At 73.3% G+C, this 81,805-nt stretch carries 70 protein-coding genes; 20 read left to right on the top strand and 50 right to left on the bottom strand.

Annotated elements, in window-relative coordinates; genetic code table 11:
* Positions 1–126 precede the first annotated feature (126 nt).
* The 7 genes from pheT to infC all read right to left on the bottom strand — a co-directional run bounded on the left by pheT (position 127) and on the right by infC (position 7,585).
* Complete coding sequence (gene pheT, locus ABZ261_RS24065) at positions 127–2,631, bottom strand: phenylalanine--tRNA ligase subunit beta (protein ID WP_356862423.1); 2,505 nt, start codon at positions 2,629–2,631, stop codon at positions 127–129.
* Positions 2,631–3,755, bottom strand: a complete 1,125-nt coding sequence (pheS, locus tag ABZ261_RS24060) for a phenylalanine--tRNA ligase subunit alpha (RefSeq protein WP_356862421.1) — start codon at positions 3,753–3,755, stop codon at positions 2,631–2,633. The genes pheT and pheS overlap by 1 nt, the downstream gene beginning before the upstream one ends.
* 126 nt (positions 3,756–3,881) lie before the next feature.
* Positions 3,882–5,012 (bottom strand): ATP-binding protein, encoded by a 1,131-nt coding sequence (locus ABZ261_RS24055; protein ID WP_356862419.1) that lies wholly within the window; start codon positions 5,010–5,012, stop codon positions 3,882–3,884.
* A gap of 50 nt (positions 5,013–5,062) precedes the next feature.
* Complete coding sequence (locus tag ABZ261_RS24050; protein ID WP_356862417.1) at positions 5,063–5,923, bottom strand: RNA methyltransferase; 861 nt, start codon at positions 5,921–5,923, stop codon at positions 5,063–5,065.
* A gap of 226 nt (positions 5,924–6,149) precedes the next feature.
* A complete protein-coding gene (gene rplT, locus ABZ261_RS24045; protein WP_006141703.1) occupies positions 6,150–6,533 on the bottom strand; it encodes a 50S ribosomal protein L20 in 384 nt (127 codons plus the stop codon).
* Between the two features lie 106 nt (positions 6,534–6,639).
* The gene (gene rpmI / locus ABZ261_RS24040; protein WP_004933563.1) at positions 6,640–6,834 is read right to left on the bottom strand and encodes a 50S ribosomal protein L35; all 195 of its coding nucleotides are present in this window, start codon (positions 6,832–6,834) and stop codon (positions 6,640–6,642) included.
* A gap of 112 nt (positions 6,835–6,946) precedes the next feature.
* On the bottom strand, positions 6,947–7,585 hold the full coding sequence (gene infC, locus ABZ261_RS24035) for a translation initiation factor IF-3 (protein WP_229854162.1): 639 nt from the start codon (positions 7,583–7,585) through the stop codon (positions 6,947–6,949).
* Positions 7,586–7,972: 387 nt separating this feature from the next.
* Between infC and ABZ261_RS24030 the strand changes: the two genes are divergently transcribed.
* A complete protein-coding gene (locus ABZ261_RS24030) occupies positions 7,973–8,329 on the top strand; it encodes a DUF1844 domain-containing protein (protein WP_356862415.1) in 357 nt (118 codons plus the stop codon).
* Positions 8,330–8,336: 7 nt separating this feature from the next.
* Here ABZ261_RS24030 and ABZ261_RS24025 read toward each other — a convergent pair whose 3' ends face one another.
* The 3 genes from ABZ261_RS24025 to ABZ261_RS24015 form a co-directional block, all read right to left on the bottom strand.
* Positions 8,337–9,068 carry an SseB family protein gene (locus ABZ261_RS24025; protein ID WP_356862413.1) on the bottom strand — a complete coding sequence of 244 codons (732 nt, stop codon included), beginning with the start codon at positions 9,066–9,068 and terminating at the stop codon, positions 8,337–8,339.
* A 153-nt stretch (positions 9,069–9,221) separates the two neighbouring features.
* A complete protein-coding gene (gene mycP, locus ABZ261_RS24020; RefSeq protein ID WP_356862411.1) occupies positions 9,222–10,406 on the bottom strand; it encodes a type VII secretion-associated serine protease mycosin in 1,185 nt (394 codons plus the stop codon).
* The gene (locus ABZ261_RS24015; protein WP_356862429.1) at positions 10,403–11,671 is read right to left on the bottom strand and encodes a hypothetical protein; all 1,269 of its coding nucleotides are present in this window, start codon (positions 11,669–11,671) and stop codon (positions 10,403–10,405) included. Before ABZ261_RS24015 ends, mycP begins: the two co-directional genes overlap by 4 nt.
* Positions 11,672–12,263: 592 nt before the next feature.
* On the opposite strand from ABZ261_RS24015, the gene ABZ261_RS24010 reads away from it, so the two are divergent.
* Complete coding sequence (locus ABZ261_RS24010) at positions 12,264–13,466, top strand: amino acid deaminase/aldolase (RefSeq protein WP_356862409.1); 1,203 nt, start codon at positions 12,264–12,266, stop codon at positions 13,464–13,466.
* Positions 13,467–13,547: 81 nt separating this feature from the next.
* Here the strand turns inward: ABZ261_RS24010 and ABZ261_RS24005 are convergent, their stop codons facing one another.
* From ABZ261_RS24005 to ABZ261_RS23995, 3 genes are all read right to left on the bottom strand, one after another.
* Positions 13,548–14,330, bottom strand: a complete 783-nt coding sequence (locus tag ABZ261_RS24005) for a 3-oxoacyl-ACP reductase (RefSeq protein ID WP_356862407.1) — start codon at positions 14,328–14,330, stop codon at positions 13,548–13,550.
* The gene (locus tag ABZ261_RS24000; protein ID WP_356862405.1) at positions 14,327–15,700 is read right to left on the bottom strand and encodes an aldehyde dehydrogenase family protein; all 1,374 of its coding nucleotides are present in this window, start codon (positions 15,698–15,700) and stop codon (positions 14,327–14,329) included. Before ABZ261_RS24000 ends, ABZ261_RS24005 begins: the two co-directional genes overlap by 4 nt.
* Before the next feature lie 148 nt (positions 15,701–15,848).
* Positions 15,849–17,213: a glutamine synthetase family protein gene (locus ABZ261_RS23995; protein ID WP_356862403.1), complete on the bottom strand. Its 1,365-nt coding sequence runs from the start codon at positions 17,211–17,213 to the stop codon at positions 15,849–15,851.
* A gap of 96 nt (positions 17,214–17,309) precedes the next feature.
* Between ABZ261_RS23995 and ABZ261_RS23990 the strand changes: the two genes are divergently transcribed.
* Together ABZ261_RS23990 and ABZ261_RS23985 are read left to right on the top strand one after the other, a co-directional pair.
* The gene (locus ABZ261_RS23990; RefSeq protein ID WP_356862401.1) at positions 17,310–18,062 is read left to right on the top strand and encodes an FCD domain-containing protein; all 753 of its coding nucleotides are present in this window, start codon (positions 17,310–17,312) and stop codon (positions 18,060–18,062) included.
* A gap of 51 nt (positions 18,063–18,113) precedes the next feature.
* Positions 18,114–18,806 carry a gamma-glutamyl-gamma-aminobutyrate hydrolase family protein gene (locus ABZ261_RS23985; RefSeq protein WP_356862399.1) on the top strand — a complete coding sequence of 231 codons (693 nt, stop codon included), beginning with the start codon at positions 18,114–18,116 and terminating at the stop codon, positions 18,804–18,806.
* 600 nt (positions 18,807–19,406) lie between these two features.
* Here the strand turns inward: ABZ261_RS23985 and ABZ261_RS23980 are convergent.
* Complete coding sequence (locus tag ABZ261_RS23980; RefSeq protein WP_356862397.1) at positions 19,407–20,330, bottom strand: LysR family transcriptional regulator; 924 nt, start codon at positions 20,328–20,330, stop codon at positions 19,407–19,409.
* 71 nt (positions 20,331–20,401) lie between these two features.
* On the opposite strand from ABZ261_RS23980, the gene ABZ261_RS23975 reads away from it, so the two are divergent.
* Entirely contained in the window at positions 20,402–21,559 is a 1,158-nt protein-coding gene (locus ABZ261_RS23975; protein ID WP_356862395.1) for a TDT family transporter, read from the top strand.
* Here ABZ261_RS23975 and ABZ261_RS23970 read toward each other — a convergent pair.
* The gene (locus tag ABZ261_RS23970; RefSeq protein ID WP_356862393.1) at positions 21,471–22,190 is read right to left on the bottom strand and encodes a helical backbone metal receptor; all 720 of its coding nucleotides are present in this window, start codon (positions 22,188–22,190) and stop codon (positions 21,471–21,473) included. The two genes, ABZ261_RS23975 and ABZ261_RS23970, sit on opposite strands and share 89 nt — an antisense overlap.
* A gap of 1 nt (position 22,191) precedes the next feature.
* The gene (locus ABZ261_RS23965) at positions 22,192–22,764 is read right to left on the bottom strand and encodes an XRE family transcriptional regulator (RefSeq protein ID WP_356862391.1); all 573 of its coding nucleotides are present in this window, start codon (positions 22,762–22,764) and stop codon (positions 22,192–22,194) included.
* A gap of 378 nt (positions 22,765–23,142) precedes the next feature.
* Between ABZ261_RS23965 and ABZ261_RS23960 the strand changes: the two genes are divergently transcribed.
* Both ABZ261_RS23960 and ABZ261_RS23955 read left to right on the top strand, forming a co-directional pair.
* Positions 23,143–24,048 carry a 5'-3' exonuclease gene (locus ABZ261_RS23960; protein WP_356862427.1) on the top strand — a complete coding sequence of 302 codons (906 nt, stop codon included), beginning with the start codon at positions 23,143–23,145 and terminating at the stop codon, positions 24,046–24,048.
* A 111-nt stretch (positions 24,049–24,159) separates the two neighbouring features.
* Positions 24,160–25,008 carry a siderophore-interacting protein gene (locus tag ABZ261_RS23955; RefSeq protein ID WP_356862389.1) on the top strand — a complete coding sequence of 283 codons (849 nt, stop codon included), beginning with the start codon at positions 24,160–24,162 and terminating at the stop codon, positions 25,006–25,008.
* A 29-nt stretch (positions 25,009–25,037) separates the two neighbouring features.
* Here the strand turns inward: ABZ261_RS23955 and ABZ261_RS23950 are convergent, their stop codons facing one another.
* Positions 25,038–25,619 (bottom strand): GNAT family N-acetyltransferase, encoded by a 582-nt coding sequence (locus ABZ261_RS23950; protein WP_356862387.1) that lies wholly within the window; start codon positions 25,617–25,619, stop codon positions 25,038–25,040.
* 87 nt (positions 25,620–25,706) lie between these two features.
* Between ABZ261_RS23950 and ABZ261_RS23945 the strand changes: the two genes are divergently transcribed.
* Positions 25,707–26,657, top strand: a complete 951-nt coding sequence (locus ABZ261_RS23945) for an RluA family pseudouridine synthase (RefSeq protein WP_356862385.1) — start codon at positions 25,707–25,709, stop codon at positions 26,655–26,657.
* Positions 26,658–27,149: 492 nt separating this feature from the next.
* Here ABZ261_RS23945 and ABZ261_RS23940 read toward each other — a convergent pair whose 3' ends face one another.
* The 16 genes from ABZ261_RS23940 to ABZ261_RS23865 all read right to left on the bottom strand — a co-directional run bounded on the left by ABZ261_RS23940 (position 27,150) and on the right by ABZ261_RS23865 (position 43,557).
* The gene (locus ABZ261_RS23940) at positions 27,150–28,619 is read right to left on the bottom strand and encodes a cytochrome P450 (protein ID WP_356862383.1); all 1,470 of its coding nucleotides are present in this window, start codon (positions 28,617–28,619) and stop codon (positions 27,150–27,152) included.
* Between the two features lie 45 nt (positions 28,620–28,664).
* Positions 28,665–29,285, bottom strand: a complete 621-nt coding sequence (locus ABZ261_RS23935) for an ATP/GTP-binding protein (protein WP_356862381.1) — start codon at positions 29,283–29,285, stop codon at positions 28,665–28,667.
* Positions 29,266–29,682 carry a DUF742 domain-containing protein gene (locus tag ABZ261_RS23930; protein ID WP_356862379.1) on the bottom strand — a complete coding sequence of 139 codons (417 nt, stop codon included), beginning with the start codon at positions 29,680–29,682 and terminating at the stop codon, positions 29,266–29,268. The genes ABZ261_RS23935 and ABZ261_RS23930 overlap by 20 nt, the downstream gene beginning before the upstream one ends.
* Complete coding sequence (locus tag ABZ261_RS23925; RefSeq protein WP_356862377.1) at positions 29,679–30,083, bottom strand: roadblock/LC7 domain-containing protein; 405 nt, start codon at positions 30,081–30,083, stop codon at positions 29,679–29,681. The genes ABZ261_RS23930 and ABZ261_RS23925 overlap by 4 nt, the downstream gene beginning before the upstream one ends.
* The gene (locus ABZ261_RS23920) at positions 30,080–31,744 is read right to left on the bottom strand and encodes an ATP-binding protein (RefSeq protein WP_356862375.1); all 1,665 of its coding nucleotides are present in this window, start codon (positions 31,742–31,744) and stop codon (positions 30,080–30,082) included. Before ABZ261_RS23920 ends, ABZ261_RS23925 begins: the two co-directional genes overlap by 4 nt.
* 378 nt (positions 31,745–32,122) lie before the next feature.
* Positions 32,123–34,975 (bottom strand): DEAD/DEAH box helicase, encoded by a 2,853-nt coding sequence (locus ABZ261_RS23915; protein WP_356862373.1) that lies wholly within the window; start codon positions 34,973–34,975, stop codon positions 32,123–32,125.
* Between the two features lie 111 nt (positions 34,976–35,086).
* Positions 35,087–36,031, bottom strand: a complete 945-nt coding sequence (gene tatC, locus ABZ261_RS23910; RefSeq protein ID WP_356862371.1) for a twin-arginine translocase subunit TatC — start codon at positions 36,029–36,031, stop codon at positions 35,087–35,089.
* Between the two features lie 47 nt (positions 36,032–36,078).
* Entirely contained in the window at positions 36,079–36,363 is a 285-nt protein-coding gene (gene tatA, locus ABZ261_RS23905) for a Sec-independent protein translocase subunit TatA (protein ID WP_356862369.1), read from the bottom strand.
* Positions 36,364–36,613: 250 nt separating this feature from the next.
* Entirely contained in the window at positions 36,614–36,808 is a 195-nt protein-coding gene (locus ABZ261_RS23900) for a hypothetical protein (protein WP_356862367.1), read from the bottom strand.
* A gap of 42 nt (positions 36,809–36,850) precedes the next feature.
* Positions 36,851–37,111 (bottom strand): hypothetical protein, encoded by a 261-nt coding sequence (locus tag ABZ261_RS23895; protein WP_356862425.1) that lies wholly within the window; start codon positions 37,109–37,111, stop codon positions 36,851–36,853.
* 79 nt (positions 37,112–37,190) lie between these two features.
* Positions 37,191–38,222 (bottom strand): WYL domain-containing protein, encoded by a 1,032-nt coding sequence (locus ABZ261_RS23890; protein WP_356862365.1) that lies wholly within the window; start codon positions 38,220–38,222, stop codon positions 37,191–37,193.
* Positions 38,223–38,235: 13 nt separating this feature from the next.
* Positions 38,236–39,189: a WYL domain-containing protein gene (locus ABZ261_RS23885; protein ID WP_356862363.1), complete on the bottom strand. Its 954-nt coding sequence runs from the start codon at positions 39,187–39,189 to the stop codon at positions 38,236–38,238.
* Positions 39,190–39,325: 136 nt separating this feature from the next.
* On the bottom strand, positions 39,326–39,697 hold the full coding sequence (locus ABZ261_RS23880; protein WP_356862361.1) for an FKBP-type peptidyl-prolyl cis-trans isomerase: 372 nt from the start codon (positions 39,695–39,697) through the stop codon (positions 39,326–39,328).
* A gap of 87 nt (positions 39,698–39,784) precedes the next feature.
* Positions 39,785–40,783 carry an FKBP-type peptidyl-prolyl cis-trans isomerase gene (locus ABZ261_RS23875; protein WP_356862359.1) on the bottom strand — a complete coding sequence of 333 codons (999 nt, stop codon included), beginning with the start codon at positions 40,781–40,783 and terminating at the stop codon, positions 39,785–39,787.
* 143 nt (positions 40,784–40,926) lie between these two features.
* Positions 40,927–42,288, bottom strand: a complete 1,362-nt coding sequence (gene pafA, locus ABZ261_RS23870; RefSeq protein ID WP_356862357.1) for a Pup--protein ligase — start codon at positions 42,286–42,288, stop codon at positions 40,927–40,929.
* Between the two features lie 9 nt (positions 42,289–42,297).
* A complete protein-coding gene (locus ABZ261_RS23865) occupies positions 42,298–43,557 on the bottom strand; it encodes an MFS transporter (protein ID WP_356862355.1) in 1,260 nt (419 codons plus the stop codon).
* A gap of 146 nt (positions 43,558–43,703) precedes the next feature.
* On the opposite strand from ABZ261_RS23865, the gene ABZ261_RS23860 reads away from it, so the two are divergent.
* Positions 43,704–44,720, top strand: a complete 1,017-nt coding sequence (locus tag ABZ261_RS23860; protein WP_356862353.1) for a LacI family DNA-binding transcriptional regulator — start codon at positions 43,704–43,706, stop codon at positions 44,718–44,720.
* Positions 44,721–44,770: 50 nt separating this feature from the next.
* On the opposite strand, the gene prcA is transcribed toward ABZ261_RS23860, so the two are convergent.
* From prcA to arc, 5 genes are all read right to left on the bottom strand, one after another.
* On the bottom strand, positions 44,771–45,508 hold the full coding sequence (prcA, locus tag ABZ261_RS23855; RefSeq protein ID WP_356862351.1) for a proteasome subunit alpha: 738 nt from the start codon (positions 45,506–45,508) through the stop codon (positions 44,771–44,773).
* Positions 45,509–45,569: 61 nt separating this feature from the next.
* The gene (prcB, locus tag ABZ261_RS23850; protein ID WP_356862349.1) at positions 45,570–46,415 is read right to left on the bottom strand and encodes a proteasome subunit beta; all 846 of its coding nucleotides are present in this window, start codon (positions 46,413–46,415) and stop codon (positions 45,570–45,572) included.
* A gap of 269 nt (positions 46,416–46,684) precedes the next feature.
* Positions 46,685–46,903: a ubiquitin-like protein Pup gene (locus tag ABZ261_RS23845; protein WP_016325855.1), complete on the bottom strand. Its 219-nt coding sequence runs from the start codon at positions 46,901–46,903 to the stop codon at positions 46,685–46,687.
* Between the two features lie 174 nt (positions 46,904–47,077).
* A complete protein-coding gene (gene dop, locus ABZ261_RS23840; protein WP_356862347.1) occupies positions 47,078–48,589 on the bottom strand; it encodes a depupylase/deamidase Dop in 1,512 nt (503 codons plus the stop codon).
* A gap of 233 nt (positions 48,590–48,822) precedes the next feature.
* Positions 48,823–50,589, bottom strand: a complete 1,767-nt coding sequence (gene arc, locus ABZ261_RS23835) for a proteasome ATPase (RefSeq protein WP_356862345.1) — start codon at positions 50,587–50,589, stop codon at positions 48,823–48,825.
* A gap of 518 nt (positions 50,590–51,107) precedes the next feature.
* Between arc and ABZ261_RS23830 the strand changes: the two genes are divergently transcribed.
* Positions 51,108–51,410, top strand: coding sequence for a ferredoxin (locus tag ABZ261_RS23830; protein ID WP_356862343.1), 303 nt, complete (start codon positions 51,108–51,110; stop codon positions 51,408–51,410).
* Positions 51,411–51,417: 7 nt separating this feature from the next.
* Here the strand turns inward: ABZ261_RS23830 and ABZ261_RS23825 are convergent, their stop codons facing one another.
* The 3 genes from ABZ261_RS23825 to ABZ261_RS23815 form a co-directional block, all read right to left on the bottom strand.
* Positions 51,418–51,999, bottom strand: coding sequence for a hypothetical protein (locus tag ABZ261_RS23825; protein WP_356862341.1), 582 nt, complete (start codon positions 51,997–51,999; stop codon positions 51,418–51,420).
* A gap of 268 nt (positions 52,000–52,267) precedes the next feature.
* Positions 52,268–53,170, bottom strand: a complete 903-nt coding sequence (locus ABZ261_RS23820; RefSeq protein ID WP_043499232.1) for a tRNA (adenine-N1)-methyltransferase — start codon at positions 53,168–53,170, stop codon at positions 52,268–52,270.
* Between the two features lie 41 nt (positions 53,171–53,211).
* Positions 53,212–54,831: a site-2 protease family protein gene (locus ABZ261_RS23815; protein ID WP_356862339.1), complete on the bottom strand. Its 1,620-nt coding sequence runs from the start codon at positions 54,829–54,831 to the stop codon at positions 53,212–53,214.
* A 177-nt stretch (positions 54,832–55,008) separates the two neighbouring features.
* On the opposite strand from ABZ261_RS23815, the gene ABZ261_RS23810 reads away from it, so the two are divergent.
* Both ABZ261_RS23810 and ABZ261_RS23805 read left to right on the top strand, forming a co-directional pair.
* The gene (locus ABZ261_RS23810; RefSeq protein ID WP_356862337.1) at positions 55,009–56,040 is read left to right on the top strand and encodes a RecB family exonuclease; all 1,032 of its coding nucleotides are present in this window, start codon (positions 55,009–55,011) and stop codon (positions 56,038–56,040) included.
* A gap of 14 nt (positions 56,041–56,054) precedes the next feature.
* Positions 56,055–56,726 (top strand): response regulator transcription factor, encoded by a 672-nt coding sequence (locus ABZ261_RS23805; protein ID WP_356862335.1) that lies wholly within the window; start codon positions 56,055–56,057, stop codon positions 56,724–56,726.
* 84 nt (positions 56,727–56,810) lie between these two features.
* On the opposite strand, the gene ABZ261_RS23800 is transcribed toward ABZ261_RS23805, so the two are convergent.
* The 4 genes from ABZ261_RS23800 to metH all read right to left on the bottom strand — a co-directional run bounded on the left by ABZ261_RS23800 (position 56,811) and on the right by metH (position 65,080).
* On the bottom strand, positions 56,811–58,391 hold the full coding sequence (locus ABZ261_RS23800; protein ID WP_356862333.1) for an ABC transporter substrate-binding protein: 1,581 nt from the start codon (positions 58,389–58,391) through the stop codon (positions 56,811–56,813).
* A 100-nt stretch (positions 58,392–58,491) separates the two neighbouring features.
* Positions 58,492–60,096, bottom strand: a complete 1,605-nt coding sequence (locus ABZ261_RS23795; RefSeq protein ID WP_356862331.1) for an ABC transporter substrate-binding protein — start codon at positions 60,094–60,096, stop codon at positions 58,492–58,494.
* A 435-nt stretch (positions 60,097–60,531) separates the two neighbouring features.
* On the bottom strand, positions 60,532–61,233 hold the full coding sequence (locus tag ABZ261_RS23790) for an HAD family phosphatase (protein WP_356862329.1): 702 nt from the start codon (positions 61,231–61,233) through the stop codon (positions 60,532–60,534).
* A 331-nt stretch (positions 61,234–61,564) separates the two neighbouring features.
* A complete protein-coding gene (gene metH / locus ABZ261_RS23785; RefSeq protein WP_356862327.1) occupies positions 61,565–65,080 on the bottom strand; it encodes a methionine synthase in 3,516 nt (1,171 codons plus the stop codon).
* Between the two features lie 273 nt (positions 65,081–65,353).
* On the opposite strand from metH, the gene ABZ261_RS23780 reads away from it, so the two are divergent.
* The 5 genes from ABZ261_RS23780 to ABZ261_RS23760 all read left to right on the top strand — a co-directional run bounded on the left by ABZ261_RS23780 (position 65,354) and on the right by ABZ261_RS23760 (position 71,721).
* A complete protein-coding gene (locus tag ABZ261_RS23780) occupies positions 65,354–66,118 on the top strand; it encodes an IclR family transcriptional regulator (RefSeq protein ID WP_356862325.1) in 765 nt (254 codons plus the stop codon).
* Between the two features lie 388 nt (positions 66,119–66,506).
* The gene (locus tag ABZ261_RS23775; RefSeq protein ID WP_356862323.1) at positions 66,507–67,301 is read left to right on the top strand and encodes an MIP/aquaporin family protein; all 795 of its coding nucleotides are present in this window, start codon (positions 66,507–66,509) and stop codon (positions 67,299–67,301) included.
* Positions 67,302–67,371: 70 nt separating this feature from the next.
* Entirely contained in the window at positions 67,372–68,910 is a 1,539-nt protein-coding gene (gene glpK, locus ABZ261_RS23770) for a glycerol kinase GlpK (protein WP_356862321.1), read from the top strand.
* 46 nt (positions 68,911–68,956) lie between these two features.
* The gene (locus ABZ261_RS23765) at positions 68,957–70,573 is read left to right on the top strand and encodes a glycerol-3-phosphate dehydrogenase/oxidase (protein WP_356862319.1); all 1,617 of its coding nucleotides are present in this window, start codon (positions 68,957–68,959) and stop codon (positions 70,571–70,573) included.
* Between the two features lie 227 nt (positions 70,574–70,800).
* Positions 70,801–71,721 (top strand): PAC2 family protein, encoded by a 921-nt coding sequence (locus tag ABZ261_RS23760; RefSeq protein ID WP_356862317.1) that lies wholly within the window; start codon positions 70,801–70,803, stop codon positions 71,719–71,721.
* Positions 71,722–71,867: 146 nt separating this feature from the next.
* Here ABZ261_RS23760 and mshC read toward each other — a convergent pair whose 3' ends face one another.
* The 4 genes from mshC to ABZ261_RS23740 form a co-directional block, all read right to left on the bottom strand.
* Positions 71,868–73,097 (bottom strand): cysteine--1-D-myo-inosityl 2-amino-2-deoxy-alpha-D-glucopyranoside ligase, encoded by a 1,230-nt coding sequence (gene mshC, locus ABZ261_RS23755; RefSeq protein ID WP_356862315.1) that lies wholly within the window; start codon positions 73,095–73,097, stop codon positions 71,868–71,870.
* A 93-nt stretch (positions 73,098–73,190) separates the two neighbouring features.
* Positions 73,191–74,042, bottom strand: coding sequence for an SCO1664 family protein (locus ABZ261_RS23750; RefSeq protein WP_356862313.1), 852 nt, complete (start codon positions 74,040–74,042; stop codon positions 73,191–73,193).
* Positions 74,006–74,596 (bottom strand): DUF3090 domain-containing protein, encoded by a 591-nt coding sequence (locus ABZ261_RS23745; protein ID WP_356862311.1) that lies wholly within the window; start codon positions 74,594–74,596, stop codon positions 74,006–74,008. The genes ABZ261_RS23750 and ABZ261_RS23745 overlap by 37 nt, the downstream gene beginning before the upstream one ends.
* A gap of 90 nt (positions 74,597–74,686) precedes the next feature.
* A complete protein-coding gene (locus ABZ261_RS23740; protein ID WP_356862309.1) occupies positions 74,687–75,373 on the bottom strand; it encodes a histidine phosphatase family protein in 687 nt (228 codons plus the stop codon).
* 66 nt (positions 75,374–75,439) lie between these two features.
* On the opposite strand from ABZ261_RS23740, the gene corA reads away from it, so the two are divergent.
* Positions 75,440–76,435, top strand: a complete 996-nt coding sequence (gene corA, locus ABZ261_RS23735; protein WP_356862307.1) for a magnesium/cobalt transporter CorA — start codon at positions 75,440–75,442, stop codon at positions 76,433–76,435.
* A gap of 204 nt (positions 76,436–76,639) precedes the next feature.
* Here the strand turns inward: corA and ABZ261_RS23730 are convergent, their stop codons facing one another.
* The gene (locus ABZ261_RS23730; protein ID WP_356862305.1) at positions 76,640–77,695 is read right to left on the bottom strand and encodes an LLM class F420-dependent oxidoreductase; all 1,056 of its coding nucleotides are present in this window, start codon (positions 77,693–77,695) and stop codon (positions 76,640–76,642) included.
* A 201-nt stretch (positions 77,696–77,896) separates the two neighbouring features.
* On the opposite strand from ABZ261_RS23730, the gene ABZ261_RS23725 reads away from it, so the two are divergent.
* Together ABZ261_RS23725 and ABZ261_RS23720 are read left to right on the top strand one after the other, a co-directional pair.
* Positions 77,897–78,880: an aldo/keto reductase gene (locus ABZ261_RS23725; protein ID WP_356862303.1), complete on the top strand. Its 984-nt coding sequence runs from the start codon at positions 77,897–77,899 to the stop codon at positions 78,878–78,880.
* On the top strand, positions 78,877–81,696 hold the full coding sequence (locus tag ABZ261_RS23720; protein ID WP_356862301.1) for a helix-hairpin-helix domain-containing protein: 2,820 nt from the start codon (positions 78,877–78,879) through the stop codon (positions 81,694–81,696). Before ABZ261_RS23725 ends, ABZ261_RS23720 begins: the two co-directional genes overlap by 4 nt.
* Positions 81,697–81,805 lie beyond the last annotated feature (109 nt).

Raw genomic sequence — 81,805 nt, 5'->3', positions numbered from 1 at the left:
TGATTCCCTGCGAACGCTACCTTCCGCCCCGCCCCCCGTCCCCGGGGGCCCGTCCGGAGTGCCGGTATCGTTGCTGACGGTCGGCCGCTTCGTAGCCGGCCGGCCGCGCACCGCGCCCAGAACGGATCAGCCCCGGAGCACCGCCCCGGTCCGCTCGCCCGCCAGGGCGACCGCGGCGTCCCGCGCGGCCGACGCCTCGTCCACGGTCAGCGTCCGGTCGGCGGCCCGGAACCGCAGCGCGTACGCCAGCGACTTCTTCCCGTCGCCGAGCTGCTCGGCGTTCTCGTACACGTCGAACAGCCGGATGGACTCCAGCAGTTCACCCGCGCCCTCGCGCAGCGCGGCCTCCACCTCGGCGTGCGGCACGAACGCGTCCACGACCAGCGCGACGTCCTGCGTGGCGACCGGGAAGGCCGAGATACGCGGCCCCGTCACCGGTCCCGCGCCCGCCTCCTCCAGCGCGTCCAGGTCCAGCTCCATCGCGCAGGTGCGCGCGGGCAGGCCCAGGGCCTTCAGGACCCGCGGGTGCAGCTCGCCGGCGTACCCGACGGGCCGCTCCCCGCCGCCCGCGACGACCGCCAGCTCGGCGCAGCGGCCGGGGTGCCACGGCCCGTACTGGCCCTTGCGGACGATCAGCTCGGTGCCGGTCTCGCGGGCGATGATCCGCGCGGCCTCGACCGCGTCGGCCCAGTCGGCCGGGCGGCCCCTGCCCCACCAGCCGGCCTGCTCGCGGGCGCCCGCGAGGACGACGGCGGCGTGCCGGGGCTGGACGGGCAGCGCCTCGGTGAGGGAGGCGAGCTCCTCGTCGGTGGGACGCCGGTCCACGGGCAGGCGGACGGCGACCTTCAGCTCCTCGCGCGGGTGGAAGACCAGCCCGGTCTCGAAGAGCGCCAGATCGTGCGAGCCCCGCCCGTCGTTGCGCCGCAGGGCGGCCAGGAGGCCCGGCAGCAGCGTGGTGCGGAGGGCCGGCTCCTCGTCGGAGAGCGGGTTGACCAGCTTGACCACCCTGCGCAGCGGGTCGTCGGCCGCCAGACCGAGCTGGTCGAAGACCTGCTCGCCGAGGAAGGGGTAGTTCAGCGCCTCGACGTACCCGGCGCCGGCCAGCGCGCGCCCGACGCGGCGGTGCAGCCGCTGCCGCTCGGTCAGGCCGAGGCCCGCGGGGGGCTTGGGCAGCGTGGAGGGCAGGTTCTCGTAGCCCTCGAGGCGGATGACCTCTTCGGCGAGGTCGTTCGGGTCGGTGAGGTCGGGCCGCCAGGACGGGACGGTGACGATCAGCTCGTCCTGCCCGTACACGTCGCAGCCGATCTCCTGCAGGCGGCGGACGACGGTCTCGCGGCCGTACTCCACGCCCGCGACCTTGTCCGGGTGGTCCGCCGGGATGGTGATGGTGCGCGGCGCGGACGGCGCGACGACCTCGGTGACGCCGGCGTCGGCGGTGCCGCCCGCGAGGAGCACGAGCAGGTCGACGGTGCGCTGCGCCGCAGCGGCGGCGGCCTGCGGGTCGACGCCGCGCTCGAAGCGGCGGGCGGCCTCCGAGGAGAGCTTGTGCCGGCGGGCGGTGCGGGCGACGGAGAGGGCGTCGAAGTGCGCGGCCTCGATGACGACCTCGGTGGTGGTGCCCTCGGTGTCGTCGATCTCCGTGTGGGCGCCGCCCATGACACCGGCGAGGCCGATGGGCCCGCGGTCGTCGGTGATGACCAGGTCCTCGGCGTCGAGGGTGCGGGTCACGCCGTCGAGGGTGGTGAGCTTCTCCCCCGCCTCCGCGCGGCGCACGCCGATGGGGCCCTGGACGCGGCCGCGGTCGTAGGCGTGCAGGGGCTGGCCCAGCTCCAGCATCACGTAGTTGGTGACGTCCACCGCGAGGGAGATCGGGCGCATGCCGGCCTTCTGCAGGCGGCGCTGGAGCCAGATCGGGGAGCGTGCCTCGGGGTCGAGACCGGAGACGGTGCGGGCGGTGAAGCGGTCGCAGCCGAACGGGTCGGAGACCTGCACGGGGTAGCCGTAGGCGTTCGGCGCGGGCACGTCCAGCAGGGCGGGGTCGCGCAGCGGGAGGCCGTAGGCGATGGCGGTCTCGCGGGCGACGCCGCGCATCGACAGGCAGTAGCCGCGGTCCGGCGTGACGGCGATGTCCAGGACCTCGTCGACCAGCTCCAGCAGCTCGATGGCGTCGGTGCCGACCTCGTGCTCCGGCGGGAGCACGATGATGCCGTGGCTGCCGTCGTCGCCCATGCCCAGCTCGTCGGCGGAGCAGATCATGCCGTGCGAGACCTTGCCGTAGGTCTTGCGGGCGGAGATCGCGAAGCCGCCGGGCAGCACGGCGCCCGGCAGGACCACGACGACCTTGTCGCCGACGGAGAAGTTGCGGGCGCCGCAGACGATCTCCTGGGGCTCACCGGTGCCGTTGGCCTGACCGACGTCGACGGTGCAGAAGCGGATCGGCTTCTTGAAGCCCTCCAGCTCCTCGATGGTGAGCACCTGGCCGACGACGAGTGGCCCCTTGAGGTCGGCGCCGAGCTGCTCGACGGTCTCGACCTCGAGGCCGACCGAGATCAGCTTCTCCTGGACGTCGCGCCCGGTCTCCGTCGCCGGCAGGTCGACGTACTCCCGCAGCCAAGAAAGCGGGACCCGCATCAGATCTCCATCCCGAACGGCCGGGTGAACCGGACGTCACCCTCGACCATGTCTCGCATGTCTTCGACGTTGTGGCGGAACATCAGCATCCGCTCGATGCCGAACCCGAAGGCGAAGCCGCTGTACTTCTCCGGGTCGACGCCGCAGGCCGTGAGGACCCGCGGGTTGACCATGCCGCAGCCGCCCAGTTCGATCCAGCCCTCGCTGGAGCAGGTGCGGCAGGGCCGGTCGGGGTTGCCGACGGACTCGCCCTTGCACACGTAGCAGAGCATGTCCATCTCGGCGCTCGGCTCGGTGAAGGGGAAGTAGTTCGGGCGCAGCCGGGTCTTCATCTCCGGGCCGAAGAGCGACCGGACCATGTGGTCCAGGGTGCCCTTGAGGTCGGCCATGGTCAGGCCCTCGTCCACGGCCAGCAGCTCGATCTGGTGGAAGACCGGGGTGTGGGTGGCGTCCAGTTCGTCGGTGCGGTAGACGCGTCCCGGGCAGACGATGTAGACCGGCAGGTCGCGCGAGAGCAGGGCGCGGGCCTGGACGGGCGAGGTGTGGGTGCGCAGGATGACGCCGGACTCGCCGTGATCGCCCTTCGGGCCCTCGACGAAGAAGGTGTCCTGCATCTGCCGGGCCGGGTGGTCCGGCGTGAAGTTCAGGGCGTCGAAGTTGAACCACTCCGCCTCGACCTCGGGGCCCTCGGCGACCTCGTAGCCCATGGACACGAAGACGTCCGCGACCCGCTCCATCATGGTGGTGAGCGGGTGCCGGGCGCCGGCCGGGACGCGGTCGTAGGGCAGCGTGACGTCCACCGACTCCTCGACCAGGACGCGGGCGTCGCGCTCGGCCTCCAGTTCGGCCTGGCGGGCGGCGAGGGCCTTGTTCACGGCGCCGCGGGCCGTGCCGACGCGCTTGCCCGCCTCGGCCTTGGCGTGCGGGGGCAGAGCGCCGATCTCGCGGTTGGCGAGGGCCAGCGGGGAGGCGGGGCCGGTGTGGGCGACCTTTGCCTCGTGGAGCGCGTCGAGGGAGTCCGCGGCGGCGAAGGCGGCGAGCGCCTCGTCCCGCATGCGCTCGATCTCTTCCGGTTTCAACGCCTCGACCTCGACAGGGTCGTACGACTTATTGGGTGCCGACATCTCTTCCCGTGCTTCCGATTGGCTGGCGGATGGTCCCCGTCACCGACTGCTGGGCCGTTGCAGGACGCAAAGGTGCCAAAGGCCGAGTCTAACGGGGAGGTGGTGGGTGACTGCGCCCGTGGGCCACTAGGCGAGATACGCCGGGGCCGCCACGGGCAGGGTGAATCGGAACTCGGCGCCGCCGCCGGGGGCGCGGCCGACGGTGATGGTGCCGCCGTGGGCCTCGACGATGCCCTTGACGATGTACAGCCCGAGGCCCGTGCCGCCGCGCTTGCTGCCCCGCCAGAAGCGGGTGAAGACGCGGTTCATGGACTCCTCCGGGATGCCGGGCCCCTCGTCGCTGACCGTGACGGACGTGCCGGTTTCCTCGCCCTCGCGCGGGGATGCGGTGGGCGTGACGTCAATGGTGACGGTTCCCTCGCCGTGCCGCACGGCGTTTTCGATGAGGTTGCTGAGCACCTGGTCGATCTTGTCGGGGTCGGCCCACAGGGCGGGCAGCGGCTGCTCGATGCGCAGCAGGAACCGGTCGGCCCGCTGGCCGGCGGCGACGTAGGCCTGGATGTGCCGGGAGACGGCGGCCCCGATGTCCACCGGCTGCCGGCGCACCTCCAGGCGCCCGGAGTCGATGCGGGAGATGTCGAGCAGTTCGGCGATGAGGCGGGTGACGCGGTCGGCGTCGGCGTCGACGGTCTCCAGCATGAGCCGCTTCTGGTCGTCGGTGAAGCGCTCCCACTTGGCGAGGAGGGTGGCGGTGAAGCCCTTCACCGAGGTCAGCGGGGAGCGCAGCTCGTGGGCGACGGTGGCGATCAGCTCGGCGTGGCTGCGCTCGGTGCGGCGGCGGGCCTCGGTGTCCCGGAGCGACACGACGACCCGCCGCACCGGCCCCAGCGGCTGGTCGCGCACATAGCGTGCGGAGACGAGCACCTCGCGGCCGCCGGGCAGCAGCAGGTTGCGCTCGGGCTGCCGCACCCGGATGGCCAGCCCGCCGTAGGGGTCGGTGAGCTGCCACCAGCGGCGCCCTTCGAGGTCCTCCAGGGGCAGCGCCTCGTCCAGACGACGCCCGAGGGCGTCGGCGGGCCGGACGGCGGTGATGCGGGCGGCGGCGGCGTTGAAGCAGATCACTCGGCCGTGGGCGTCGGCGACCACGAGGCCGTCGGGGAGCTGGTCGGGGTGGATGCCGACGTCGCCGTGGCAGGGCGCGGACGTGTGCCGCGCGTCCCGTCCCTCCGGCGCGGTGCTCGTGCCGGCCACACTCATCCCCGTACCCCACCTCTCAGACGGCGCAGGGCCCCGAGCTGGTCACCCTACTAGCTCTCGGTGACCGACCGGCACCCTCCGCAGGCGCGCTGCGCACGGGCCGACGCGTAGAGACATACGGCGGCGGCCGTGGCGAGGTTCAGGCTCTCGGCCTTTCCGTGCAGGGGGACGCGCACCACGGCGTCGGCCAGGGCGCGGGTCTCCTCCGGCAGGCCCCAGGCCTCGTTGCCGAACACCCATGCGGTGGGGCCGCCCATGGTGCCCTTGTCCAGTTCCTCGTCCAGGTCGCGGTCGCCGGCGCCGTCGGCGGCGAGGACGCGCACCCCCGTGTCCCGCAGCCCGGCCACGGCCCGCTCGACGGGGACCCCGACGGCGACGGGCAGGTGGAACAGGGAGCCGACCGAGGCCCGTACGGCCTTGGGGTTGTACAGGTCGACGGAGGCGTCGGTGAGGACGACGGCCTCGGCGCCGGCGGCGTCGGCGCAGCGCAGCACGGTGCCGGCGTTGCCCGGGTCCCGCACGTGGGCGAGCACGGCGACGAGCCGGGGCCGGGCGGCGAGGATGTCCTCGAAGGGGGTGTCCAGGAACCGGCAGACACCGACCAGCCCCTGCGGGGTGACGGTGGTGGAGATGTCGGCGATGACCTCGTCGGAGGCGAGGTGCACCCGGGCGCCGGCCTCCCGGGCCTCCCCGACGATGTCGGCGTGGCGCTCGGCGGCCTCGACGGTGGCGAACAGCTCGACGAGGGTGGGGGCGCCGCCGACGCGGTGTCCCGCCGCCTCCCGCACGGCCTGCGGTCCCTCCGCGAGGAACAGCCGGTCCCTGCCCCGGACGTTCCGCTTGGCGAGCCGCCGTGCGGCGCTGACGCGGGCGGACCGGGGGGAGATCAGCTCGGGGCTGGCGGAGGGCATGCTCTTCTTCACCTTCGGGGAGGACGTTGAGGCACGGGAGGGGGCTCGCCCGCCCGCGGCGGCCGCGATGCCCCGGCGCCGGCGGCGCCGCGGGCCGAGGGGCGCGGGTGCCTGCGCGAGCGACCGCGGCGGCCGCCGGAACGAAGCGCGGCGGGCGCTCAACAGCAGGACCCGCAAGCCGTGAAGCCTGCGGGTCCTTCAGTCACGTCGGCTGGGCCGGCGGGCGTCACGCAGCCTTGGGGGCGTTGACGTCCGACGGCAGCGCCTTCTGCGCCACCTCGACGAGCGCGGCGAACGCGTTGGCGTCGTTGACCGCCAGCTCGGCCAGGATCTTGCGGTCGACCTCGACGTTCGCGGCCTTCAGACCCTGGATGAAGCGGTTGTAGGTGATGCCGTTGGCGCGGGCAGCGGCGTTGATGCGCTGGATCCACAGCTGACGGAAGTCGCCCTTGCGCTTCTTGCGGTCGTTGTAGTTGTAGACCAGCGAGTGGGTGACCTGCTCCTTGGCCTTGCGGTACAGGCGCGAACGCTGACCGCGGTAGCCGGAGGCCTGCTCGAGGATCGCCCGGCGCTTCTTGTGGGCGTTGACTGCCCGCTTGACGCGTGCCACTTGTTAACTCCTTGTAGCGGGGTCGTGGGGGGTGCTCACACGACCCGGAAACGACTGGGTCCCGGTCCTGGCGTACGGCGCTCGATGAGGGGTGAGCGCCGTGACGTCACTTGCCGAGAAGCTTCTTGATCTTCGCGGCGTCGCCCGGGGCCATCTCGGCGTTGCCGGTGAGGCGACGCGTGACGCGGGACGACTTGTGCTCGAGCAGGTGGCGCTTGCCGGCGCGCTCACGGAGCACCTTGCCGGAGCCGGTGACCTTGAAGCGCTTGCTGGCACCGCTGTGCGACTTGTTCTTCGGCATAGCGCCGTTATCTCCTCGTCGGTGGCGCTCCGGTGCCCGGTCGGAAAACCGGGCACGTGGAGCGTCGCTTCGTACTGACAGTTGCATCCTCGGGGACGTGCGTCCCCCGGGATCACGCCTCGGCGGGCTCCTCGGCGGACGCCTCGGCCTCGGCAGGGTTCTGCGAGCGACCGGGGTTGGCCTTCGCCTCCGCCTTGCGGGCCTCCTGTGCCTGGCGAGCCTCGGCCATGGCCTCGGTCTTCTTCTTGTGCGGACCGAGGACCATGATCATGTTGCGGCCGTCCTGCTTCGGGTTCGACTCCACGAAACCGAGGTCCTGGACGTCCTCCGCGAGACGCTGCAGCAGTCGGTAGCCCAGCTCGGGGCGGGACTGCTCGCGGCCGCGGAACATGATCGTGATCTTGACCTTGTCGCCCTGCTTGAGGAACCGGACGACGTGACCCTTCTTGGTGTCATAGTCGTGCGGGTCGATCTTCGGCCGGAGCTTCATCTCCTTGATGACCGTGTGCGCCTGGTTCTTGCGCGCCTCACGGGCCTTCATGGCCGACTCGTACTTGAACTTCCCGTAGTCCATGAGCTTGCACACGGGCGGACGGGCGTTCGCCGCGACCTCGACCAGGTCCAGGTCGTACTCCTGCGCAAGCTCCAGTGCCTTCGCGAGCGGCACGATGCCGACCTGCTCGCCACTGGGACCGACAAGTCGCACCTCGGGAACGCGAATCCGGTCGTTGATGCGGGGCTCGGCGCTGATGGATCCTCCTCGGTAGCACCACGCGGCGGTCTGGCGGACAGCCGCGTAACGTCTGTGTTCGTAAGACCTAACCGCGCCGAAGCAGAAAAAATGCCCCGGACGATCACAGGCGGGGCTCCAAGCACAACCGGAGCACCGCCGCGATGCCGCGGGGCGCGCTTTCGGGCGACTCCATCGTCCGTACGGAACGATGGCGGTCGCCTGACCGGGTGACCCGCCGTCCCGGAGGACGGTCAGGTGGGAGATCGGAGCTCCACTTGTGGGCCGGGCACATGGATGTCCGGCCGGTCGTCCTTCAGATTAGCAGGAGCGCTTGACAGGGGCCAATCGAGGAGCCCGCCGAGGGCTGATGAGGGGCGCCGGGCGCGACCGCCTATCGTGTGGGCCATGAGTGACACCCCTCCTGAGTCCCCCGACTTCGACGCGATGACCCGGGACATCGCCGAGGTCCCCGCCGTCGAGGTGATCGTGACGGTCGCCGTCAACCTGATGAGCGCCGCCGCAGTGAAGCTCGGGCTGAGCGAGGAGGGCGAGAAGTACAAGGACCTCGACGAGGCCCGCAAGCTGATCACCGCGCTCGCCGGCCTGCTGGACGCGAGCGCCACCGAGATCAGCTCCTTCCACGCGGCCCCGCTGCGCGACGGACTGAAGTCGCTGCAGCTGGCGTTCCGCGAGGCCTCCCTCGTGCCGGACGAGCCGGGCCAGGGACCGGGCGAGAAGTACACCGGTCCCGTCTACGGCTAGACCGCTCTCATCGGCGCACGTACAAGGGCTCGCCCGGGGGCGTGGTCCCGGCCGGCAGCACTGCCAGGTCGAGGCCGCGCACCAGGCGGGCCCTCAGCGTCTCGTCGGCGGCCAGCCGCCCGGCGACCGCGCGGGCGGCCTCCGCGGGCGCGGCGGCCGGGTCGAGGACCAGGGCGAGGGTGCCGTCGGCCCGGCCGGGTCCGAGGTGGGCCCGGAGCACGGCGGGTTCCGCCGCCACCGCCGTGCGGACGGCCTCGACGACGGCCGGGTCGGCGAGCGGGTCGGTGCTGGTGCGGCCTTCGGCGAGGGCGAGCAGCGCCGGTCCGGTCAGCTCGAACGGCACCGGTCCGGCGAGGTCGAGCACGACCGTGTCGGCCTTCTCGTGCGCGGCGGCCTGGAGCGCCTGGTGCAGGGGCACGGCGACCGGGCGGGCCTCGGGGTCCCAGCGGGCCAGGGAGTCGGTGGAGGTGAAGGCGGGCAGCGCGGTGCGGTCGCCGGCCTTCAGGGTGGGGACGGCCATGTCGCTGGTCTTCTCGCGGCGCAGCCCGTTCTCGTCCTCCTCCGTCTCGCCGAGCACGGCGACGACCGGGACGAGCAGGCGGGCGCCCTTGAGCGCCTCCAGGACGGGCCCGAGGGCGCTGCGGTCCTCGGCCCAGGCGGCGAGGGCGGCGCTCAGCCGGGGGTCGGCGGAGCCGTCGTCGTCGGAGAAGCCGGGGTCGGGAATGTTCTTGTTCGCCACGGTCCCGACCCTATAAGGGGGCAGGCCGGCGGGCCCGTACGGGGCGGGTGAGGCCGGGGGAACGCCCGTCCACGCCCGTCCGGCAGACGGCGCCGCCAGGGCCCGCCGGCCGCACGGACCGCTGCCGGGGGACCGGCCGGATCGGGCGAGCTGTCAGCGGGAGGGGCCGCGGCCCCTCCAGAGGAACACCCCCGCCGCCAGAAGGACGCCGCCCGCGCCTCCCGCCAGCAGGCCCGCCCAGCCGGAGGCGCTGCCGGCGCCGCGGGGGTCGTCCGGGCCCGGGCCGAAGTACTTCGCTCCGTACGCCGCCGGGCGCAGGTCCCTCGGCTTCAGGCGGGCCGCCGCTTCGAGGGCGGCCGCCGGGTCGATCATGCCGAAGCCGCGCGAGTCGTCGCGGCCGCCCACGGGGGCGTTGCTCGCGGTGTCCTCCAGCAGCTTCTTGATCTGGGCCGGGGCGAGGCCGGGGTGGGCGGACCTGATCAGGGCCGCCGCGCCGGAGACGAAGGCGGAGGCCGCGCTCGTGCCCCAGCCCTCGTAGTACCTGTGGTCGGGGTCGGCGATGACGACGTCGACGCCGGGCGCGCTGACCGCGGCGTACCAGCGGCGGGTGGAGAAGGGGGCGCGGGTGCCGTAGCGGTCGACGGCGGTGGCGGCGATGACGCCCGGGTAGGCGGCCGGGTAGGAGACGTGGTCGCCCTTGTCGCCGCCGTTGCCCGCGGAGGCCACGACGACCACGCCCTTCCTCAGGGCGTACTGCACCGCCTCGTCCTCGCCGGGCTCGGGATGCGCGGAGTCGGAGTCGTCGCCGAGGGAGAGGTTGATGACGTCGGCGCCGTGGTCGGCGGCCCAGCGGATGCCGTCGGCGAGCGCGTTGCCGCGGGTCGTGCGGGCCTTGCCGCGGGCGGGGTCGCCGTCCTCCAGGATCACCCGCACGGGCAGGATCCGGGCCTCCGGGGCGACGCCCATGACGCCGTCGGCGTTGCCGGGGCCGTGGCCGTGCCCGGCGATGATGCCGGCCATGGCGGTGCCGTGCCGGGCCCAGGTGCGGTCACCGGGTCCGGCGCCGAAGCCGATCATGTCCTTGGCGGGCAGGACGTTCCCGGCGAGGTCCGGGTGGCCGGCCTCCACACCGGTGTCCAGGACGGCGACGGTGACGCCCCGCCCCTGGGTGGTCCGCCAGGCCTCGTTCAGGTGGAGGGCGGACAGGCCCCACTGCTGGGCGCGGATGCCGTCGGCGCGGGCGGCGGTGGGCAGCAGGGCGAGGAAGCCGGCGAGCAGGACGCTCACCGCGGCCCGGGGGGCGGCCGCGCGGTGGCGGCGCGGCGGTCGTCGCGTCATGAGGGCTTCTCCGTGGCCGTGCCGACGGTCCTGCGCAGACGCCGTTCGATGCGGTCGGCGAGGCCCTGGGCCTCGTTGCCGAGGCCGGCCTGGGCCGGTGCCGCGGTGGCGCCGGAGCGGACGGCGTCCGCGGCGGGCTGGGGCGAGTCGACGGTGCGGCCGTCGGCCCAGCCGGAGACGGCGTAGGCGACGACGGGGGCGTCGGTGAGGACGGAGAGGGTCCAGGACGCGCGCTGCCGGTCGCCGAACTCCGCGGCGGCCGTGCCCCGGGCGGCGTACGGGCGGGGCATCAGGTCGGCGCGCCGGTCCAGGCGCTCGTCGCGGAAGCGGGCGGCGAGCGCGGACATGGCGGCCGGGTCGGCGTCGGTGAACAGCAGGCCGACGGTGGTGACGTGCGTCTCGGTGGCGTCGGTGTAGGTGGCGCGCAGCAGCCGCCGGCAGCCGACCGGGGCGAGGACCCGGCGCAGCAGCGGGTCGAAGGCGTGGGCGCAGCCGCTGTCGGGGGCGACGGCGATCCGGGTCCAGGTGCGGTCGGCGCCGCCGGGCCCGGCGCCGGATCCCTGGACGGTGGGCGGGAAGAGCTCGTCGACGGGGACGGTGTGCCAGAGCGTCCCGGCGGTGCTGAACGCGCTGCGGGCGGCCTCGTGCCCGTCGTCCCCGGTGAGCCAGCTCCCGGTGACGGCGCCGCTGAGGAGACCGACTCCGAGCACCAGGCAGGCGGCGGCAGCGGCGGTGCGCCGCCGCGCCGGGGACGCCGTCCGCTCGTCGAAGGTCTCCGGTGCGGCGAAGTGCACGGCGGGGCGGGCGGCCGGGGCGGCGCTCCAGTTGTGCGCGGGATCGGGCAGGGGGCTCGCGGGGTGGGCGGGCGCGGCCGGCGTCCAGGCGGGCGCCGGACGCGGCTGCGCCGCCGGCCCGCCCGTGGAGGACGCGTGGCCGGCAGGGTCGCCGTGCACGGCGGCGGCCGGCGCGGCGCCGGTACGGCGGTCGTCCGGTCCCGCGGGCGCGGTGGCGGGACGCCCCGGCGAGGACGACGCGGGGGCCGCCGGGGCCGGGGGGACCGGGCGCGGCCGGGCCGTCGCCCCGGAGCCCGTGTCCGCCGTCTTCGCAGAGGGCGCGGACCGGCGCGGCGGCGCGTCGGGCCGCGGCGGAGCCGCCGGAGCGGTCCCGGCGCGGCGCGGCGCGCGCCCGGTGCTCGGGGGCGCGTCGGGGAACCGGGCCGAGGCGGGCGGCGGAGGCGGGTCGGCCGGTTCGCCGCCCGCGGGCACGGCGGGGTGACGCAACGCGCGCCCCTGTCCGGCTCCGGTCCGGCCGGGCCGAGCGGCGTCCGCGACGCGGTGACCGGCGCCGCCCGCCCCGGAGGACGTGCCGCGCTCACCGCGCGGGGTGAACACCGAGGGCTCGTCGTCGGGATCGGCGTCCGGGGCCCGGCCGGCCGGGCCCGGCGGCGCGGAGCGCGTCGGCGGGCGCCGCGGCAGAGGCGGGGGCGCCGGGATCGCGCCCCGTGGTGCCGGCTCGGCGCCGGCGGGCTCCGCGGGCGGAGTGGAAGGGCGCCGCGGGACGGGGGCGTGCCGCGCTTCCGTGCTCATGCACCCCCCCGTTTCCTCGTGCCCGGGCCGTCTTCCGTACGCGGGCCGTCCTGCTGCTCGGCCGCGCCCGGTCCGAAGGAACCGTCCGGGCACGCATACCCGTACGGCCGGACCGGCATCCCGGTTCAGCGGGGCGCCGGATGCGTTCGGCCGCACGTGCGCGTCACTCTACGGGTTGGCGGGGCCCCGGACGGAACCGGTCGCCGGGGCCGGGGGTTTCCGCCCGTAACGTCCCCTACCCTGCGGTAATTCCGTCTGGCAGGCTTCCGTCATGACTGAGCGCGCCGCCGATCGGGCCCGTTACGACCGGGCCACCGCCCATCTCGACGCCCCGGTCGCGATCGTGGACCTGGACGCGTTCGACGCGAACGCCGCCGACCTGGTCCGCCGTGCAGCCGGCAAGCCGATCCGGGTCGCCAGCAAGTCGGTGCGCTGCCGGGCCCTGCTGGAGCGGGTCCTGGCCGGGGACGGCTTCCAGGGGGTCATGTCGTTCACCCTGGCGGAGTCGCTCTGGCTCGCGCGGTCCGGGTTCGCGGACGTGCTGCTGGCCTACCCGTCGGCCGACCGGGGCGGGTTCGCGGAGCTGACCGCGGACCCTGAGCTGGCCGCCGCCGTCACCGTGACGATCGACGATGCGGCGCACCTCGACCTCATCGACGCCGCCCGGGCCGGCGGGCGCGAAGTGGTGCGGGTCTGCCTGGAGTTGGACACCTCGCTGCGGTTGCTGGGCGGCCGGGTGCGGGTCGGGGCACGGCGCTCGCCCCTGCACTCCCCCGCTCAACTGGCCGGGCTGGCGCGGGCGGTGGCGCGGCGGCCGGGTTTCCGGCTGGTGGGGGTCATGGCCTACGAGGGGCACGTCGCGGGCGTCGGGGACGCGGTCGCCGGGCGGCCGCTTCGGTCGCGGGCGGTCCGGCTGATGCAGGCCGCCGCCCGGCGGGAGCTGGCCGAGCGGCGGGCCGCCGCGGTGCGGGCGGTGCGGGCCGTCGCCCCTGACCTGGAGTTCGTCAACGGCGGTGGCACCGGCAGCGTGCAGCACACCGCCGCCGAGGACGCGGTGACCGAGATAGCGGCCGGCTCGGGCCTGTACGTGCCGCGCCTGTTCGACTTCTACACGTCGTTCACCGGCCGGCCGGCCGCGCTCTTCGCCCAGCCGGTCGTCCGGCGGCCCGGCGTCGGCGTCGTCACGGTCCTCGGCGGCGGCTATCCGGCCTCCGGCGCCGCCGGCCCGGACCGGCTGCCGGTGCCGTACCTGCCGGAGGGGCTGGCGTACGACCCGCTGGAGGGTCCCGGCGAGGTGCAGACCCCGCTGCTGGGCGCGCCCGCCGACGATCTGCTCCTCGGTGACAAGGTGTGGTTCCGGCACGCGAAGGCGGGCGAGCTGTGCGAGCGGTTCGATGCGCTCCACCTGGTCGAGGGGGACGCGGTGACGGCGACCGTGCCGACCTACCGGGGTGAGGGCAGAACGTTCCTGTGAGGGCCGGCCGGCGGCCCGTGCGGCGGATGCGCCGGCGCCGGGCCGCCGGGGCCGCGGAACGCTCCGCGGGCCCGGCCGCCCCTACAGGGGTGTGACGTACGCGCCGGAGATCCCGCCGTCCACCAGGAAGTCGGTGGCGTTGACGAAGGAGGAGTCGTCGCTGGCCAGGAAGGCGACGGCGGCGGCGATCTCCTCGGGCTCGGCGAACCGGCCGAGCGGGATGTGCACCAGGCGGCGCGCGGCCCGTTCGGGGTCCTCGGCGAACAGCTCCCGCAGGAGGGGGGTGTCGACCGGACCGGGGCACAGGGCGTTGACCCGGATGCCCTCGCGGGCGAACTGCACGCCCAGTTCACGGGACATCGCGAGCACGCCTCCCTTGGAGGCCGTGTACGAGATCTGCGAGGTGGCGGCGCCCATCCGGGCCACGAAGGACGCGGTGTTGATGACGGAGCCCCTGCCCTGGCGGCGCATGTAGGGGATGGCCGCCTTGCAGCACAGGTAGACCGAGGTGAGGTTGACCTCCTGGACGCGTTTCCATGCCTCCAGTCCGGTCTCCAGGATGGAGTCGTCCTCGGGGGGCGAGATGCCGGCGTTGTTGAAGGCGACGTCGACGCTGCCGTAGGTGTCGTACGCCGTCCGGAACAGCGCCTCGACCTGCTCGGGGTCGGTGACGTCGGCCTTCACGAAGAGCCCGCCGGTCTCGTCGGCGGCGGCCTTGCCCCGGACCTCGTCCACGTCGGCGCAGACGACGTGGGCGCCCTCGGAGGCGAGCCGGCGGGCGGAGGCGAGTCCGATGCCGCTGCCGGCTCCGGTGACGACGGCGGTACGGCCGACCAGGCGGCGGCAGACGGTTTCCTCGGTCACTGTGCGGCACCTTCCGTGCTGATGAAGACGTTCTTGGTCGCGGTGAAGGCCGTCAGGGCGTCGGGGCCGAGCTCACGGCCGAGGCCGGACTGCTTGACGCCGCCGAACGGGGTCCAGTAGCGCACGCTGGAGTGGGAGTTGACGGACAGGTTGCCGGCGCGGACGGCCTGCGAGACGCGCAGGGCGCGGCCCACGTCCCGGGTCCAGATCGAGCCGGAGAGGCCGTAGGGGGTGTCGTTGGCGAGCCGGACGGCGTCCTCCTCGTCGGTGAAGGGGAGCAGGACGGCGACGGGGCCGAAGATCTCCTCGCGGGCGGCCCTGCCGTCGTGCGGCTCCCCGGTCAGGACGGTCGGCGGGAACCAGAAGCCCGGTCCGCCGGGTGCGCTGCCGCGCAGGGCGGGGGCGTCCTCGGGGACGTAGGACCGTACGCGCTCCAGCTGCTGCCGGGAGATCAGCGGGCCCATCTGCGTCTTCTCGTCGGCGGGGTCGCCCACCGTGACGGCGGCCAGCGCGCCGGCGAGGAACTCCCGGGCCTCCTCGAACACGGCCTCCTGCACCAGGATGCGGGTGCGGGCACAGCAGTCCTGGCCGGCGTTGTCCAGGAAGGAAGAGGGGTCGAGGGCCGCTTCGAGGTCGGCGTCGGCGAAGACGACGTTGGGGCTCTTGCCGCCGAGTTCCAGGGTGACCGGTTTGACCAGGCGGGCGCAGCGCTCCATGACCTCGCGGCCGGTGCGGGTGGAGCCGGTGAACACGATCTTGCCGACGTCCGGGTGGTCCACCAGGGCGCGGCCCGCGGTGCGGCCGTGGCCGGGCAGCACCTGCAGGACGTGCTCGGGCAGGCCCGCCTCCAGGGCGAGTGCGGCGAGCCGGAGGGCGGTGAGCGGGGTGGTCTCGGCGGGCTTGAGGACGACCGCGTTGCCCGCGGCGAGCGCCGGGAAGGACCCCCAGGCGGCGATCGGCATCGGGAAGTTCCAGGGGGCGATGACGCCGATCACGCCCAGGGGCTCCTGGAAGGTGACGTCCCAGCCGCCGGGGACCGGGATCTGCCTGCCGAGCAGCCGTTCGGCGCCGCCCGCCGCGTACAGCAGCAGGTCACGGGCGTTGCCGGCCTCCCAGCGGGCGGTGCCGACGGTGTGGCCGGCCTCCAGGACCTCCAGCCGGGCCAGTTCCTCGGTGTGGGCGTCGACGGCGTCGGCGAAGCGGCGCAGCAGCCGCACCCGGTCGGCGGGGGCGAGCGCCGCCCACCGGCTCTGGGCGCGCCGGGCCCGTGCGACGGCGGCGTCCACGTCCTCCGCGGTGGCGGCGGCGACGGTGGCGACGACCTCCTCGGTGGCGGGGTCGAGGACCTTCAGCTCGTGCGGGTCGGACACGTGATGACCTTTCGCGGGCGGCGGATCACAGGCTCGGCGGCGGCACACGGGGACGCGGACGCGCGGCGGCTCCCGGCCGCGGGGGGCGGGCCGGCGGCTTCCGGCCGCAGGGGGTGGCAGGCGGCTCGCGGGTGTGCGGGGGCGCCGCTCACAGGCGTTCGAAGGAGCGGCGCAGCTCCCAGTCGGTGACCGCGGCGTCGAAGGCCCTCAGTTCGACGCGCGCCATGTTGGCGTAGTGGGCGACGACCTCCTCGCCGAACGCCGCCCGGGCGATCTCGCTGTTCTCCCACAGGTCCGCGGCCTCGCGCAGGGTGGTCGGGACGTGCGCGTAACCGGCGGTGTAGGCGTTGCCGGAGCAGGGGTCGGGCAGTTCCAGTTTCCGCTCGACGCCGTGGAGGCCGGCCGCGACCAGCCCGGCGACGGCGAGGTGGGGGTTGACGTCGCCGCCGGGGAGGCGGTTCTCGAAGCGCAGGGAGCGGCCGCGGCCGACCACGCGCAGCGCGCAGGTGCGGTTGTCGTGGCCCCAGGCCACCGCGGTGGGGGCGAAGGAGCCCGGCTGGAACCGCTTGTAGGAGTTGATGTTGGGGGCGTAGAGCAGGCAGAAGTCGCGGAGGGCCGCCAGTTGCCCGGCGAGGAAGTGGCGCATGAGCGCGGACATGCCGCCGTCGCCGTCCCCTGCCATGGCGTTGGCGCCGTCGGCGTCGGCGAGCGAGAGGTGGATGTGGCAGGAGTTGCCCTCGCGCTCGTTGTACTTGGCCATGAAGGTGAGGGAGACGCCCTCCTGGGCGGCGATCTCCTTGGCGCCGGTCTTGTACAGCGCGTGCTGGTCGCAGGTGCGCAGGGCCTCGTCGTAGCGGAAGGCGATCTCGTGCTGGCCCGGGTTGCACTCGCCCTTGGCGGACTCGACGGTGAGGCCGGCGCCGGCCATCTCGTTGCGGATGCGGCGCAGCAGGGGCTCGATGCGTCCGGTGCCGAGGACGGAGTAGTCGACGTTGTACTGGTTGGCCGGGGTGAGGCCGCGGTAGTGCGCGTCCCACGCCTGCTCGTAGGTGTCCTTGAAGACGATGAACTCCAGCTCGGTGCCGACCTGGGCGGTGTGGCCGAGCCGGGCGAGCCGGTCGAGCTGGCGGCGCAGGATCTGGCGCGGGGCGGCGGCGACCGGGGAGCCGTCGTCCCAGGCGAGGTCGGCGATGAGCAGGGCGGTGCCGGGGTGCCAGGGGATGCGGCGCAGGGTGGACGGGTCGGGACGCATCGCGAAGTCCCCGTAGCCGCGGTCCCAGGAGGACATCGCGTAGCCGTCGACGGTGTTCATATCGGTGTCGACGGCGAGCAGGTAGTCGCAGCCCTCGGCGCCGTGGTGCAGGACCTCGTCGAGGAAGAAGCGGGCGGCGAACCGCTTGCCCTGCAGGCGCCCCTGCATGTCCGGGAAGGCCAGGACGACGGTGTCGATCTCGCCGCCGGCCACGAGGGCGTGCAGTTCCTCCACGCCGAGCGGGGGTGTGCGGTCTGCCACGGGAGAGCCTCCTTGGGCGCCTTCGCGCTTCTACGGCCGGACCGGGAGTCATAAGGTATGCCGGGGAACCATTGCCTGGGAAGGGGGTGCGGCCGGATGTCGCGGGAGACGGAGCGCCGGCCCGCCCCCGTGCGGGCGGCGGGCGACCGGCTGGCGCCGGTGCTGCGGCCGGTGCGGGCGGGCAACGGCTTCGAGGAGGCCCTGGAGCAGATCCTGCAGGTCGTCCGGCTCGGGCTGGTGCCGGGCGGCGAGCGGCTGCCGGCCGAGCGGGAGCTGGCGGCGCGGCTGGGGATCAGCCGGGTGACGCTGCGCGAGGTGCTGAAGGTGCTGCAGGACCAGGGGCTGGTGGAGGCGCGGCGCGGACGGTACGGCGGAACGTTCGTGCTGCCCCGGCCGGACGCGGGCGGCGAGGACGAGCTGCGGCGGCGGGTCGCCGAGGTCGACATCGAGGACGTGCTGCGCTTCCGTGAGGTGCTGGAGGTGGGGGCGGCGGGACTGTGCGCGGCGCACGGGCTGGCCGGAGGGCGGGCGGACCGGCTGCGCGAGGCGCTGGAGCGGACCCGGGAGGCGCCGCTCGCGGAGTACCGGCGGGCGGACACGCTGCTGCACCTGACCCTGGCCGAGCTGTGCGGATCCCCCTCGCTCACGGCGCAGTACGCGGCCGTCCGGGCTACGGTGAACGGTCTGCTGGACTGCATCCCGCTGCTGGTGCGCAATCTGGAGCACTCCCAGCGGCAGCACGCGGCGCTGGTGGAGGCGGTGCTGGCCGGGGACGCGGACGGGGCGCGGGAGACGATGCGCGAGCACTGCGCGGGCACGGCGGCCCTGCTGCGGGGTTTCCTGGCGTGAGCCGGCTCCGCAAAGGCTCGCGGGTGAACCATTGTGACCGAGGAGGGCAGCATGGGCGTACGGCCGCTGATCGGTGTGAGCACGTACCTGGAGGCCGGGGCGCGCTGGGGGGCCTGGGAGCTGGAGGCGGCGCTGCTGCCGGCCGGCTATCCGCGGCTGGTGCAGCGGGCCGGGGGGCTCGCGGCGATGTTGCCGCCGGACGCGTCGGAGCACGCGGCCGGTGCGGTGGCCCGGGTCGACGGGCTGGTGATCGCCGGCGGGCCCGACGTCGATCCCTCGCGCTACGGCGCCGAGCGCTCACCCCGCACGGGGCCGCCCGCGCCGGAACGGGACGCGTGGGAGCTGGCCCTGATCGACGCGGCGCTGGCGGCGGGCGTGCCGGTGCTCGGGATCTGCCGGGGCATGCAACTGCTGAACGTGGCCCTCGGCGGCACGCTGGTCCAGCACCTCGACGGGCACGCGGAGGTGGTGGGCGCGTTCGGCGGGCATCCGGTGAAGCCGGTGCCGGGGACGCTGTACGCCGGGATCGTCCCGGAGGAGCTGACCGTGCCGACGTACCACCACCAGGCGGTGGAGCGGCTCGGCGCCGGGCTGGTGCCGTCGGCCTACGCGGCGGACGGCACCGTGGAGGCCGTCGAGCTGCCGCCGGAGCGGGGGTGGGTGCTCGGGGTGCAGTGGCACCCGGAGATGGGTGAGGACCTGCGGGTGATGCGGGCGCTGGTGGCGGCGGCGTCCTGCCCCTGAGGGGGCCGCGGGCCGGCCGCTGCGGGGTGCGGTCGGCTCGGGGGCGGGTGCGGGTTCGGGTGCGGGTTCGGTGTGGCTGGGCGCGCAGTTCCCCGCGCCCCTGAGGGGACTGCTGTGCCGGTCGCTGCGAGGTGCCGTCGGCCCGGGGATCGGGTGCGGGTCCGGTGTGGCTGGGCGCGCAGTTCCCCGCGCCCCTGAGGGGACTGCTGTGCCGGTCGCTGCGAGGTGCCGTCGGCCCGGGGATCGGGTGCGGGTTCGGGTGCGGGTTCGGTGTGGCTGGGCGCGCAGTTCCCCGCGCCCCTGAGGGGACTGCTGTGCCGGTCGCTGCGGGGTGCCGTCGGCTCGGGGGCGGGTGCGGGTTTGCTGTGGCTGGGCGCGCAGTTCCCCGCGCCCCTGAGGGGAGCTGCTGCGCCGGTCGCTGCGAGGTGCCGTCGGCCCGGGCGCGGGTGCGGGTGCGGGTTTGCTGTGGCTGGGCGCGCAGTTCCCCGCGCCCCTGAGGGGACTGCTGCGCCGGTCGCTGCGAGATGCCGTCGGCCCGGGAGCGGGTGCGGGTCCGGTGTGGCTCGGCGCGCAGTTCCGCGCGGCGCTGGGGGCGGGGGGTCAGGTGCGGGTCAGGGAGAGCAGGTCCCGGGCCGGGCCCGTCGGGCGGTGGCCCTTCGGCCAGACCGCCCGCAGGTCGCGGCGCAGGCGGACGCCCTCCACCGGGATGCTGACCAGGCGTCGCATCGCGAGCTCCTCCCCCACCGCCAGCTCGCTCAGGACCGAGGGGCCCGCGCCGCTCACCGCCGACGCCTTCACCGCCGTCGTCGAGGACAGCTCCATCAACGGCCGGGCCGGCCCGCCGAGGGCCGCGTCGAGGACCTGTCGGGTGCCGGAGCCGCGCTCGCGCAGGATGAGGGGGGTGGCGGCGAGCTCCTCCGCCGTGAGGGGGCGTCGCCGGCGCGCCCACGGGTGGCCGGGGGCGGTGACGACCGTCAGGCGGTCCTGGGCGATCACCGCCGAGTCCAGGCCGGCCGGCACCGTCAGGCCCTCCACGAAGCCCAGGTCCGCCTCCCCGGCCAGCAGGAGTTCCGCGACCTTCGCCGAGTTGCCGGCGAGCAGGGACACGGCCGTGTCGGGCCGGCCGGCGTGCAGTGCGAGAAGCCAGCCGGGCAGCAGGTACTCGGCGATGGTCATGCTCGCGGCGACCCTCAGCCGCGAGTCCCGCCGGTCGCGCAGCGCCCGCGCGCCCGCGTCGAAGGCCGCCGCCGCCTCCACCACCCGGCGGGCCCAGTCCGTCACCAGGGCGCCCGCGTCGGTGAGCCGGGAGCCGCGCGGCGAGCGGTCGACCAGGGCGACGCCGAGCTGCCGTTCCATCGAGCGGATGCGGCTGCTGGCGGCCGGCTGGGTGATGCCGACCTCGCGTGCCGCCGCGCCCAGACTGCCCAGCCGCGCCACGGCGAGCAGCAGCTCCAGCGCGGCCAGGTCCGGCACCCGGTGCGCCAGCGACTCCGTGCGTCTGCTCTGCCCCTCCGCCTCGCTCATAAGACCAGCTTATGCCCTCATAGACGGGAACCGGCTGGTCAGGGCAGGCCGGGGGCACGACCGTGAAGGGCATGGTCACCGCAACCCCGTCCCCGTCCCTCCCGCTGTCCGCCCGGGTGCGGCACCTCGGCCCGAACTGGTACGCCGCCGTCATGGGCACCGCCGTCGTCGGCTCGGCCGGCGCCGCGCTGCCCGGGCCCGCGCACGGGCCGGGCGGTGTCCTCGCGGCCGTCTGGGCGCTGTCGCTGCTGCTGCTCATGACGCTGCTGGCCGCCCGGCTCCTGCACTGGCGCCGCCATCCCGACCAGGCACGCGCCCATCTCCTGGACCCGGCGGTGGCGCCGTTCCACGGCTGCCTGGCGATGGCGCTGCTCGCGGTGGGCGGCGGCGCACCGACCGCCGGGCGGGGCCTGATCGGCGCGCGGGCGGCGCTCGCCCTGGACGCCGTGCTGTTCACCGCCGGCACGGTGATCGGGCTCGGGGCGGCGGTGGCCGTCCCGTACCTGATGTCCGTGCGGCACCGCGCCGAGCCCGCCCGGGCCACGCCGGTGTGGCTGCTGCCGCTGGTCGCGCCCATGGTGTCGGCGGCGATCGGTCCGTCGCTGGTGCCGTGCCTGCCGCCGGGGCAGCCCCGGGAGACCCTGCTGCTGGGCTGCCTGGCGCTGTTCGGGCTGAGCCTGTGGGCCGTGCTGGTGACGCTGCCCGTGATCGTCGCGCGGCTGCTCGCCTCCGGGCCGCTGCCGCTCGCGCTCACCCCCACCCTGTTCCTGGTGCTCGGCCCGCTCGGGCAGTCCACCACCGCGGTCGCGCTGATCGCGGACGCCGCCGACGGGGTCGTGCCGGCCCCGTACGCGCGCGGTCTCACCGTCCTCGCCGTGCTGTACGGGGTGCCGGTCATGGGCTTCGCCCTGCTGTGGCTGGGCTTCGCGACCGCGCACGTGGTGCGGGCCCGGCGGCGGGGCATGGGGTTCGCGCTGACCTGGTGGGCGTTCACGTTCCCGGTGGGCACCTGCGTCACCGGCGCCGCGGCCCTCGCCCGGCACACCGGCCTCGCGGTGTACGAGGCGCTGGCGGCCGCGCTCTACGGCGTCCTCGTCGCGGCCTGGCTCACGGCGGCCTGCGGCACCGTGCGCGGCCTGCTCAGCGGCGCGCTGCTCGCAGGGCCACCGCCAGCACCCGCGGCGCCTCGGTCAGGGACGGCCCGTACCAGGTCAGGTGCCGCCCGCTGACCAGGGCGCAGGGCAGGCCGGGGAAGGCCTCCGGGCCGTCGCCGGCGGTGAACCGGTAGGGCTCGTCGGGCAGGACCACGAGGTCCGGGGCGGCCGCGCGCAGCTCGGCCGGCGGGACGCGGGGGTAGCGCTCGGGGTGGCGGGCGTGCACGTGGTCCACGCCGAGACGGGCGAGGACGTCACCGGCGAACGTGTCCCGGCCGAGGACGATCCAGGGACGGCGCCAGACCGGTACGACCGCGCTGCGGCGCTCGGCCGGCGCCGGCAGGGACGACCAGACCGCCTCCGCCTCCGCGAGCCAGGCGGGCCGGCCCGGCGCCCCGCAGGCGGTGAGCACCCGGTCCAGTTCGGTGAGGGCCTGCGGCACGGTCCGCACCTCGGTGACGAGGACGTCGAGCCCGGCCGCGCGCAGGGCGTCCAGGTCGGGGGCGCGGTTCTCCTCCTCGTTGGCGATCACCAGGTCGGGGGCGAGTGCCACGACGCGGTCGACGTCCGGGTTCTTGGTGCCGCCGACGCGGGTCACGGCCAGGTCCGCCGGATGGCTGCACCAGTCCGTGGCGCCGACGAGGACCCCGGGCAGCGTGACGGCGACGGCCTCCGTCAGCGACGGGACGAGCGAGACGACCCGCACGCTAGCGCGACCGGTCGTGGACGGCCTCGATGTGCTCGGCGACCGCCACGACGATGATCCGGGTGTCGGGGACCGTGGCCCGCCAGCGGTGCCGGACACCTCCGGTCAGGTACAGGGTGTCGCCGCGGCCGAGGCGGTAGGCGCGGCCCTCGGCCTCGATCTCCACCGCCCCGTCGGCGACGTACATCAGCTCGTCGTTGCGGTGCTGGAACTCGCGGCCCGCGTCGTGGTCGCCGGTGAACTCGGAGGCGTGCAGCTGGTGGTGGCCGCGCACCAGGGTCCGGGTCCGCGGGTCGAAGTCGCCCTCGGCGACGGGCTCGGCGCGCACCACGTCCACGCTGGCGGCCGGGTCCGCGGCGGCGAGCAGTTCGACCGCCGTCGTGCGCAGCGCGTCGGCCAGCTTCTCCAGGGAGGTGCGGCTCGGGCGGGCCCGGTCGTTCTCCACCTGGCTGAGGAAGGGCACCGACAGGCCGCTGCGCTCGGCCACGGCGGCGAGGGTCAGTTCCAGCGCGCGGCGGCGCCGCCGGACGGCCGCGCCCACCCGCACGGGCTGTTGCTCTTTGTGGTCGCCCATCGCTCCGGCTCCCTCCCTCGCTCGTCGTGCCGCTGTCCGGGTGCCCCTTTCGGGACCCACCGTCTCCGACGGCTTCTCTGCACCCTACGCATGTTCGGCGGACCGTTTCACGTGGCTGCCGCATCCCTGACGTGCCGGTGCCGCCCCACCCTGCCGGTTCGCGCCAGGATCCCGGGGACCGGGGCCGCCGCGGACCCCGGTCCCCCCGGAGGATGAATATGCCGACCAGCTGGGCCGGGGGCCCCTGCCCGGGCCGCCGGCCGTCACGGTCGGTGATTGGCCTGAACCGTCCCGTGCACGGAACCGGGCGGGCCCCGGTCCCGCCCGGCCGTGGGTGCCGGCGCCGTACGGCATGATGCGGGCGTGACCGGACGACTCATGCTCCTCGACACCGCCTCCCTGTACTTCCGCGCCTACTTCGGCGTCCCGGACTCGGTGAGGGCGCCGGACGGCACGCCGGTGAACGCCGTGCGCGGGCTGCTGGACTTCATCGACCGGCTGGTGCGGGACCACCGGCCTCAGCGGCTGGTGGCCTGCATGGACGCCGACTGGCGGCCGCAGTGGCGGGTGGACCTGATCCCCAGCTACAAGGCGCACCGGGTCGCCGAGGAGCACACGGGCGCACCGGACGAGGAGGAGGTGCCGGACACCCTCGCCCCGCAGGTGCCGGTCATCGAGGACGTGCTGGACGCGATCGGCATCGCGCGGGTCGGGGTCGCGGGGTACGAGGCGGACGACGTGATCGGCACGTTCGCGGCGCGCGCCGACGGGCCGGTGGACATCGTCACGGGCGACCGCGACCTGTACCAGCTGGTGGACGACGCGCGCGGGATCCGCGTGCTGTACCCGCTGAAGGGCGTCGGCACCCTGCAGCCGACCGACGAGTCGGTGTTGCGCGGGAAGTATGGCGTCGACGGCCGGGGGTACGCGGATCTCGCGCTGCTGCGCGGCGACCCGAGCGACGGCCTGCCGGGCGTGCCCGGCATCGGGGAGAAGACGGCCGCCAGGCTGCTCGCCGAATTCGGCGACCTGGCCGGGATCATGGCGGCGGTCGACGACCCGAGGGCGAAGCTCACGCCGTCGCAGCGCAGGCGGCTCACCGAGGCCCGGCCGTACCTCGCGGTCGCGCCGAAGGTGGTGCGGGTGGCCGGCGACGTGCCACTGCCGGAGGTCGACACCGCGCTGCCGCGCGCCCCGCGCGACCCGGCGGCACTGGAGGATCTGGCGCACCGGTGGGGGCTCGGCGGCTCCCTGCGGCGGCTGCTGACCACGCTCGCGGAGTGAGCCCGGCCGGAGCGGACCGGCCGTGACCCCATCGGCCCTCGAGGAAGGGGATGTTCACTCACGGCGGGTGATAACTTAGGTCTACCTAACCTTTCCTCGCAGGAGGCCGTGATGGCAGAGCGTCCGGGACGAAAGCCGCGCAAGACCCATACCGCCCGGGTGCTGCGCACGGAACGGCTGACCCCGCACATGCAGCGCGTGGTGCTCGGTGGCGAGGGCCTCGCCGATTTCGCCGCGGACACCTGCACCGACCACTATGTGAAGCTGCTGTTCGGCGCCGACGGCGTCACCTACCCGGAGCCGTTCGACCTGGAGCGCATCCGTGCCGAGTTCCCGCGCGAGCAGTGGCCGGTGACCCGGACGTACACCGTGCGCGCCTGGGATCCCGTCCACCGGGAGCTGACCCTGGACTTCGTCATCCACGGCGACGAGGGCCTGGCCGGGCCGTGGGCGACGCGGGTGCGGCCCGGCGAGACCGTGCGCTTCGCGGGCCCGGGCGGCGCGTACGCGCCCGACCCGGCGGCCGACTGGCATCTGCTCGCCGGTGACGAGAGCGCGCTTCCCGCGATCGCCCGCGCCCTGGAGACGCTGCCCGCCGGCGCCTGTGCGCACGCCTTCGTCGAGGTGTCCGGTCCCGAGGAGGAGCAGAAGATCGACACCCAGGTGCAGGTCGTCTGGCTGCACCGCGGGGACCGGCCGGTCGGCGAGGCGCTGCTGGAGGCGGTGCGCGGGCTGGAGTTCCCCGAGGGCCGGGTGCACGCCTTCGTGCACGGCGAGGCGGGCTTCGTGAAGGAGCTGCGCCGGCTGCTGCGCGTCGAGCGGCAGATCCCGCGCGAGGACCTGTCGATCTCCGGTTACTGGCGTCTCGGCCACAACGAGGACGGCTGGCAGGCGTCCAAGCGCGAGTGGAACGCCCGGATCGAGGCGGAGCAGGAGAGCGGCACGGCGGCGGCCGCCTGACGACCGCCCCCGGCCCCGCGCCGGTCCGGTCAGTCGCCCCGCACGCGCGCGTGCAGGTGCATGTCGTGCCAGCCGTCCGGGTGCAGCAGGGCACTGCGCCTGGTGCCCTCCAGGGAGAAGCCGGCCTTGGCGGCGACCCGGCAGGACGCCGGGTTGGCGACGGAGTGCATCAGCTCCAGCCGGTGGAAGCCGATCTCCTCGAAGGCCCAGCGGCTCAGGGCCGTGGTGGCCCGCACGGCGGTCCCCCGGCCGCGGGCCCGGGCCACCGTCCAGTACGCGACCTCGGCGACGCCGTCCCCGAGCAGGATCTGCCGCAGTCCGACCCGCCCCAGCAGCTCGTCCGTGGCCGCGTCCGCGACGGCCCACTGGGCGTTCCGCTCGTCCTCCCACCCCTTTTGCCACTGGGTGATCCAGTCGGCCGCCTCACCGACCGAGTCGCAGGACCTGACGTGCCACTGGTGCATCGCCGGGTCCTGGAACGCCGCGTGCACGGCGGGCGCGTCCTCGGCCCGCCACGGGCGCAGGACCAGGCCGTCGCCGGCGGGGAGGACGGGCTGGGGGCCGCGAGCCAAGGCGCCGGGGCGCAGGACCGGACGGATGAGAAACGGCATGATCCGCATCCTGCCGACTTCGCGGCCGGGCGGCCCACCCGTTTTCGGCCGCGGTCGGGATGTCCGGGCCGCGTACTCTTGACGCCGATGAGACGCCGCACCCCGCCCCCGCCCGCCCCGCTCCCCCAGCGGAACGGGGTCGATCCCGTACGGGTGCGGCTGCCCGTGGACGGCACGTGGGCGACCGTGCGGGAGCATCTGGTGGAGCGGCTCGGCGGCGCGGGGCCCGGCGTGGTCGCGTCCATGTTCGACGCGGGGCTGGTGGTCGACGCCGACGGGAGGGCCGTGGCGCCGGACGCGCCGTACCGGCCGGGGATGTTCGTGTGGTTCCACCGCGAGCTGCCCGCCGAGGCGCCGGTGCCGTTCCCGGTGGAGGTGGTGTACCGGGACGAGCACATCGTGGTGGCCGACAAGCCGCACTTCCTGGCCACGACCCCGCGCGGCGCGCATGTCGCCGAGACCGCGCTGGCCCGGCTCCGGCGCGAACTGGGCATCCCCACGCTGACGGCGGCGCACCGGCTGGACCGGCTCACCGCGGGGCTGGTGCTGTTCACGGTCCGGCCCGGGGAACGCGGCGCGTACCAGACGCTGTTCCGCGACCGGCGGGTGCACAAGGAGTACGAGGCCGTCGCCCCGTACGATCCCTCGCTCGCCCTGCCCCGCACCGTCCGCAGCAGGATCGTGAAGGAGCGCGGGGTGCCGGCCGCCCGGGAGGTGGCGGGCGAGCCGAACGCCGAGACGTACGTGGAACTGGCCGGGCGCCGCGACGCACTGGGCCGGTACCGGCTCGTCCCGGCGACCGGGCAGACCCATCAGCTCCGGGTGCACCTGAGCGCGCTCGGCGTGCCCATCCTCGGCGACCCGCTGTATCCCGAGGTGACCGCCCCGGCGCCGGCCGGCGACTTCCGCCGCCCGCTGCAACTGCTCGCGCGGGTCCTGCGGTTCACCGACCCGATCACCGGCACGGAGCACACGTTCACCAGCGACCGCGACCTCCTCGCCTGGACGTCGTACCCCGACTGGGCGGCAGAGCCCTGACGAGGAGAGCCCACCTCGCCGCGGACCGGCCCGGCGCACGCGCCCCCGCTCCACCGCAGGCAGCCCCGGGGCCCCCTCCACCGGTGACCGCCCGCCTCCCGGCCGACTGCCGGACGGGGAAAGGCGTGCCGACCGGAAGGACGGGCCTCGCCGGGGTGACCGCCCCGCCGGGAGACCGAACCGCTCGTTCACCGAACCGCGGGACCCGTCCCGGCGGACGCGGGTGGACCGTGCCGGGACCGCTCGCCCCGCGCCGAGAACCGCCCCGCGCCGAGAACCGTCAGCGCCGGGAAGCCGGCACGGCCGGCAGGATCCGGACCGATCCGTTCCGGCAGACAGCCCCCCAGGAGGGACCGCCGCCCCCGGTGAGCGGCGGCGCGGGGCGCCTCACCGGGGGACCCGTCCGGCCGGTCCGGCGCGGGCCCGGTGCGCACGGCGCCGGTCAGGGACGAGTCGCCGCGCCGGAACCGGGGTCGCCCCGGTGCGGTGGGGTCACTCGCCGCGCCACCAGTCCAGCAGGCGCCGCAGGACGCCCGGCTGCGGGTCCGGGGCCGTGCTCGCGGGGACGGGTTCCGGCGCGGGGGCGGGGAGGGGCGCCGGCAGCGGTTGGGGGGTGCGCGCGTCGGCCTGCCGGACGCTGCGCTGCGGCGGGACGGGCATGGGCCGGGGCGGCGCCTCGACGTCCTGCTGCGGTTTCGGCTCGAACCGCACCGGCAGGGCCACCAGGTGCCGGGAGGCGATGGACGACCGCCAGCGCAGGTCCTCCTCCGGGCAGTCCAGCTGGATGTCGGACAGCCGTGTGAGCAGCGCGTCGACGCCGACGTCGGCGATGGCGCGGCCGATGTCCTGGCCCGGGCACTCGTGCGGTCCGCCGCCGAAGGCGAGGTGGGAGCGGTTGCCCTGCATGCTCGCGGACAGGTCCGGGCGGATCCGCGGGTCGAGGTTGCCCGGGGCGGGCGCGAACAGCAGCCCGTCGCCCTTGCGGATGCGCCGGCCGCCCAGCTCCGTGTCCTGCTTGGCGTAGTAGCCGAGGACCGTGCTGAAGGGCGGCTCGTCCCACAGGGACTGCTCGATCGCCTCCGGGACGGTCATCTGGCCGCCGTTGAGCTGGGCGCGGAAGCCGGGTTCGGTGAGGACCATGCGCAGCGCGTTGGCGAGCAGGTTCGCGGTGGCCTCGTAGGCGGCGAAGAGGACGAGGCGCAGGTGTTCGCGGACCTCGTCGTCGGTGAGTCCGGCCGGGTGGGTGATGAGGTGACTGGTGAAGTCGTCCCCGGGCCGGGCGCGCCGCCGGGCGGTGAGCCGGGTCAGCGCGTCCATGACGTGGGCGTGGCTCTGCAGGGCGGTCTCGGTGCCCTTGAGGGCGTCCCGGGCGGCCTGCACCATCCGGTCGTCGTACTCCTCCGGCATGCCGAGGATCTCGCACATGACGGCCATCGGCAGGTGTTCGGCGAACTGGGAGACCAGGTCGGCCCGGCCGCGTTCGCAGAAGCTGTTGACCAGGTGCTGGGTGGAGCGGCCGATGTGCCGGCGGACGCTGCGGTGGTCGATGGTGGACATGGCCGCGGTGACCGCCGCCCGCAGCCGCTGGTGCTCGTCCCCCTCGGCGTGGGAGCAGATGGGCTGCCAGGCGATGTGCGGCATGAGGGGGTGGTCGGGTTTGACCGTGCCCTCCCGCAGCGGGGTCCAGATGCGGCTGTCCCGGGTGTACTGCGACGGGCTGCGCACCAGTTGCAGGTTCTCGGCGTGCCCGAGCACCACCCACATCGGCACGTCGTCGTGGAGCAGCACGGGGGCCACGGGTCCGTGCTGTTCGCGCAGGCGCTCGTAGAGGCTGCCGAGGTCGTCGGCCTCGGGGCCGTAGAGCCGGTGCAGTCCTTTGGGGCCGAGGCCGTGCGCCGGGCAGCCCGGCGGCGGGCCGGACATCGGTTCTGTGCCGGTCGGGGAGGGGGTTTCAGACGTCACGGTGTCGCTCCGGAACGGATGGTGTCGGGGCCGGTCGGCGGCGGGTCAGGTGAGGGCGCCGGAGAGCGCGAGGGAGTGCAGGAAGCGCATGAGGGTCATCAGCACGTCCTTGCTGGAGGCCCGGCGGCGCACGTCGCAGTCGACGATCGGGATCTCCGGACCCAGGTCCAGCGCGGTGCGCAGTTCCTCGACGGGGTAACGGGGCGCGTCCGGGAAGGAGTTGACGGCCACGACGAAGGGCACGCCGCGTTCCTCCAGCCGGCCCATGACGTCGAAGCTGACTTCCAGGCGCCGGGTGTCGACCAGGACGACCGCGCCGAGGGCGCCTTCGAACAGGCCGTTCCACAGGAACCAGAAGCGTTCCTGGCCCGGGGTGCCGAACAGGTAGAGCACCAGCTTGTCGGTGATGCTGATGCGGCCGAAGTCCATGGCCACGGTGGTGGCCGTCTTGGACTCGGAGCCGTAGTCGTCGTCCACGCCGATGCCGGCCTGGGTCATGGTCTCCTCCGTGGTCAGCGGTCTGATCTCGCTGACGGAACCGACCATGGTGGTCTTGCCGACGCCGAACCCGCCCACGATGACGATCTTCACCGCGGCCTGGGCCGTGTGCGGCAGATGGTCCTCGGTGCGCGGGCCGGGGAGGGTGTCAGAGCCTTTGAAGTCCATGCATCACCGCTTCGAGGAGTGATCGGTCGGGGACCGCCTGGCGGACGATCGGGGCCCGCGCCTGCACCAGTTCCGCCGCGATCAGCTCGGTGATCAGCACGGTCATCGCGCTGAACGGCAGCTGGAGGTAGGCCGACAGCTCGGCCACGGACAGGGGGGCGGAGCAGAGCCGGAGCACGGCCGCCTGCTCCGGCGAGGCGGACGGCGGAGGCGCTGAGCGCGCCACGATCAGGGTCACCAGGTCGAGTTCGGCACGGGCGCCGTCGGGGGATCCCGCGATGGTGTACAGCCGTTCGGGGTTCCGGGGTGGCTCCTCGCCCTCCGCGGGTCGGGGCGACGGCGGGGGCGGGGGCGGCAGGTGCTGCGGCGCGCGCCGTCTGCGTCGTGGAGGTGTCATACGGTCTGCCCGTTCCGCCGGGGCGGACTGGTGAGGTGGGCTCCGATCCGGACGACGAGGTCGCGCATCATGCCGCTCATCCGGCCCGGCTCGCACGTCACGTCGGCCAGCACCGCCAGGTAGGCGTTGGCGCCGGCGTTCATCAGGTAGAAGTAGCCGCCCTCGATCTCGATGACGACGACCTTCATCTCCCCGGCGCCCGGGATCTCCTGGATGATGGCGCCGGCCAGGCTCTGCACGCCCGCGCAGGCGGCGGCCACCCGGTCGGCGGCGTCGGGTTCGCCGCCGTAGCGGGCGATGCGCAGTCCGTCGGCGGACAGCACCACGATCATCTCGATGCCCGGCACGCCGTCGTTCAGCTGCTTGAGCATCCAGTCCAGGTTCGCGCGCTGCTGGATCACTTGGGGTCCCCCTCGTCGTCGGCCTCGGTGACGCCCTCGGCGGGATCGGCCGAATCGTTGAGCAGATGCAGGTACTTGGTGGGATTGAGCGTGAAGTCGGTGAGTTCGGAGGCGGTGGCGTCCGCGGGCATGCCCTTCCTCAGGCCGTCCCAGAAGGCCTCCATCCACATGCCCGGCGGACGGTCCATCAGCTTCTTGCGCTCGGGGTCGATCTCGGGCTCGGGTTCCGACCTGGTCTGGGACCAGATGGTGGGTCTGCCCTCACGCTCGGCGCGCTCGATGGCGGCCTGTTCGGCGATCCGCTGGCTGAGCGGGGTCTTCACCCGGCTGCGGCGCTGCGGCAGGCCGCCCGCGGTCCACTCGGTGACCTCCGGGACGTCGTCCTCCATGGAGATCCCGGCGGGGATCTTGGGGCTGGTGGGGCGGCGCTTCTTGGGCGGGCGCTTCGGCCCCTCGACGGCGCCGAGTTCGGGCTTGGGGATGCCGGTGGCGCCGATGCCGTGCGCGGCGCCGACGCCGGGCTCGGTGGTGGTCATCACGCGCGGCACGATGAGGATCGCGCGGACCCCGCCGTACGCGGAGGAGCGCAGCGACACCTCCATGTCGAACTGCTTGCAGAGCCGGCCGACGACGGCCAGGCCGAGGCGCGGGTTCTCGCCGAGGCTGTCGGCGTCGTCGCCGTTCTTGGCGTCCTCGATCATCTGCTCGATGCGGGCGCGGGACTCCTCGCTGAGGCTGACGCCCGCGTCCTCGATCTCGATGGCGATGCCGGCCTGCACCTCGGCGGCGGTGACGTGCACCTTGGTCGTGGGCGGCGAGTAGCGGGTGGCGTTGTCGAAGAGTTCGGCGGCGGCGTGGATGACCGGCTCGACGGCGGTGCCCTTGATGTTGATGTTGACGATGGAGCTCAGCTCGATGCGCCGGTACTCCAGGATGCGGGACATCGCGCCGCGCAGCACGCTGTAGAGGGAGACCGGCAGGGGCCACTGGCGGCCGGGGCGGCCGCCGCCGAGGACGGAGATGGTGTCGGCGAGCCGGCCGATCAGCGAGGTGCCGTGGTCGATGCGGAGCAGGTCGTCGAAGACCTCCGGGTTGCGCCCGTGGTCCTCCTCCATCTCGCGCAGTTCCTTGGCCTGCTGGTGGACGATGGCCTGGACGCGGCGGGCGATGCTCACGAAGGAGCGCTCCGTGGCGTCGCGCATGGAGATCTCGTGGTCGGCGCCGCGCAGGGCGATGCGCACCAGTTCGCGGTAGACCTCGGGCAGGCCGCGCAGTTCGGGGTCCGCGTCGTAGATGTTGCGCATCGTGTCCCGCAGTGCCTCGCCGCGGCGCAGCCGGTGGAAGCCGGTGGGCAGGACGTCGGTGGTGATGCGCTCGAGCAGCGCGTGCTGGGCGGCGGTCCACTGGTCCAGTCGCGCGGCGTGACGGGCGTGTTCGGCCTGTGCCTCGCGCAGCCGGCGCCCTCGGCGGGCGGCCTCCCCGGCCGAGCCGAGGACCAGCAGGACGGCCAGTGCTCCGCACACGCCGACGGCGAGCCGGGCCGGTGGAGGTACCAGGGCGACGGCGGCCCCGGCCGTGGCGGCCATTATCACGGCCGGCGGCAGCAGCACGCGCGCATAGGGACGTTCACGGCGGCCGGGAGGCTTCTGAACACTCACCATGGATGCCTTCTGGGATGGAGCGGCTGGGTGTCGTAAGAGGTTGCGGGGGGAAACTTCATGCAACTGTCGGATCTGTCTCGCATAGGGGAACAAGCGCACGATTCACCTCAACTCGGTGCGCCGCGGGCGAGCTTAGTCCGACCGGATCATCGCCGTGTCATATTCAGCAAGGCCCGGAAATCGCCCTGTGGCAGGAGTACGCTCAACTGCATTTACACGCACGGCATGTAATCGAACACGTTCGGTGACGGTGTACGGGCGTGCGAGAGTCGCTCGCCGTGAAGAGTGAGACAGCCCCCGAGGCCATGCCTCGGGGGCTGTTCGATCTCTCTCAGGAAGCCGGGACGGCGGCGGTCCGCACCGCGCCGACCGGCGGGTCTAGCCCACCGACGAGTAGGCGACGACGCCCCGCAGCAACTGGTCGACGGCCTTGCGCGCGCTCCTGGCCACGGTCGACCCCTCGGCCGGTGCCGCCGCAGCGATCTGCCCGAGCACGTCGATGACCTGCTTGCACCAGCGCACGAAGTCGCCCGCGGGCATGTCCGCCTCGCGCAGCACCGCGTCGAGCGGATGACCGGACGCCCACATGTACGCGGCCCAGGCGAACCCGAGGTCCGGCTCGCGCTGGCCGACGCCCTCGGACTGGCGGATCCGGAAGTCCTCCTCCAGGCCGTCGAGCCGGCCCCAGATCCGCACCATCTCCGCGAGCGCGGCCTTCGCCGCGCCGGACGGCAGCTTCGGCGCCAGCGCGTCGTCGCCCACCCGCGCCTCGTACACCAACGCCGAGACGCAGGCCGCCAGTTCGGCGGGACCGAGCCCCTCCCAGACCCGCTCGCGCAGACATTCGCTGGCCAGCAGGTCGAGTTCGCCGTACAGCCGGGCGAGCCGCCTGCCGTGCTCGGTGACCTCGTCGCCGCGCAGGTAGTCCAGCTCGGTCAGCAGCGCGACGATCCGGTCGAAGGTCCGCGCGATGGTGTTGGTGCGGCCCTCGATCCGCCGTTCCAGCTGCGAGGTGTCCCTGAGCAGCCGGTGGTAGCGCTCGGCCCAGCGGGCGTGGTCCTCGCGGTCGTCGCACCCGTGGCACGGGTGCGCGCGGATCGCCGCGCGCAGCCGGGCGATCTCGCGGTCGTCGGCGGCCTGGGACCGCTTCTTGCGCACCCGCTCCGGCGGGATGTGCCCGGCCTTGGTGCGCAGCGCGGAGGCGAGGTCCCGGCGGGACTGCGGCGAGCGCGGGTTGAAGCTCTTCGGGATCCGCATCCGGTCCAGCGGCTCCACCGGCACCGGGAAGTCCATCGACGCCAGCCGCTTGACCTGCCGCTCCGCGGTCAGCACCAGCGGGCGCGGCCCGTCGTGGTGGTCGAGCACGCGGTGGCCGTCGGCACGGCCGGCGGGCAGCCCGGGATCCAGCACGAGCGCCAGGCCCGCGTACTTGCCCGTCGGCACGTGGATGACGTCGCCCGGCCTGAGCCGCTCCAGGGCGACCGCGGCCTCCGCGCGCCGCTGGTGCGCGCCCTGCCGGGCCAGCTCGGTCTCGCGGTCCTTCAGCTCGCGGCGCAGCCGCGCGTACTCCTCGAAGTCGCCCAGGTGGCAGGTCATCGAGGCCTTGTAGCCGGCCAGGCCCTCCTCGTTGCGCTGCACCTGCCGGGAGATCCCGACGACCGACCTGTCGGCCTGGAACTGCGCGAAGGACGTCTCCAGCAGCTCGCGCGAGCGGTGCCGGCCGAACTGCTCGACCAGGTTGACCGCCATGTTGTACGACGGCTTGAAGCTGGAGCGCAGCGGGTACGTGCGGGTGCCCGCGAGGCCGGCGAGGTGCTCCGGGCTCATGCCGCGCTGCCACAGGACGACGGCGTGGCCCTCGACGTCGATGCCCCGGCGGCCCGCACGGCCGGTCAGCTGCGTGTACTCGCCGGGCGTGATGTCGGCGTGCTGCTCGCCGTTCCACTTGACGAGCTTCTCCAGCACCACCGAGCGGGCGGGCATGTTGATGCCGAGCGCGAGGGTCTCGGTGGCGAAGACGGCCTTGACCAGGCCGCGCACGAACAGCTCCTCCACGACCTCCTTGAAGGTCGGCAGCATGCCCGCGTGGTGGGCGGCGATGCCCCGCTCCAGGCCCTCCAGCCACTCGTAGTAGCCGAGGACGTGCAGGTCCTCCGGCGCGATGTGCGCGGTGCGCTCCTCGACCAGGGCGCGGACCCGTTCCCGCGCGTCCTCGTCGTTGAGCCGGAGGCCTGCGTACAGGCACTGCTGGACGGCGGCCTCGCAGGCGGCGCGGCTGAAGATGAAGGTGATCGCCGGGAGCAGACCCTCGGCGTCCAGGCGCTCGATGACCTCCGGACGGCTCGGGGTCCACACGCGCGAGCGCTGCCGGCGCTCCCGCTCCCGCTCGGCCTCGCGCATCGACCGGCCGCGCCTGCGGTCCTGGTACGACGGCCTGGTCGCCTCCGTCCGGGCGAGGCGGACGAGGTCGGGGTTGACGGCCTTCTTGTGGCCCTCGCCCTCCTCGAACAGGTCGTACATCCGCCGCCCGGCGAGCACGTGCTGGAACAGCGGCACGGGCCGGTGCTCGGAGACGATCACCTCGGTGTCGCCGCGGACGGTGTCCAGCCAGTCGCCGAACTCCTCGGCGTTGGACACGGTCGCGGACAGCGAGACCAGGGTCACCGACTCGGGGAGGTGGATGATCACTTCCTCCCAGACGGCGCCGCGGAAGCGGTCGGAGAGGTAGTGCACCTCGTCCATGACCACGTACCCGAGGCCGAGGAGGGTCTGGGAGCCGGCGTACAGCATGTTGCGCAGCACCTCTGTGGTCATCACGACCACCGGGGCATCGGAGTTCACGCTGTTGTCGCCGGTGAGCAGCCCCACCGAGGCGGTGCCGTAGCGGCGGCACAGGTCGGCGTACTTCTGATTCGACAGCGCCTTGATGGGTGTCGTGTAGAAGCACTTCTTGCCCTGCCGGAGCGCGAGGTGGACGGCGAACTCGCCCACGATCGTCTTGCCCGAGCCGGTCGGCGCGGCCACCAGCACGCCCTTCCCCGCTTCGAGCGCCTGGCAGGCCTCGATCTGGAAGGGGTCGAGGCCGAAGTCGTACATCTCGCGGAAGGGGGCGAGCGCGGTGGCCTGCTCGGCAGCCCGCCTGCGGGCTGCCGCGTACCGCTCGGCCGGTGAGAGGTCCTCTGTCATCGTGCTTTCGAGCGTACCGGGCCCCGCCGACAACAGGACGATCATTATCCGGATCCGCCGGCGCCCGGGCCGGCCGCGCCCGCGGGGCGGCGGGCCGGACGCACGGATGCCCCCGTCCTCGCGGGGGCGGGGGCATCGCGGTGGGCCGGTGCGGGCTCAGGTCACGTCGTCGTACCCGGCCACCCGGTCCGCGCTCGCCTGCTCGGGCAGCGCCCGGGCGGCCGTGACCGGCTCGATCTCGCCGATGTCCTCGGGCGTGAGGTCCAGCTCGGAGGCCTCGTCGTCGGCGGGACCGGCTTCCTCGCGGCGGCGCCTGCGCCTGTCGTTGAGCATCGCCACGGCCACGGCGATGAAGTAGAGCGCCCAGATCGGCGCGGCCAGCGCCAGCATGGTCATCGGGTCGGGGCTGGGCGTGGCCACGGCCGCGAAGGCGGTGATGCCGACGACCATGCCGCGCCACCAGCCGAGCATGCGCCGGCCGGACAGGACCCCGGTCAGGTTCAGCATGACCAGCAGCAGCGGCATCTCGAAGGCGAGGCCGAAGACGACGACCATGCGGGTGACCAGGTCCAGCAGGTCGTCCAGCGGCAGCAGGTTCTCCGCGCCGGACGGCGTGAGGTCGATCATCACGCGCGCCGTGGCGGGCAGCACGTTGAACGCGAGGTAGCCGCCGCCGAGGAACAGCGGGAAGCCGAAGCCGACGAAGGCGTAGGCGTACTTCTTCTCGTTGCGGTGCAGGCCCGGCGCGACGAACGCCCACAGCTGGTAGAGCCAGACCGGCGAGGCGAGGACGACGCCGGCCATCAGGGCGACCTTCAGGGCCAGGGTGAACGGCGCAAGCAGCCCGCTGACCGTGATGTGCGCGCAGTGGGCGTTCCTGGCCTCGGCCAGCTCACCGAAGGACTGGTGGCAGCCGATCTCCTCCAGCACCGGCTCGGTGATGAAGTCGACGATGTCCCTGTAGAAGAAGGCCGCCACGATCGTGACGACCAGGATCGCAAGGACACCTTTCGCGAGCCGGTTGCGCAGCTCACGCAAGTGATCCACGAGCGGCATCCGCCCCTCGGGATCCCTCTCCTTCTTGCGGGCAGGCTTGAGCAACCCACATCCTCATCTCGTGCAGCGGGCCGGACGCCCCGGCCCTCGCGTCAGCGCTGGGTCGTGTCGGTCGGCTCGTTGACCGGGCGGGAGCTGGTCACGTCGCCGGGCGCGGCCTGGATGGTGCGCTGAGCCGGAGCGGGGTCCTCGGTCGACTGGGCGGTGCCGGCGGGCTGCTTGCCGTCTTCCTTCATCGCCTTCGCCTCGCTCTTCAGGATGCGCGCGGACTTACCGAGCGAACGCGCCATGTCCGGGAGCTTCTTGGAGCCGAACACGAGGACGATCACCAGAACCAGGAGCAGCAGGTGCCACGGCTCAAGTCCGTTGCGGAACATAATTCTTCACCTTCTCACCGAGGCGGGGCATGTCCGACGGGCCGGACACTTGTCCGAACGTCATGCTGACTGCGATCGTAACGCCTGGGAAAGGAACGCGGGACGATCCCCGGGCGTACTCCTGCTCCGCGGGCCGTGCCTCGTCGCCGGACCGCGACCAGCAGCGTACCCGGCGGGGTGGGCCGCGTGACAGATCGAAGCGGCCGACCGCGCGCGCGTGACCGGGATGCGCAGGCCGCCCGGGGCGGCGTCACAGCGCGTCGACGGCGCCCGCCGCGCTCACGGCGGCCCGCTCCAGATCCTCGGCGGCCCGGTTGACACGGCGTGCGGACTCCGCGACCTGCCGCCCGAGGCGCTGCGCCTCCAGGAAGACCCGGACGGCGAGCACCCCCAGGACGGCGAGACCCAGAAAACCCACGGCTACCGCGAACATCGGCCAGAACATGACGTCGAGACTAGACCGTCCGCCGGGGTCCGGCGCAGCGGGCTACACCGTGGAGTGCAGCCGCAGGGTCCGCACCCCGCCGCAGGTGAGCAGTTCGACGATCCGCTCGCCGGCGGGCTTGCGGACCGCGGCGCCGCAGTCGGGGCAGGTGAACGAGTAGAAGGTGGTCCGGCTGGTGGCGCCGACGGCGAGGCGCAGAGCGCTCGCGGCGAGCTCGAAGCGGCCCCGGCAGTCGGGGCAGCCCGCCCGGAACACCACGGGTGCGGCTCTCCTCATCCCGGCGAAGGCGGTCGCCACCGTCATCCCGGCCGCACCGGACACCGGAGACTCGATCACAACTCTGGCTCCTCTTCCTCTGCTCGCACTGGGTCGCCCGCCGGCGTCACACGGGGCTCGGGTCCAACGCCTCGCCCGCGCCGCGCACCGCGTCCGCCGGACGGTCGTACGCCGCCAGGGCCTCGCGGGCCGCCCGGCGGGCGCTCTCGGCCAGGTCCGGCGGGGAGACGATCCGGCCGTCACGGCCGAGCCGCAGTGCCAGCCGGCGCAGGGAGGCGGGGTCGGGGGTGCGCAGAGTGATGCGCAGCCCGCCGTCGGGCAGCTCCTCGGCGCTGTCGTGCGGGTAGTACTCGGCGACCCAGCGGCCGCCGGGGCCGACCTCGATCACCACCTCCGGGTCCTCGGCGGCCGGCTGCACCAGCGCCTCGGAGAGGTCGCGCAGCTCTATCTCGGGCGGCGCGGACGGCTCGTCGAGGACCCGGATCTCGGCGACCCGGTCGAGCCGGAAGGTGCGCCGCGCCTCGGAGCGGCGGCACCAGGCCTCCACGTAGGTGTGGCCGACGCTGACCAGCCGGATGGGGTCGATCTCGCGTTCGGTGACCTCGTCGCGGGCCGGGGAGTAGTAGCGGATCCACAGCCGGCGGCGCTCCGAGATCGCCCGGTCGACGTCGGCGAAGACACCGCCCTCGGACTCGAAGGTCACCGACAGGCGGGAGCTGGCGCCGGCGGCCTCCCCGGCCGCCGCCTCCACCTTGGCCGTGGCCCGCAGCAGGGCCTGGCGGTCGCCCTCCCTGAGGCCGGGCAGGGTGGAGACGGCGCGGGCGGCGACCAGCAGGGCGGTGGCCTCGTCGGCGGCGAGCCGGAGCGGTTCGGCGGCCTCCTCGCCGAGCGCGGCCGGGTTGTGCCACCAGATGCGCTCGCCGTCGGTGTCGATGTCCAGCAGGTCGCCGCCGCGGAAGCTGGTGCCGCACATGGGCAGCAGATCGAGGTCGGCGACCAGTTCGTCCTCGGTGATGCCGAAGGCGCGTGCGACGTCGGCGATCCGGGCGCCGGGGCGTTCCCTGAGGTACGTCACCAGGGAGAGCATCCGACGGGTCTGGTCGATGGCGTTCACGGGCCTGGCCGGTTTGCCTGCCACAGTCCTGTCCCCCTCAGTCCTCGGCCACGGCACGCAGCCGGTCCACCACGTCGGCCCGCAGCTCGGCCGGCTCCAGCACCACCACGTCCGGCCCGAACTCCACCAGCCAGGCGTCCAGGCCGTGCCCGTACGGGATCTCCAACTCGTCCCACCCGTCGCCCAGTTCCCGGACCGCGGTGGCCTTGGCCCGCAGGGGGTAGCCGGCGCCGGAGCGCAGCCTGATCAGCGCCGTGCCGTCGGCGATCTCCCCGGCCCAGCTCGCGACGGTCTCCCGCACGGTGACGACGTCGGGCACGGGAGCGGTGAAGCCCGTGCCGCGCGAGCGGACCCTGCCGGTGATCCGGGACAGCCGGAAGACGCGCTCGGCGCCGCGGTCGCGGTCCCAGCCGGCCAGGTACCAGTGGCCGCGCCAGCACTCCAGCGCCCACGGCTCGACGTGGCGGGGCTCGGGGCGGGCGGCGGAGGCCTTGCGGTACTCGAAGACGACCGGGCGGCGGTCGCGGCAGGCCAGCATCAGCGGTTCGAAGGCGGCCTCGTGCACCGGGATGCGCGGCTCCAGGGCGCCGTGCGCCTCGTACGGGTCGACGTCCTCGGGCAGGCCCGCCGCGCGCAGCTTCTGCAGCGCGCCGCTGGCCGCGCCGGCCAGCCGGGCCTGCTGCCAGACCTTGGCGGCCAGACCGAGGGCGGCGGCCTCCTCGGCGTCCAGGGTGATGGGGGGCAGGCGGTTGCTGTCGCGGCGGGCGAGGTAGCCGACCTCGCCGTCGAGGTTCTCGACGGTCTCGATCACGAGTCCCAGCTCGCGCAGATCGTCCTTGTCCCGCTCGAACATGCGGTTGAAGGAGTCGTCGCTGCCCGCTTCGAGGTAGGCCTCGATGGACTCCCTCAGCTCGCGCTTGCTGAGCGGGCGCCGCGTGCCGAGCAGACACAGCGCGAGGTTCATCAGCCGCTCGGCCTTGGCAATGGCCATCGACGCCCTTCGCCTTCCCTATGGTGCTTCTGACCGATGACCGTACCGCTCCGCGGGGCGGTGACAAAAGCCGAGGCCCATGCCCGAGCAGGCATGGGCCCCAGGTGATCGGATCCGGTCGGAACCGAGCCGTGGATCAGACGCCGAGCAGGTCCACGACGAAGATCAGCGTCTCGCCGGGCTTGATCGCCGGGGTCGGGCTCTGGTTGCCGTAGGCGAGGTGGGCGGGGATGGTCAGCTGCCGGCGGCCGCCGACCTTCATGCCCTGCACGCCCTGGTCCCAGCCCTTGATGACCCGGCCGGCGCCCAGCGGGAAGCGGAACGGGGTCCCGCGGTTCCAGCTGGCGTCGAACTCCTCGCCGGTGCTGAAGGCGACGCCCACATAGTGGACGGTGACGGTCTGGCCCGCCTGCGCCACCGGCCCGTCGCCCTCCCAGATGTCCTTGATCTCGAGGTCCGCCGGGGGCTCGCCGCCCGGGAAGTCGATCTCGGGCTTCTCGATGCTCACGTCAAAAGCTCCTGCTTGTGTACGACACGAAACGCGGACAGTCTTTCATCCTCCGGGCGCCGGCGTCCGACCCGGGCGTCTCGCCGGCTACATCGCCGCGAGGATGTCCACGGTGAAGACGAGGGTGGCGCCCTTCTTGATCACCCCGCCGCTCGGCGGGTTGTCGCCGTAGCCCAGCTCGGGCGGCACGACGACCAGCACCCGGCTGCCCACCTTCTTGCCGGTCAGGCCCTGTGCCAGGCCCTTCACCGCCTGCTGCATCTGCTCGAGCGCGAACTGGCTGAGCCGCCCGGAGCCGTACGTCCGCTGGAAGGGCTTGCCGCCCTCCCAGACCAGGCCCTGGAACTGGCACAGGACCGTCTGGTCGGCCTTGACCTCGGGGCCGTCGCCTTCCAGGACGTAACGGGAGACCAGCTTCTTCGGCGGGTCGGTGCGCGGGACGGTGACCTCGGGCGCCCGGCCGTCGGTGCCGGTGCCCACCTTCGGCAGGGCGGCGTCCTCCTGCGCGACCGGCTCGCCCCGGGCGGAGCTGCGGGAGTTGAAGGTCTCGATCAGGTCGATGACGAACACCAGGGTGTCGGTGCCCTTGATGCCCGCCTGCGGCTGGCCCGACGTGCCGTACCCCCAGGCCGGGGGCACCGCGATCTCGACCCGGCTGCCGGTCTTCTTCCCCGCCAGCGCGTACCGCCAGCCGTCGATGATGCTGCCCTTGGCGAGCTGCATGACCAGCGGCCGCTTGCGGTCGTAGGAGTTGTCGAAGACCTTGCCGGTGTTCCAGATCTGGCCCAGGTAGTCCGCCTTGATGAAGTCGTTCTCCGCGACCGGGCGGCCACGGCCCGCGACCAGCGTCCTGACCGCGAGGTTCTTCGACGGGTCGCCCGGCCCCTTGGCGACGGTGGGCTTCTCGCCGAACCCCGTGCCGCCCGTGACCGCAGGCAGCGGGCCGTCCACGATCTTGGGCGGGGGCGCGGCGGACGCCGACGGCGAGGCACTGGCCTTGCCGGAGTCGGATTCGTCGTCACCGCATCCGGCGAGCGTGAGCAGTCCTGCGGGTACGGCGGCCAGGAGGAGTGAGCGTCGGCGCACGGATGAGCCTCGTAATCGGTCGATCTTGCGGGTGGCGTGCGCGCAACTCTACGGCGTGAGAAGGGCGCCGTACGGAAAACGTACGGCGCCCGTGTGGCGTTCCCGCATTCCGGCGCGGGAAACGCCCGATCCCTCTGCTTCCGCTACATTCCGGCGATCAGCTTCTCCACCCGGTCGTCGACCGAACGGAACGGGTCCTTGCACAAGACGGTGCGCTGCGCCTGGTCGTTGAGCTTCAGGTGCACCCAGTCGACCGTGAAGTCCCTGCGCTGTTCCTGCGCCCGCCGGATGAAGTCGCCGCGCAGCCGCGCCCGAGTGGTCTGCGGAGGGACCGACTTGCCCTCGAAGATCTTCAAGTCGTTGCAGATCCGAGCGGCTTGGCCCTTCTTCTCCAGCAGGTAGTACAGGCCGCGGCGGCGGTGGATGTCGTGGTAGGCGAGGTCTATCTGGGCCACCCGCGGATGCGACATGGTCATGTTGTGCTTGGCCCGGTACCGCTCGATGAGCTTGTACTTCATGACCCAGTCGATCTCGGTGGCGATCCGGTCCAGTTCCTCGGTCTCGATCGCGTCGAGGGTGCGGCCCCACAGCTCCAGGACCTGCGCGACGGTGCCGGTGCGGATGCCGCGGCGCTCGCAGAAGTCCACGGCCTTGTCGAAGTACTCCCGCTGCACCTCCAGCGCGGAGGCCTCCCTGCCGCTGGCCAGGCGCACCTTGCGCCGGCCGGTGATGTCGTGGCTGACCTCCCGGATCGCCCGGATGGGGTTCTCCAGGGTGAGGTCGCGCATCACGGTGCCCGCCTCGATCATGCGCAGCACGAGGTCGGTGGCGCCCACCTTGAGCAGCATGGTCGTCTCGGACATGTTCGAGTCGCCGACGATGACGTGCAGCCTGCGGTAGCGCTCGGCGTCCGCGTGCGGCTCGTCGCGGGTGTTGATGATCGGCCGGGAGCGGGTCGTCGCCGAGGAGACGCCCTCCCAGATGTGCTCCGCGCGCTGGCTGACGCAGTAGACGGCGCCGCGGGGCGTCTGCAGCACCTTGCCCGCGCCGCACAGCAGCTGGCGCGTGACCAGGAAGGGGATGAGGATGTCCGCGAGCCGGGAGAACTCCCCGTGCCGGGCCACCAGGTAGTTCTCGTGGCAGCCGTAGGAGTTGCCCGCCGAGTCGGTGTTGTTCTTGAAGAGGTAGACGTCGCCCGCGATTCCCTCCTCGTGCAGGCGTCGTTCCGCGTCCACCAGGAGTCCTTCGAGAATGCGCTCGCCGGCTTTGTCGTGGGTGACCAGTTCGGTCACGTTGTCACATTCGGGGGTCGCGTATTCCGGATGTGAGCCCACGTCGAGATAGAGCCGGGCGCCGTTTCGCAGAAAGACGTTGCTGCTGCGGCCCCATGACACGACACGGCGGAAGAGGTACCGCGCCACCTCGTCAGGAGACAGGCGCCGCTGTCCCCTGAACGTGCACGTGACGCCGTACTCGTTCTCCAGCCCGAAAATGCGGCGGTCCATGAGTGAACATTACGCCCGATCCCCCGAGCTGAAACGAGGTTCGCCGGCACGATTCGGATCATTTTCCGGTGAAGCCGCAACGACCCCGCCCCCCGCGGGAGCTGCGAGGACCCGTCCGCAGGCGAGCAGGACCAGCAGGGACACCGCCCCGGCGGCGCCCGGCAGGGCGAATCCCCACACGGTGCCGCCGGCCTGGACCACCGGCCCCGCCAGGCCCGTTCCCACCGAGGCGCCCACGGTGAACGTGGTCACCAGCCAGGAGAACGCCTCGGTGACGGTACCGGCCGGGGCGTGCCGGTCGACGATGAGGAAGGCGCAGGCGATGCAGGGCGCCAGGAAGATTCCGGAGACCACGCTGAGCAGCACCATGGCGGCCGTGCCCGGCGTCAGCGTGAGCGGCAGGTAACACACCGCCAGAAGGGCCACCAGCAGTCTCAGTCGCCGTTCGGGGGCGCCCGGCCACCGGCGGGCGCCGTAGACGGTGCCCCCGCACAGCGCTCCGAGGCCGAGCCCGGCCATCAGCCAGCCGTAGACCGCGTCGCCGCCGTGACCGTCGGCGTACGACACCGACGCGACGGTGATGGAGCCCAGCGCGATGCCGACGAACAGGAAGGCGGCGAGCAGCGCGAGCAGTCCCGGCGCGCGCAGGGCGCCCAGCCAGTGGGCCTCGCGCGGCTGGGAGCGCCAGGCGCGCGAGGGCGGCGAGACGACCACCGAGAGCGCTCCCAGCACGCCCAGGACGTTCAGCGCCAGCAGGGCCGCGCGCTCGTCCCACAGGGACACGCACAGCGTCACCAGCAGCGGGCCGACGGTGAACATGATCTCCTGGGCGACCGCGTCCATCGCGTACGCGGTGTGCACCTGCTCCTCGCGGCGCAGCACGGACGGCCACAGGGCGCGCAGTCCGCCCTCCAGGGGCGGCGTGAACAGCCCGGCCGCCGCGACGGCCGTGTGGGCGAGCCAGAGCGGTTCGGTGCCGCAGCAGGCGAAGACGGTCATCGACAGGGCCGCGAGGACCGCGGCGGGCAGCTGGATCCGCGGCTGGCCGTACAGGTCCACGAGGCGGCCCAGCACCGGCTGGCCGACGGCGTTGGCGACGCCGTAGACGGCCGCGAGGGCGCCGGCGAGGCTGTAGCTGCCGCCCTCGCCGCGGACGAAGAGCACCAGGGCGACGGCGGCGGTGGCGTTCGGCAGCCGTCCCACCAGGGTGCCGGTGAGCAGCCGGAAGGCGTGCCTCGTCTTCAGGATCTCAAGGTATCCCGTGGCCATGTCCTGCCCTCCGGTGGCTCGCCCGGGACGCCGCGACGACCCCAAGTGTTACGTATAACGTGTCCGTCCATACGTACCATGTGCCCTGTTCACACGTCCAGGCGAACGGCCGGGCGGACGACGGACCCCGAAGGAGCACGCCCACGGTGGCACGCAGCAGCACGCGCCCGACCAGCCGTGACGTCGCCCACGCGGCGGGGGTCTCCCAGGCGGCCGTCTCCCTGGTGCTGGGCGACAAGTGGCGCGGCCGGGTGTCCGAGGCCACCGCCGAACGGGTCCGCCGGGCCGCGCGCGAGCTGGGGTACCGGCCCAACCTCGCCGCCCGCAACCTGCGGCTGGGCCGCACCCGCACCGTCCTGCTGGTGGTGCCCGCCCTGACCACCGAGTTCTTCGCCGGGGTCTACACGGGCGCCGCGCGCGTGGCCGCCGAGCACGGCTTCGGCGTCGTGCTCTACCCCTCCCCCGAGGGCGTCGGCCCGGCCCGCGACCCCTTCGCCTCCGCGCAGGCCGCCCTGGACGGCGTCCTCGCCTCCTCGATGGCCGCCGACGCCCTCACCGCGATCCGCGGCGACCAGCTGCCCCTCGTGATGCTGGACAGCGATCCCGCGGGCAGCCTCGGCGCCGCGACCGTGAACCTGGACATCGCCGACGGCGTCCGCCAGGTCGCCGAGCACCTGCTGGGCCTCGGCCACCGCCGCGTGCTGCACCTCGCCGCCGACGTGCCGTCCTGGACCTTCGAGGTGCGGGCGCGGGAACTGGCGGCGCGCCTGGCCGCCGTGCCCGGCACGGAGATCCGCACGGCCCGGGCCCCGATCTCCATCGAGGGCGCGCTGGCCGCCGCCGAGGCCGCGCTCACCGCGCCGGGCCCCCGCCCCACGGCGGTGGTCTGCGACGACGACAAGCTGGCCGCCGGCGTCTACAAGGCGCTGCGCCGCCTCGGCCTGCGCGTCCCGGACGACGTCTCGGTCACCGGCCTCGACGACCTGGCCCTGGCCACCGCGCTCGACCCCGAGCTGACGACCGTGCGCCTGGACGCGGAGCTGTTCGGCGAGCGGGGCATGCGGGCCCTGCTGGCCGTTCTGGAGGGCCGTGAGCCCGAGGGCGGGGACATCCCGGTCCACCTGGTCGTCCGGGGCTCCACGGCCCCGCCGGGCGCGCCCTGACACGCGGCGGGCCCCGGCCGCGGCCGGGGCCCGTCAGGGTGCGGGGGCGGTCACTCCTCCTCGGAGCTCTCCGCTTCCGTGCTCGCGCCGTCCGCCTCCAGCAGGCGGTCGAGCTGACGGCCGACGATGCGCTTGAACTTGCGCTTCTGCGGGCGCGTGCGGTCCAGGACGGCCACCTCCAGGCGCTCGGCGGGGATCTCCCGCTCGGTGCCGTTGGTGTCCCGGGACAGGGCCTGCACGGCCAGCTTCAGGGCCTCCGCGAGGCTCATGCCGTCACGGTGACGCTGGTCCAGGAAAGAGCTGATCTGCTCGGCGTTGCCGCCCACCGCGACCGAGCCGTGCTCGTCCACGATGGAGCCGTCGTGCGGCAGCCGGTAGATCTGGTCCCCCTCGGGCGTCTCCCCGACCTCGGCCACGACCAGTTCCACCTCGTACGGCTTCTCGGCCGCGGAGGAGAAGATCGTGCCCAGCGTCTGGGCGTAGACGTTGGCCAGGCCGCGGGCGGTCACGTCGCCGCGGTCGTAGGTGTAGCCGCGCAGGTCGGCGTAGCGGACGCCGCCGATGCGCAGGTTCTCGTACTCGTTGTACTTGCCGGCGGCGGCGAAGCCGATCCGGTCGTAGATCTCGCTGAACTTGTGCAGCGCGCGGGACGGGTTCTCGCCGACGAACACGATGCCGTCGGCGTACTGCAGCACGACCAGGCTGCGGCCGCGGGCGATGCCCTTGCGGGCGTACTCCGCCCGGTCGGCCATGGCCTGCTGGGGGGAGACATAGAACGGCGTCGACACCGGTTATCCGTCCCTTTCTGTCATGGTCACTGGATCACCTCGATAAGAACCGGGCCCGCGCTCAGAGCAGGGCGGCCCGGGGGCCGTCGGGCTCCTCCAGGCGCCGCTGGAGCACCGCGCGGGCGAGCTCGGACGACTCCTCCTCGGTGAGCCGGCGGTAGCCGTCCTCGGTGATCACGGTGATGATCGGATAGATCCGGCGGGCGACATCGGGACCGCCGGTCGCCGAGTCGTCGTCAGCCGCGTCGTAGAGGGCCTGGACCACGAGGGTGGTGGCCTGCTCCTCGGTGAGGTCCTCGCGGAACAGCTTCTTCATCGCGCCGCGCGCGAAGATCGAGCCGGAGCCCGTCGCGGCGAAGTTCTGCTCCTCGGAACGGCCGCCCGTGACGTCGTAGGAGAAGATGCGGCCCTTCTCGCGGTCCAGGTCGTACCCCGCGAAGAGGGGCACCACGGCCAGGCCCTGCATAGCCATGCCGAGGTTGGAACGGATCATGGTCGACAGCCGGTTCGCCTTGCCCTCCAGGGACAGCTGGGCGCCCTCGACCTTCTCGAAGTGCTCCAGCTCCAGCTGGAAGAGCTTGACCATCTCGACGGCCAGGCCGGCGGTGCCGGCGATCCCCACGGCCGAGTACTCGTCCGCCGGGAACACCTTCTCGATGTCCCGCTGGGCGATGATGTTGCCCATCGTGGCCCGGCGGTCACCGGCGAGCACGACCCCGCCGGGGAACGTCACGGCCACGATGGTCGTGCCGTGCGGTGCCTCGATCACGCCCTGCGTGGGCGGCAGCTGCCGGTTGCCGGGCAGCAGCTCGGGCTGGTGCTCGGCGAGGAAGTCCATGAAGGAGGAGGATCCTGGCGTCAGGAAGGCAGCTGGTAGACGCCCGGTGCCACGGGTATTGGCTTCCACGGGTTTCCTTCCACATAGCGGCAGTCCGGCGGGCAGGTGCGGGACGGCCGTCCCCCACGTGCCGGTGGCCGAATTGCGGTTGAAGCACGGTATGCCACGGACCTTACCCGGCTGGTGGCGGTGATCCACATGCCCGGCGGGAGCCGCTCGCGGCGGCAAGGACCGCCCGCGGCCCGGACTGCCCCGGCCGCGAGCGGCGCTTCGCCGTCCGCTCATCGGCCACTCACGTCCCCCGCCCCTTCGGACCTGTGATCCGAAGGCGGAACGGCCTACTGCCCGCCCTTCTGCACGAAGGAACGCACGAAGTCTTCGGCGTTCTCCTCGAGGACGTCGTCGATCTCGTCCAGGACGGAGTCGACGTCGTCGGAGAGCTTCTCCTGCCGCTCCTTGAGGTCCTCGGAGGCCTGCGCGTCCTGCGCCTGCTCCTCGACCTCCTCGGTGGAGCGCGTCGCCTTCTGCTGGCCGCCGCCCGTGTCCTTGGTTGCCATAACCCTCACCCCGCTCAGTTCGCCTGCCGATCGGTGATGATCAGACCCTACAAGCCGGGTCCGACATCGGCCCCGCCGTTTCCGCAACGTACGGGGGCCACCTCGATGATTCCCGGGCGGTGGGGCTTCCACCCCGGCCGCCCGGGACGGGGCCGAGTACCCCCCCTGGGCCGCTCAGCCGCCGGACAGCACCCTGACCAGGTCTTCCGCCGTGCGGCAGCGGTCCAGCAGCTCCTTGACGTGATTTCGCGTTCCGCGTAGCGGTTCCAGGGTTGGAACACGCTGGAGGGAGTCGCGGCCGGGGAGGTCGAAGATGACCGAGTCCCAGCTCGCGGCGGCGACGTCGTCCGCGTACTGCTCCAGGCAGCGCCCGCGGAAGTACGCACGGGTGTCCTCCGGCGGCTTCGTACGGGCCCGCTCGACCTCGGACTCGTCCAGCAGGCGCTTCATCCGGCCACGGGCCACCAGGCGGTTGTAGAGGCCCTTCTCGGGGCGGACGTCGGCGTACTGGAGGTCGACCAGGTGCAGCCGGGCGGCGTCCCAGTCGAGGCCGTCGCGCCGGCGGTAGCCCTCCATCAGCTCCCGCTTGGCCACCCAGTCCAGTTCCCCGGCCAGGCTCATCGGGTCGTTCTCCAGCCGGGTGAGGGTGTCCTCCCAGCGGCTGAGGACGTCCTTGGTCTGGTCGTCGGCGTCGGCGCCGAAGCGCTCCTCGACGTACTTGCGGGCCAGCTCGAAGTACTCCATCTGCAGTTGCACGGCGGTCAGCGTGCGGCCGCTGCGCAGGGTGACCAGGCGCTTGAGCGACGGGTCGTGCGAGACCTGGTGCAGGGTGCGGACGGGCTGGTCCACGGCGAGGTCCACGGCGATGAAGCCGTCCTCGATCATGGACAGGACCAGGGCGGTCGTGCCCAGCTTGAGATAGGTCGAGATCTCCGACAGGTTCGCGTCGCCGATGATCACATGCAGCCGGCGGTACTTCTCCGCGTCCGCGTGCGGCTCGTCCCGCGTGTTGATGATCGGCCGCTTGAGCGTGGTCTCCAGGCCGACCTCGACCTCGAAGTAGTCCGCGCGCTGGCTGATCTGGAAGCCGTGTTCGTGCCCGTCCTGGCCGATGCCGACGCGGCCGGCGCCGGCGAAGACCTGGCGGGAGACGAAGAAGGGCGTCAGGTGGCGCACGATGTCCGAGAAGGGGGTCTCCCGCTTCATCAGGTAGTTCTCGTGCGTGCCGTAGGAGGCGCCCTTGTTGTCGGTGTTGTTCTTGTACAGGTGGATGGGCTGGGCTCCGGGCAGCTGCGCGGCCCGCTCCGCGGCCTCGGCCATGATCCGCTCGCCGGCCTTGTCCCACAGCACCGCGTCGCGGGGGTTGGTGACCTCGGGGGCGCTGTACTCCGGGTGGGCGTGGTCGACGTAGAGCCGCGCGCCGTTGGTGAGGATCACGTTGGCCAGGCCGATGTCCTCGTCCGTGAGCTGGCTGGCGTCGGCGGCCTCGCGGGCGAGGTCGAAGCCCCGCGCGTCCCGCAGCGGATTCTCCTCCTCGAAGTCCCAGCGGGCCCGGCGGGCCCGGTGCATCGCCGCCGCGTAGGCGTTGACGATCTGGGACGAGGTGAGCATGGCATTGGCGTTGGGGTGGCCGGGGACGGAGATCCCGTATTCCGTCTCGATGCCCATTACTCGCCGTACGGTCATGCGGCCCTCCTTGCCCGGCGGCACCCTCGGTCGTGGGCGCCGCTCAGATACCGCTGGCGCTCCGGTGCGTGTGCGGTGCCCGTCCCCGCACTGCGCGACTCGGCGGTAGGAAAGAGCCTAGAACGCCTTTGCGCTGGTGGGGAGATCATTTGCGTCATTGCCTGCTCCGGGTCGTGCCCGGGAAAACAGAGGGCTGCGGGTACCCGGTGAGGGCACCCGCAGCCGCCCCGCCGTTACAGGTACTGACCGGTGTTCGCCACCGTGTCGATGGAGCGCCCGGTGTCCGCGCCCTGCTTCCCGGTGATGAGGGTGCGGATGTAGACGATCCGCTCGCCCTTCTTTCCGGAGATGCGGGCCCAGTCGTCGGGGTTGGTGGTGTTGGGCAGGTCCTCGTTCTCCTTGAACTCGTCCACGCAGGCCTGGAGGAGGTGGGAGACGCGCAGGCCCTTCTGGCTCTTCTCGAGGAAGTCCTTGATCGCCATCTTCTTGGCGCGGCCCACGATGTTCTCGATCATGGCGCCGGAGTTGAAGTCCTTGAAGTAGAGGACTTCCTTGTCGCCGTTGGCGTAGGTGACCTCCAGGAAGCGGTTCTCCTCGGATTCGGCGTACATGTGCTCGACCGCCGTCTGGATCATGCTCTGGACGGTGGTGGCCTTGTCCCCGCCGTGCTCCGCGAGGTCGTCCGCGTGCAGCGGCAGACGCTCGGTGAGGTACTTGCCGAAGATGTCCTTCGCGGCCTCCGCGTCCGGACGCTCGATCTTGATCTTCACGTCGAGGCGGCCGGGGCGCAGGATGGCCGGGTCGATCATGTCCTCGCGGTTGGAGGCGCCGATCACGACCACGTTCTGCAGGCCCTCCACACCGTCGATCTCGGCGAGCAGCTGCGGGACGATGGTGTTCTCCACGTCCGAGCTGACACCGGAGCCGCGGGTGCGGAACAGGGACTCCATCTCGTCGAAGAAGACGATCACGGGGGTGCCCTCGCTGGCCTTCTCACGCGCACGCTGGAAGACCAGGCGGATCTGCCGCTCGGTCTCACCGACGTACTTGTTGAGCAGCTCGGGACCCTTGATGTTCAGGAAGAAGCTCTTGCCGGCGGCCTGACCGGTGACCTCGGCGACCTTCTTGGCCAGCGAGTTCGCGACGGCCTTGGCGATGAGCGTCTTGCCGCAGCCGGGCGGGCCGTAGAGCAGGACGCCCTTGGGCGGGCGCAGCTCGTGCTCCTTGAACAGGTCCGGGTAGAGGTACGGCAGCTCGACGGCGTCGCGGATCGCCTCGATCTGGTTGCCGAGGCCACCGATCTGCTCGTAGCCGATGTCGGGGACCTCTTCGAGGACCAGCTCCTCGACCTCGCTCTTCGGCACGACCTCGTAGACGTAGCCGGAGCGGGGTTCGAGCAGGAGGGCGTCGCCGGGGCGGATGGTGACGTCCAGCAGCGGCTCGGCGAGCCGCACCACCCGCTCCTCGTCGGTGTGCCCCAGGACGAGGGCGCGCTCGCCGTCCTCCAGGATCTCCTTGAGGGTGACGATGTCGCCGACGCGCTCGAACTCCATGGCCTCGACCACGTTGAGCGCCTCGTTGAGCATGACTTCCTGGCCGCGCCGCAGCGCGTCGAGCTCGACGCTGGGGCTGACGTTCACCCGGAGCTTGCGGCCGCCGGTGAAGATGTCGGCGGTGCCGTCCTCGTTCGCCTGCAGGAAGACACCGAAACCGGCCGGCGGCTGGGCGAGCCGGTCGACCTCCTCCTTGAGGGCCACGATCTGGTCGCGGGCCTCGCGGAGGGTGTTGGCCAGTCGTTCGTTCTGGGCGGACACGCCGGCCAGGTTGGTCTGCAGCTCGACGATCCGCTCTTCGAGAATCCTCGTGTGTCGCGGAGAGTCGGCGAGCTTGCGGCGCAGGACGGCGATCTCCTGCTCAAGGTAGGCGATCTGCCCGGCCGGGTCGTCGGACCCGCGTCCCGGGCGGATGCCGCGGTTCATGTCGTCGTCGTGGGCTGCCACGGTCCTCACCTCCTCCAAGGGGAGCTGGACGCTTCCAGACCCTACCTGGGTGGGTGTCGATTGAAACCCCTAGATCACAAAGACTGTCAAGGTGTGTCGTCGGTCACCCGCTGCGCTCTCCCTCGCACGGAGGGGATACCCACTCAACGTGAGGGGGAAGCAGCTTGTTCCGCGCAGGGCGTGGTCGAAACCGTCCGGGGCGGGCCGGAGTTGTCCGCTGCGCGCCGATCGACCGGTATGCGGGCAGCACCTGGAGCGCTCGCACGGTCCTCACGCAGAGCGACGGCGCCGGTGGGCGGCGTCACCGTCCGGGCGGCCTGAACTGATCGGTCCGGCCGCCGGAAACCCCTCTCCCGGCCCGGCGCTGGTACCCGAGCGGGCGGGCCCGGAAACCCGTGCCGGCCGAACCGGGCCGCGATCCGGGCGGAGGTAGGGTCGGGGGTGTTCAACAGCCGCCGGAGCGGACCGGGCTGGCCGTCGCCGCGCCCGGGCCGCCCGGCGAACCGACGGCAGGAGAGATGACCGTGCAGCAGGAGGCCCCGGGCGGCGAGGCACTGGAGGTCTGGATCGACCAGGACCTGTGTACCGGCGACGGCATCTGCGCCCAGTACGCCCCGGAGGTGTTCGAGCTGGACATCGACGGGCTGGCCTATGTGAAGGGCGCGGACGACGAGCTGCTGCAGGCGCCCGGGGCGACCGCGCCCGTGCCGCTGCCGCTGCTGGCGGACGTGGCGGACTCGGCGAAGGAGTGCCCCGGCGCGTGCATCCACGTGCGCCGGGTTTCGGACAGGGTCGAGGTGTACGGGCCCGACGCGCAGTGAGCCCGGTTCAGACGCTGTGGGCCCCGGCCGGCGTGGAGCGGACGAAGGCACGGCCGTTCCACCGCCACCTGGCCGGGGTCTTCACGTCCGGGCAGCAACTGGGCACGTCGTCCGCGGAGTAGCCGAGCAGGGTGGCGGAGACGGCACGGGCGCGCACGGCGAAGTCCGTGACCGTGAACCGCTGCCCCGGCTCGACGAGGGTGGCGACCACGCGCGGCCGGCCGCCGTCGGCGGAGCGGGTGAGCACGTAGACCCCGTCGGGCGGGGTGCCCATGGGGGCGTCGCAGTGCACCACCGCGACGGTTTCCGGCCGGCCGTCGCCGTCCAGGTCCCCGGAGGCCTTCCTCGCGACCACCGGCTCGACCGGGCCGCACTCCAGCGGGAACGCCACACCGGCCGTGCCCGGCGGCGCGGCGGCCGCGGGCGCGGACCCGCCGTGCGTGCCGGCGGCCGCCTGGGCGGCCGTGGCCGGGCCGGGCTGTACGAGGGCGGAGAAGGCCACGACACCGGCGACGGCCGCGGCCGTGGCGACCCAGTGGACGGGCCGGGTCTGGGCGTGGGCGAGCTCCGGAACGGCGGATTGCAGCACGAGGAGTGTCTCCTGTGAGGGCTGTGCCGGTGGGATGGCCTGCATGGTGCCACACGTCACAGTTCCGGGGAACGGCGGGGCCGGGATCGCCGGCCGCACGTCCGCGCGGGCCGCGGCCGGCGCGCACGGAGCGGGCGGGCGGCGGCGCCGGTGCGGAGGCCGGTGCGGAGGCCGGTGCGGGTGCGAACGGACGGGCGCCGCGGCCGAGTTCCCCAGGAGGGCGGGAACTGCGCCGCGGCGCCCTTGCGTTGTACGGGTGCGGGGCCGGTCAGCGGCCGGCGCCGCCGTCGGCGTTGGGTCCGGCGTAGTCCTCGCCGTAGGCGCCCTTGGCGGGGCGGCGGCGGCGCATGGGCGGCTCGACGCCGTCCGCGAGGCGGCGGGCGGTGAGCAGGAAGCCGGTGTGGCCGATCATGCGGTGGTCGGGGCGGACGGCCAGGCCCTCGATGTGCCAGTTGCGGATCATGGTCTCCCAGGCGGTCGGCTCGTTGAAGCAGCCGATCTCCCGGATGGACTCCACGGTCCGGGCGAGCTGGGTGGTGGTGGCCACGTAGCAGCACAGGATGCCGCCGGGCACGAGCGCCTTGGAGACGGCCTCCAGGCACTCCCAGGGGGCGAGCATGTCGAGGATGACCCGGTCGACGTCGGTGTCGGACAGGTTGTCCTGCAGGTCGCCGACGGTGAGCTGCCAGGCGGGATGGGGGCCGCCGAAGTAGCGCTCCACGTTCTGCCGGGCGATCTCGGCGAAGTCCTCGCGGCGCTCGTAGGAGTGCAGCATGCCCTGGTCGCCGATGGCCCGCAGCAGGAAGCTGCTGAGCGAGCCGGAGCCGACGCCGGCCTCCACGACGCGCGCGCCGGGGAAGATGTCGGCGAAGGCCAGGATCTGCCCCGCGTCCTTGGGGTAGACGACGGCCGCCCCGCGGGGCATGGACAGGACGTAGTCGGGGAGCAGGGGGCGCAGCGCGAGGTAGGCGACGTTGCCGGTGGTCCGGACAACGCTCCCCTCGGGAGCGCCGATCAGTTCGTCGTGCGGGAAGGAGCCCTTGTGGGTGTGGAAGTTCTTCCCGGCTTCGAGCGTGAACGTGTAGTGGCGGCCCTTGGGGTCGGTCAGCTGAACCTGGTCCCCGACCTTGAAGGGCCCGCGCCTGCGGGCGGCACCGGTCGGTTCGGACATGTGACCAGCCTACCGGCGTTTCCGGGGCGCTCCGACCACGGCTAGGGGGCGGGCCGGGCCATGGCCTTCACGAAGGCGCGTTCGACGTCCGCGGTGGACAGGACGCCGTAGATCTCGCCGGTCTCCTCGACCACCAGGTACTCGGTGGCCGGGGTGGCGCGCAGGGCGTCCAGGAGGTCCTCGCCGGCCAGCTCCGCGGAGACGCGCATGCCCTCGGTCAGTTCCTGGGCGAGACCGCTGACGGCCACCCAGGGGCGGCGGTGCTCGGGCACGCCGACGATGGCGGCCTCGCGCACCAGGGCGAGCGGGTTGCCGTCGGCGTCGACGACGACCAGGGCGCGGGCGCCGGCGGCGTTGGCCCGGCGCAGCGCCTCGGAGAGCGGGGTGTCGTTCTCGACGGGCACGGCGCGCCGGGTGAGGGTGCGGGCGCGCAGCTCCGGGAGGTGTTCGCGCAGCCGCGCCATGCGCAGGCTGTTGCCGGCGCCGGTCCAGATGATCGCGGCGAGGATCGCGGCGAGCAGGGCGTCGGTGACGGTGTCCATGCCGCCCGCGTCCGCGTCGCCGCCGCCCAGGGCGCCGGAGTGGTTGAACAGCGGGAGGCCGACGAGGACGGCGACGGCGAGGGCGCGGCCGACCCAGGCGGCGGCCACCGTGCCGGTCATCGGCCTGCCGGTGATCTTCCAGACGACGGCGCGGAGCATCCGGCCGCCGTCGAGGGGCAGACCGGGCAGGAGGTTGAAGACCGCGACGATCAGGTTGGAGACCATGAGGCCCGCCAGGAGGACCCCCGGCACCGTGCCGGGCTCCACGGTCCTCATCGCGAGGTGGAACAGCCCCGCCAGCACGAGCGACAGCAGCGGGCCGACGAAGGCCAGCACGAACTCCCGGCCCGGGGTCTCGGCCTCCTTCTCGATCTCCGAGACACCGCCGAAGAACTGCAGCTGGATGCGGCGGACGGGGAGCTTGAAGCGGATGGCGGCGACCGTGTGGGCCAGCTCGTGGACGAGGACGGAGGCGTAGAAGGCGACGGCGAAGAAGAGGGAGACCAGATAGCGGGCGCCGCCCAGGTCGGGCAGCACACGGTCGAGCTGCCCGCCGAAGACCCAGGTGATCAGCGCGGCGACGAGGAACCAGCTCGGCGCCACGTAGACGGGCACGCCGAAGGGCCGCCCCATGAGGATGCCGCCGCCGGGCTCCTTGGGCCGCGGCCGGGGCGGCTCGCCCTTCGCGATGCCGGAGTGCGCGAGGGCGCGGTGCTCCTCGGCGGGGCCGGCGCCGGATCGGCCGGGGGCCGGGGTGCGGGCGCCGGAGGCCGGGCCGCCGGGGGTGTCCTCCCGGTCGTCCGGGTCCGCGGCGGCACGGGTGCGGGGCGCGTCGGCCGCGCCCTGCTCGTCGTCCCCGGCGGCCGGGCCGGCCGGGGTGGGCTCCCCGGGCTCGCCGCCCTGGCCGGCGGCGCGGGCGGCGCCGGCCGTGCCGGGCGCCCGCCGGGGGGCCGCCGGGCTGGGCCCGCCGCCGTCCGGGGTGCGGTCCGGGGCAGGGGCGGGCCGTCCGGCTGCGGGGTCCTCGGCGGGCCCGGTCGCCGGGGCCGTAGGATCCGCGGAGTGCTCGGCCGGCTCGTCGCTGCCGGACCGCGGCTGCCCGCTCCCGCCGCTCACGTCCACGGTGTCCCCTCGTTCGAAGCGTCTCCCGGGCCTGCCGGCCGGAAGGGTCTCTGCTCGATGGTATGCGGCCGTGGCGGCACGTTCCGCCCGGCACCCCTTGTGTGTGCCCCGTGGTGGCGCGGTCGACGCGGGCGGTGACGGGCTCGCTGTCGGTGGTGGGCCGTAAGGTCTGTCGGCATGGAGAACAGCATCGAGGAGGCGGCGGCCCCGCGGGACGGCGCAGGCGGGACGCCGCCGGCGGTCCCGCCGCAGCCGGCGCCCACGGCGGCTGCGCAGGCCGCCGCGGCGGTGACCGGCCCGTCGGCGTCCGCGGCCGCGGACGCCGCGCCGGAGCGGACGGCCCCGGCCCCGGCCCCGGCCCCGGCCCCGGCCTCGTTGTCTCCCTCGCGGGCCAGTGACTTCATGCAGTGTCCGCTGCTGTACCGGTTCCGGGTGATCGACCGGCTGCCGGAGAAGCCCAGCGAGGCGGCGACGCGGGGGACGCTGGTCCACGCCGTGCTGGAGCGGCTGTTCGACGCGCCCCCCGGGGAGCGGACCGCGCCGCGGGCCAAGGCGCTGATCCCGGCGCAGTGGGACCGGCTGCGGGAGAGCCGCCCCGAGGTGGCCGAACTCTTCGCCGACGACCCGGAGGGCGAGCGGCTCTCCCGCTGGCTCGCCGACGCGGAGCGGCTCGTGGAGCGCTGGTTCACGCTGGAGGACCCGACCCGGCTGGAGCCGGCCGAGCGGGAGCTGTTCGTGGAGACCGAGCTGGAGTCGGGGCTGCGGCTGCGCGGGATCATCGACCGGGTGGACGTGGCGCCGACCGGCGAGGTGCGGATCGTCGACTACAAGACGGGCAAGGCGCCGCGCCCCGAGTACGCGGAGGGCGCCCTGTTCCAGATGAAGTTCTACGCCTTGGTGGTGTGGCGGCTGAAGAACGTGATCCCGCGCCGGCTGCAGCTCGTCTACCTCGGCAGCGGTGACGTGCTGACGTACGACCCGGTCCGCGCCGATCTGGAGCGGGTGGAGCGCAGGCTGCACGCCCTGTGGGAGGCCATCAGGAGGGCCACGGAGACCGGTGACTGGCGGCCCCGGCCGACCAGGCTGTGCGGCTGGTGCGACCACCAGGCGCACTGCCCGGAGTTCGGCGGCACTCCCCCGCCCTATCCGCTGCCGGTGAGGGCGGCCGAGTCGGAGGCGGGGGCGCAGGGCAGAATGGGGCCGGACTAGCGAAGGAGTGTCACGTGGCCATCCGCGTCCTACTGGTCGACGACCAGCCCCTGCTGCGCACCGGTTTCCGGATGATCCTGGAGGCCGAGCAGGACATCGCGGTCGTCGGCGAGGCCGGTGACGGCCTGCAGGCCCTCGACCAGGTGCGCGCCCTGCAGCCGGACGTCGTGCTCATGGACATCCGGATGCCGCGGATGGACGGCGTGGAGGCCACCCGGCAGATCACCGGGCCGGGGCGGGACGGTCCGGCCAAGGTGCTGGTGCTGACCACGTTCGACCTGGACGAGTACGTGGTGGAGGCGCTGCGCGCGGGGGCGAGCGGCTTCCTGCTGAAGGACGCGCCCGCCGACGAGCTGGTGCAGGCGATCCGGGTGGTGGCGGCCGGCGAGGCCATGCTGGCGCCGAGCATCACCCGGCGGCTGCTGGACAAGTACGCCACGCACCTGCCCTCCGGCGAGGAGCCGGTGCCGGACACCCTGCACACCCTCACCGACCGCGAGGTGGAGGTGCTGAAGCTGGTGGCGCGCGGGCTGTCCAACGCGGAGATCGCGGCCGACCTGTTCGTCAGCGAGACGACCGTGAAGACCCATGTGGGGCACGTGCTGACCAAACTGGGCCTGCGGGACCGGGTGCAGGCCGCGGTGTACGCGTACGAGAGCGGCCTGGTGCGCCCCGGCACGCAGTAGAGCGTCCGGCGGGCGGTGCGGGGACGTACGGCACTGCGGGGCGCCCCTCCCGCGCGGAGCGGGGCGCCCTCGCCGTGACCGGACTCAGCTCTTGCTGAGCTCCCAGAACCGGAACACCGTCGAGGCGTCCAGGCAGTACTCCAGTCCGTAGACGCCGTCGCGGACGACCGCGTACTGCTTGGCCTGCCAGACCGGCAGGACGGGCAGTTCGGCGGCGACGATGTCCTGCAGCCGGCCGAAGTCGCCGCCGGTCGCGCCGCGGTCGCTCTGCGCGGCCGTGGCGGGGATGAGCGAACCGGTGATGGTGCGGTTGCTGTAGTTGTTGGCCAGCACGTTGCCCTTGCCGAAGAAGGGGGCCGTGAAGTTGTCGGCGTCCGGGTAGTCCGGCACCCAGCCCTTGACGTACACGCCGTACCTGCCTGCCGCGATGTCCTTCTCGTACCGGTCGAAGGGCACGGACTGCACATCGGCCTCGAACAGGCCGCTGGCGTTGAGCTGGCCGGCGATGGCCTTCAGCTCCTCGTCGGTGGCGGGGCCGTACCGGGACGGCGTGGACCACAGGGTGAGCTTCACCTTGCCGGTGATGCCGTCGGCGCGCAGCGCGGCGGCGGCCTTGGCACGGGAGGGCCGGGCGCCGTAGGTGTCGAAGAAGGCGGTGTTGTGGCCGGCGATGCCCGCCGGGACGATCGAGTACAGCGGGGTGGCCGTCCCCTCGTACACGTTCTTGATGAGGGCGTCGCGGTCGAGGAGGTAGGCCATCGCCTTGCGCACGCCCAGCTTGCCGGCCACCGGGTCCTTCATGTTGAAGACCAGGTGCTGGACTTCGGCGCTGGTGCCCTCGATGACGTCGACGCCGTCGCTGTCGTCCTGGTCGTCCAGGTCGGCGATGTCGGAGGCGGTCAGGCCGCGGTAGGCGATGTCGACGCCGCCGTCGAGGAGGGCCTGGCGCAGGGCGGTCCGGTCGCCGTGGAAGAACTTGAGGGTGACGCCGTGGTTCTTGACCTCGGCGGTCCCCTTGTAGTTGCCGTTGACCGAGAAGACCGCCTGGTCCTTGCCGAAGGAGTCCAGCTTGTAGGGGCCGGAGCCGACGGCCCGGTGGTCGGTGCGCAGGCCGTCCGCGTCGTACTGGCGGTGGTCCACGATGGAGCCGGCACCGGAGGCGATCTTGCTGGGGAAGGTGGCGTCGGGGACCTTCAGCCGGAAGACCACCGTCTTCGCGTCCGGTGTCTCGACCCTGTCGAGCATCGGGAATATGATCGCCGGGCCGGCGGGGTCGTTGATCCGCAGGATCCGGTCGAAGGAGAACTTCACGTCCTCGGAGGTGAGGGCGTCGCCGTTGCTGAACTTCAGGCCGTCCTTGAGCTCGCACTTGTAGACCATGGCCCGGGTGTCGGTGAAGCCGCACTGCTTCGCCAGGTCGGGCTCGGGTTCGGTGGCGCCCTTGGGGAAGCTCAGCAACGACTGGAAGACGTTGTTGAACAACAGCCAGGAGCCGGGGTCGTAGCCGGAGGCCGGGTCCGTGGCGAGGACGTCGTCGGACATCCCCATCACCACGGAGGAGCCGGTGCCCCCGGAATCACCGGTCTCCGAGCCGCAGCCGGTCAACAGGCCGGAGGCCAGCCCCGCCACGATGGGCAGGACTGGCCACTGGTTGCGCATGTTCACTTGAAATGTGCCTTGTCGTCGGTTCGTCACCCCGGGGCCTCCGTCCTGGCCCCCGGGCCCCGGGGCAGCCGTCCCTGGCTCCCCGGGGTGAAGAGAGCCGTCAGCCGCTCACACCGCGGCCGAGCTCCCACAGCTGGAGCGTCGAGGAGGAGTTCAGCGCGTAGGAGACACCCGTGATGTCGTCCCGCGCGGCGACGTACTGCTTGCCCTGCCACAGCGGGAGCACCGGGACGTCCTCGGCGACGATGTCCTGGATCTCGGTCAGGCTCTTGGCGGCGCCGAGCCGGTCGGCCTCGCGGCGCGACTGCGGGATCAGCGAGCGCTGGATGGTGTTGTTGTCGTACGGCGAGCCGAGGAAGTTGTCCTTGTCGAGGAACGGCGCGAGGAAGTTGTCGGCGTCCGGGAAGTCGGGGAACCAGCCCATGCCGTAGACGTCGTACTCGCCCTTCCGCTCGGCGGGACGGAAGGTGGCCCAGGGGTGGCCCTCGATGGAGGCGTCGAACAGACCGCTGTCGTTCAGCTGCTTCTGCAGGACCTGGAACTCCTGCTTGGTGGCCGAACCGTAGTGGTCGGTGGTGTAGTGCAGGGTCAGCTTCACCGGCGTGGTGATGCCGGCCTTGACGAGCAGGTCCTTGGCCTTGTCGACGCTGGGGTTGCCGTACTTGTTGAAGAACGAGTTGGAGTGGCCGGTGACGGTGGCCGGGACCATCGAGTACAGCGGCTCGGCCTGGGTGCCGTAGACCTTGGAGACCAGCTCACCGCGGTTGACGAGCTGGGCCATGGCCTGGCGTACGGCCTTGGACTTCACGCTGCCGGCGTCGGTGTTGAAGGCCAGGTAGCGGATCTCGAGGCCCGGCATGTCGACCAGGTCGGCGTGCTCGGCGCTGCCGGCGTCCAGCTTCTGGATCTGCGCGGGCGACATGGTGCGGCTCATGACGTCGATGTCGCCCTTGGCGATCGCGGCGCCCATGGCGTCGGCGTCGCCGTAGGAACGCAGGACCACCTTGTCGTTGTTCACCTTCACGCTGCCCTTGTAGGACGGGTTCTTGGTGAACGTGGCGCTGACGATCGCGTGGTTCTTGACCTCGGCCTTGAAGGTGTAGGGGCCGGAGCCGTCGACCTCGAAGCCGGCGCGCAGCCTGTCCTTGTCGTAGTCCTTCGGGTTGACGATGCCCGCGACCGGGGTGGACAGCTTGAACGGGAAGGTGGCGTCGGCCGTCTTCAGGTGGAAGATGACCTCGCGGTCGCCCTGCGTCTCGATGGTGTCGATGGTGTTCAGCAGGGCGGCGACGCCGCTGTCGGCCTTGATCCGCAGCGCCCGCTCGATGGAGTACTTGACGTCCTGGGCGGTCACCCGGTCGCCGTTGGCGAATTTCAGCCCCTGCCGCAGCTTGCAGGCGTAGCGCTCGCTGCCGCTGTCGGTGAAGGCGCAGCTCTCGGCGGCCTCCGGGGCGGGTTCGCCCTCGCCCTTGGGCTGCGCCATCAGGGTCTGCACGGTCTGGCGCAGGATGTTCCAGGTGCCGACGTCGTAGGCGTAGGCCGGGTCGAGCGGTGCCGGGGCCTCCTGGGTGGCCGTGAACTGGTCGGTGGTACCGACGACGATGGCGTCACCGCTCTTGCTCCCGCTGTCGGTTCCGCCGCACGCGGCGAGAACCGGGGTGAGCAGGCCGGCCAGCGCCGGCAGCACCAAAGTCTTGCGGTTCATGGCGGGAGTTTCTCCAGAGCTGTTCGGGTCCGTGTACCCGGCATGCAGGGGTGGTGCGGCGGATCACGGGGGTTCTCGGCGATGTTCTCGCCTTGAGATTAGTCCGCGCTCGCAGCCGGGTTCACGGCCGCGTGAGTTGACCGGCCATCACGCTGGGGAACCGGTCGAGGACGCACCGAAAACCCGACAGCGGCAGGATTAGTGCAGCATCTCACCAATCGGGACACAAGGACCCGCCGGATCACCCCGATCGGCGCCCGCAAGCACACGCGGCCACCGTTGTCGAGCGGCCCCGGCGTGGTGAACGTCACACGGTCAACTGTGTGGCCAGTCAGCGGAATTCAGCCGTACCGTCCGCCCGGAATTCCACTCGGGGTGTACTTCCCCGGGGAATATGTCCAGCCCCCCAATGGGCTTCGCACGCTGGGTGAACGCCTAGCGCATTTCCGTCATCAGAGCCTGCAGAAATGCCAGGTCGACCTCTTCCAGGGACGAGACGACGGTCCGTCCGGCGGCCGGCCCGATCGGCGCGACGGACGGTACGGCGACCACGCGGCAGCCCGCGGCCTCCGCGGCGGCGACCCCGGTCACGGTGTCCTCGATCACGGCGCACCGGGCGGGGTGCGCGCCGAGCCCCGCGGCGGCCAGCAGATACGGGTCCGGGAAGGGCTTGGTGCGGGAGACCTCGTCCCCGGCGATGGAGAGGTCGAAGTGGTGCGGGCCCAGCACGGACAGGACGCGGTCGATGATGCGCCGGTGCGAGGCGGAGACCAGAGCCGTGGGCAGGCCGTGCAGGCGCAGCTCCGCGAGCAGCCGGGCGGCGCCGGGCATCAGCGGCAGTCCGCCGTCGATCCGCTCCTCGAAGGCCTCGTTGAGCAGCACCGTGAGTTCGGCGAGGGTGATGTCGGCGCCGGTGGCCTCGATGAGGAAGCCGGCGCTGCGGGTCATGGGGCCGCCGACCACGACGTGCCGCCAGGAGTCGTCGAGGGTGTGGCCGAGGGAGGCGAAGACCTCCACCTCGACGTCCCACCAGAAGCCCTCGGTGTCCACCAGGGTGCCGTCCATGTCGAGGAGCACCGCCTGCAGGGCGGAGCCTTCGGCTGTTCGGGTTCCGAGCGCGGGGACCGTGCTGGTCATCCGGGCGCACCTCCTTGAGGGACGACCAGGCCGGTTCCCGGGCGGGGAACCGGCCTGCAGTGGACCGACCAGTGTACGACGCCGCCGGACGGAACGCCTCGTGCACCACTCGGCTCGGGCGGCGGACCCTCGGACACGCCCCGTCCCACCGGCCGGGTCCGCCGGCGCGCCCGGCCCGAGCGGGCGGGCGCCGGCACGGCAGGGGGCCGCCTGTCCTGGGGCCGCCTGTCCTGGGGCCGCCTGTCCTGGGGGCGCCCCGCTCCCCGCGCGACCGCAGGCGCCCGCGGCGGCAGGGACCGGCCGCCGGGCTCCCGCCGGGAGCCCGGCGGGGTCAGCGGGCGTTGAAGTACTTCGCCTCCGGGTGGTGGATCACGATCGCGTCGGTGGACTGCTCGGGGTGGAGCTGGAACTCCTCGGACAGGCGGACGCCGATCCGCTCCGGCTCCAGCAGCTCGGCGATCTTCGCGCGGTCCTCCAGGTCCGGGCAGGCGCCGTAGCCGAGGGAGAAGCGGGCGCCCCGGTACTTCAGGGCGAACATGTCCTCGATGTCGGCCGGGTCCTCGCCGCCGAAACCGAGTTCGGCGCGGACGCGGGCGTGCCAGTACTCCGCGAGGGCCTCCGCCAGCTGGACGGACAGGCCGTGCAGTTCCAGGTAGTCGCGGTAGGCGTCGGAGGCGAAGAGCCTGGCCGTCTCCTCGCCGATGCGCGAGCCGACGGTGACGACCTGGAAGCCGACGACGTCCGTCTCCCCCGACTCCTCCGGGCGGAAGAAGTCGGCCAGGCACAGGCGCCGGCCACGGCGCTGGCGCGGGAAGGTGAACCGGGTGCGCTCGTTGCCCGCCTCGTCCAGGACGATCAGGTCGTCGTCCTTGGACACACAGGGGAAGTAGCCGTAGACCACGGCCGCTTCCAGCAGGTTCTCCGTCTGGAGCCGGTCGAGCAGGCCGCGCAGCCGCGGACGGCCCTCGGTCTCGACCAGTTCCTCGTACGTCGGCCCCTCGCCGGTGCGGGCCTGCCTCAGCCCCCACTGGCCCTTGAACAGCGCGCCCTCGTCCAGCCAGCTGGCGTACTCCTTGAGCTGGATGCCCTTGACGACCCGGGTGCCCCAGAACGGCGGGGCGGGCACGGGGTTGTCGGTGGCGACGTCGGAGCGGACGTGCCCTTCCTCCGGGCGCTCCTCGACCTCCACGGCGGCGGCCGTGCGGACCCGGCGCTGCCGCAGCTCGGGCAGCTTCGCGCCGGGCACGCCCCGCTTCACGCCGATCAGCGCGTCCATCAGGCGCAGGCCCTCGAAGGCGTCGCGGGCGTAGCGGACCTCGCCCTCGTAGATCTCGTGCAGGTCCTGCTCGACGTAGGCGCGGGTCAGGGCGGCGCCGCCGAGGATGACCGGGAAGCGGGCCGCGAGGCCGCGCTGGTTGAGCTCCTCCAGGTTCTCCTTCATGATCACCGTGGACTTGACCAGGAGCCCGGACATGCCGATCACGTCGGCCCGGTGCTCCTCGGCCGCCTCCAGGATCGCGGAGACCGGCTGCTTGATGCCCAGGTTGACGACGTTGTAGCCGTTGTTGGACAGGATGATGTCGACCAGGTTCTTGCCGATGTCGTGCACGTCGCCGCGGACGGTGGCGAGCACGATGGTGCCCTTGCCCTCGGCGTCGGACTTCTCCATGTGCGGTTCGAGGTAGGCGACGGCGGCCTTCATGACCTCGGCGGACTGCAGCACGAACGGCAGCTGCATCTGGCCGGATCCGAACAGTTCGCCGACGACCTTCATGCCGTCCAGCAGGGTCTCGTTGACGATGTCCAGCGCCGGGCGGCTCTCCAGGGCCTCGTCCAGGTCCTGCTCCAGGCCGTTGCGCTCGCCGTCGATGATCCGGCGCTTGAGCCGCTCCTCCAGGGGCAGCGCGGCCAGTTCCTCGGCCTTGCCGGCCTTCAGGGACTTGGCGGTGGCGCCCTCGAACAGCTGCATGAGCTTCTGCAGGGGGTCGTAGCCCTCGGCGCGGCGGTCGTAGATGAGGTCGAGGGCCGTGCGGACCTCTTCCTCGCTGAAGCGGGCGATCGGCAGGATCTTGCTCGCGTGCACGATCGCCGAGTCCAGGCCCGCCTTGACGCACTCGTCCAGGAAGACGGAGTTCAGCAGGATGCGGGCGGCCGGGTTGAGGCCGAAGGAGATGTTCGACAGGCCCAGCGTGGTCTGCACGGCCGGGTGCCGCTTCTTCAGCTCCCGGATCGCCTCGATGGTGGCGACGCCGTCCTTGCGGGACTCCTCCTGACCGGTGCAGATGGTGAAGGTCAGGGTGTCGATGAGGATGTCCTCCTCGCGGATGCCCCAGTTCCCGGTCAGGTCGGCGATCAGCCGTTCGGCGATCTCGACCTTCTTCTCCGGGGTGCGGGCCTGGCCCTCCTCGTCGATGGTGAGCGCGATCAGGGCCGCGCCGTGTTCCCGCGCCAGCCGGGCGACCTTCGCGAACCGGGAGTCGGGGCCGTCGCCGTCCTCGTAGTTCACGGAGTTGATCACCGCGCGGCCGCCGAGCCGCTCCAGGCCCGCGCGGATGACGTCGACCTCGGTGGAGTCCAGGACGATCGGCAGGGTGGAGGCGGTGGCGAAGCGGCCGGCGAGTTCCTCCATGTCGGCGACGCCGTCCCGGCCGACGTAGTCCACGCACAGGTCGAGCATGTGCGCGCCCTCGCGGATCTGCTCGCGGGCCATCTCCACGCAGTCGTCCCAGCGGCCCTCCAGCATGGCCTCGCGGAACTTCTTGGAGCCGTTGGCGTTGGTGCGCTCGCCGATGGCCAGGTAGGAGGTGTCCTGGCGGAACGGCACCGACTGGTAGAGGGAGGCGGCGCCCGGCTCGGGGCGCGGGTCGCGGGCGGTCGGGGCGAGCCCCTGGACGCGCTCCACGACCTGGCGCAGGTGCTCGGGGGTGGTGCCGCAGCAGCCGCCGACGAGCGAGAGGCCGTACTCGCGGACGAAGGTCTCCTGGGCGTCGGCCAGTTCCGGCGCGCTCAGCGGGTAGTGGGCGCCGTCCTTGCCCAGGACGGGCAGGCCCGCGTTGGGCATGCAGGACAGCGGGACGCGCGCGTGGCGGGACAGGTAGCGCAGGTGCTCGCTCATCTCGGCCGGGCCGGTGGCGCAGTTCAGCCCGATCATGTCGATGCCGAGCGGTTCCAGCGCGGTCAGGGCCGCGCCGATCTCGGAGCCGAGGAGCATGGTGCCGGTGGTCTCCACGGTCACGGAGACGATCACCGGCAGGTCGAGGCCGAGCGCCTCCAGGGCGCGCCGGGCGCCGAGGACGGCGGCCTTGGTCTGCAGCAGGTCCTGGGTGGTCTCCACCAGCAGGGCGTCGGCGCCGCCGGTGACCAGGCCCTCGGCGTTGCGCTGGTAGGCGTCGCGCAGGGTGGTGTACGGGGCGTGGCCGAGGGTGGGCAGCTTGGTGCCGGGGCCCATGGAACCGAGCACCCAGCGCACGCGGCCGTCCCGCGCGGTGAAGTCGTCGGCGGCCTCGCGGGCCACGCGGGCGCCGGCCTCGGACAGCTCGTACACCCGGCCGGAGATGTCGTACTCGCCGAGGGCGGAGTGGTTGGCCCCGAAGGTGTTCGTCTCGACGCAGTCGACGCCCACGGAGAAGTACGCCTCGTGGACGGAGCGGACGATGTCGGGGCGGGTGATGTTGAGGATCTCGTTGCAGCCCTCGAGCTGCTGGAAGTCGTCGAGGGTCGGCTCCTGGGCCTGGAGCATGGTGCCCATGGCTCCGTCGGCGACCACGACGCGCGTGGCCAGTGCCTCTCGGAGCGCGGACGCACGGGCCCGGCTGTCGGCGGAAGGGGACGAGGGCAACGAGGCCATGAAGGGGCTCCCTGGGGTGCGACGGCTGTCGGCTATGCGGTTTCCCCGGCAGGCGGGATGCCGCACGGCGTCAGAGTAACCGGGAGTCGGCTTGGATGGGCAGCGGCGTCCACGAGACGGACGCGCACCCACCGGGGCGACGCCCCGGTGGCGTGAGATGTAACAGGTGTCGTCCGACCATTGGCGGGAGGCCGACAGGGACCGGTAGTGTTCGACATTGCCGAACGGCGGTTGTGACGCCCCGGCAGTCGAAGGGACGGAGGCAGGACGGCGATGGCACGGAACATCCAGTCGCTCGAACGGGCGGCCGCGATGCTGCGGCTGCTCGCGGGCGGCGAGCGGCGGCTCGGCCTGTCGGACATCGCCTCGTCGCTGGGCCTCGCCAAGGGCACCGCCCACGGCATCCTGCGCACCCTCCAGCAGGAGGGGTTCGTGGAGCAGGACGACGCCTCCGGGCGCTACCAGCTCGGCGCCGAGCTGCTGCGCCTGGGCACCACCTACCTCGACGTGCACGAGCTGCGGGCGCGGGCGCTGGTGTGGACGGACGACCTGGCCCGCTCCAGCGGGGAGAGCGTGTACCTGGGCGTCCTGCACCAGCAGGGCGTGCTGATCGTGCACCACGTCTTCCGGCCCGACGACAGCCGGCAGGTGCTGGAGATCGGGGCCATGCAGCCGCTGCACTCCACGGCACTGGGCAAGGTGCTGTCGGCGTACGACCCGGTGGCGCACAGCGAGGCGCTGGAGAGCGACCGCAAGCCCTTCACCGACCGCACGGTGTGCGACCCGGCCGACTTCGAGCACATCCTCGACCTCACGCGCGCGCGGGGGTACGCGGCCGACGTGGAGGAGACCTGGGAGGGCGTGGCGTCGATCGCCGCGCCCATCCACGACCGCCGCCGCATGCCCGTGGGCGCGGTCGGCATCACCGGGGCCGTGGAGCGGCTGCGGCGGGACGGCGAGCTGCGCCCGGAGCTGATCGCGGCGGTGCGGGACTGCGCCCGCGCGGTCTCCCGGGACCTCGGCGCCGGGCGGTTCTGAACGGCGGCGCCCGCCACGGCGGGTCGGACCGGGAAGGCCCGGGCGGACGCACCGGCGGCACGGGGAGCGGCCGGGACGCCAGGCGGCGTTCCGGCCGTCGGCCTACTCTGAAATGGACAAACAGGGGCAGATTTTACGTCCGCAGACGAAGGTCGCCAACCAGCGGCGATCAATAACGATCCCGCTTTCGACAACAGAACTCTTGACGCACGCGTAACGCCGAAGCAAGACTCCGTCCATCGGTCGGCATTGTCGAACACCTACCGGCAATACGCGCTAGAGTGTGACAACGCCAGGGCCGGCATCGCTCTCACCCCCCGAGGGCGCCAGCACCCCCGGCGGGAACCGGGGTCCGGCTGCCCCTGGACGAAGGACAAAGGAGTCGCGGGTGTCCAGCTCCGACATCTTCACCGGCGAGACCATCGGTACCGCCATACTCATCCTGCTCGGCGGAGGCGTCTGCGCAGCCGTCACGCTGAAGGCCTCCAAGGCCCGGAACGCCGGCTGGCTCGCCATCACCTTCGGGTGGGGCTTCGCCGTTCTGACGGCCGTCTACGTCTCCGGACCGCTGTCCGGCGCCCACCTCAACCCGGCCGTCACCGTCGCCCTGGCCGTCAAGGACGGCGACTGGACGAACGTGCCGGTCTACTTCGCCGGCCAGCTGCTCGGCGCGATGATCGGCGCGGCACTGGTGTGGGCCGCCTACTACGGCCAGTTCCACGCGCACCTGACCGACAAGGAGATCGTCGGCGGTCCGGGCGCGCAGGCCACCTCGGCCAAGGCCGTCGAGGCCCAGGAGAAGGGCGCCGGCCCGGTCCTCGGCGTCTTCTCCACCGGTCCGGAGATCCGGAACGTCGCGCAGAACCTCGCCACGGAGATCATCGGCACCGTCGTGCTGATCCTCGCGGTCCTCACCCAGGGCCTGAACGACAAGGGCAACGGCCTCGGCGTCCTCGGCGGGCTGGTCACCGCGCTCGTGGTGGTGTCGATCGGCCTGTCGCTCGGCGGTCCGACGGGCTACGCGATCAACCCCGCCCGCGACCTGGGCCCGCGCATCGTGCACGCGCTGCTGCCGCTGCCCAACAAGGGCGGTTCCGACTGGAGCTACGCCTGGATCCCGGTGGTCGGCCCGCTGCTCGGCGGCGTGATCGCCGCAGGCATCTACAACGTCGCCTTCGCCTGACGCGCTCGGTGGCACGCGCCGCAGAGCGCCGTACGCACAGCCCCCACCACGGATCTTCCAGGAGCACACAGTGACCGACGCCCACACCGCAGGCCCGTTCATCGCCGCCATCGACCAGGGCACGACCTCCTCGCGCTGCATCGTCTTCGACCGGGACGGCCGGATCGTCGCCGTCGACCAGAAGGAGCACGAGCAGATCTTCCCGAAGCCGGGCTGGGTCGAGCACGACGCCAACGAGATCTGGACCAACGTCCAGGAGGTCGTCGCCGGAGCCGTCGACAAGGCCGGCATCACCCGGGACGACATCAAGGCCATCGGCATCACCAACCAGCGCGAGACCACCGTGCTGTGGGACAAGAACACCGGTGAGCCCGTCCACCACGCCATCGTCTGGCAGGACACCCGCACCGACGCCCTCTGCAGAGAGCTGGGCCGCAACGTCGGCCAGGACCGCTTCCGCCGGGAGACGGGCCTGCCGCTCGCGTCCTACTTCGCCGGGCCCAAGGCCCGCTGGCTGCTCGACAACGTCGAGGGCCTGAAGGAGCGCGCCGAGGCCGGCGACATCCTGTTCGGCACCATGGACAGCTGGGTCATCTGGAACCTGACCGGCGGCGTCGACGGCGGACGCCACGTCACCGACGTCACCAACGCCTCCCGCACGCTGCTGATGAACCTGCACACGATGCAGTGGGACGACAAGATCTGCGAGTCGATCGGCGTCCCGAAGCAGATCCTCCCCGAGATCCGCTCCTCCGCCGAGGTCTACGGCGAGATCAAGGGCGGCACGCTCGGCGAGCTGCTCGGCGGCATCCCGGTCGCCTCCGCGCTCGGCGACCAGCAGGCGGCCCTGTTCGGCCAGACCTGCTTCTCCGAGGGCGAGACCAAGTCGACCTACGGCACCGGCACCTTCATGGTGATGAACACCGGCCAGAAGATCATCAACTCCTACGCCGGTCTGCTCACCACCGTGGGCTACAAGATCGGCGACCAGCCGACGGTGTACGCCCTGGAGGGCTCGATCGCCGTCACCGGCTCGCTGGTGCAGTGGATGCGCGACCAGATGGGCCTGATCTCCACCGCCGCCGAGATCGAGACGCTCGCGCTGTCGGTGGAGGACAACGGCGGCGCCTACTTCGTGCCGGCCTTCTCCGGTCTGTTCGCCCCGCACTGGCGCTCCGACGCCCGCGGTGTGATCGCTGGCCTGACCCGGTACGTCACCAAGGCGCACCTCGCCCGCGCCGTCCTGGAGGCCACCGCCTGGCAGACGCGGGAGATCGCCGACGCCATGGTCAAGGACTCCGGCGACGAGCTGGTGACCCTCAAGGTCGACGGCGGCATGACCGCCAACAACCTGCTGATGCAGACCCTCGCCGACGTCCTCGACGCGCCGGTGGTGCGCCCGATGGTCGCGGAGACCACCTGCCTCGGCGCCGCCTACGCCGCCGGTCTCGCCGTCGGCTTCTGGAACAGCACCGACGACCTGCGCGCCAACTGGCGCCGGGCCGCCGAGTGGACACCCCGCATGGACGCGGAGACCCGCGCCCGTGAGTACAAGAACTGGCTCAAGGCCGTCGAGCGGTCCATGGGCTGGCTCGAAGACGAGAGCTGAGCGGTTCCCCCGGCTCAGACACTCTGACGAGGAGTAAGTACCCGACATGACCAGTCAGTCCACCCTGCAGACCCTGCCTGCCCTGGGGACGCACCCGGCCTCCGGCTCCAACCCGAGCCGGGCCGAGACCAGGGAGCAGCTCTCCAAGGCGTCGTACGACCTTCTTGTGATCGGCGGCGGCATCCTGGGCATCTCCACCGCCTGGCACGCCGCGCAGTCCGGGCTCAGGGTGGCGCTGGTCGACGCCGGCGACTTCGCCGGCGCCACCTCCTCCGCCTCCTCCAAGCTGCTCCACGGAGGTCTGCGCTACCTGCAGACCGGCGCGGTGAAGCTGGTGGCGGAGAACCACTTCGAGCGCCGCGCGGTCTCCCGCCAGGTGGCCCCCCACCTGGCGAACCCGCTCACCTTCTACCTCCCCGTGTACAAGGGCGGCCCGCACGGCGCGGCGAAGCTCGGGGCGGGCGTCTTCGCCTACTCCGCGCTCTCCGCGTTCGGCGACGGCGTGGGCCACCTGCTCTCCCCCGCCAGGGCGGCGCAGGACGTGCCCGAGCTGCGCACCGAGAACCTCAAGGCCGTGGCCGTGTACGGCGACGACCAGATGAACGACGCGCGCATGGCGCTGATGACGGTCCGCGCGGCCGTCGAGTCGGGCGCGGTCGTGCTCAACCACGCCGAGGTCACCGGGCTGCGCTTCACCCGCGGCCGGGTCACCGGCGCCGAGCTCAGGGACCGCATCTCGGGCGAGGAGTTCGGCGTCGACGCCCGGCTGGTGCTGAACGCGACCGGCCCCTGGGTCGACCACCTGCGCAGGATGGAGGACCCGAACGCGGCGCCCTCCATCCGCCTGTCCAAGGGCGCGCACCTGGTGCTCAGGCGCACCTCGCCGTGGAAGGCCGCGCTCGCCACCCCGATCGACAAGTACCGCATCACCTTCGCCCTCCCGTGGGAGGACATGCTGCTGCTCGGCACCACCGACGAGGAGTACGAGGGCGACCCGGCGGACGTGTCCGTCACCGAGAAGGACATAGCCCAGATCCTGGACGAGGCCGCGTTCTCCGTCCGGGACCAGCAGCTCCGGCGGGACCTCATCACCTACGCGTTCGCCGGGCTGCGGGTGCTGCCGGGCGGCCCCGGCGACACCGCCAAGGCCAAGCGCGAGACCGTGGTGACGGAGGGCAGGGGCGGCATGCTGTCCGTCGCGGGCGGCAAGTGGACGACGTTCCGCCACATCGGCCGCACGGTCATGAAGAAGCTGGAGTCGCTGCCGGGCCACCCGCTGGGCGACGACTTCGAGCCGGTCTCCTCGCTGCCGAAGAAGCTGCCGCTGCCCGGTGTCGCCAACCCGCGCGCGGTCGCGCACCGTCTGCTGGTGGACCACCCGGCGCCGGGTCCGCGCATGGCCGCCGACACCGCCAGGCACCTGGCCACCCACTACGGCTCGCTGGCCTTCGACATCGCCCGCCTGGCGAACGAGAACCCGGAGCTGGGCGAGCGCGTCCACCCGGACGCCCCGGAGATCTGGGCGCAGGTCGTGTGGGCTCGTGACCACGAGTGGGCCGAGACGGCGGACGACGTCCTGCGCCGCCGCACCACCCTGACCATCCGCGGCCTGGCCACGGACGAGATCCGCGCGAAGGTCCAGGACCTGCTCGACGGGAAGTAGCCCGTGCCGGACCGGGGCGGCCCCCTGCCCGGGGGCCGCCCCGTCCGCCGCCGCCCCGTCCGCCGCCGGCCCGCCACCCGGTCCCGGCCCCGCCACCTGGGGGTGTTCCGGGCCGGGGAACGGGGCAGTGATCCGTTCACTCCCCCGTGCAAGGGGGCTGCGGGCGCCCCCGCCGGACACCGTAAGGTTGGTGGGTCAAGCGAGGGCACGTCGGAAGGAGGCACTGGGTGATCGAGCTGGAGGGGGTTCCCGAGCTGATCGACCCAGTCATGGTGGCCGCGTTCGAGGGCTGGAACGATGCCGGTGACGCCGCCTCCACGGCGGTCGCGCACCTCGAACGCGAGTGGAAGGGCGAGGTGTTCGCGGCGCTGGACGCCGAGGACTACTACGACTTCCAGGTGAACCGTCCCACGGTGTTCATGGACGGCGGCGTACGCAAGATCACCTGGCCCACGACCCGGCTGTCGGTGGTCCGCGTCGGCGGTGACAAGCCGCGCGACCTGGTGCTCGTCCGCGGCATCGAACCGTCCATGCGATGGCGCTCGTTCTGCAACGAACTGCTCGGCTTCGCGCACGAGCTGGGCGTGGAGCTGGTGGTCGTCCTCGGCGCCCTGCTCGGCGACACCCCGCACACGCGCCCGGTGCCGGTCAGCGGGGTCACCTCCGACCCGGACCTGGCCCGCCGCATGGACCTGGAGGAGACCAAGTACGAGGGCCCGACGGGCATCGTCGGCGTCCTGCAGGAGGCGTGCACCCACGCCGGCGTCCCGGCGGTGTCGCTGTGGGCGGCCGTACCGCACTACGTCTCCCAGCCTCCCAACCCGAAAGCCACCCTGGCGCTGCTCAACCGCCTGGAGGACCTGCTGGACCTGCGCATCCCGCTGGGCGAGCTGCCCGAGGACGCGCGGGCCTGGCAGGTGGGGGTGGACCAGCTGGCCGCCGAGGACAGCGAGGTCGCCGAGTACGTCCAGACGCTGGAGGAGGCGCGGGACACCGCCGAGCTGCCGGAGGCCTCCGGCGAGGCGATCGCCCGCGAGTTCGAGCGGTACCTGCGGCGCCGGGACGTGGGCCCTCCGGGCGGGAAGCCGCGGCCGCCCGCCTCCGGCGGCGGCCCCAAGGAGGACGACGAGGACGGTCCGGAGGCCTGAGGGCGGTCCGGAGGTTCGAGGGCGCGACGGCGTCACGGCACGGTGAAGGGGCGGTTCCCGCGCGGGAACCGCCCCTTCACCGTGGTCCGGGCGCGCCGAGCCGGGTCCGGTCGGCGCTCACCGCGGGGCGTCCGCCCGCGCGGTGCTCAGAGGGCCACCCCCAGCAGCGCGTCCACCGCCCGCGTGACCAGGCCCGGTGCTCCGGTGTCGGTGCCGCCCTCCCGCTCCTGCCGGGCCGCCCAGCGGTCGACGGCGGCGAGTGCGGCGGGCGCGTCGAGGTCGTCCGCCAGGGCCTCGCGGATCTCCTCCACCGTTGCGTCGGCGGACGGGCCGTCGGGCCGGGAGACGGCGGAGCGCCAGCGGCCCAGACGGGTCTGGGCGTCCCGGAGGACCTGGTCGGTCCACTCCCAGTCGGCGCGGTAGTGGTGGGCCAGCAGCGCCAGGCGAATGGCGGCGGGGTCGACGCCGTCGCGGCGCAGCCGCGAGACGAACACCAGGTTGCCCTTGGACTTGGACATCTTCTCGCCGTTCAGGGCGACCATTCCGGCGTGCACGTACGCCTTGGCCATGGGGTACTCCCCGGTGAGCACCTGGGCGTGCGAGGCGCCCATCTCGTGGTGCGGGAAGGCGAGGTCGGAGCCGCCGCCCTGCACGTCGAAGCCCATGCCGAGGTGGTCCAGGGCGATGGCCACGCACTCGATGTGCCAGCCGGGCCGGCCGCGGCCGAGGGAACCGCCGTCCCAGCTGGGCTCGCCCTCGCGGGCGGCCATCCACAGCATCGGGTCCAGCGGGTTCTTCTTGCCGGGGCGGTCCGGGTCGCCGCCGCGCTCGGCGGACAGCAGCCGCATGGCGGCCGCGTCCAGGCGCGAGACCTCGCCGAAGTGCGGGTCGGACTCCACGGAGAAGTAGACGTCGCCCTCCAGCTCGTAGGCCGCGCCGAGTTCGCGCAGCCGCTCCACGAGCGGCACGATGCCGGGTATCGCCTCGACGGCGCCTATGTAGTGCTGCGGCGGCAGCATCCGCAGGGCGGTCATGTCCTCGCGGAAGAGGGCCGTCTCCTTCTCGGCGAGGGCGGCCCAGTCGACGCCGTCCCGGGCCGCGCGCTCCAGCAGCGGATCGTCGACGTCGGTGACGTTCTGGACGTAGTGGACCTGCCGCTTGGTGTCGAGCCACACGCGCTGGACGAGGTCGAACGCGTTGTAGGTCGCCGCGTGACCCATGTGGGTCGCGTCGTACGGGGTGATGCCGCAGACGTAGATACGGGCGACGGGACCGGGGTCGAGGGTGACGAAGCCGCCGGTCGCGGTGTCGTGGATCCTCAGGTCGCGGCCCTGACCAGGCAGGGCGGGGACCTCGGAAGCGGGCCAGGCATGCATGGTCATGAGCCTAACCGGCGCCGGGCCGCCCGTACGAACGGGATCGCGCCGGACGGCCGGTCCGGCGCCGTCGGACGGGGCGGCCCGGTGTGCTCAGACCGGCGGCCAGGGGATGGCCGGCCATTCCCCGCTCGGCTCCGGATGCGTGCCGGAGGTGAGCAGCGCGTCGACCCGCGCGCGCGTGGCGTCGATCTCGGCCGGGGTGATCAGGCCGCCCAGCCGCTCGCCCAGCGCCCCGTCCAGGGCGTCCCGCAGTCCCTTCAGGACGTCGAGGGCCTCCGGGGTGAGGGGTTCGCCCGCCCAGCCCCACAGCAGCGTGCGCAGCTTGTTCTCGACGTTGAAGGTGACGCCGTGGTCGATGCCGTAGAGCCGGCCGTCCGCGGTGGGCAGCAGGTGGCCGCCCTTGCGGTCGGCGTTGTTGATCACCGCGTCGAGGACGGCGAGGCGGCGCAGCCGCTCGTCGTCGGCGTGCACGAGCAGCGCGGTGCGTCCCTCGCCGACCTCGGCGAAGCCGATCGCCTTCCAGCCGGGCTCCGGTTCCTCGCCGTCGACCAGGGCGAGCAGCTCCGCCTCGGCATGGACGTCGATCCACAGCTGGCACATGCCCTCGCCGTACGGGCCGTCGCGCAGCACGGTCGGCGGCACCAGCCCCCAGCCGGTGGCCTCGGAGACCTCGTAGGCGGCCACCTCGCGGCCCGCGAGGGTGCCGTCGGGGAAGTCCCACAGGGGGCGCTCCCCGGCCACCGGCTTGTACACGCAGGGGGCCTGCCGGCCCTCGTGGGAGACCGTGCAGAACAGCGCCGCGTTGGACGCCTCGCGGATGCGGCCGCGCACGGTCAGCTCACCTCGCGCGAGCAGCCCGCCGAGGGCGGCGCCGTCCCCCGCGCCGTCCCCCGCGCCGGCGGCCGTCAGGCTCCGCGGCGGTATCCGTTCTGGCGCGGACATACGTGTCCTTCCGGATCGAGCGGGAGGCTGCACAGCGGGCACGGCGGCCGCCCGGCGTTGACGATGTCGAGGGCCCGCTTGGCGAAGGCCCGGGCCTGCGCGCCGGTCAGCCGGACGCGCAGCATCGGGGGGCCGTTCTCCTCGTCCTGGAGCAGCCGCTCCTCGGCCTCGGCGAGGTCCTCCTCGGTGTCGGCGTCCAGCTCCACCAGCGCCTGCGCCTCGACGATCATGCGCTGCTCCTCGCCGTCCCAGGCCAGCGCCATGGTGCCGACGCGGAACTCCTCCTCGATGGGCGTCTCCAGCGGGGCGGTGTCGGCGATCTCCGAGGGCGCCACGGCGGGGACGGCGGCGCTGCCGCCGCTACGCCGCACGACCTCGTCGAGCAGTTCTTCCATGCGCTCGGCGAGCGCGGCGACCTGGGTCTTCTCCAGGACCACGCTGGTCACCCGGGAGCCTGCGGTGGCCTGGAGGAAGAACGTACGGCGTCCGGGCAGTCCGACCGTGCCGGCCACGAAGCGGTCCGGCTGGTCGTAGAGGAACACCTGACGGGACACGTCCTGTCTCCATTGGTTCGTGAGTTTCAGCGGTGCGGGCCGTACGGACAAGCGAATGTGCGGACCGCTTCACCCTACTGCGGCCGTCGATCACGGTGCGCCCGCACCGCCCCCGACCGGTGCGTCGCCCTCGCCGGGTTCCTCGCGCGGGGCCAGCGAAGCGAAGTCGCCCGTGTCGCCGAGCCGGATCAGGTACGGCCGGAGACGGGTGTAGCGGATGGCGGTGACGGAGCACGGCTCCACGGAGATCCGCTGGAAGAGGTCGAGGTGGAGGCCGAGGGCGTCGGCGACGAGCGACTTGATGATGTCGCCGTGCGAGCACATGAGGTAGACGGCGTCGGCGCCGTGATCGCGCTCCACGCGCGCGTTCCACTCGCGTACGGCCTCGGCGGCGCGGGTCTGCATGGCCCGCATCGACTCGCCGCCGGGGAACGCGGCGGCGGACGGGTGGGCCTGCACGACCTCCATCAGCGGCTCGTCCTTCAGCTCGGCGAGCTTGCGGCCGGACCAGTCGCCGTAGTCGCACTCCCCGATCCGCTCGTCGGTGTGGGCGCGCAGGCCGGGGCGGGCGTCGAGCAGCGGCCGTACGGTCTCCTCGCAGCGCTGGAGCGGGCTGGTGACGACCTCGCAGAGGGGCAGGCCGGCCAGCCGTACGGGCAGCGCGGCGGCCTGGGCGGCGCCGCGCTCGTCCAGGGCGACGCCGGGTGTCCGGCCGGCGAGCAGGCCCGAGGTGTTGGCGGTGGAACGTCCGTGCCTTACGAGCAGCAACGTGGGCATGCGGACCAGGGTAGGCGCAACACGGGTTGCGCCGGTCGTCGGTCGAGCGAAGGGAGAATGGGCCGCGTGATCGTGGACTGCGCCATCTACCGGCACGGGCACCGCACCGAGGGGCCGGAGGACCTGTCCGACGCGCTCGCCGAGGCACGGGCGGCCGGCGGTTTCGTGTGGATCGGCCTGCACGAGCCGTCCGAGCGGGAGTTCGACCTGGTGACCCGCGAGTTCGGGCTGCACCCGCTGGCCGTGGAGGACGCCCTCAAGGCGCACCAGCGGCCCAAGCTGGAGGTGTACGACGACTCGCTGTTCCTGGTGCTGAAGCCGGTGGTGTACGAGCCCCGGAGCGACACCGTCTCGGCCGGCGAGGTGATGATCTTCATCGGCGACTGCTTCGTGGTGACCGTCCGGCACGGCGAGGGTGCCCCGCTGGCCACCGTGCGGCGGCGGCTGGAGGAGGAGCCGGAGCTGCTCGACAAGGGCCCCACGGCCGTGCTGTACGCGATCGCGGACGCCACCGTGGACCACTACCTGGAGGTGGCGACGGAGCTGCAGACCGACCTGGACGAGCTGGAGGCGGAGGTGTTCCAGCCGGAGACCGGCGGCTCCCGCACCATCGCGTCGCGGATCTACACCTTCAAGCGGCAGGTCCTGGAGTTCCGGCGGGCCACCGGGCCGCTCGCGCTGCCGCTGTCCCGGCTGGCCGGCAACGGCCCGGTCGGCGGCGGGGTGCCCTTCGTGCACGACAAGGCCCGGCCGTTCTTCCGCGACGTGGGCGACCACCTGACGCGGGTGAACGAGTCCGTGGAGGCGCTGGACCGGCTGGTGTCGGACATCCTGTCGGCCCACCTGGCGCAGATGAGCGTGCGACAGAACGACGACATGCGGAAGATCTCGGCGTGGGCGGCGATGGCCGCGGTCCCCACGATGATCGCGGGAATCTACGGCATGAACTTCGAGCACATGCCGGAACTGCACTGGACGTGGTCGTACCCGGGGGTGATCGCGCTGATGGCGGTGCTGGAGGTGCTGCTGTACCGGTTGTTCAAGCGGCGCGGCTGGCTGTGAGGACAGGACCCCGGTCGGGGCGAGTCGAACCGGGGCGCGGTGGGGCCGCGCCACGACAGCGAGCGGACTCGGCCGGACGCAGGACCGGCGGGCGGCGAAGAAGGGGCGCGGATGTCGTAACCGCGCGGCGGCCGGCGCGTTGTTCCCCGTGACGGCCGTGGCGGGGAAGACCCCCGAGCCCCCACCACGGCCGCTGAAGATCCCCTAGGCGAGTCCGGCGCGCTCCAGCGCCTCCACGCCGGCCCGCAGCGCGGCGATCCGCTCCTCGAGCGTGAAGCCCGCCGGGGACAGGCTGAGCGTGGTCACCCCGGCGGCGGCGTAGGCCGTCATCCGGTCGGCGATGCGGTCGACGGAGCCCAGCAGCGCGGTTCTGTCGATGAGCTCGTGCGGCACCGCGGCGGCGGCCCCCTGCTTGTCCCCGGCCAGGTACTTCTGCTGGATCTCGGCGGCCTCCTTCTCGTACCCCATGCGCTGTGCGAGCCGGTTGTAGAAGTTCTGCTTCGGGCTGCCCATGCCGCCGACGTACAGCGCGGTGTACGGCCGGAAGGCGTCGGCGAGCCGGTCCACGTCCTCGTCGCGGCCGAGGGCGAGCGGCAGGGTCGGGCACACGTCGAAGCCGTCGAGGGTCAGGCCCGCCTTCTCCCGGCCGGCGCGCAGGTGCCTGACCGTGGTCTCCTCCAGGTGCTCGGCGGAGGGGAAGATGAGCAGCGCGCCGTCGGCGATCTCGCCGGTCTGCTCCAGGTTCTTCGGGCCGATCGCGGCGATGTACAGCGGGATGTGCTCGCGCTGCGGGTGCACGGTCAGCTTGATCGGCTTGCCCGGGCCGTCGGGCAGCGGCAGCGTCCAGTGCTCGCCCTCGTACGTCAGCCGCTCGCGGGTCATCGCCCTGCGGACGATCTCCACGTACTCGCGGGTGCGGGCCAGCGGCTTGTCGAACCTGACGCCGTACCAGCCCTCGGACACCTGCGGGCCGGAGACGCCGAGCCCGAGCCGGAAGCGGCCGCCGGAGAGCGAGTCGAGGGTGGCGGCGGTCATCGCGGTCATCGCGGGCTGCCGGGCCGGGATCTGGAAGATGGCCGAGCCGACGTCGATGCGCTCGGTCTGTGCGGCGACCCAGCTGAGGACCGTGGCCGCGTCGGAGCCGTAGGCCTCGGCGGCCCAGCACACGGAGTAGCCCAACCGGTCGGCCTCCTGCGCCACCGCCAGATTGTCGCCGTCCATGCCGGCGCCCCAGTAGCCGAGGTTGATCCCGAGCTGCATGCGCGATTCCCCTTACCCGTCAGTAACGTCGCTGTGCCCCCGACCTTAGCGCGCGGCCGCTTCCGAGCGGCAGGCTTCCGCGGGCGCTTCCCCCGGGGGAGGCGGCCCGGTCGGCGCGGGCCCGACCCCGCCCCCGGCCAGGCCGGACCCGGTTGTCCACAGGCGCCCACCGCTCCGGTTCCGGCCAGTAATCTCGCGGGCATGCAGCAGAGGCATCTCGGCCGTACCGGCCTGCGCGTGTCCCGGATCGGGCTCGGCACCCTCACCTGGGGCCGGGACACCGACGAGCACGACGCCGCGGACATGCTGAAGGCGTTCTGGGAAGCCGGCGGCACGCTCGTCGACACCGCGGACGTGTACGGCGACGGTGAGGCGGAGTACCTGCTCGGGCGGCTCATGGACGGCCTCGTGCCGCGCCGGGACCTCGTCGTCTCCACCAAGGCGGGCAGCGTTCCCGACCCCGACCGCCGCGTCGACGGCTCCCGCGGCCACCTGCTCGCCGCGCTCGACGCCTCCCTGGCCCGCCTCGGCACGGACCACGTCGACCTGTGGCACGTCCACGCCTACGATGCGGGCACCCCGCTGGAGGAGACGCTCCAGGCCCTCGACATCGCGGTGAGCAGCGGCCGCGCCCGGTACGCCGGCGTCTCCAACTTCTGCGGCTGGCAGCTGGCCAAGGCGGCCACCTGGCAGCTCGCGGCGCCGGGCACCCGCACCCGGCTGGCCAGCACGCAGATGGAGTACTCGCTGCTGCAGCGGGGCGTGGAGCGCGAGGTGCTGCCGGCCGCGCTCGACCTCGGCGTGGGCCTGCTGCCCTCCTCCCCGCTCGGCCGGGGCGTGCTGACCGGCAAGTACCGGCACGGCACTCCCCCGGACTCGCGCGGCGGCTCGGAGCACCTGGCGCCGTTCGTCGAGCCGTACCTGGACGACACGGCCAGCCGCATCGTGGACGCGGTGACCACGGCCGCCGACGGGCTCGCGGTCACCCCGCTCCAGGTGGCCCTCGCCTGGGTCCGGGACCGGCCCGGCGTGGTCGCGCCGATCGTCGGCCCGCGCAACGCACGGCAGCTCACGGCGGCGCTGTCAGTGGAGGCCCTTAGTCTTCCTGACGAGATCTGCCGGGCGCTGGACGATGTGTCGGCGCCCGTGCACCGCTATCCCGATCACGACTGGAGCACGCTGTGAGCACGGAGCCGGAGACCACGGAGGAAGCCGGGCCGGGGACACCGGACACCCGTGAGAACCCGGACCAGGGCGCCGAGGGGGCGGCGGCCGGGGCGGCCACCGGCGACGCGGAGCGCACCGCCCCCGGGCAGGGGGCCGCGGCCGTTCCACCGGCCGAGGACGCCGCCAGGCCCGCGGACGAATCCGCGCAAGGCGCGGCGGACGACGGCGCCACGCAGCCCACGGACGAGGGCGCGCAAGCCGCGGACGAGGGCGCGCGAGCCGCGGAGGAAGGCGTGCAGGCCGCGGACGAGGGCGCGCAGGGCGCCGGGGGCGGCGTGCCGGCCATGGAGGACGGCACGCGGACCACGGACGAGGGCGCGGGGGCCCCGGACGACGGCGACACACAGTCCACGGACGAGGGCGCGCAAGGCGCGTCGGACGAGGGCGCGCAGGCCGGGGAGGGCGACGGCACGCAAGCCGCCGGCGACAGCGCGCAGGGCGCGGCGGACGACGACACGCAGGCCCCGGACTACGGCGACACTCAACCCACGGACGACGGCGCGCAAGGCGCGGCGGACGAGGGCGCGCAGGCCGGGGAGGGCGACGGAACGCAGGCCCCGGACGACGGCGACACTCAGTCCACGGACGACGGCGCACAAGGCGCGGCGGACGAGGGCGCGCCGGCCGGGGAGGGCGACGGAACGCAGGCCCCGGACGACGGCGACACTCAGCCCACGGACGACGGCGCACAAGGCGCGGCGGACGAGGGCGCGCCGGCCGGGGAGGGCGACGGCGCGCAGGGCGCGGCGGAGGCCGCGGGCGGGTTGTCCGAGGCGGAGGCCGAGCTGGCCGCGCAGCGCATCGAGCGGGAGCGGATCGAGCGGCGCAAGGCCGAGAAGAAGGGCCCGGTCCGAAGCGGCGCCAAGCTCAGCGGCAAGGCGGCCGACCTGCTCGCGGCGGTCCGGGCCGTCGAGAGCGGCGAGAAGCCGGTGGCCACGGTGTTCGCCGATCCCGCTCCGGCGCCGCGCCGCGCCGCGCCGGAGCCGGTGCGCAGGCCCGCCCCCGTCCCCGCCGCCGCGCCCGGCGTCCCCGCGCCGGGGACCGTGGAGGCCGTGCGCCGCGTGCTGGCCGAGGGCGGCGCGCCCGAGACCCTGGCGGCGGCGGTGGCCGGGGCCCTCGGCGAGGGCGCCGACACCGCGCTCCGTCAGGACCCGTGGCAGCTCCTCCGGGTCGGCGGGGTGCGGCCGGACCAGGCCGACGGCTTCGCGCGGGCGCTGCTCGGCGCCGCCTGCGGCCCGGACGACGAGCGGCGGGGCCGGGCGCTGACCGTCCGGCTGCTGGAGCAGGCGGCGCTGGCCGGGCACACCGCCCTGGACGTGCCCGCGCTCACCGCGGCGCTGGGCCGGCAGGGCGTGCCGGACCCGGACGCGGCGGTGCAGGGCACGCTCGCCGAGGGCGACGCCCTGGCGTTCCAGGACGCCCTGGAGGAACCCGGCGCCCCCGCGCCCCGGGAGGCCGACACCGACACCGACGGGGAGCAGGAGCGGCCGGTCCGGGTCCTCGTGGGCCTGGAGCGGTGGGCGCTGGCCGAGGAGAGCCTCGCCGACGGCCTGGCCCGGCTGCTCGCCTCCCCGGCCGAGGAGGCCGGGCAGGCCCTGGAGGCGGCCGCCGCGGGGACGTCCGGCGGCGCGGCCGAGCTGGTGCGGGCGGCAGCCGGGCACGGGCTGGTGCTGCACACCGGCGGGGAGGCGGCGCGCGCCGAGCCGGCCGCGCTGCTCGGTGCGGCCCGCGCCGCGGGCCTGCGGGTCTTCGCCGCCTGCCACACGCCCGACGGCCGCCGGCGCCTCGCCGCGCTGCTCGGCGGCGACGCACCGGCGGAGCAGGCCGTGGGCACGGTCGCCGGTCTGCTGTCCGGCGCCGAGGGGCCGGGCCGGGACGCGGAGGGCGCGCTGGAACTCGACCTGCTGATCGTGCTGGACGCGCCCCAGCTCGACGTGGAGACCGCCGCCGTGCTGGTGGAGTCGCTGCCCGACGGAGCGCGGCTGGTGCTCAGCGGCGACCCCGCGGTGCTGTGGTCGGCCGGACCGGGCCGGGTCTTCGCCGATCTCCTCGCCGCCGGTGCCTGCCCGCAGCTCGCCTCCCGCGTCCCGGACCCCGGTCCGATCGGCGAGCTGCTCTCCGGCATCGGCGCCGGTGAGCTGAACCAGGTGGAGGCGCCCGGCAAGGAGATCGTCGTCGTGCCCGTGCGGGACGCGGGCGAGGCCGTGCACCGGACGGTGCAGCTGGTCGCGGACTCCGTGCCGCGGGCGCTCGGCGTCCCGGCCGACGAGACGGTGGTGATCACCCCGGGTCACGGCGGGTCGGTGGGCACCCGTGCCCTCAACGCGGCCCTGAAGGAGCGGCTCAATCCGGGCCCCGGCCGGTTCGGCGGATTCGACCCCGGCGACCGGGTCGCCCACTCCCCCGCCCCGGGCCGCACGGTTCCGGGCGTGGTGGTGAGGGCGGACGCCGAGGGGCTGCACCTGTCGTGCGCGGGCGCCCCGGTCGTCGTACCGCGGGAGCGGGTGGAGAGCACTGTCCGGCACGGCTGGGCGCTGACCGCGCACCAGGCGGTGGGCGCCCGCTGGCCGGCGGCGGTCGTGGTGCTGCCCGGCGACGCGGCGCAGACGCTCAGCAGGCCGTGGGTGTACACGGCGTTCGGGCGGGCGGAGCGGCATCTGTCCGTGGTGCACGGCGTGGAGCAGGCGCTGCCGCGAGCGGTGGCCGAGGTCGCGGCCAAGCCCCGCACGACCCGGCTGCAGGCCCTGCTGCGCGCGCAGGCGGCGGCTGGCTGATCCCCCGGCCCGCGGTCCGCCGCCGGGGCGGCCGGCCGCGGCGCCGGGGTGCGGCGGCGCCGCGGGGGCGCCGCCCCCCCGCCCGCCGAGCCGCCCCCCCAGAACCACG

It is taken from the genome of Streptomyces sp. NPDC006193, assembly GCF_040613915.1.
Lineage (GTDB): Bacteria > Actinomycetota > Actinomycetes > Streptomycetales > Streptomycetaceae > Streptomyces.
The sequence above is the reverse complement of the archived record's forward strand: the minus strand, read 5'-3'. Positions and strand labels throughout refer to the sequence as shown.

Bases quoted from the DNA above. Each gene is read 5' to 3' on its own strand.
- pheT (WP_356862423.1), bottom strand. From the start codon at position 2,631: ATGCGGGTCCCGCTTTCTTGGCTGCGGGAGTACGTCGACCTGCCGGCG.
- pheS (WP_356862421.1), bottom strand. From the start codon at position 3,755: ATGTCGGCACCCAATAAGTCGTACGACCCTGTCGAGGTCGAGGCGTTG.
- ABZ261_RS24055 (WP_356862419.1), bottom strand. From the start codon at position 5,012: ATGAGTGTGGCCGGCACGAGCACCGCGCCGGAGGGACGGGACGCGCGG.
- ABZ261_RS24050 (WP_356862417.1), bottom strand. From the start codon at position 5,923: ATGCCCTCCGCCAGCCCCGAGCTGATCTCCCCCCGGTCCGCCCGCGTC.
- rpmI (WP_004933563.1), bottom strand. From the start codon at position 6,834: ATGCCGAAGAACAAGTCGCACAGCGGTGCCAGCAAGCGCTTCAAGGTC.
- ABZ261_RS24030 (WP_356862415.1), top strand. From the start codon at position 7,973: ATGAGTGACACCCCTCCTGAGTCCCCCGACTTCGACGCGATGACCCGG.
- mycP (WP_356862411.1), bottom strand. From the start codon at position 10,406: ATGACGCGACGACCGCCGCGCCGCCACCGCGCGGCCGCCCCCCGGGCC.
- ABZ261_RS24010 (WP_356862409.1), top strand. From the start codon at position 12,264: ATGACTGAGCGCGCCGCCGATCGGGCCCGTTACGACCGGGCCACCGCC.
- ABZ261_RS23990 (WP_356862401.1), top strand. From the start codon at position 17,310: ATGTCGCGGGAGACGGAGCGCCGGCCCGCCCCCGTGCGGGCGGCGGGC.
- ABZ261_RS23985 (WP_356862399.1), top strand. From the start codon at position 18,114: ATGGGCGTACGGCCGCTGATCGGTGTGAGCACGTACCTGGAGGCCGGG.
- ABZ261_RS23980 (WP_356862397.1), bottom strand. From the start codon at position 20,330: ATGAGCGAGGCGGAGGGGCAGAGCAGACGCACGGAGTCGCTGGCGCAC.
- ABZ261_RS23975 (WP_356862395.1), top strand. From the start codon at position 20,402: ATGGTCACCGCAACCCCGTCCCCGTCCCTCCCGCTGTCCGCCCGGGTG.
- ABZ261_RS23965 (WP_356862391.1), bottom strand. From the start codon at position 22,764: ATGGGCGACCACAAAGAGCAACAGCCCGTGCGGGTGGGCGCGGCCGTC.
- ABZ261_RS23960 (WP_356862427.1), top strand. From the start codon at position 23,143: ATGCTCCTCGACACCGCCTCCCTGTACTTCCGCGCCTACTTCGGCGTC.
- ABZ261_RS23955 (WP_356862389.1), top strand. From the start codon at position 24,160: ATGGCAGAGCGTCCGGGACGAAAGCCGCGCAAGACCCATACCGCCCGG.
- ABZ261_RS23950 (WP_356862387.1), bottom strand. From the start codon at position 25,619: ATGCCGTTTCTCATCCGTCCGGTCCTGCGCCCCGGCGCCTTGGCTCGC.
- ABZ261_RS23945 (WP_356862385.1), top strand. From the start codon at position 25,707: ATGAGACGCCGCACCCCGCCCCCGCCCGCCCCGCTCCCCCAGCGGAAC.
- ABZ261_RS23935 (WP_356862381.1), bottom strand. From the start codon at position 29,285: ATGGACTTCAAAGGCTCTGACACCCTCCCCGGCCCGCGCACCGAGGAC.
- ABZ261_RS23930 (WP_356862379.1), bottom strand. From the start codon at position 29,682: ATGACACCTCCACGACGCAGACGGCGCGCGCCGCAGCACCTGCCGCCC.
- ABZ261_RS23920 (WP_356862375.1), bottom strand. From the start codon at position 31,744: ATGGTGAGTGTTCAGAAGCCTCCCGGCCGCCGTGAACGTCCCTATGCG.
- ABZ261_RS23915 (WP_356862373.1), bottom strand. From the start codon at position 34,975: ATGATCGTCCTGTTGTCGGCGGGGCCCGGTACGCTCGAAAGCACGATG.
- tatA (WP_356862369.1), bottom strand. From the start codon at position 36,363: ATGTTCCGCAACGGACTTGAGCCGTGGCACCTGCTGCTCCTGGTTCTG.
- ABZ261_RS23900 (WP_356862367.1), bottom strand. From the start codon at position 36,808: ATGTTCTGGCCGATGTTCGCGGTAGCCGTGGGTTTTCTGGGTCTCGCC.
- ABZ261_RS23895 (WP_356862425.1), bottom strand. From the start codon at position 37,111: ATGACGGTGGCGACCGCCTTCGCCGGGATGAGGAGAGCCGCACCCGTG.
- ABZ261_RS23885 (WP_356862363.1), bottom strand. From the start codon at position 39,189: ATGGCCATTGCCAAGGCCGAGCGGCTGATGAACCTCGCGCTGTGTCTG.
- pafA (WP_356862357.1), bottom strand. From the start codon at position 42,288: ATGGACCGCCGCATTTTCGGGCTGGAGAACGAGTACGGCGTCACGTGC.
- ABZ261_RS23865 (WP_356862355.1), bottom strand. From the start codon at position 43,557: ATGGCCACGGGATACCTTGAGATCCTGAAGACGAGGCACGCCTTCCGG.
- ABZ261_RS23845 (WP_016325855.1), bottom strand. From the start codon at position 46,903: ATGGCAACCAAGGACACGGGCGGCGGCCAGCAGAAGGCGACGCGCTCC.
- dop (WP_356862347.1), bottom strand. From the start codon at position 48,589: ATGACCGTACGGCGAGTAATGGGCATCGAGACGGAATACGGGATCTCC.
- ABZ261_RS23830 (WP_356862343.1), top strand. From the start codon at position 51,108: ATGACCGTGCAGCAGGAGGCCCCGGGCGGCGAGGCACTGGAGGTCTGG.
- ABZ261_RS23820 (WP_043499232.1), bottom strand. From the start codon at position 53,170: ATGTCCGAACCGACCGGTGCCGCCCGCAGGCGCGGGCCCTTCAAGGTC.
- ABZ261_RS23810 (WP_356862337.1), top strand. From the start codon at position 55,009: ATGGAGAACAGCATCGAGGAGGCGGCGGCCCCGCGGGACGGCGCAGGC.
- ABZ261_RS23795 (WP_356862331.1), bottom strand. From the start codon at position 60,096: ATGAACCGCAAGACTTTGGTGCTGCCGGCGCTGGCCGGCCTGCTCACC.
- ABZ261_RS23790 (WP_356862329.1), bottom strand. From the start codon at position 61,233: ATGACCAGCACGGTCCCCGCGCTCGGAACCCGAACAGCCGAAGGCTCC.
- metH (WP_356862327.1), bottom strand. From the start codon at position 65,080: ATGGCCTCGTTGCCCTCGTCCCCTTCCGCCGACAGCCGGGCCCGTGCG.
- ABZ261_RS23780 (WP_356862325.1), top strand. From the start codon at position 65,354: ATGGCACGGAACATCCAGTCGCTCGAACGGGCGGCCGCGATGCTGCGG.
- ABZ261_RS23765 (WP_356862319.1), top strand. From the start codon at position 68,957: ATGACCAGTCAGTCCACCCTGCAGACCCTGCCTGCCCTGGGGACGCAC.
- mshC (WP_356862315.1), bottom strand. From the start codon at position 73,097: ATGCATGCCTGGCCCGCTTCCGAGGTCCCCGCCCTGCCTGGTCAGGGC.
- ABZ261_RS23750 (WP_356862313.1), bottom strand. From the start codon at position 74,042: ATGTCCGCGCCAGAACGGATACCGCCGCGGAGCCTGACGGCCGCCGGC.
- ABZ261_RS23740 (WP_356862309.1), bottom strand. From the start codon at position 75,373: ATGCCCACGTTGCTGCTCGTAAGGCACGGACGTTCCACCGCCAACACC.
- ABZ261_RS23730 (WP_356862305.1), bottom strand. From the start codon at position 77,695: ATGCAGCTCGGGATCAACCTCGGCTACTGGGGCGCCGGCATGGACGGC.
- ABZ261_RS23725 (WP_356862303.1), top strand. From the start codon at position 77,897: ATGCAGCAGAGGCATCTCGGCCGTACCGGCCTGCGCGTGTCCCGGATC.